Raw genomic sequence first — 115,343 nt, 5'->3', positions numbered from 1 at the left:
GTCCTTCGCCGCGCTGCACCCGCTGGTCTACCAGGAGATCGTGCGCATGGTGGGGGACCGCACCCCCGAACGCGAGAAGTACCTGGCCAACATCCGCCAGACGCTGGACAAGGATCTCGGCGAAGTGGCGATCCACGCGTCGGTCTCCGGCCGCCCGAAGCACTACTACTCGATCTACCAGAAGATGATCGTGCGCGGCAAGGACTTCGACGACATCCACGACCTGATGGGCGTGCGCATCCTGGTGGACAACGTCAAGGACTGCTACGGCGCCCTCGGCGTGGTGCACGCGCAGTGGAACCCGCTGCCCAACCGCTTCAAGGACTACATCGCGATCCCGAAGCTGAACCTGTACCAGTCGCTGCACACCACCGTGATGGGCCCCGAGGGCAAACCGGTGGAGATCCAGATCCGCACCCACGACATGCACGTGCGCGCCGAATACGGCGTGGCCGCGCACTTCCAGTACAAGCACGGGCAGCACGCGAACTCCATGCTCTCCCCGGAGCAGAACATGGACTGGCTGCGCTCCCTGATGGAATGGCAGGCCGACACCGAGGACTCCGAGGAGTTCCTGGACGGGCTGCGCTACACCATCAGCTCCGCAGAAGTCTACGTCTTCACCCCGAAGGGCGACATCATGTCGCTGCCGGTGGGCGCCACCCCGGTGGACTTCGCCTATTCCATCCACACCGACGTCGGGCACCGCACCATTGGTTCCCGCGTGAACGGCAAGCTGGTCCCATTGCACACCGAGCTCAAGCAGGGCGACGTGGTGGAGGTCTTCACCTCCAAGGCCGAGGGCGCCGGGCCCTCCCAGGACTGGCAGAACTTCGTCAAGTCCCCGCGCGCCAAGGCCAAGATCCGCGGCTACTTCTCCAAGGAGCGCCGTGAGGAGGCGATCGAGAAGGGCAAGGAGCTGCTCACCAAGGAGCTGCGCCGCAACCAGCTGCCGCTGCAGAAGCTGATGACGCACGACCTGCTCTCCGCAGTGGCCAGCGAACTGCACCACTCGGACATCTCCGCGCTCTACCAGTCGGTCGGCGACGGGCACACCAGCGCGCAGAACGTCATCGAGCACCTCACCGCGCTCATCGGCCCTCCGGAGGCCGAGCAGGTCGACGAGGAAGCCGACGTCAAGGTCAACGCCCCCACCAAGCGGACCGGGAACGACGCCGGCGTGATCGTGGAAGGAGTGGGCGACGTGCTGGTCAAGCTGGCCCGCTGCTGCACCCCGGTGCCGCCGGATGAGATCCAGGGCTTCGTCACCCGCGGTGCCGGCGTCTCGGTGCACCGCACCGACTGCCTGAACCTGGCGCAGCTGGCCGGAGAGCCGGACCGCATCGTGAACGTCTCCTGGGCTTCGAAGCACAACGGGGTCTTCCTGGTGGAAATCCAGGTCGAGGCGCTGGATCGCAAGTCGCTGCTTTCAGACGTGACCCGGATCCTCTCCGAGAACCACCTGAACATCCTCTCCGCCTCGGTGCAGACCAGCAGGGAACGTGTGGCGATTTCCCGCTTCTCCTTCGAAATGGGCGACCCGAAGTTCCTGAGCCACGTGCTGAACCAGGTGCGCCGGATCGACGGCGTGTACGACGTCTACCGCACCACCGCAGGCTCCCGGCGCTAGCTAGGCCGCGGCCGGCCGGTCCCCGTCCAGCTGGCGCTCCGGGGCGAAGGACTCGACCAGCCGCAGCGCCCGGGACACCTCGGGCTGCGCGGGATACTGCGCCAGCCGCTGCGCCACCGCATCCAAATGCAGGAACTTGTCCTGAAGCCGCACCACCTCCGCCAGCACCCTGGTGGCGCTGGGCAGCGGATCGTAGGCCGCGCAGTCGCACACCGTGCGCAGCAGGCTGGTGACCTTCACCCGCTGGCGGAAGATGATCTCCTCCTCGGCCAGCTCGAGCTGCGAGAAGCTCACCTGCAGCCCGTTGCCCGGGCGATAGGGCCGCCGGTAGCCGGGCGAATTGATCCGCAGCGCGAAGGTGTAGGGCAGCAGCCCGTGCACCCAGGCGGCGGTCTCGCGGCAGATCACGTCGTGGCGCTGCAGCTGGCGCCCGGAGACGAACGCGGCGATCCGCGCCCGCACCCCGGCGTCGTACCTGAAGAACATGGGCACGAAGCAGTTGCCCATCGCCTCGCGCACCAGGCCGCGCCCGGCCATGGCCCCGAGTTCATTGCGGCTGAACAGCTCGCCGGCAATCAGCAGATCCTCCGGAATGCGCAACGCGGCGGCGCACCGTCCAGAAGCCGTGGGATGTAGATTCTCCATAGGGCTACTGAAGCAGGTGACGCCGCCGCGTTGGCGGTGCACAGGCGAACTGTGGATTATTACTCGAAGTCGGCTGCCGACTTCTCCAGGGTGCTCAGCCACATGCGGCGGGCGTCCAGGGCTTCCTGGGCCGAAGCGATCTGCTTGGCGTTGCCCTTCGCCTGCGCGGCGGCCAGGTCGGCCTCCAGTGCGGCAATGGTCTCCTGCAGCTGCGAGAGCATGGAGTTCGAGCGGGCCTTGGTCTCCGGGTTGGAACGGCGCCACTGCTCTTCCTCGGCGCTCTTCACGGCGTCCTCCACCTGGCGCAGCGCCGACTCGATGCGCTGCAGGTCCCCGCGCGGCACCTTGCCGGCGTCTTCCCAGCGGCCGCGGATCGAATCCAGCTTGGCCTTGGCGGCGGCCAGGTCGTTGATCGGCAGCAGCGCGCGGGCTTCCTCCAGCAGGGCTTCCTTCACCACGAGGTTGGCGGCGAATTCGGCGTCCACGGCGGCGTTGGCCTCGGCGCGGGCCTGGAAGAACACGTCCTGGGCGGCGCGGAAGCGGCCCCAGAGCTGGTCGTCGTCCTTGCGCGAGGCGCGGCGCGACTTCTTCCACTCGTCCATGAGCTTGCGGTACTCTGCGGCGGTAGCGGCCCAGTCGGTGGAGTTCTGCAGCGCCTCGGCGCGCGCGATCAGCCCCTCCTTGACTGCCTTCGCGGCGGCGTTGGTGGAATCCAGCTGCGAGAAGTAGGCGCGGCGGTGGCGGTCGAAGGTCGTGCGGGCGGCGCGGAAGCGCTTCCACAGGGCGTCTTCGGTGGCGCGCGGCAGGCGTACCGAGGAGCGCTGGGTCGCCTTCCAGTTCTCGAACAGCTCGTTCATGGCCGCCGAGGCGGTCTTCCACTGGATCTGCTCAGGGCGCTTGGCGGCCATGGCTTCGGCCTGCTCGACGATGCCCTCGCGCACGGCCAGCTGCTCGGCGCGGGCGGCCTCGTTGGCCTGGCGCTGGGCGGCGGACAGCTCCTGCACCGCCACGCGCACGGTTTCCAGCCGGGATTCCAGCAGCGCGATGTCGCCGACCATGTGGCGCTCGGCCACGGCGGCGGCCAGCGCGTCGATGGTCTTGCCCATCTCGCCGGCCGGGGCCTTGGCTGCCACACGCTGCTCGAGCAGCATCAGCTGGGAGAAGACGTCGTCATATTTGCGCACAAAGTAGGCCAGGGCCTCCTCGGCGGTCGCGTCCGGGTACTGGCCGACCGGGTGCTCGGCGCCGTCGATGATGACGAATACGTGGCCGTCCTCGGCGACGCGGGCGAACTTGGCCGCTTCGTCAAGGGGCGTGGAATGCACGACTGGCTGGGCTACGACCGGCTTCGCGGCAGGCTTTACGGCCTGCGGCACGGGGGTCTTCTGGCTGTCGTCGGATTGCTGACTGGTGGTCACCGCTGAAACTCTTTCACTTTTTGCGCTGTACTTGCTCAGCCAACTCTACCTGTGACCTCCGCTTCTTAGTAAGCCGACGTGCGCAGGTTTCTTCGTGTTGGCGCTATAAGATGGGTAGGTGGCGCGTTCGCACGGCGGTTTGCGCGCAGTTTTTGCCTACAGCACGATGCACCAAGGAGTTTCATGGCACGCAAGGCCTCCCTATCAGGTTTCCCCGAATGGCTTCCGGCCGAGCGGGTGGTCGAGCAGCATGTGCTCGACACCTTGCGCCGCACCTTCGAGCTGCACGGCTTCGCGAACATCGAGACCCGCGCCGTGGAAACCCGGGCGCAGCTGCTGCGCAAGGGCGAGATCGACAAGGAGGTCTACGGCCTTTCCCGCCTGGCCGCCGAGGACGACAAGGACGATCCGAACGCGCTGGCCCTGCACTTCGATCTGACCGTGCCCTTCGCCCGCTACGTGGTGGAGAACGCCGGCCACCTGGCCTTCCCGTTCCGCCGCTACCAGATGCAGAAGGTCTGGCGCGGCGAACGCCCGCAGGACGGCCGCTTCCGCGAATTCACCCAGGCCGACATCGACGTGGTCGGCGAGGGCACCTTGCCCTTCAGCTACGACGTCGAGCTGGCGCTGACCATCGCCGACGCCCTCTCCGCCCTGCCGATCGGCGACTTCCGGCTGCGCGTGAACAACCGCAAGCTCGCCGAGGGCTTCTACCGCGGCCTGGGACTCGACGACCCGGACGCGGTGCTGCGCGCCATCGACAAGCTGGAGAAGATCGGCGACGACGCCGTGGCCAAGATCCTCATCGAGGACGTCGGCGCCACCGCCGAGCAGGCGGCCGCCGCGCTGGCGCTGGCCAAGATCCGTACCATGGACACCTCCTTCGTCGAGCAGGTCCGCGCCCTGGGCGTCGAGCACGAGCTGCTGGACACCGGTCTGGACGAGCTCTCGCAGGTCATCGCCGCCGCCTCCAAGCGCGCCCCGGGCAAGGTCATGGCCGACTTGTCCATCGCCCGCGGCCTGGACTACTACACCGGCACCGTCTACGAGACCGTGCTGGTGGGCCACGAATCGCTGGGCTCGATCTGCTCGGGCGGACGTTACGAGTCGCTGGCCTCCAAGGGCAAGAAGACCTACCCGGGTGTTGGCCTGTCCATCGGCGTCACCCGCCTGATCTCCCGCATCCTCGCCGAGGAAACGGTGAAGGCCGCGCGTTCGGTGCCCTCGGTGGTGTATGTCACCCTCGCCCACGACGACTCCTGGCACGAGGCGCAGGACGTCGCCGCCGCGCTGCGCGGACGGGGGATCGCCTGCGAGGTGGCCTCCAGCGCGGAGAAGTTCGGCAAGCAGATCAAGTACGCAGATCGCCGCGGGATTCCGTTCGTCTGGTTCACCCACGCGGACGGCACCCACGAGGTCAAGGACATCCGTTCCGGCGAGCAGGTTTCCGCCGATCCGGCCGTCTGGGCCCCGCCGGCGCAGGACCTGTACAACACCGTCGGCTAGGCTCCGGCCGCCCTGCACCCGCACCGGGTGCACTAAACTCTTGCGAAGAAGAACTTCGCACTTTGTCGAATCGACCGAAAGGATCGTAGTGCTACGCACTCATCAGCTGGGCGTGCTAAACGCCGAGCACATTGGACAGCAGGTCACCCTCACCGGCTGGGTCGCCCGCCGCCGTGACCACGGTGGAGTGGCGTTCCTGGATCTGCGCGACGCCTCGGGCGTGGCCCAGGTCGTGGTGCGCGACGAGGAGGACTTCCACCCGCTGCGCAATGAGTTCGTGCTGCAGATCAAGGGCACCGTCGAGCGCCGCCCGGAAGGCAACGAGAACCCGAACCTGCCCACCGGCGAAATCGAGGTGATCGCCGACGAGGTGATCGTGCTGAACACCGCCGCGCCGCTGCCGTTCCAGGTTGATGAGCACGTCGAGGTCGGCGAGGAGGCGCGCCTGCGCCACCGCTACCTTGACCTGCGCCGCCCGACCCCGACCCGCAACCTGCGCCTGCGTTCCGAGGTCAACCGCGTGGCCCGCAACCTGCTCCACGACGAAGGCTTCGTGGAGATCGAGACCCCGACGCTGACCCGCTCCACCCCGGAAGGCGCCCGCGACTTCGTCGTTCCCGCCCGCCTGTCCCCGGGCAGCTGGTACGCGCTGCCGCAGTCCCCGCAGCTGTTCAAGCAGCTGCTGCAGGTCGGCGGCTTCGAGAAGTACTACCAGATCGCGCGCTGCTACCGCGACGAAGACTTCCGCGCCGACCGTCAGCCGGAGTTCACCCAGCTGGACATCGAGGCCTCGTTCGTCGAGGAAGACGACATCATCGCCCTGGGCGAGAAGCTGGTCAAAGCCATCTGGGCGCTGATCGACGTTGAGATCCCGACCCCGATCCGCCGCATGACCTACGCCGAGGCCATGGAGAAGTACGGTTCGGACAAGCCGGACCTGCGCTTCGGCCTCGAGCTGACCGAGATGACCGAGTACTTCGCGAACACCTCCTTCAAGGTGTTCCAGTCGGCCTACGTCGGCGCCGTGGTCATGCCCGGCGGCGCCTCGCAGCCCCGCCGCACCCTGGATGCCTGGCAGGAATTCGCCAAGCAGCGCGGCGCGAAGGGCCTTGCCTACGTGCTGCTCAAGGAAGACGGCGAGCTGGCCGGCCCGGTGGCCAAGAACCTCTCCGATGAGGAGAAGGCGGGCCTGGCCGCCGCCACCGGCGCCAAGACGGGGGACTGCATCTTCTTCTCCGCCGGCGACAAGGCCGAATCCCGCGCCCTGCTCGGCTCGGTCCGCGTGGAGATCGGCCACCGCACCGGATTGATCAAGGACGGCGACTGGGCCTTCGTGTGGGTAGTTGACGCACCGATGTTCGAACCTGCCTCTGCCGCGGTCGCCTCGGGCGACGTGGCAGTGGGCGCCGGCGCCTGGACCGCTGTGCACCACGCGTTCACCAGCCCGAAGCCAGAGTTCCTGGACACCTTCGACACCGACCCTGCCTCGGCCCTGTCCTACGCGTACGACATCGTCTGCAACGGCAACGAAATCGGCGGCGGCTCGATCCGTATCCACCAGCGCGACGTGCAGGAGCGCGTCTTCAAGCTGATGGGCGTGAGCGAGGAGCAGGCGCAGACCCAGTTCGGCTTCCTGCTCGAGGGCTTCAAGTACGGCGCCCCGCCGCATGGCGGCATCGCCCTGGGCTGGGACCGCGTGCTGCAGCTGCTCACCGGTTCGGAGTCCATCCGCGACGTCATCGCCTTCCCGAAGACCGGCGGCGGCTTCGACCCGCTGACCCAAGCTCCGGCGCCGATCACCGCGCAGCAGCGCAAGGAGGCCGGCATCGACTTCAAGCCCGAGAAGAAGAAGACCGACGCCGAGTCGAGGGCTGAGGCAGAAGCCAAATAGCCTTGGCCCAAGCTGCCTGGACGGGGCCGGGAGAATCCGCATGGATCCTCCCGGCCCCGTTGCCGTTAAGCCGGGCCCGTGCTGGCGCTTGCCATGGGAAAAAAACTGCACTAGGTTGAAAACTGATCTAGTAGGACGACTTCGGCGAGGCGGCGATGGGCAGCAATCCAGAACTCAGCACAACCGCGAAAATCATCAACTCCTACCCAGCGGGCGACCGCGAATGGGCCGAGCAATTCCATGCGGCCATGGTCATCGCCGATGCCACGCCGGCGCAGTGCGAAGAAGAGCTGCTCGCCCAGCGCGAGTGGATCCATGCCAGTGGCGAATCCGCCGAGCAGCTCCTGGGCAACGGCTGGATTTTTGGCAAGCATCGAGTGCGCGAAATCAAATCCCCCCAACAGCTTGGCCAGGATGAACTGCCCGTTGACAGCTTCCGCACGCTCGTTCTGGGATTCGGCCTCACCATCGGTGCCATGGCCGTCGGCTTCGGCCTCTGGATCGCATTCAGGGACGGCTGGCTCGCCTGGAGTTGGACGTACTGGCAGCTGGGTTGCTTCATCGCGGGAGGCTCCCTTGCCCTCATTGGAACGGGCTTCGCCTACCTGCGTCTCGCTTCGCGTTTCAAGGCGGCATGGCTGTTGTTGTCCGTAGGGCTTCCCACGACCGTCCTGGTGGCAGTGCCGCTGTTCATGATGGCCGGGGAGGATGCGGCGATCCCAGCGCCCAATGCCGTTGTCCCGATGCTTGGCCTGCTGCTCGCAGTGGGCGTCTTCTTCCTGCCAGAGGCGAGCGCGAAGCCGCATTCCCCAGCCGACGAGGCGGCCCTGAATCTGGATCCAGGTCTATGGTTTGCGCAGACCAGGAGAATCCTTCGTGGCCGCTACGGATTCACCCGGCGGGAAGCTGCCTCTGTGCTGGAAGAAGCCAGGCAGGGCTGGCACGAGAACTCCCAGGACGCGAACACCACGGACATCGTCAACGATCTGGGCACACCCAACGAATTCGCCATCCAGGCGGCGCCGGGCAATGCAGCCGCGGTGCATCGTCGCTGGATGCTCAAGAATTGCGCGCTGCTGCTGCTATTCGGCTGCTACCTGTCCGGTAATATAGGCGAAATATCCACCAACGGAATCTCGTGGTGGACTGCCTTCCTCGCCTTTTTGTGCATGCTGCTGCTGGCCTACTTCGCTACCAGACTGCTTCCCTCGCAGCGTGGAGAGCATGTTCAGGCGAAGCTGCGAGCCCTGCAACAGGCAGCCGATGCCGTCAGCGAACGCCAGGACAATATCTAGTGTTTGTAGAACCCTTCACAAGCAGCAACGGTCGCATCAGAACAGGCCGGGCATGACAAGCAATTCACATTTTCCTGCCGGTTGGCAGCGAGCCGTGCTGCCAACGCTGCTGCTGACCCAGCTCGAGAACGGTCCCGCCCATGGCTATGCAATTGCCAAGGCATTGGCCGCCGGGGGATTCGACCCGCCCAAGGGTGCAGCGCTCTATCCCGCGCTGGCAAAACTCGAAGCTTCCGGAGCAGTGAGCACGACGTGGGAAGAAGGCCAGGGCGGACCTGGACGCAAGGTCTACGAGCTGACACCGGCAGGGCGGGAACAGCTCGCCCGGCAGCTGCGGCTCTTTGCGGACTTCGCCAAGCTTGTCGTGGGTGAAAACTGAGAACTACGCCAAGTCCGCCGAATCCACGATGATCGTCATCGGTCCGGAGTTCACCAGCGACACGTTCATCATTTCCCCGAAGCGCCCCGTTTCCACATGCGCCCCGAGCTGGCGCAGGCAGCCCACGAAGTACTCGTACAGCGGTTCGCTCACCGCTCCCGGCGCGGCGGCGGACCACGAGGGGCGCCGGCCCTTGCGCACCGAGGCGTACAGCGTGAACTGGCTGATCACCAGCAGCGGCGCGTTCGTCGACTCGGCGCTGGCCTCGTCCTGGAGGATGCGCAGGCGCCAGATCTTCTCCGCGACCTTGCGCGCGGTCGCCTCGTCGTCCTCGTGGGTGACCCCGAGCAGGACCACCAGCCCCGGGGAGGGCAGTTCGCCGACGATCGATTCCTCGACCTCGACGTGGGCGGTGCTGGCGACCTGGATGACGGCGCGCATGTGATCCTTTCCAAGGCGGCGGGGTGGCGGCGCCCGGCGTGCGGGCGCAGCCTCCAGAGTATCGCTAGGCTGGGTGGGTGAGCGATTTGTTCGATGCCCTGGATGACGATGACTTTGCCGCCGCGCGCAGCGAAGGCGCAATCAATCGGCCGCGTCCGCCGCTGGCGGTGCGCATGCGCCCGCGCACCCTGGACGAGCTGGTCGGCCAGCAGCACCTGCTCGGCCCCGGCTCGCCGCTGCGCCAGCTGGCCGAGCACCCGGAAACCGGACCGGCAGGGCCCGCCAGCGTGATCCTCTACGGCCCGCCGGGCATCGGCAAAACCACCATAGCCCACGTGATCGCCCGTGCCACCGATCGCAAGTTCGTCGAGCTCTCCGCGATCACCGCAGGGGTCAAGGACGTGCGCCGGGTCATCGAGCAGGCCAAGGACGACCGCGATTTGCGCGGGGTCACCACGGTGCTGTTCCTCGACGAGATCCACCGCTTCAACAAGGCCCAGCAGGACGCCTTGCTGCCCGGGGTGGAGAACCGCGTGGTCGTGCTGGTCGCCGCCACCACCGAAAATCCCTCCTTCTCCGTCATCTCCCCGCTGCTCTCGCGCTCGCTGCTGCTGACCCTGCGCCCGCTGACCGACGCGGACCTGGCCGAGCTGGTGGACCGGGCCGTGTCCGACGAGCGCGGCTTCGACGGCCAGGTCGCACTGGATCCCGAGCAGCGCGAGGCGATCGTCCGGCTGGCCCAGGGCGATGCCCGGCGCGTGCTCACCGTGCTGGAGGCCGCCGGCGCCGTCGCCTGGAACGCCGCGGGCAAGGACGTGGCGCCGCCGGTGCAGGTCGAGGCTTCCCACGTGCACCTGGCCATGGACCAGGCCGTGCAGCGGTACGACAAGGACGGCGACCAGCACTACGACATCATCTCCGCGTTCATCAAGTCGATCCGCGGCTCGGACGTGGACGCGGCCCTGCACTACCTGGCGCGCATGCTGGCCGCGGGGGAGGACCCGCGCTTCATCGCCCGCCGCCTAATGATCTCCGCCAGCGAGGACGTCGGCATGGCCGATCCCACCGCGCTGCCGCTGGCGGTGGCCGCCGCCCAGTCCGTGGCGCTGACCGGCATGCCAGAGGCGCGCATCATGCTCGGCCAAGCCACCGTGCACCTGGCCACCGCTCCGAAGTCCAACGCCTCGTACAACGCGATCAACGCCGCGCTGGCCGACGTGAACGAGGGCCGCGGCTCGCTGGTCCCCGACCATCTGCGCGACGCCCACTATCCGGGCGCCACGGCGCTGGGCCACGGCACCGGCTACCTCTACGCCCACGACGCCCCGCATTCGATCGCCTCCCAGCAGTACCTGCCCGACGACCTGCTTGGCACCAACTACTACACGCCCACCGCCAACGGGGCGGAGAAGACCATCGGCGCCAGGCTGTCCCGGCTGCGCGAGATCATCCGGGCCAAGGACCCGCGCCGCAAACGCTGAGCTCCGCCCGGCCGCGGATGTGGGGCAAACCTCACCGCGGGCGCAGGCTCATTCGTGTAAACTTGAACTTTGGCTGGCAAGCCGCATTCTCCCCGGGCGACCGGGGCCTATGCGGTTGCAGTGTTTCATCGGGACGCGACGCCCAAGCACTCTCCGTCCGGGAGGCCAGTAGACTCCGTCGCTTAAATGAAAAGGACACATCAATGGCTAATGCCCGTGCCCGCCGTACCGTGCGCCTCTCGCGCGCCCTCGGCCTTGCCCTGACCCCTAAAGCTGAAAAGTACATGGAGCGTCGTCCGTACGGTCCAGGTCAGCATGGCCGCGCCCGCAAGAAGCAGGACAGCGACTACGCAGTGCGTCTGCGCGAGAAGCAGCGTCTGCGCGCCCAGTACGGCATCCGCGAAGTACAGATGCTCAACGCCTTCAAGGAAGCCAAGCGCCTCGGCGGCCAGACCGGTGACAACCTGCTGGCTCTGCTCGAGTCCCGCCTGGATGCCCTCGTTCTGCGTGCCGGCTTCGCCCGCACCATCCAGCAGGCCCGCCAGCTGGTAGTGCACCGCCACATCCTGGTCAACGGCCAGCGCGTGGACCGCCCATCGTTCCGCGTGAAGCCGGGTCAGCTGATCCACGTTCACGAGAAGAGCGAGAAGATGGTTCCGTTCCAGATGGCCGCAGCCGGCGAGCACGCACAGGTGCTGCCAGCCGTTCCTGCCTACCTGGACGTCAAGCTGGAATCCCTCCAGGCCACCTTCCTGCGCGCTCCTGAGCGCGCCGAGATCCCGGTGACCTGCGAAGAGAACCTCGTGGTCGAGTACTACGCACGCTAAACCCGTGCGCCAGATGGCCCGCAACCGATTTCCGGTTGCGGGCCATCCGCTTAACTACCTGTTCAGGCTCACACTTCGATAAGGTGGACTGGCAGCAAAAACCCAAGCAGAAGAGGAAGCACATGTCGGGTTCGGATATCGCAGGGCTCATCGCCGCTGGAGCGTTCGTCATATTGGTGGCAATCCTCGCGGTGCCGATCATCAAGTTGGGCAAGGTGTTCGACGAGCTGCGCAACTCGATCAAGGACCTGGCAGACGGAACCACCCCGTTGATCGGCGAGGTCACCAACACCGTCGCGACCACGAACGACCAGCTCAAGAAGGTCGACGCGATCACCTCCAACGTCTCCGACGCCACCGCCAACGTCTCGGCGCTGTCCTCCCTGGTCGCCGCCACCGTCGGCAAACCGCTGATCAAGGTCGCCGCCTTCACCGAGGGCGTCAAGGCCGCGATGAACTCCAAGCCCTCAGGCAAGGCCCGCCGCAGCCGCTAACCGCAGACGACCAACTGCCTCTCAGGCAAGGAGACTAGAATGAAAAAGCTCTTGTGGGTTTCGATCGGCGTCGGCATTGGCGTGCTGGCGTCCAAAAAATACACCGAAGTTTCCTCCGGGGCGGCCCTGAACCGCCAGGTCGGCAAGTACGCCGACCGCGTCTCGGAGATCGCGCAGGCATTCAGCACCGCAATGCATGCACGCGAAGAAGAATTACGTTCCGCCCTCGGCGTGGACTCAGCTAAATGAAGGGATCATCCGTAACACGATGAAAACGCAGGAAATTGCCCGTCGATGGGTCGACTTTTTCGTCTCCAAGGGCCACACCGCCGTGCCCAGCGCCTCGCTGGTCTCGGCCGACCCGTCCTTGCTGTTCACGGTGGCCGGCATGGTCCCGTTCATCCCTTACCTGACCGCGCGCGAAGAGCCGCCGTACACTCGCGCCACCTCGGTGCAGAAGTGCATCCGCACCGGTGACATCGAAGAAGTCGGCAAGACCGTGCGCCACGGCACCTTCTTCCAGATGTGCGGCAACTTCTCCTTCGGCGACTACTTCAAGAAGGAAGCCATCCACTTCGCCTGGGAGCTGCTGACCAACAGCCTCGAGGACGGCGGCTACGGCCTGGAGAAGGACCGCCTGTGGGTCACCGTCTACGAGGACGGCGACGAGAAGGACCTCGAGGCCCGCCGCATCTGGGAAGAGGAAATCGGCCTGCCGCGCGAGCGCGTCGTCGGCACCGGCAAGGAAGACAACTACTGGAACACCGGCCAGCCCGGCCCCGGCGGCCCCTGCTCGGAGATCTACTACGACCGCGGCGCCGAGTACGGCCAGGAGGGCGGCCCGGCGGTCGACGAGACCCGCTACATCGAGATCTGGAACCTCGTGTTCATGCAGTACCAGCTCTCGGCGGTGCGCTCGAAGACCGACTTCGACGTGGCCGGCGAACTGCCCAAGCGCAACATCGACACCGGCCTGGGCCTGGAGCGCCTGGCGATGATCCTGCAGGGCGTCGAGAACATGTACGAGACCGACCAGGTCCGCCCGGTGCTGGACAAGGCCGCGGAACTCGCCGCGATCACCTACACCTCCACCGAGGATCCCGAGGATCCGAACCACGCCAACGACGTGCGCCTGCGCATGATCGCCGACCACATCCGCTCCTCGCTGATGCTGATCTCCGACGGCGTCACCCCGGGCAACGAAGGCCGCGGCTACGTGCTGCGCCGCCTGATCCGCCGCGCCGTGCGCGCCATGCGCCTGATGGGCGTGGACACCGAGGTGCTTCCCGAGCTGCTGCCGGTCTCCCGCGACGCCATGAAGGGCGTCTACCCGATCGTTGAAGAGGACTTCGAGCGCATCGCCCGCATCGCCTACGCCGAGGAGCGCGCTTTCCGCCGCACCATCGCCTCGGGCACCACCCGTCTGGACGAAGCGCTGACCCATGCCAAGGCAGAGGGCCACGACCTCTCGGGCGACGACGCGTTCGCGCTGCACGACACCTACGGCTTCCCGATCGACCTGACCTTGGAGATCGCCTCCGAGGCGGGCCTGGCGGTCGACGAGGCGCGCTTCCGCGAGCTCATGAACGAGCAGCGCACCCGCGCCCAGAAGGACGCCAAGGCCAAGAAGTCGGGCCACGCCGACCTGTCGGTGTACACCGCGCTGGCCGAGGCCGGCCATGTGCACTTCACCGGCTACGACACCCTGGCCGGCGAGTCGAAGATCCGCGGCATCATCCGCGACGGCGCCGTGGTGCCGTTCGCCGAGCAGGGCCAGGAAATCGACCTGGTGCTGGAGGAGACCCCGTTCTACGCCGAATCCGGCGGCCAGGCCGGAGATGTCGGCCTGATCACCGGCGACGGCTTCGTGCTGGAGGTCACCGACGTGCAGGCCCCGGTCAAGGGCCTGAACGTGCACAAGGTCATCGTGCGCGAGGGCGAGCTGCCCGCCGAGGCGCTGGTGCGCACCCAGGTCGACGCGATCCGCCGCCACTCCGGCGAGCAGGCGCACTCGGCCACCCACCTGGTGCACGCCGCGTTGCGCCAGCTGCTGGGGGACACCGCCACCCAGGCCGGTTCCTTCAACAAGGCAGGCTACCTGCGCTTCGACTTCTCCTGGGCCGAGGCACTGTCGACGTCCGCCCGCAGCGAGGTCGAAGAGGTCGTGAACCTGGCGATCGCCGCCAACCACCAGGTCGTCACCAACGAGATGGCGCTGGCCGAGGCGAAGAAGCTGGGGGCGATGAGCCTGTTCGGCGAGAAGTACTCCAACGACGTGCGCGTGGTGGAGATGAACGGCGCCTGGTCGCGCGAGCTGTGCGGCGGCACCCACGTGGACTCCACCGCCCGCATCGGCCAGCTGACCCTGCTCTCCGAAGCCTCCGTGGGCTCGGGGAACCGCCGCGTCGAGGCGCTGGTGGGCATGGAGGCGTTCCGCCACGGTGCCGCCGAGCGCGCCCTGGTCTCCGAGCTCTCGGGCCTGTTCCGCGTGCCGAGCAACCAGGTCTCCGAGCGCGTGAACGAGACCGTGGCCAAGCTGAAGGCAGCGGAGAAGCAGATTGCGGAGCTCAAGAGCGCCGCGATGCTCGCGCAGTCCGCGCAGCTGCTGGAGAAGGTCGTCACCATCGGCGCCACCCGCCTGCTGGCGCACAACGCCGGCGCGGTCGATTCGGCCGATGCACTGCGCACCATGGCCCTTGACCTGCGCGGCAAGCTGGGTTCGGACGCCGCGGTGATCGTGCTGATCGGCGTGTCCAACGGACGCCCGCTGGTGCTCGCGGTGACCAACGAGGAAGCCCGCGCCAACGGCTTCAAGGCCGGCGCGCTGGTGCGCACCGCCACCGGCGTGCTCGGCGGCGGCGGCGGCGGCAAGGACGACATGGCCCAGGGCGGCGGCCAGGATGCTTCGCGCATCGACGACGCCCTGGACGCGATCCGCGCGGCGCTGGCCAATGGCTAGCATCGCGCTCGGCGTCGACGTGGGCCTGGCCCGCGTCGGCGTCGCCGTCTCCGACCCCTCGGGCTTGCTCGCCACCCCGGTGATGACGCTGCGCCGCGACGCGAAGAAGAACTCCGACCGCCGCCTGCTGCTGCGCATGATCGTGGACCGCGGTGTGTCCGAGGTCTACATCGGCGAACCCAAGGCCCTGTCCGGGAACGCCACGGAATCCACCAAAATGGCACGTGACTACGCCATTGCCTTGGTCGAAGAGGCAAATGCGGCTAGCATCGAGGTTGAGGTTTTCCTGGTCGACGAGCGCCTGAGCAGCGTCAGCGCCCACCGTGCGCTGCATGCCTCAGGCAAGAAGATGGCTTCGCACCGCGAGGTCGTCGACCAGGCCGCCGCGATCGAGATCCTGCAGCAGGTGCTGGACATGCGACGCAACAGCGTGCGTGTGCAGGCAAGCCGCGTGGTGCTGAAGTAGCGCCCGAACCCGGCAACCCGGGAACCCACCGGAGAAAAGAGAGTTGATGCGAGAGACGACCCGCGCCGAACGGCAGCGCGCCACCCAACTGGCGCTGTACGAGCGTTTCGCCGCGGGCTCGTCCTCGCATCCGGACCCTCTCGCCGCCCCCTCCGCGCCGGAGCTGACCGGGCTGGGCTACTACCAGCTGCAGCCGGTCGACCCGGAAACTTCCGGCACCGCGGGTGCCTCCGGCGCCCAGCCGGCCACCGAGTACATTCCAGTCGCCGCGCCCGCCGAGGGCCAGGCGGCAGACCCCGAACAGCAGCCGCGCAACGAGCAGTCCTACGACGACTACGCCGGGGGTTCGGCGCCCGCCGCGGACCTGGTCGGGGAACCGCTGGACGCGCAGGCCGAGGCCGGCAAGAAGCAGCGCCGCAAGCGCACCAAACGCCGCCGCAACTTGGTGATGCTCGCCGTGGTGCTGGTGTTCGCGCTGGTAGTCGCCGGCTCGGTGCTGACCGTGAAGTCAGTGCTCAAACAGTTCAACCCGGACGACTACCCCGGCCCCGGCGGGGAAGCGGTTGAATTCACCGTCGAGGACGGCTGGGGTGTGCAGGTCATCTCCCGCAAGCTCGAGGAGCTGGACGTCGTCTCCAGCGACAAGCTCTTCGCCCAGGCCGTGGAGCAGTCCACCGCGCCCAGCAAGGTCATCCACCCGGGCAACTACCTGCTCAAGAAGCAGATGCGCGCCGCGGACGCCGCCGGCGAGCTCATCAACAACAAGCCGGACAAGGTCTTCTACGTCGCGCTGAAGGCGAACCTTCGGATGCCGGCGGCGCTGGAGGAGATCGCCAAGGGCTCGGGCCTGGAACTGGCCGAGCTGACCAAGCTCGCCGCGCAGCCCCAGAAGTTCGGCCTGCCCGCCGAGGTGAAGAACCTCGAAGGCTGGCTGCACCCGGGCGAATACCGCTTCGCGCTGGACACCAGCGCGCAGAAGGTGCTGCAGTCGCTGGTCGACGCGACCAAGAAGTCGCTGAAGGCCGCCGGTGAGCCCGACCTGTCCAAGGGCTACCGCGCCCTGAAGGTCGCCTCGATCATGCAGGCCGAGGCCACCGTAAACGACTACCCAGCCGTCGCCGGCGCGATCGAGAACCGCCTGCACAAGGACAACACCGAAACCCACGGGCTGCTGCAGGTCGACTCCGCGGTGATCTACGGGCTGGACCGCTACACCCTGCAGTTCAGCGCCGAGGAGCGCGCGGACAAGTCCAACGCGTACAACACCTACGTGCACCCCGGGCTGCCGCCCACCCCCATCGGCTCGCCCAGCAACGACGCGATCAAGGCCGCGGTGAACCCCGCGCCGAACGACTACTACTACTGGGTCACGGTCAATACGCAGACCGGCGAAACCAAGTTCGCCGCCACCTACGCCGAGCACCAGCAGAACCAGGCCGAATTCCGCGCCTGGTGCGCCGCGAACGCCGACGTCTGCCAATAACCCCTCCAAGCGGCCCCGCTGCCCGCCGCGCCCCCGCGCGCACCGGGCCCGGGGCAGAAAGATCCGGGACACGCCATGGTGCACCCAGCACAGCCGCCGCAGGACAAGCCGCAGGACAACCAGCCGATCCAGCCGCTGCAGGCAGCCGTGCTGGGCAAGCCCATCGGACATTCCAAGTCGCCGGTGCTGCACCGCGCGGCCTATGAGCTGCTCGGCGCGCCCGTGCGCTACGAGGCGATCGAGCTGGACCCCGCGCAGGCCGCCGAGCACATCGCCCGCGTGCGCGCCGGGGGATGGGCCGGCTGCTCGGTGACCATGCCGCTGAAGGACGTGTTCGTGCCCTACATGGACGAGCTCTCCGACCGCGTGGCCCGGCTCGGCGCGCTGAACACCATCGTCGTGCGCGAGGACGGGACCCTGTTCGGGCAGAACACCGACGTGGACGGGCTGGTGCTCGCGCTGGCGGACTTCGGGCTCACGCGCTGCGAGCAGCCCACGATCCTCGGGTCGGGCAATACCGCGCTGGCCGCCATCGAGGCCTGCGCCGAGCTCGGCGCCCGGCGGCTGAAGCTGATCGTGCGCGACGCCTCACGAGCGAACCGCGCCACCGCCCTGGCCAGCTCGCTGGGCATCGAGCCGCAGGTGCTGGAGATCTCCGCACTGGACGGCCAGGCGGTCGAGCAGGACGAGCTGGTGTTCAGCACCCTGCCTCCGCGCGCCGCGGACGGCTGGATTCACAAGCTCGGCCCCGGCGCCGGCATCCTGCTGGATGTCGCCTATGATCCGTGGCCCTCGGCACTCGCCTCGTCCTGGGGCGGAACCATCATTTCCGGGCTGCACATGCTGGTGCACCAGGCGGTCGAGCAGGCCCGGGCCTTCAGCCGCATCGACTTCGATCAGGCGCAGCGCGAGAACGTCACAAATGCGATGTATGACTCCCTGGGGCTTCATCGACACGGTTAATGCGTGCAGGTCATGGCAAAATGGTGGACATGTTGCGTTGGTTGACCGCGGGCGAATCTCATGGCCCCGCCCTTGTAGGAATTCTTGAAGGTCTGCCCGCCGGAGTCTCGGTGGACAGTGAAGCAGTGCGCGATGCCCTCGCGCGCCGGCGCCTCGGCTATGGCCGCGGCGCCCGGATGAAGTTTGAAAAGGACCAGGTCACCTTCCTCGGCGGCGTGCGCCACGGCAAGACCCAGGGCGGCCCGATCGCGATCGAGATCGGCAACACCGAATGGCCCAAGTGGCAGAAGGTGATGAGCGCCGATCCGGTCGACCTGGACGAGCTGGCTTCGATGGCCCGCAACGCGCCGCTGACCCGCCCGCGCCCGGGGCACGCTGATTTCACCGGCATGCAGAAGTACGGCTTCGACGACGCCCGCCCGGTGCTCGAGCGCGCCAGCGCCCGCGAAACCGCGGCCCGCGTCGCCCTGGGCGAGGTGGCCTCCCGCTTCCTGGCCGACCTGGGCATCCAGCTCGTCTCCCACACCACCGCCGTCGGCGCTGTGTCCGCGCCGCAGGACGCCGCCCTGCCCACCGCCGCGGACGTCGCGGCCCTGGACGCCGATCCGCTGCGCTGCTTCGATAAGGAGACCTCCGCCGCGATGGTGGCCGAAGTCGACGACGCGCACAAGGCGGGGGAGACCCTCGGCGGCGTGGTCGAGGTGCTCGCCTACAACCTGCCCCCGGGCATCGGCTCCTACGTGCACTGGGACCGCCGCCTGGACGCGCGCCTGGCCGGGGCCCTGATGGGCATCCAGGCCATCAAGGGCGTGGAAGTCGGCGACGGCTTCGCCACCGCTGCCCGGCGCGGCTCCGCGGCCCACGATGAGATCGTGCGCGGCGACGACGGCACCATCCGGCGCGCCTCGAACCGCGCCGGCGGCATCGAGGGCGGCATGAGCATCGGCGAGGTGCTGCGCGTGCGCGCGGCCATGAAGCCGATCGCCACCGTCCCGCGCGCCCTGCGCACCGTGGACACCGCCACCGGCGAGGACACCACCGCGCACCACCAGCGTTCGGACGTTTGCGCCGTGCCGGCCGCCGGTGTCGTCGCCGAGGCCATGGTCGCCCTGGTGCTGGCCCAGTCGCTGCTGGAGAAGTTCGGCGGCGATTCGGTGACCGAGACCAAGCGCAACATCGACACCTACCTGGCCAGCATCCCGGACAGCCTGGAATCGACTGGCGTCTAGGCGCGCCCGAGGAACAACAACCGCATGATCTACCTCATTGGCCCGATGGCCAGCGGCAAGTCCACCGTGGGCAAGTCGCTGGCCGCCGCGCTGTCGCTGCCCTTCGTGGACACCGACGAGCTCATCGTCGCCGCCCACGGCTCCATCGCCTCCATCTTCGCCGCCCACGGCGAGCAGCGCTTCCGCGACCTGGAAGAGGAAACCCTGGCGGGCGTCCCCGAGGGCGTCATCGCCACCGGGGGAGGCGCGGTGCTGCGCGAGTCGAACCGCAAGGTCCTGGCCGGCGGCACCGTGGTCTACCTGGAGATGACCGCAGACGGCGCCGCCGCGCGCATCAAGGGCGACTCCACCCGTCCGCTTCTGGCAGGTGATCAGGCACTCAACGCCTGGAAGACGCTGCTGGCGGCCCGCAAGGACATTTACGAATCAATCGCTGACGTGCGCATATTGGTCGACGGCAAGCCAGTTCTACAAATTGTCGAAGAGATCGCGGCCCGACTTGGGCGTATGTGATTAGTGCCACGAGATGGCATATCTGCCCGTGTGCAGGGCTACGCTTGAAAAATCAGCACCATCAGGAGGTTTTAAACTGATGCCTTTAGCACCAACCACACTGCAGGTCACCGGAACCACCCCGGCGGAATCCTATCCCGTCCTGGTCGGCACCGGATTGCTGGGCCAGCTGCCCGAGCTGCTCGGGCCCGCAGTCAAGAAGGTCCTGGTGATCCACCCCCGCGCGCTTCGGGCCACCGGCGACGTGGTGCGTGACGACCTGGCCAAGGCCGGCCTCGAAGCGCTGACCGCGGAGATCCCGGATGCCGAAGAGGGCAAGCACATCCAGGTCGCCTCCTTCTGCTGGGAAGTCCTGGGCAAGAACGACTTCACCCGCTCCGACGCCATCGTCTCGGTAGGCGGCGGCGCCGTCACCGACGTCGCCGGCTTCGTGGCAGCCACCTGGCTGCGCGGCGTGAAAGTCGTCCACATCCCGACCTCGCTGCTGGCCATGGTCGACGCCGCCGTGGGCGGCAAGACCGGCATCAACACCGCCGAGGGCAAGAACCTCGTCGGCGCCTTCCATCCGCCGGCCGCCGTGCTGGCCGACCTGGACGCGCTGGCCACCTTGCCGAAGAACGAACTTGTCACCGGCATGGCCGAGATCGTGAAGACCGGCTTCATCGCCGACGAGCGCATCCTGGAACTCATCGAAGAGGACCCCCAGGACGCGATCGACCCTTTTAGCGAGCGCCTGCGCGAGCTGATCGAACGCACCATCGCGGTGAAGGCGGACGTGGTTTCCCGCGACCTGAAGGAATCGGGCGACCGCGAATTCCTGAACTACGGCCACACCCTGGCCCACGCCATCGAGCTGGCCGAGCGCTACCAGATGCGCCATGGCGCAGCGGTCTCCATCGGCCTGTGCTTCGCCGCAGAGCTTGGCCGCTCGGTGGGCTACACCTCCGACGCGGTCGCCGACCGCCACCAGAGCATCCTGAAATCCCTGGGGCTGCCGACCACCTACCGCAACGACCGCTGGGCTTCGCTGCTGGACGGCATGAAGCGCGACAAGAAGGCGCGCGGCAGCCAGCTGCGCTTCGTGGTGCTGGAGGACATCGGCCGTCCACGCATCTACGAAGTGCCGGACAGTTCGCTGCTCTTCGCGGCCTACCAGGAAATCGGGGAATAAGCATGGGCGACTACACCGCATACGCCATCGACGTCGCATCGGTGAACCGCGAGGGCGTCGGCACCTCGATCAACGGCGTGTTGATCGATCCTGAAACCCTCAAGCCGTACATCGCCGACGCGGAAGCCGCCGAGCAGCAGATGCAGGTCGGTTCGCCGACCGACCGGGTTGTCATCCTGCTGGCCCGCGGTGAACTAGCCGCGGCCGGCGAGCTGATCGCCGAATCGCGCCTGCTGGATCCGACGAACGCCCATTTGCGTGTGCTGGACACCGAGCTGACCCGCATGCAGGGCAACTTCGACCGCGCGATCAACCGTCTGCGCAAGCTGGCCGAGGAGTTCGCCGGCACCTTCTACGAGCCGCTGATGCACCAGCACCTCGGTTTCAGCTTCTTCGCGAAGGGCGACTACAAGGCCGCCGCGACCCGTTTCCGCAAGGCCATGGAGCAGCGCATCGCCATGAACGACGACGCCTACCTGGTCAACGCCTCGAGCACCTGCCTGCAGATCGCCGAGGAACGCGCCGCAGCGTAGCCGCCAGTGCCCCGAACGGGCGCTGCGCGGTCGCGCGTAATGCGCGCCACCGCACGAACACACGCCAGCGGGCCCCTGATGGGGTAAACTGGTCAATGGATTTTTGACAATGCCGGCCCTGCGCAGGCGAAAATAGAGGATTGAGGAACCGTGGCGGATACAACCGACATCAAAAACGGCCAGGTCATCAAGATCGACGGCCAGCTGTGGACCATCATCGACTTCCAGCACGTGAAGCCGGGCAAGGGCGGCGCGTTCGTCCGCACCAAGATGCGCAACGTCATCTCGGGCAAGGTTCTGGACAAGACCTACAATGCCGGCACCAAGATCGAGCTGGCCACCGTCGACCGCCGCGACTACCAGTACCTCTACCAGGACGGCGAAGACTTCGTCTTCATGAACCTGGACGACTACGACCAGATCACCGTCGCCGGCGCCACCGTGGGCGACGCCGCAGGCTACATGCTGGAAAACCAGGAACTGACCATCGCCATGCACGACGGCAGCCCGCTGTACCTGGAACTGCCTGCCTCCGTGGTCCTGGAGATCACCTACACCGAGCCGGGCCTGCAGGGCGACCGCTCCTCGGCCGGCACCAAGCCAGCCACACTGGAAACCGGCAAGGAGATCCAGGTGCCGCTGTTCGTCGAGCAGAACACCAAGGTCAAGGTCGACACCCGCACCGGCGACTACCTGGGTCGTGTCAACTAGTGCGAGCCCGAGCCAAAGCCCGACGCCGCGCCCTCGAATTCCTCTTTGAGGCCGAGGCGCGCGATGTTGACCCCATCAAGGTGGCCATCGCACGCCGCGAGAACTCCGACATCAGCCTGAACGAGTACTCGATGACCCTGCTTGAAGGGGTCATGGCGCATCTGGACCGCATTGACGAGGTGCTGGAAAGCTATGTCAAGGACTGGACCATCGACCGCATGCCCGCCGTCGACCGTGCGGCCCTGCGCATCGGCGTCTGGGAACTGCTTTACAACGACGACGTGCCCGACGCGGTTGCCGTGTCCGAGGCGGTCATCAACGTTCGCGAGCTGTCCACCGACGAGTCGCCTGAATTCGTCAACGGCGTTCTGGGCCGCATCCAGAGCGTCAAGGACACCCTGATCGACTAGCACTCCGCACGTCTTCACGCCGCAGCCTGAACCCCCGTTCCCGGGGGTTCGGGCTGCGGCTTTTTCATGCCCTGTCGCTGCCTGGACGCTAGCGCACGGCAGCGCTGGAACGCACCGCCGGGCATGTGGTGAATGCGACAACAGCCCCCGGCGCTGCGCCGAATCCTGCAGGTTGCCCGGGATTGCGCGAGGGTTGGCGGCGCCGCCTTACGACGCCGTGGCGCAATTCACGCCGTATTCACCCTCATGCATACCCTTGCGCTCGAGAATCGGTCTTCACCCGTGATAATTTGAAGTAGCAATATTCCTTTAAGACCGTCCCGTGAGGCGGAGAAGGGAGAGGTGCACAGCATGAATGAAAATTCAGCGTCGGACGGTGCCCGTACGGTTCTTACCGGGGACGACATCGAACGTGTACTGACCCGCGTGGCCTTCGAGATCATCGAGGCCAACAAAGGCATCGAGGACCTCGTTCTCCTCGGCATCCCGCGCCGCGGCTTCCCGTTAGCCCAGCGCCTGGCGGCCCGCATCGCGGCTTCCGCCGACACCCCCATCGATCCGGCATCCTTGGTCGGACAGCTCGACATCACCCTGTACCGCGATGACCTGCGTCATTCAACCACCCGCACCCCAGAGCCCACGAAGCTGCCCGCCGGCGGCATCGACGGCAAGGTCGTGGTGCTGGTGGACGACGTGCTCTACTCCGGCCGGACCATCCGCGCCGCCCTGGACGCCCTGTCCGACTGGGGCCGCCCGCGCATCGTGCGCCTGGCCGTGCTGGTGGACCGCGGACACCGCGAACTTCCCATCCGCGCCGACCACGTGGGCAAGAACCTGCCCACCGCGAAGAGCGAGAAGGTGCGCGTGCACCTGGAAGAGATCGACGGAACCAATGAAGTGATGATCGAGGCTGCTGAATGAAACACCTGCTATCGACCGCCGACCTCTCGCGCGAGGAAGCGGTCAAGATCCTCGACATCGCCGGCGAGATGCGCGAAGCCGGAACCCGCGTGGTCAAGAAGCTCCCGGCCCTGCGCGGGCGCACCGTGGTGAACCTGTTTTTCGAGGACTCCACCCGCACCCGCATCTCCTTCGAGGCGGCCGCCAAGCGGCTGAGCGCGGACGTCATCAACTTCTCCGCCAAGGGCTCCTCGGTGTCCAAGGGCGAGTCGCTGAAGGACACCGCGCAGACGCTGCTGGCCATCGGCGCCGACGCCGTGGTCATCCGCCACCCGGACTCCGGGGCACCGGCCCGCCTGGCCGCCACCGACTGGATCGACCTGCCGATCATCAACGCCGGCGACGGCACCCACGAGCACCCGACCCAGGCGCTGCTGGACGCGTTCACGCTGCGCCGCCAGCTGGCCCTGCGCGACGGGGTCTCCGCCACCGGGCTCGGCCTGGACGGGCTGAAGGTCGCGATCGTCGGAGACATCCTGCATAGCCGCGTGGCCCGCTCGAACCTCTGGCTGCTGAACACCCTGGGCGCCTCGGTGACCATGGTCGCCCCGCCGACCCTGCTGCCGGTGGGCGCCGAGTCCTGGCCGTGCACCATCAGCTACGACCTGGACCAGGTCATCGCCGAGGGTGTTGACGCGCTGATGATGCTGCGTGTGCAGGGCGAGCGCATGAGGGCCGCCTACTTCCCGAACCCGCGCGAATACTCGCGCTACTGGGGGCTGGACGACGCCCGCCTGGGCACGCTTGACGCGGCCGGCGCCGAAACGCTGATCATGCACCCGGGCCCGATGAACCGCGGCTTGGAGATCTCCTCCGCGGCGGCCGATTCCCCCCGTTCCACCGTGCTCGATCAGGTCACCAACGGTGTGGCCGTGCGCATGGCAAGCCTCTACATGCTCCTCTCCGGCGACCTGATCTAAGGAAGAACCCATGAACTACCTCATTCAACAGGCCTCCATCCTGGGCGGCGAGCCCCAGGACGTGCTCATCGCCGACGGGCGCATCGCCCAGCTCGGCTCCATCGCGCCGGCGGACGGCGTGCAGGTCGTCGACGGCTGCGGTCTGGTGCTGCTACCCGGCATGGTCGACCCGCACACCCACCTGCGCGAACCCGGCCGCGAAGACGCCGAGACCGTGGAAACCGGCACCCGCGCCGCCGCCAAGGGCGGCTACACCGCGGTGCATGCGATGGCCAACTCGACCCCCGTGGCCGACACCGCCGGCGTCGTCGAGCAGGTCTACGAGCTGGGCCGCAAGGCCGGCTGGGTGGACGTGCGCCCGGTGGGCGCTGTCACCGTCGGGCTGGAAGGCAAGCAGCTGAGCGAGATCGGCGCCATGGCCGATTCCCGCGCCCAGGTCAAGATGTTCTCCGACGACGGCATCTGCGTCTCGGACCCGCTGCTGATGCGCCGCGCGCTGGAGTACGTGAAGGCCTTCGACGGCGTCATCGCCCAGCATGCCCAGGAGCCCCGCCTGACCGACGGCGCCCAGATGAACGAGGGCGAAGTCTCCTCGGTGCTGGGCCTGCCCGGCTGGCCTGCCGTGGCGGAGGAGTCGATCATCGCCCGCGACGTGCTGCTGGCCGAGCACGTCGGCGCCCGCCTGCACGTGTGCCACGTGTCCACCGCCGGCTCGGTGGAGATCATCCGCTGGGCCAAGGCGCGCGGCATCCAGGTCACCGCCGAGGTCACCCCCCACCATCTGCTGCTCACTGACGAGAAGGTGCGCACCTTCGACCCGGTCTTCAAGGTCAACCCGCCGCTGCGCCGCGAGGAAGACGTGATGGCGCTGCGCGCAGCGGTCGCCGACGGCACCATCGACGTGATCGGCACCGACCACGCGCCGCACCCTGCCGAATCCAAGGAATGCGAGTGGGCAGCGGCCGCCATGGGCATGACCGGGCTGGAGACCGCGCTGTCCATCGTGCAGCACGCCTTGGTTGACACCGGGCTGCTTTCCTGGGCAGACGTCGCCCGCATCACCTCGACCACCCCGGCGCAGATCGGCCGCGTCGCGGACCAGGGCCGCCCGATCGCCGTGGGCGAGCCTGCCAACCTGGTGCTCGTGGATCCGGCCGCGCGCTGGATCGTGGATCCGTACGCGATGGCCACCAAGGGCCGCAACTCGCCGTTCGCCGGCATGGAGCTGCCCGGTTCGGTGCGCGCGACCTTCTTCCACGGCCACCCCACGGTGCTCGACGGCCAGCTGGCCACCCCGAGGCCTGCCGATGCCTAGGGAAGCCATCGTGCCGGTGCTCATCACGGTGCTGGTCATCGTCGGCGCCTGCGCGCTGATCCTTCTCGGTTGGCGCAACCTCAAAGCCCGGCAGGCGAACGTGCCCGAGCCCTTCGAGCCCTTCGCCGACGAGGTCGACCACGAGTTCTCCGGGATGTACGTGGCCACCACCAAGTACGAGGACTGGCTGGAGCGCATCGCGGTGCACGATCTGGGGGTCCGCAGCAATGCGCAGCTGCAGCTCGGCGCCGCGGGCCTGCACCTGGTCCGCCCCGGCACCCGGGACCTCCACGTCCCGTGGAGCGCCTTCGAGAAGGTCAGCCGTTCCTCCGGCATGATCGGGAAGTTCGTCGAGAAGAACGGCCTGATCGTGATCAGCTGGGAGAAGGACGGCTTCGCCTTCGACACCGGCTTCCGCCCCCGGTTCGCCGAGGACACCCCCAAGATTTATCAGTTGCTGGCGTCGCACCACCGCGGCGCAGCCGAGCAGGAGACAAACAAGTGAATTCCCTGAGCAACCTACCCGCAGTGCTGGTCCTCGAAGATGGCCGCATCTTCCGCGGCCGCAGCTACGGCAAGATCGGCACCGCGCTGGGCGAGGCAGTGTTCACCACCGGCATGACCGGCTACCAGGAGACGCTGACCGACCCGTCCTACGCGCACCAGATCATCACCCAGACCTTCCCGCACGTGGGAAACACCGGGGTGAACGACGAGGACAACGAGTCCAAGCGCATGTGGGCCGCCGGCTACGTGGTCCGCGAGGCCAGCCGACGCCCGAGCAACTGGCGCTCGGAGCGCACCCTGGAAGACGACCTGCTCAGCAACGGGATCGTCGGCATCCGCGGGGTCGACACCCGTGCGCTGACCCGCCACCTGCGCGACGCCGGCGCCATGAAGTCCGGCATCTTCTCCGGCGACGCGGCCGCGGCATCCGAGGCCGACCTCATCGCGCAGGTCACCGCGCAGCCGCCGATGGCAGGGCGCAACATCTCCGCCGAGGTTTCCACCGATGAGGCCTACGTCGTCGAACCGGCCGACCACGGCTATGAGGGCCAGGCCAAGCACACCGTCGCCGCCATCGACCTGGGCATGAAGTCGATGACCCCGCACCGCCTGGCCGAGCGCGGCCTGCGCGTGCACGTGCTGCCGTACAACGCCACCCTCGAGGACATCAAGGCCACCGGGGCCACCGGCGTGTTCTTCTCCAACGGCCCGGGCGACCCCGCCGCGGCCGCCGCGCAGGTCGAGCTGGTGCGCTCGGTGCTCGACGCGGGCATCCCGTACTTCGGCATCTGCTTCGGCAACCAGATGCTCGGCCGCGCGCTGGGCCTGGAAACCTACAAGCTGCGCTTCGGCCACCGCGGCATCAACCAGCCGGTGATGGACAAGGCCACCGGCCGCGTGGAAATCACCAGCCAGAACCACGGCTTCGCCGTCGACGCCCCGATCGAAGGCAGCTTCACCGCCCCGATCGAGCGCTACGGCAAGGTCGAGGTCTCCCACTTCTCCCTGAACGACCAGGTCGTCGAGGGCCTGAGCTGCCTCGACATCCCTGCGTTCTCCGTGCAGTACCACCCAGAGGCAGCCTCCGGCCCGCACGATGCCGCCTACCTCTTTGACCGTTTCGTCTCCGCCATGGATTCCGCCGCAGAAAAGGACGCCAAGTAATGCCTAAGCGCACCGATCTCAACTCAGTTCTCGTCATCGGTTCGGGTCCAATCGTCATTGGCCAGGCCGCCGAGTTCGACTACTCCGGCACCCAGGCGCTGCGCGTGCTGAAGGAGGAGGGCCTGCGGGTCATCCTGGTCAACTCCAACCCCGCCACCATCATGACCGACCCGGAATTCGCCGACGCCACCTACGTCGAGCCGATCACCCCGGAGGTCGTCGAGAAGATCATCGCCAAGGAGCGCCCCGACGCGATCCTGCCGACCCTGGGCGGGCAGACCGCGCTGAACACCGCCATCGCGCTGGACAAGTCCGGCGCCTTGGAGAAGTACGACGTCGAGCTGATCGGCGCGAACATCGAAGCCATCGAGCTGGGCGAGGACCGCGAGAAGTTCAAGGGCGTCGTTGAGCGCTGCGGCGCCGAATCGGCCCGCTCGGTTATCGTGCACACCCTTGACGAGGCCTTCGCCGCCGTCGAGGAGCTGAACTACCCGGTCGTCGTGCGCCCGTCCTTCACCATGGGCGGCCTGGGCTCGGGCATGGCGTACAACGCCGAGGACCTGACCCGCATCGCCGGCGCCGGCCTGCAGTACTCGCCGACCACCGAGGTGCTCCTGGAGGAGTCGATCCTCGGCTGGAAGGAGTACGAGCTGGAGATGATGCGCGACAAGAACGACAACGTCGTGGTCGTCTGCTCCATCGAGAACTTCGATCCCGTCGGCGTGCACACCGGCGACTCCATCACCGTGGCCCCTGCGATGACCCTGACCGACCGCGAGTACCAGAACCTGCGCGACATCTCCATCGCCGTGATCCGCGAGGTGGGCGTGGACACCGGCGGCTGCAACATCCAGTTCGCCATCGAGCCCGACACCGGCCGCGTGGTGGTCATCGAGATGAACCCGCGTGTGTCGCGTTCCTCCGCGCTGGCCTCCAAGGCCACCGGCTTCGCCATCGCGAAGATCGCCACCAAGCTCTCCCTGGGCTACACCCTGGACGAGATCCCGAACGACATCACCCAGAAGACCCCGGCCTCCTTCGAGCCGGCGCTGGACTACGTCGTCGTCAAGGTACCGCGCTTCGCGTTCGAGAAGTTCCCGGCCGCCGACGCCACCCTGACCACCACCATGAAGTCCGTCGGCGAGGCCATGGCCCTGGGCCGCAACTTCACCGAGGCGCTGCAGAAGGCCCTGCGCTCCCTGGAGCAGAAGGGCAGCGAGCTGTCCTTCGATCCGATCGACGCCGACGAGCTTGACTCGGTCATGAAGCACATTGAGAAGGGCTCCACCGAGCGCATGTCCCTGGTGCAGCGCGCGCTGCTGTCGGGCAAGAGCGTCGAGGAGATGTTCGAGGCCACCGGCATCGACCCGTGGTACCTGGACCAGCTGGCGCTGATCAACGAGACCGCCGCGATGATCGCGCAGAACAAGGACCTGGGCGAGGACGTGCTGCGCGAGGCCAAGCGCCACGGCTTCTCCGACGCGCAGATCGCCAAGCTCACCGGCAAGTCCGAGGCAGTGGTGCGCGGCGTGCGCCATGCGCTGGGCGTGCGCCCGGTCTACAAGACCGTCGACACCTGCGCCGCCGAGTTCGAGGCCTTCACCCCCTACATGTACTCCTCCTACGACGAGGAGACCGAGCTGGTCGCGCACGAGAAGAAGTCCGTGATCATCCTGGGCTCCGGCCCGAACCGCATCGGCCAGGGCATCGAGTTCGACTACTCCTGCGTCCACGCGGTGATGGCGCTGCGTGCCGAGGGCTACGAGACCGTCATGGTCAACTGCAACCCGGAAACCGTCTCCACCGACTACGACATCTCCGACCGTCTGTACTTCGAGCCGCTGACGCTGGAAGACGTGCTGGAGATCATCCACGCGGAAGAGGAGACCGGCGGCGTGCTGGGCGTGTTCGTGCAGCTGGGAGGGCAGACCCCGCTGAAGCTGGCGGCAGAGCTGAAGGAGGCCGGCGTGAACATCCTGGGCACCTCCCCGGAGGCCATCGACCTGGCCGAGCACCGCGGCGCCTTCCAGCGCGTGCTGGACAACTCCGGGCTGATCGCCCCGAAGAACGGCACCGCAGTGTCCTTCCCTGAGGCCAAGGCCATCGCGGACTCGATCGGCTACCCGGTCCTGGTGCGCCCGAGCTACGTGCTGGGCGGCCGCGGCATGGAAATCGTCTACGACGAGGCCTCGCTGGAGCGCTACATCGCCAACGCCACCGAGATCACCGTGGACCACCCGGTCCTGGTCGACCGCTTCCTGGAAGACGCCATCGAGATCGACGTCGACGCCCTGTTCGACGGCACCGACCTCTACGTCGGCGGCATCATGGAGCACATCGAGGAGGCCGGCATCCACTCGGGCGACTCGGCCTGCACCCTGCCTCCGATCACCCTGGGCCCTGACGTGCGCGCCCGCGTGAAGGAAGCAACCCGCGCCATCGCCGAGGGCGTGGGCGTGCGCGGCCTGATCAACATCCAGTTCGCGCTGGCCTCCGACATCCTCTACGTGATCGAGGCGAACCCGCGCGCCTCGCGCACCGTGCCGTTCACCTCCAAGGCCACGGGCGTGCAGCTGGCCAAGGTCGCGGCACTGATCGGCGTGGGCAAGACCCTGGCCGACCTGCGCGGCAGCTACCTGCCTGCCGAGGGCGACGGTGCGAACCTGCCGGACTCGGCACCAATCGCGGTCAAGGAAGCGGTCATGCCGTTCGCCCGCTTCCGCACCCCGGAGGGCAAGGTCGTCGACTCGCTGCTCGGCCCTGAGATGCGCTCCACCGGCGAGGTCATGGGCATCGACAAGTACTTCGACACCGCCTTCGCCAAGTCGCAGGCCGCGGCGAACAACCCGCTGCCGACCAGCGGCAAGGTCTTCGTCTCGGTCACCAACCGCGACAAGCGCTCGATCGTGATGCCGGTCAAGCACCTGGCCGACCGCGGTTTCGAGATCATCTCCACCGGCGGCACCGCCGAGGTGCTGCGCCGCAACGGCATCCCGACCCAGATCGTGGGCAAGCTGCACGAGGGCGGCGAGTCGATCGTCGACCTCATCCAGGCTGGCGAGATCGGGCTGATCCTGAACACCCCGTCGGGTTCCGATGCCCGCGGCGACGGATACGAGATCCGCGCTGCAGCCACCAGCGTCGGCACCCCGGTGATCACCACCGTGGCGGAGTTCGGCGCGGCCGTCCAGGCCATCGACGCCCTGCGCGAATACGCCTGGGACGTCACCAGCCTGCAGGAGCACGAAACCGCACTGGAAGCAGCGCGCAATGCCTAGTCCGGTGCCATTCGGGACCCGCCTTCGGGCGGCCATGGACTCCAGCGGACCGCTGTGCGTGGGCATCGACCCGCACCCGGGGCTGCTGGAGGCCTGGGGACTGCCGAACACGGCCGAGGGCGTGCGCGTGTTTTCGCTCACTGTGGTGGAGGCGATGACCGGCGTGGCCGCCATCCTGAAACCGCAGGTGGCCTTGTACGAGCGCTTCGGTTCGGCCGGCTTCGCGGCGTTGGAGGAGACCCTCCAGGCCGCGAAGGCTGCCAACCTGCTGACGCTGGCCGACGCCAAGCGCGGGGACATCGGCTCCACCATGGCGGCCTACGCGACCGCCTGGCTGGACGATTCCTCGCCGCTGGCCTCGGACGCCGTGACCCTGAGCCCGTACCTGGGCTACGAGTCACTGCGCCCCGCCATCGACCTGGCTGCGGCCACCGGCAGGGGAGTGTTCGTGCTGGGGCTGACCTCCAACCCTGAGGGCGCTTCGGTGCAGCATGTCGGCGGTGATAAGTCAGTTGCTAAATCAATCATCGAGCAGGTCAGCGCGGAAAATGCAGATGCCGAAGATTTGGGGCATGTCGGCTTGGTGGTCGGTGCGACCATCGGCGACGCACCCGCGAAACTCGGCATTGACCTGAGCGCTTCCAAGGCTCCGCTGCTTACCCCGGGCCTCGGCGCCCAGGGGGCGACGGCGCAGGACATCGCAACGGCGTTCGCCTCCAGCTACCGCCAGGTACTGGGGACCAGCAGCCGCGACATCCTGAAGGCAGGCCCGGACGTGAACGAGCTTCGAGACAAGGCGCGCAGCGTGCGCGACGAACTGCTCGCAGCGAAGTAGCGACAACTAAATATGCGACCCAATCGCGTTGTGGCCGATAGAGTTTCTACTGGCCACAACGCGATTAGTCTTGCCAAACGCGTGTTGGAAAGCTATGTTCGGTTCATAGCCTTAGTCCACTACACATTAAGGATGGCTGAACGATGGTTCTGCGAGAACTCTCTGACGAAGACCGCATCCGGGCACGCGCCAAAGCACTTGCTGCCCGCACCCGTCGTGCTGAAATCAAGGCCCAGTTCAGTGCCGGCAAAATTTCCATCACCGAGGTACTAGACTTGGTATACGAAGATGAGGCCGTGGGACGCATGCGTGTCATGGACCTTCTGGAATCGGTACCGGGCGTTGGTGAAGTACGCGCGGCGAATTTGCTGGAGCGACTTGGCATTTCCCCATCCCGCCGGCTGCGCGGACTGGGACGCAAGCAACGCACCGCAATTACCGAGCACTTCAAGCAAAGCCCGCCAAAAACGAAAGTGTAGTCAATGACCGTTGCGTCGGTAACTGTTCTAGCCGGCCCCACGGCTGTAGGTAAGGGCACCGTGTCCACCTACATCCGAGATAACTATCCAGACGTCTGGCTTTCGGTGTCGGCAACGACACGCGATCCACGACCCGGTGAAACCGACGGAGTCCACTACTTCTTTGTGGGCCCCGAGAAGTTCCACCAGCTCGTCGACGAGGGCCAGATGCTGGAGTGGGCCGTGGTCCACGGCCAGAATAGCTATGGCACCATCCGCTCAACGGTGGAAGACGCGGTAGCCGAGGGCAAGAAGGTGCTGCTGGAGATCGATCTTCAGGGTGCCCGCCAGGTCAAGGAGTCGATGCCCGAGGCAAAATTCGTCTTCCTGGCCCCGCCGTCATGGGACGAATTGGTCCGCCGCCTGATTGGCCGCGGCACCGAAACGCCCGAAGAACAGCAGCGTCGGCTGGAAACCGCTAAACTAGAACTTGCGGCGGAATCAGAATTCGACGTGACCATCGTAAACGACGATGTCGCACGTGCCGCCGAAGAGCTTGTGGCCCTCATGGGGCTGAAGAATGACTAAAGGGAGTCTTGTGTCCAACCTAGAGGGAATCATCAACCCATCGATCGACTCGTTGCTTGAGACGAACGACTCGAAGTACGCGATCGTGCTGAATTCGGCTAAGCGTGCCCGCCAGATTAACGCCTACTACGCACAGCTTAACGAAGGCCTGTTCGAGTACGTCGGTCCGCTGGTTGAAACCAAGCTGAACGAGAAGCCTCTGACCATCGCCCTGCGCGAGCTGGATGAGAACCTCCTGAAGGTGACTCCGGCCGAGGTCACCGAGGACTAGTCGAAAAGGTGGCGCCCCATTAGTGGGCGCCTTCTTTTTCGTTAAGCACCAAAAAACACGCCCGCAACGGGTCGATGCTCCGCGGTGCGGTGAAAATCACTGCGACCGCCCAACCATCCAAGGAAGAGCTGCGTGAAGCGAATCGTCTTAGGCGTCTCAGCAGGGATCGCCGCCTACAAATCCGTGCTCCTGCTGCGCCTGCTGCGCGAGGCCGGACACCACGTCGACGTCATCCCCACCGGGAACGTCGCCAACTTCGTCGGCAACGCCACCTGGGAGGCGCTCTCCGGCAATCCGGTGACCTCCAACGTCTTCGACGCCGTCGATACCGTGAACCACGTGCGCCTGGGCCAGCAGGCCGATCTGGTGCTCGTGGTGCCGGCCACCGCCGACATCCTCGCCCGCGCCGCCTCCGGGCTGGCCGACGACCTGCTCACCGGCACTTTGCTGGCCACCCGCGCGCCGGTGGTCATGGCCCCGGCCATGCACACCGAGATGTGGCAGCACCCGGCCACCGTGGCGAACACCGCCGTGCTGCGCGAGCGCGGGGTGCGCGTGATCGAACCGGCCTCGGGACGGCTGACCGGCAAGGACAGCGGCCCCGGCCGCCTGCCCGAGCCCGATCAGATCTTCGAGTCCATCCAGGACCTGCTCTCCGAGCCGATCCTGGCCGGTCGCAAGGTGCTGATCACCGCCGGCGGCACCCGCGAGCCGCTGGATCCGGTGCGCTTCCTGGGCAACCGCTCCTCGGGGCGCCAGGGCGTGGCGCTGGCGCAGGCCGCCCGTGACGCCGGCGCCCAGGTCACGCTCATCGCCACGCACCTGGAGGTGCCGGCCCCGCACGGGGTGGAGCTGGTGCACGCCTCCAGCGCGCTGGAGCTGCGCGAGGCGGTCTTCGCCCACGCCGAGAGGCAGGACGCGCTGATCATGAACGCCGCCGTCGCCGACTTCCGCCCGGCGACTATCGAGGGCTCGAAGATCAAGAAGCGCGACGAGCATTCGGCACCGGTCATCGAACTGGTGCGCAATCCCGACATCCTGGCCGAGATCGTCTGCGCCCGCGGTGCGAACGACCAGCTGCCGCCGGTGATCGTCGGCTTCGCCGCGGAAACCGGCGACGACCAGGGCAGCGTGCTGGACTACGGCAGGGCGAAGCTCGCGCGCAAGGGCTGCGAGCTGCTGGTGGTCAACGAGGTCGGCGCCAACTTGACCTTCGGGACCGACAGCAACACCGTGCAGGTGCTGTTCGCCGACGGGAAACCTGCAGTGGGCGCCGCCGGAAGCAAAATCGAGGTGGCCCGCGTCGTCATCGGGCAGCTCGCCGCCGAAATAAACGGACATGTTGCCGACGCAAAGTGAGCCGCGCCATATAGCGCTTGGTCACGAACGCAGCAAGTTCTGCCAACCGGTCGATACGACCAGATAGAGTACAAAGGTGACTTCAACAACCCCTGAACTACGTCTTTTCACCTCGGAATCCGTTACCGAGGGCCACCCGGACAAGATCTGCGACCAGATCTCCGACGCGATCCTCGACGCCATGCTGGCGCAGGACCCGGATTCCAAGGTCGCCGTCGAAACCCTGACCACCACCGGCCTGGTGCACGTGGCGGGCGAGGTAACCACCAACGGCTACGTCGAGATCCCGGAGATCGTGCGCCGCACCATCCTGGACATCGGCTACGACTCCTCGGCCAACGGCTTCGACGGGGCGCGCTGCGGCGTGTCGGTCTCGATCGGCCAGCAGTCCCAGGAGATCCACGACGGCGTGTTCAACTCGTTGGAGTCCCGCGAAGGCATCGCGAAGGACCCGCGCGACATGCAGGGCGCCGGCGACCAAGGCCTGATGTTCGGCTACGCCTCGAACGAGACCGCCTCGCTGATGCCGACCCCGATCTTCCTGGCGCACCGCCTGTCCGAACGCCTGACCCAGATGCGCAAGAACGGCCGCATGCCACTGCTGCGCCCGGACGGCAAGACCCAGGTCACCATCGGCTACGACGGCGACACGCCGGTCTCCGTGGACACCGTGGTGGTCTCCAGCCAGCATGCCTCCGAATACGAGCTGAATACCCTGAAGGCCGACCTGCTCGAGGAGGTCGTGACCCCGATCCTGGAGCGCTCGGAGCTGGACATCTCCAGCACCAAGGTGATCCTGAACCCCTCGGGACCGTTCATCATCGGCGGCCCGGTGGGCGACGCGGGCCTGACCGGCCGCAAGATCATTGTGGACACCTACGGCGGCTTCGCCCGCCACGGCGGCGGCGCCTTCTCCGGCAAGGACCCGTCGAAGGTCGACCGCTCGGCCGCCTACGCCATGCGCTGGGTCGCGAAGAACGTCGTGGCCGCCGGGCTGGCAAGCCGCGCCGAGGTCCAGGTGGCCTACGCGATCGGCGTCGCGCGTCCGGTGGGCCTGTACGTGGAGACCTTCGGCACCGAGACCGTGGACCCGGCGAAAATCACCGCCGCGATCAACGAGGTGTTCGACCTGCGCCCGCTGGGCATCATCGAGGACCTTGACCTCAAGCGCCCGATCTACCGCAAGACCGCCGCGCACGGCCACTTCGGCCGCGACGACAACGACTTCACCTGGGAGAAGCTGGACCGCGTCGACGCTCTGCGCAGCTGGTTCAACGCCTAGCAGCAGTGGAGCAAGACGCCCTCATCTCAGCACCCGGCCAGGCCCGCCTCAAGCGGGTCGCCCGGGTGCTGATTGATTCCTCGGTCCCGCACCTGGACCGCCTCTTCGACTACGAGGTGCCCGAGTCCATGCACGCGGCAGCCCAGGTCGGGGTGCGCGTAAAGGTGCCCTTCGGCCCGCAGCAGCTGGCCGGGTTCATCGTCGAGCTGCTGGAGGACCACCAGCCGGCGATGAAGCTGCGCCCGCTGTCGAAAATCATCTCCGAGAGGGTGGTGCTGCACCCGGACGTCCTGGCCGCCGCCTCGCTGGTCGCCGCGCGTTACGCCGGGACCCTGTGGGACGTGGTGCGCCTGGCAGTGCCCACCCGCGCGGCCAAGGTCGAGGCCGAGGAGCTGGTGACCGCCCCGGCGCTGGCGCTGGGGGACGCCCCCAACCAGCTGGAGCACTACGAGCAGGGTTCTGCGGTGCTGCAGGACTGGGCCGACGGGGCCACCCGGCGCGCGGTGGCGAGCTGGGCGCCGAATTTCCACGGCTCCTGGCCCGGGTTCCTGCTGGATGCCGCGCGGCCGGTGCTTCAGCGCGGGGCGCGGGTGCTCATCGTGGTGCCCGACGCGCGCGACCTTGACCTCTTGTGCGCGCACCTGGACGAGCAGCTCGGCGCCCAGTCCTACGCGCGGCTGCAGGCCGACGACGGCCCGACCCCGCGCTACCGCAACTTCCTGCGCGCCATCGGCGGGCACGTGCAGCTGGTGGTCGGTACCCGCTCCGCCGCCCTGTGCCACGTGCCGGACCTGGAACTGATGATCATCTGGCAGGACGCCGACCGCTCGCACCGCGAATTGCGCGCCCCCTACCAGCACAGCCGCGAGGTCGCGCTGCTGCGCAGCCAGCAGGCGGGGATCTCGCTGCTGCTGGCTTCCCCGTCGCGCTCCGTGGAGGCCCAGCGGCTGGTGGCCACCGGCTGGGCCAGCGAGCTGAAGCTGCCGCGCGACACGCTGCGTGCCCACACCCCTCGTGTGGTGGCCACCACCAACGACTTCGAGCTGGGGCGCGACCCGCTGCTGGCGCGGGTGCGCATCCCGTCGCTGGCCTGGCGCGAAGCCACCAAGGCGCTGGAAACCGGCCCGGTGCTGGTGCAGGTCGCCCGCACCGGATTCATGCCGGCGCTGGCCTGCCAGGACTGCCGGGCTCCGGCGCGCTGCCGGCTGTGCCAGGGACCGCTGCAGCTGGCCGGGAAGCAGTCGCATGTGGGCTGCCGCTGGTGCGGGGAGCAGTTCCACGACTACCGCTGCGGGCAGTGCGGCTCGCCGCGCGTGCGCGCCGCCAGCATCGGCGCCGACCGCACCGCCGAGGAGCTTGGCCTGGCCTTCCCCAAGGTGAAGGTGCTCTCCTCCACCGGGGCCAAGCCGCTGGCGAGCCTGGGCGACAAGCCGGCGCTGGTGGTCGCCACCCCTGGCGTCGAGCCCGTCGTGGAGGGCGGGTACGCCGCGGTGCTGCTGCTGGATGCCGACAAGATGCTCGCCTACGATTCGCTGCGCAACACCGAGGAGGTGCTCGCACGCTGGTTCACCGCCGCCTGCCTGGCCCGCAGCAGCGGGGTCGTGGTGCTCACCGGCAGCCCGAGCCCGGCCGGCGCCGCGCTGGTGCGCTGGGATGCCGCCGGATTCGCCGACCGCGAGCTGGCCGAACGCCGCGAGGTCGGGCTGCCGCCGGCCGTGCGCAGCGCCCTGGTCTCCGGGCCCGGTGCCGAACGGCTGGTCGCCGCGCTGGACGATGACATCCGGGCGCTGGTCGCGATCCACGGGCCGAGCATCATCGACGGACCGCCCGTGGAGCACCGCTACGTGCTGTTCTTCAGCTACGCGCACGGCCAGGCGGTCACAGAAGCGCTGCGCGCCCTGCGCGCCCGCATGTCAGCGGCCAAGGAACCGGTAGCGACCATCGCGGTCGATCCCGACGAGGTCCTCTAGGCCACGGCCTGCCCATCCCGCGGCCGGGCGTCCAGGCTAAGGTAGCCGTTGACCGTCGCGTAGAAGCGGTGTCCCGCCCAGTCGCGCCGGCCCACCCGGACGCGCCGCGGTTCGCCCTGCACCTGGCGGTGGCTGGCCTGCACGTACACGTCGTAGATGTCCGGGGTCAAGGGCTGCAGCTCCTGTTCGCCGTGCAGCGCGAACGCGTCCGCCGCGGGGCGCAGGGGCAGGGCCGCGTCCGCGCCGCCGTGGCGTGGGCGCAGGATCAGCTCGGCCAGCTGCGGCGGCGGGCCGGCAGGAACGAAGTGCGGGACTCCTGCGGCTTGCCCGCCCTGCCTGTCCTGCCGCACATTCCAGTGCGCGGCCAGCAGCTGCTCGAGCAGCGCCCACGCCTGCATCTGCCGGGCATCCCCGGTGCGCAGCGCCGCCGAGCGCTGCCGGTGCGGGAAGCCAAGCTGCGATTCCAGCTGCGCCGCCGCCACCGGCCCATCCCCAGCCAGCGTCCGGGCCGGTAGGTGCGCAGGATCTTGCGCCGGTAGAGGTCGAGCACCATGCCCTGTTCCAGATCGGCCGGAAGCCGCGCGGCGCGGACCTGCTCGGCGATGCGCGCCACCGACCGGGTGCAGCCCTCCGGGTCGGCCTTGCGGGCGCTGATGTTGTTGGCGTCCTGGCGGGCGCGCAGGAAGTAGTAGTCGTCGTCCGCCAGTACCGCGGTGCGCTCGGCGGCCAGATAGCAGGCGGTGATGAAGATGCCGTCTTCCAGCCGCACCCGCCCCTCGGGGAAACGCAGCTCCAGGCGCTCGATCAGCGCGCGGCGGATGAGTTTCTGCGGCGCGAGGGTGGCGAAAACCTCGCGCAGCTCGGCCTTGGGGTTGTTCTTGGCCAGCAGCGTGCGGTTCACCGGGCGGCCGTTGAGCCCGGCGATGCGCGGGAGCACCATGTCCGCCTGGTGCAGCTGCGCGTAGTCCAGCATGCTGCGCAGGGCGTGGCTGGCCAGCATGTCGCCGGCATCGGCGAAGAAGACGTAGTCCGCCTCGGTGGCCGCCAGCCCGCGGTTGCGCGGCTGGCCCGGCCACCCGCTGTTGCGCTGGCGGATCACCCGGGTGCGCGGGTGCGCGGCGGCGAATCGGTCCATGAGCTGCGGCCCGCCGTCGGTGGAGCCGTCGTCGACCAGGATGAGCTCGAAGTGCTCCGGATCCAGGTCCTGCGCCGCCAGGCTGTCGAGCAGTTCGCCCAGGTAGGGCATCGCGTTGAAGACCGGGACGATGACCGCGACGCGCGCGCTGCCGGAGCTGGCCGTGGGACCGGTGTCCGACGCTCGGATGCCGCGTTGCGAAAGCCGCGCGCGGACCAGGCCCAGGCACCGCCGCAGCGACCCAGCTAATTCCCCCTATGCCATGCGCCCCCATTTCCCCGGCCAAACCCGCGAACGCAGATAGCGGGCCGGCCTGGTACTCTAGCGCCTGGCGGGGCGGGTCACACCTTCATGACGAGGGCCGCGGACAGGCGCCGCCCCAGCTGCGTGCTTAACCGCCGAGCCCCTCCAGGAAGCGCCGCACCGCGGCCGCAGCCTGGGGCGCCTTCTCATAGTGGATCAGGTGGCCGACGTCGGGCAGCATCAGCAGCCGCGCGTCGGCGAACGTGGCGCGCAGCGCCTCCTGGGTGGCCGGGGAACCCAGCTCGTCCTGCTGCCCGCCGACCATCAGCGTCGGGATGCCGATGACCCGGGAGTATTCGCCCACGGTGTGGCTGATCGAGGCCAGGTAGGCTTCGGCCAGGGTATCGCGGGAGTGGAATCCGCCGAAGTACGCGCGGTGCTGGTCGCGCACATAGCGGCGCATCTGCGGGTCGCGGCTCTTGGTCATCACCAGCGACATGCCGTCGGTGAACAGCCTCGATCGCAGCAGCGGCTCGCCGATGCCGGCCGGCAACGCCGCGCACAGGGCGTAGTAGCCGCTGGTCAGCTGCGCCAGCAGCGCCTGGGAGGATTCCAGCGCCGGTTCGGAGATCGGATTGAGCAGGGTCAACGAGGCGAAGTCGCGCCCGGCGGCCAGCCTGGCGGCGATGATGGACCCGAAGGAGTGCCCGAGCAGGTGGGTGGCCGGGCCCAGCTGCAGCTCGTCGGCCAGCACGTCGAGCATCCGGGCGTAGCCCTCGACGTCGTGCGGGGCCTGGGTCATGGAGCTGGAGCTGCCGAAGCCGGGCAGGTCGGGCACCACCACGGTGTAGCCGGGAAGCTGGGCGATGATGCGGTCCAGCCCGTGGTGGTCGCCGCGGAAGCCGTGCACCGCGAAGAGCACGCCGCGCGATTCGGCAGGCACGGCCCGGTAGGTGAAGACCTTGGTGGCGGAGCCGAAGAGGCGGTGCGTGCTGACAAGTTGCGTGCGTGGGCTCATGCCTCAAATCCTACCCGTCCAGCAGCGCCAGGGCCGCGCCCTCGTCGATCACCAAATCGGTGATCAGCCCGCCGTTCAGCGCCCCGCGCACGGCCTCGATCTTGCCCCGGCCGGCCACCACGCAGAAGCGCTGCGGCACCCGGCGCAGGGTATCGAGCGCGGGCCCGGTGGAGCGGGCGTTGATCCCGATCCCGGAGCTGTGCCCGTGCCGGTCGAAGAACACCGTCGCCACGTCGCCCACCACACCGATCTTCGCCAGCTGCGCGGTCTCCTGCTTGCTCAGGTAGCCGCCGCGGTAGACCTGCGAGGTGACATCCGACCCGGCCGCGCCCAGCGAGAACACCGCCAGGTTCATCTCCGACTGCACCTTGAGCACGCGCTTGACCGAGGTTTCCTGCCACATCGCCCGGCGCGTGGACGCGCGGTCGAAAAACGCCGGCACCGGGAACTGCTCGGTACGCGCGGTGAACGCCTCGCCGAAGCGGGTGAGGATCTCGCTGGCGTAGCGCACGCCGCTGGTGACCGGGTTCGCCGCGCCGTTCAGCTGCACGATCACGGTGTCATGGGTGGGGTGGGAGCTGAGCGCGGTGGACACCGCCTGCATGGTCGAACCCCAGGCCACCCCGATCGTCATCGAGGAGGAGACCATCGCTCCTAGCTGGTGCGCCGCGTGCGCGGCGACGCGGGAGAGCAGTTCCGCGTCGTCCATGGAGCCGTCGGTGGGCACCACCTGCACGTTGATACCGAAGCGCTCGGCCAGCCGGCCGGAGAGCTGGGCTGACATTCCGGCGCTGGGGGAGATGCTGATCGAGACCATGCCGGTGCGCTTGGCGTGGGTGAGCAGCCGCGAGACGGTCGAGCGGGAGGTGCCCAGCTCGCGGGCGATGACCTCCATCTTCAAATCCTGCAGGTAATACAGCTGGGCGGCGCGCAGCGCGTCCTTCTCACGGGTGCCGTACTGCACGGATGTGTCATGCGCAGGGCGCCGGTAGGGCCCTGCAGGGGGTGGTTTCTGCATCAATCTGACCATTTCTGCACGTTTGTGCAATTCATTTGACCGCTTTGCAAACTACCGACAACACTAACCCGTAGAACTACTCAATCGTTACAAAGGGGCAACACGTCGTGAATCGGGAACAGCTGGCCAAACTGCGCGAACGGCCCCAGGCACGGGTTCTGGTCGTCGGCGGCGGCATCAACGGTGTCGCCACCTTCCGCTACCTTGCCATGCAGGGCCTCGACGTTGCGCTGGTCGAACGCGGAGACTACTGCCAAGGCGCGTCGGGCGCCAGCTCGCACATGATCCACGGCGGCATCCGCTACCTGGAAAACGGCGAGTTCCGCCTGGTGCACGAGTCGGTGCAGGAGCGCAATTCGCTGCTTCAGATCGCCCCGCACTACGTCAAGCCGCTGCAGACCACCATCCCGATCTTCTCCACCTTCTCGGGGATCCTCTCCGCTCCGATGCGCTTTGTGACCCACAAGTCCGGCAAGCCGACCGAACGCGGCGCCGCCCTGATCAAGGCCGGATTGGTGATGTACGACGTGTTCGCCGGAGTCGGCGGGCGCAACACCCCGTGGCACAACTTCAAGGCCGGCGCCGCGGCCCGCAAGGACCTGCCGGCCCTGCGCGACGACGTGAAGTACACCGCGACCTACTTCGACGCCTCGGTGCACAACCCTGAGCGCCTGACCCTGGACGTGCTGCAGGAAGGCCTGCGCGCCAACCCGGACGCCCGCGCCAGCAACTACGTGGAACTGGCAGGGGTCGACGGGGGCACCGCGCAGCTGCGCGACGTGCTGACCGGGCAGAGCTTCGACTTCGACGCCGAGGTCATCATCAACGCGACCGGCGCCTGGGTCGACGTGACCAATGAGCAGCTGGGCCGGAAGACCAAGTGGACCGGCGGCACCAAGGGCTCGCACATCGTGCTGGACCACCCCGAGCTGCTCGCGGCCACCGGCGGACGCGAGATCTTCTTCGAGCACGAGGACGGGCGCATCGTGCTGATCTACCCGATGCTCGGGCGCGTGCTGGTGGGCACCACCGACCTGGAGCACGACATGGCCGAGCCGGCGGTGTGCACCGAGGAAGAGGTCGACTACTTCTTCGAGCTGGTCCACCACGTCTTCCCGCGCATCACCGTGCGCCGCGAGCAGATCGTCTACAAGTTCTCCGGCGTGCGCCCGCTGCCGAACCACGACGACACCGCCCCCGGCTTCGTCTCCCGCGACTATCAGGTGCGCGAAACCCGGCTCACCGACACCACCACGATGCTCTCGCTGATCGGCGGCAAGTGGACGACGTTCCGCGCACTGAGCGAGAACCTGGGCGGCAAGGCGCTGGAATTCCTGGGGGAGCGCGAGATCCGCTCCACCGCCGGCGTGCCGATCGGCGGCGGCAAGGACTTCCCGATGAACGAGGGCGAGCTGGCCGCCTGGTACGCCGCGCGCGAGAACGCCGCCGGGCGCGACCGCCTGCGGGTGCTGCTCGAGCGCTACGGCACCGGAGCGGACGCGGTGCTGGCCCAGCTTGGCGAGGACACCGCGCTGCAGCACTCCGACGAGCTGTCCTGCCAGGAGCTGGCCTACATGGCCGCCCACGAGCAGGTAGGCCGCCTGATCGACGTCTTCATCCGCCGCACCAACCTGGCCTTCCGAGGCCTGGTCACCAAGGATCTGGTCAGCGAGGCGGCACGCTGCCTGGCTGGGCCGATGGGCTGGGATGACACCCAGACCCAGGCCGAGATCGCCCATACGATCTCGGTCCTGGCAGGCAGCCACGGGGTCGACCTGGACTGAGCCTGCCGTTGCTGCCGGCGGCAGATCGCCGCCGGCAGGATGTGATATCACCTCAAAGGTCAAAGATGCCCCTGCAAGTGTTCATTTCCGAATTCACCGGTACTTTTATCCTCGTTCTCATGGGCGCCGGCGTTTGCGCCAACGTCTCGCTGAAGGGCACCCTGGGCAGCGCCGCAGGGTGGGTCGCCATCAGCTTCGGCTGGGGCCTGGCCGTCTTCTCCGGTGTCTGGGTTTCGGCCCCGTCCGGCGCCCACCTGAATCCCGCGGTCACCCTGGGATTGATGGTGAACCCCGAAGCAACCGAGCTGGCCCCAGGCATCCCGAAGTCGGCAGCGACCGCGCTGGTCTACGTGGCCGCGCAGTTCATCGGCGCTTTCCTGGGCGCCGTCACCGCCTGGCTGGCCTACAAGAAGCACTTCGACGAGCCGGCCAACCAGGGCAAGGTGCTCGGAGTGTTCGCCACCGGCCCGGCCATCCGCTCCTACGGGTGGAACGTGGTCTCCGAAGCCATCGGCACCTTCGTGCTGGTGTTCGTGATCGGCGGCTTCGGCGGGACGCCGCACGGGCTCGGCCCGCTGGCGGTCGGCCTGCTGGTCGTCGCGATCGGCCTATCCCTCGGCGGAGCAACCGGATACGCTATCAATCCAGCACGTGACCTCGCCCCGCGTCTTGCGCATGCGGTGCTGCCGATCCCCGGCAAGGGGTCCTCGGACTGGGCCTACTCGTGGGTTCCCGTCTTCGGTCCGCTGGCCGGCGGAGCCTTGGGCGGCCTGGCCGTCGCCGTCCTGCTGTAATGCCGCACCCACTAGAGAAAGTTGATCGACAGTGAGCAACAAGTACGTCATCGCCATTGACCAGGGAACCACCAGCTCCCGCGCCATCGTCTTCGACCACGCCGGAGAGGTCGTCTCCGTGGGGCAGAAGGAGCACGAGCAGATTTTCCCGGCCGCCGGATGGGTGGAGCACAACCCGATCGAGATCTGGGACAACGTGCGCGAGGTCATCGGCACCGCGCTGGCCAAGGAGAACCTGACCCGCCACGACATCGAGGTCGTCGGCATCACCAACCAGCGCGAAACCACCGTGGTGTGGGACAAGCACACCGGTGAGCCGGTATACAACGCGATCGTCTGGCAGGACACCCGCACCCAGGACATCGTCGACGCGCTGTCCGCCGAGGGCGGGATCGAGCGCTACAAGGACCGTGTCGGGCTGCCGCTGGCGACCTACTTCGCCGGCACCAAGATCAAGTGGATCCTGGAGAACGTCGACGGGGCGCGCGAACGTGCCGAGGCCGGCGACCTGCTGTTCGGCACCACCGACACGTGGGTGCTGTGGAATTTGACCGGCGGGCCGGAGGGCGGCGTGCACACCACCGACGTCACCAACGCCTCGCGCACCCTGTTCATGAACCTTGAAACCCTGCAGTGGGACGAGCAGATCCTGGCCGACTTCGGGGTTCCCGCCTCGATGCTGCCAGCGATCAAGTCCTCCTCCGAGGTGTACGGCACGGTCGCCTCCAACCAGCTGCTGCGCGAGGTGCCGGTCGCCGGCATCCTGGGCGACCAGCAGGCGGCAACCTTTGGGCAGGCCGCCTTCGGCGCGGGCACCGCGAAGAACACCTACGGCACCGGCTGCTTCCTGATCTTCAACACCGGGCAGGAGATCGTCTCCTCAAGCAACGGGCTGATCACTACGCTGGCCTACAAGCTGGGCGACGCCGCCCCGGTGTACGCGCTGGAGGGCTCGATCGCGGTCGCCGGGTCGCTGGTGCAGTGGCTGCGCGACAACATCGGCATGATCGCCAGCGCCCCGGAGATCGAGGAACTGGCCAGCCACGTCGAGGACAACGGTGGGGTGTACATCGTGCCGGCGTTCTCCGGCCTGTTCGCCCCGTACTGGCGTTCGGACGCGCGCGGCGCGATCGTCGGGCTGACCCGCTTCGCGGACAAGCACCACATCGCCCGCGCGGCCCTGGAGTCCACCGCGTTCCAGACCCGCGAGGTGCTGGACGCGGTCAACGCCGACGCCGAGGTGCCGCTGACCGAGCTGAAGGTGGATGGCGGCATGGTCGCCAACGAGCACCTGATGCAGTTCCAAGCCGATATCCTCGGCGTGCCCGTGGTCCGCCCGAAGGTCACCGAGACCACCGCGCTGGGCGCCGCCTACGCGGCCGGCCTGGCCGTCGGGTTCTGGAAGGACCTGGGCGAGCTGGAGGCGAACTGGTCAGAGGACAAGCGCTGGGAGCCTGTGATGGGTGCCGAAGAGCGCGAACGCAGCCTGCGGCTGTGGAAGAAGGCCGTCACCCGCACCTTCGACTGGGTCGACGAAGACACCAAGGCCTAGCGTTTTCCCGACGGCCCAGCAGTCGGCCGACCACTGATCCCGGTCAACCACCAGGTTGGCCGGGATCCTTTTTCGTTCACCCGCGCCGGTCCGCGGGAGGATCCGTGGCCGGGGGCCCAGCGCCGCCGGGCGGGTCGTCGTCGAGCTGCAGGGCGCCCCAGTAGGTATTGCGCCGGGGCTTCTGCTCGGGATCAAGGTGCGGCGGCAGCAGCACTTGCGGCAGCCCGTTGACGTCGACCACTTTCAGCTGGCCGGAGTGGCGGCCGTGGTGCTCGTTGGAGCACATCGCCGCCCCGGAGTCGACGCTGGTCGTGCCGCCTTCCGCCCATGGCTTCTTGTAGTGGTCGATCTCCACCAGGTCCGGGGGCGTCGTGCATTCGGGCACAATGCACCCGCGATCACGGGCCATCACCGCCATCTTGATGTATCCCTGGTGGAAGCGCCTGGAGCGTCCGACGTCCAGCGGTTGGCTGTTGCCGCCCAGCACCAGCGGGATCACCCGGGCTGTGACCAGTAGTTTTCTCAGCTCGCCCGGCGGGATGTCCACCCCGTGGGCGCTGATGCCATGGGCCTCGGCCAGGTTCTGCAGGTCCTTGAGCCGCAGGTAGACCAGGATCTTCGGCACGATCGGCTTCGCGGCGCTCCCCGTGAACGACGTGGTGAGGATGGCCATCAGCGCGTTCAGCCGGCGCAGCGGGGCGTTCGGCTCCTCGGCGGCCGGCTCCTCGGCGTCGTTTTCATGTGGTTCGGCGTCGGGATCGGGCTTCGGACCGTCATCATCCGCTGCGGCGCCCGCTGGGGACTCCTGATCGGGCTGCTGGTCCGCGCTGCTGGAGGGCTCCGGGTCTTCCGCGGCCCAGTCGGGCATCGGCCCCTCGGGCTGGAGCCAGTCAGGCGTCGGCCGCTGATCGCCGGACGCGGTGCCCTCATTCTCCGCTGCGGGGGATTCCTGTTGTGCGGGGGCGTCCGGGGGCTCGGGCGAAACGGCCTGATCCGCGTCGGGCTTGCGCGCGTGCTTGCCGGCCTTGGTGCGTTTGCTGCCGGACTGGGCCGCTACCGAGCGCAGGTACTCCGCGTGGGCGGCCAGGGTGCGCAGGGTGAAGGTGTGCACACCCCGGACGACTGGCCCGATGAACAGGCCCAGGTCCGGCGGGAGCTTTTCCTCGTGCAGCTCCTTGTAGGTCTTGATCTGCGTGCCGATCTGCTTGCGCGCCTCGATCGGGCCGAGCTCGCGCAGCGCGTCGGCTGCATGCTCCTCCAGCAGCCTGCCGTCGGCCGCGCGGGCGGTGAGCGAACAGGGCACCCCGTCGAAGGTGGTGTCCGGTTTTTCGAGCTTCTCCAGGCTGCGGGCGGTGCCGGCGATGGCGCGGCGGTCGGCCTGGCCCTGGGCGTAGATGCTGGCCAGGTGCTCGAAGCGCGGCGCGCAGATGGTGCCCTGGGCGGTGCGCCGGCCGATGAGCAGGTGCGCGTCGTCGATCCGGCGTTGCGCCTCGAAATAGGTGATGCCCAGCCATGCGGCGAGCAGATCGCCGGCGGTCTTGTAGCCAGCCCGCCCGGAGGCGAACTCGGGCTCGGCCTCCAGATCGCAGGTTCCGGCGCGCAACGCATCGTAGGTGGCCAGGCTGAGCCCGGCCGCGCCGGTGACCTCGGCCTCCAGCGCGCCGGCCAGCTGCTCGCGGTGCACCTGCTGGGCGAACTGCTCCACTAGCTGCGCATGGGCGAGGACCAGGCGGGGATCGCGCGCCTCGTGGACCAGCCGGCCGAGCGCGGTGAACAGTGCCAGGCACAGCGCGCCCAGGCGCACCAGCATGCCAGCGGTGAGCTGGGTCCCCAGATGCTTCGGGGAGGTGCACAAGGTGTGCAGCGCGGTGAGCAGGGCTTCGGTGGTCATGAATCCAGCCTCGGGCCGAAGCCGGCGGCGCGGGGGCAGGCGCCTGCGCAGTGTGGATAACCCGGCCAGCCGATTTTCCGGCTGCGGCCTAGGGCGCCGCGGAGGAGGGTGGCGAGGCAGGGTCCCCAGGCGCCTGCGGCAGCTCCGGATAGGCGTCGTCGGGCAGCGAGATGGTGAAGCCGGCGTCCCACACCGCGTGGCCGGTGACGGCGACCCGGCCCTCTCCCTCCGTGCTGCCCAGCAGCACGGAATAGGAGCTGCCCATCTGCTCGCCGACCAGCACCTGCACATTCTGCGGGGTGACCCCGGCGCCTGCCAGCAGCTCCCGGGTCCTGCCGAGCATGCTCGGCTCCAGCTCGACGCCGGCGTAGGGGGTTGCCACCCGGCAGGCGGCTTCCACGTCCTGGTCGTACGCGGCCTGGACCAGCTGGCGGCCGGCTTGCTCCAGGGAGGCGACAGGTTTCCTGCCGTCGCAGGTGTGCCCTTCGTAGGTGCCGAGCATGGCGCAGCCCGAGAGCAGGAGCGCGCCGACGGGCAGCAGCAGGCCCGGGGCGAGGACGCGGCGCGCACGGCGCGGGAAGCATGGGATCATGAGCCCATTGTGGCCGATGGCGCGATCGACCGCATCGATGTTTCAGGCGCGAAGGTGCCGCGGCGCGGACTGTGGGCAAGCTTGCGCTTCATCGATGCGGCATGCACCGCCCGGGGTGCGATAGAATCACCCTATGTATTCCCAGCGCGACCTAGTCTAAGAGCGGCCTGACGGCCGTACCCCCGAGTGGAAATTTGGGGGCTTTTGTTGTGTCTGGAAGCAGAAACCAGTTTTCCGTCAGGAAATTTTTCCGCGAATCTGTGAGAAGAGCTCAGTGACATCATCGACGAACGAGACCAGAACCTACGACTTCAAGGACATTGAGTCCAAGTGGCTACCGGTTTGGGACGAGCTAGAGGTGTTCAAGCCGGCCGACGACGGCACGCGTGAACGCCGCTACGTCCTGGACATGTTCCCCTACCCCTCGGGCGACCTGCACATGGGCCACGCCGAGGCCTTCGCCATGGGCGACGTCGTGGCTCGGTACTGGCGCTTGCGCGGCTACGATGTCATGCACCCGATCGGCTGGGACTCCTTCGGCCTGCCCGCGGAAAACGCAGCGATCAAGAACAACGCGCACCCCTCGGACTGGACCTACACCAACATCGACACCCAGGCCGCCAGCTTCAAGCGCTACGCCATCTCCGCCGATTGGGACCGCCGCCTGCACACCTCGGATCCGGAGTACTACCGCTGGACCCAGTGGCTGTTCACCAAGTTCTACGAGAAGGGCCTGGCCTACCGCAAGGACCACCCGGTGAACTGGTGCCCGAAGGACCAGACCGTGCTGGCCAACGAGCAGGTCGTCAACGGCGCCTGCGAACGCTGCGGCACGCAGGTGACCAAGAAGTCGCTGAACCAGTGGTACTTCAAGATCACCGACTACGCCGACCGCCTGCTGGAGGACATGGAGCAGCTCAAGGGCCACTGGCCCGAGCGCGTGCTGCTGATGCAGAAGAACTGGATCGGCCGCTCCGAAGGCGCCGAGGTGACCTTCGAGATCGAGGCGCACGATGAGAAGCCTGCGGTGAAGATCCCGGTCTTCACCACCCGCCCGGACACCCTGTACGGCGCGACCTTCATGGTGGTCGCCGCGGACGCGGACCTGGCCGGAGAACTGGTCACCGACGAGCACCGCGAAGCCCTGGAAGCCTACCAGGAGCAGGTCAAGGCGCTGTCCGAGATCGAGCGCCAGTCCACCGAGCGCGAGAAGACCGGCGTGTTCACCGGGCGCTTTGGCATCAACCCGCTCTCGGGGGAAAAGCTGCCGATCTGGGCCGCCGACTACGTGCTGGCCGACTACGGCACCGGCGCGATCATGGCAGTGCCCGCGCACGACCAGCGCGACCTGGACTTCGCCCGCACCTTCGACCTGCCGGTGCGCGTGGTCGTCGAAACCGGGCTGGAAGACCCGAACGAGACCGGCATCGCCACCGCCGGCGAGGGCAAGCTGGTGAACTCCGGCGCACTGGACGGCCTGGAGAAGGCCGACGCGATCGCCAAGGCCATCGAGATCGTCCAGGCCGCCGGCACCGGCGAGCACACCGTGAACTTCCGCCTGCGCGACTGGCTGCTGTCCCGCCAGCGCTTCTGGGGCACCCCGATCCCGATCATCCACTGCGAGGCCTGCGGCGAGGTGCCGGTTCCCGAGGACCAGCTGCCGGTGCGCCTGCCCGATGACCTGCGCGGCGAGCAGCTGGCCCCGAAGGGCACCAGCCCGCTGGCGGCCGCCGATCACTGGGTCAACGTGTCCTGCCCGACCTGCGGCGGCGCCGCCAAGCGCGACACCGACACCATGGACACCTTCGTGGACTCCTCCTGGTACTTCCTGCGTTTCGTCTCCCCGAACTACACCGAGGGCCCCTTCGACCCGAAGGCCGTGCGCGACTGGATGCCGGTGGGGCAGTACGTCGGCGGCGTCGAGCACGCGATCCTGCACCTGCTGTACTCCCGCTTCTTCACCAAGGTCATCTACGACCTGGGCCTGATCGACGTGCAGGAGCCGTTCAGCGCGCTGCTGAACCAGGGCCAGGTGCTCAACGGCGGCAAGGCCATGAGCAAGTCGCTGGGCAACGGCGTGGACCTGGGCCAGCAGCTGGACAAGTTCGGCGTGGACGCGGTGCGCCTGACCATGGTGTTCGCCTCCCCTCCGGAGGACGACGTGGACTGGGCCGACGTCTCGCCGTACGGTTCGCAGAAGTTCCTGGCCCGCGCCTGGCGCGTGGCCCAGGACGTGGCCAGCGCCCCGGGCGTGGACTACGCGGCAGGGGACAAGGCGCTGCGCCAGGTCACCCACCGCACCGTGCACGAATCCGCCCAGCTGCTGGACTCGGGGAAGTTCAACGTGGTGATCGCCAAGACCATGGAATTGGTCAACGCCACCCGCAAGACCATCGACTCGGGCGCCGGCGCAGCGGATCCCGCGGTGCGCGAGGCGGCCACCGTTATCGCGCAGCTGCTGAGCCTGTTCGCCCCGTACACCGCGGAGGACATGTGGCAGGCGCTGGGCTACGCCCCGAGCGTCGTGACCAGCGCCTGGCCGACGGTCGACGAGTCGCTGCTGGTGGACGACACCGTCACCGCCGTGGTGCAGATCAAGGGCAAGGTGCGCGCACGCCTTGAGGTCCCGGTGGACATCTCCGAGGACGCGCTGCGCGAGCAGGCGCTGGCCCACGAGGCCGTCGTGCGCATGCTCGACGGGAAGGCGCCGCTGAAGGTGATCGTGCGCGCCCCGAAGCTCGTGAACGTGGTCCCGGCGCCGTAGGTCCGGCCCGACGCGTACCGTAAGCTCAAGACATGACTGAGCGATCCAAGAGCCCACGCACGGGCTGGCTGCACAAGCTGCTGGCCCCGCGTGGGCTTTCTGGCACCCGGATCGGGGTGGTGACCGATTCGGCCTCCTGCCTGCCGCCGGCCCTGCTGCAGGCCCCGGACTTCATCCAGCTGGGCATCCCGATCATCGTGGACGACCATGTGCACGGCGAGGACACGACCGCCCTGATGATGGGCCTTGCCATGGGGCAGGCGGTGAAGACCTCGCGCCCGGCCCCCGGCGAGTTCGCCCGCGCCTACCGCCAGCTGGCCGAGGCCGGCTGCCAGGCGGTCATCTCCATCCACCTCTCGGCGGGGCTGTCCGGCACCGTCGACGCCGCCCGGCTGGCCGCCTCCGAGGCGCCGGTGCCGGTGAGCGTGATCGATTCGCGCACCGTGGCCATGGCCCAGGGCTTCGCGGTGGCCGACGTGCTCGCCGCGCGCGACGCCGGCGCCGGGCTGGGCCTGCTGGAGCAGATCGCCTCCGGCGCGGCGGTGAACCGCGTGTACTTCGCGGTGCCCTCCCTGGAACAGCTGCGCCGCGGCGGGCGGATCAGCGCGGTGTCCTCGGTGTTCGGCAACCTGCTGAACGTCAAGCCGATCCTGGGCATCGCCGGCGGGGTGATCGCCCCGCTGGAGAAGCCGCGCTCCTTCGCGCGCGCCCAGGCGCGACTGGTGGCCCTGGCCCAGCGCGACGCCGCCGCGGCGACGGGCCCGGTGCGGCTGGGCGTGATGCACTTCGGCGCCGCGGAACTTGCCACCGAGATCGCCACCGAGCTGAACCCCTACTGCGAGGGCGAGGTGCTCATCGAGTCGCTGCCGGCGGTGCTGGCCGCGCACACCGGCATGGGGGTGCTCGGCGTGGCAGTGGCCCCGCTGTATCCACAGCCCGCGCCGCACCAGGGGCCTGCGGCCTCCGGCTAGCCCAGACTGGGGTCCATGGGGCGCCATGACTTCTTCAGCAGGTACGCGCCACGTGCCTCGCGGCTGCGTTTTGCCGTGAGCCGCGTGGCGGTGCTCGTGCTGGTGCTGGTGGTGCTGGCCTGGATCGGGCTATCCATCCTGCTGGCCCCGCCGCCGACCACCACGCAGCTTGAGACCGTGCCGCTGGTCTCCGACCCCTCGCCGCCGCCCGGCGCCGCAACGCCGAGCACGGCGGCTCCTGGCGCCCTGCCTTCGGGCACCGCCGCGCCGGGGAACTCCGAGGGCGCGGTGACCGTGCACGTGGTGGGTGCGGTGAAGAAGCCCGGGGTGTACACCCTGCCCGCCGGGGCGCGCATCGTCGACGCGCTGGAGGCGGCCGGCGGCATGCGGCGCACCGCCCGCCCCGAACTGCTGAATCTCGCCGCCCGGCTGGCCGACGGCCAGCAGATCGTGCTGCCCGGCAGCGCGGACGCCCAGGCCGCCCCGCCCTCCGCCGCCGGCTCCAGCGCTCCGGTGGATGGCACGGACGGCGGCGCAGCCGGCGGGAAAATCTCGCTGAACAGCGCCGACGCGCAGCAGCTGCAGGAATTGCCGGGGATCGGGCCCGCGCTGGCCCAACGCATCATCGACTTCCGCGAAGCCCATGGGCCGTTCGCCTCCGTGGAGGAGCTGGACGCGGTCTCCGGCATCGGCCCGGCGGTGCTGGGCAACCTGCGCGAGCTGGTGCAGCCATGAGGTGCTTGTAGTGCGCACCGACTTCCGCGGGCTGTGGCTGCTTGCCGGGGCCTGGCTCGCCGCGCTGCTGCAGCCCCCGGGGTGGGCGGTGCTGGCCCTGCTGGGCGCCTTCGCCGGGCTGTTCGCGCTGCTGCTGCGCGCCCGGCACGACGCGCCGCATGCGGCCCCGTGGTTCACCGGCCCGCTGGTGCTGCTGCTCGGCGCGCTGGCGGTGCTCGGCACGAACCTCGGCGCCGCCGAATGCACCCTGCCCGAACCAGGGGACCAGCAGCGCCGCATCACCGCGCACTTCGAGGACCCGCCGCGGCCCGCCGACGGCGGCGGGGTCGCCGGCGCCGCCCTGCTGACCGGCTACCAGCACCGCGGGCACTGGCAGCGGTGCCCGATCCCGATCTACCTGGCCCTGGCCGCCCCGCTGCCGGGCCACGCGCGGGAGTTCACCGTGATCGCCTCGCTGCAGCCGGCGCAGGACTCCGGCAGCTTCACCTGGTGGGCCCGGGCCGACAGCGAGCCGAAGGTCACCAGCTGGCAGCTGCCCACCCCCGCCTCGAATCTCAAGGAGCGCTTCGCCGCGCAGCTGGTCGGGCTGCCGCCGAACGCCAGGGCGCTGCTGCCTGGCATGCTCTACGGGGACCGCTCCGGGCAGGACCAGGCCCTGGGCGAGGCGATGAAGGGCAGCGGGCTGAGCCACCTGACAGCGGTCAGCGGGTCGAACATCGCCCTGGTCGGCTCGATGCTGATGGTGCTGCTGCGGCTGTTCGCCGTGCCCCGGGTGCTGGCCGGGGTGCTGATGGCTGCCGGGCTGGGGCTGTTCGTCGCCTTCGTGGGGCCCGATCCCAGCGTGCTGCGCGCCGGCCTGATGGGCGCGATCGCGGTGTTCTCGCTGCTCTCCGGGCGCGGCCAGGGCTCGCTGGGCATCCTGGGGCTCAGCGCCGCCGTGCTGCTGCTCGTGGACCGATCGCTGGCCGCCGAGCCGGCGTTCGCGTTGTCGGTGCTTGCCACCGCCGGCATCATCATGCTTGCCCCGCCGCTGGCCGAACTGGCAGCACGCATCCTGCCCGCGCTGCTGGCCGAACCCACGGCCATCTGCGTCGCAGCCCAGTTCACCTGCCTGCCGGTGGTGATCGCGCTGAACGCCGACTTCAGCCTCTACTCGCTGCCGGCGAACCTGCTCGCGGCCCCGCTGCTGCCGGTGATCACGGCGCTCGGGGTGGCCGCGCTGCTGCTGTGCACCGTGATTCCCGGCGCAGCGCACGTCCTGGCCTGGCTGATCGGCTGGCCGGCCGAGGCGATCGGGCAGCTCGCCCACCTGGCAGTGCGGCTTCCCGGGGCCAGCCGCCCGTGGCCCGAGGGGCTGCCGGGCATCGTCATCGCTGCGGGCATCGCGGTGGTCTTCTGCGTGCTGCTCATCTCCGGCAGCCAGACCGAGCGGCTGCGCGTGCGCTGCACCTGCCTGGCGCTGCTCGGGGTGCTGGCGGTGTTCCTGGCCGCGCTGGTGCTGCCGGCGACGCTGTTCTGGAAGCCCCCGCTGCACGATCCGTGGACCATCGCCATGTGCGACGTCGGGCAGGGCGACGCGCTGGTGGTCCGCGACGGCGAATCCTCCGGCTGGCTCATCGACGCCGGGCCGCCGGGCGGCGGGGTCTCCGGCTGCCTGCGTCAGCTGGGCATCACCACGCTGAGCAAGGTGTTCATGACCCACCAGGACGCCGACCACTTCGGCGGCGTGCCGGAGCTGGAGTCCTCGGGCGTCACGCTGGGGGAGCGCCTGGTCTCCGCCGGCTTCCCCGAGGCGCTCTGGCAGCCGCACCGGGTGCTGGTTCCGGGGGACACCGGGCAGGGGCAGGGCGTGTCCTACCGGGTCATCGGACCGGATCCCGCCATGGTGCCGGGGGCCGAGCCGAACGACATCTCGCTGGTGCTGCGCTTGAGCTTCACCCGCGGGGACCGGCAGATCGACTTCCTCACCGCCGGGGACATGGAGGAGCAGGCCATGCACCGGCTGCTCGCCGCCAGCCCGCAGGGGAACGCCACGATCCTCAAGGCCTCGCACCACGGCGCCCGCAACGGCGGGCAGGAGCTGATCGAGGCCGCCCGGCCCCGGGTGTTCCTGGTCTCGGTCGGCGCGGAGAACACCTACGGGCACCCCAACCAGGGCATCATCGACACCGCGCAGCGCCTGGGCGCCCAGGTGCTGCGCACCGACCAGCTGGGCACCGTTCTGCTCACATTGGATGCCGACGGCGTGCACGCGGCCTCGCTGGGGGCGCCGGTTCGGTAGGATCGAAGTATTGCCCCAGCACTAAGGAGTTCGATGGCACGCGCCCAGGCCAATCCCGGGATCTCTTGGCGAGACCTCACCCCGCAGCCGCTGATCCTGCTCTCCGGCTCGGAGCAGTACCTCGCCTCCCGGGCCTTCGAACTGCTGCGCGCCCAAGCCGCCTCCCGCGAGGACATCGCGCACACCCGGCTGAACGCGCAGAGCTACGAGCCCGGTGAGCTGCTGCTGGCCACCAGCGCCTCGCTGTTCTCCACCGCGAACCTGGTCGAGATCCACGACCTGGCGAGCATGAACGAGTACTTCCTGAAGGACGCGCTGGCGTACCTGAAGAGCCCGGCGCCGGAGAACGTGCTGATCATGCACCACTCGGGCGGCACCCGCGGCAAGAAGCTGCTGGACGCCATCAAGGCCGCCGGCGCGGTGATCGTGAATTGCCAGCCGGTGAAGAAGGACGCGGAGAAGATCGAGTTCGTCACCGCCGAGATCAAGGCCGCCAAGCGCCGCATCACCAACGACGCGGTCAAGGCCCTGGTCGCCGCGGTCGGCAATTCGCTGGCCGAGCTCGGCTCCAGCTGCTCGCAGCTGATCCAGGACACCACCGGCACCATCGACCAGGACGTGGTCGACAAGTACTACGGCGGCCGCGTGGAAGTCACTGCCTTCAAGGTCGCCGACGCCGCGATCGCCGGCAACGCCCAGGTTGCGCTGCGCACGCTGCGCCACGCGCTGAGCACCGGAACCGACCCGATCCCGATCGTCGCCACGCTGGCCATGAAGGTGCGCCAGCTGGCCAAGGTGCTGGGCGTGAATGAACCCGCCGCAGTGCTGGCTTCCCAGCTGGGCATGGCCCCGTGGCAGGTGCAGCAGGCGCAGCAGCAGGCCCGCGGCTGGAAGCGCTCGGATCTGGCGGCCTGCGTGGAGACGATCGCGCAGACCGACCGCATGGTCAAGGGCGGGGGACGGTCGCCGGGCTACGCACTGGAACGCGCGATCCTGTTCATCGCGGGCAAGGCCCCGCGCCACTAGCCTGAACCCACCAAGGCGCTGCCAGAAACTGGCGGCGCCTTCGTCGTAGTCCGGCTGAACAGCTGCAGCGGCTGCAGGTTGCCCGGAGTGCAGCACACAGAGGGCAAAACAAAACCCCCGGAACCGAAGTTCCGGGGGAGTTGCAAAGTCTAGCTGCGCTTAGAGGGCGTTAACCTTCTTGGCCAGGGCCGACTTGCGGTTAGCGGCGTTGTTCTTGTGCAGAACACCCTTGCTAACAGCCTTGTCCAGCTTCTTGCCGGCCAGACGCAGTGCGTCGGTTGCCTTGTCCTTGTCACCGGCAACCACAGCTTCGTTCACGCTGCGGATAACGGTCTTGACCTCGGAGCGGACAGCTACGTTACGCAGGCGTGCCTTCTCGTTGGTGAGGATGCGCTTCTTCTGGGACTTGATGTTTGCCACTTAATAAACTCTCTCGTTTATCGTCTTATACGGTCGGTAGAGGGTTCATCCTTCAGGCCATCGACTGAGCGGTGTGGGGCACCTATGGCGACCCGAAGGGGGCGTGTCGCCCAACCTGCGCGACACACAAGTGTTAACTCTAGCAGAACGGGCCCCCAACGGCGACCGGTCAGCGGCGGTTGTTTAGGACCTTCACCACATTGCGGAAGCGGTCTTCGTCGAGGATTGCGCCTTCTCGCCGCACCGCGTCCTGGGACAGCCGGATGATGCGGTCGAGCTTCACCTCGCTGGGGCGCCGTTCGCGATCCCAGGAGCCGGTGCCGATGTCCAGGTAGTTCGGGTTGTGGTGCTGCGAGTTGTTCTTGTCCTTGCTGGTGAGCATCAGGCCCAGCAGCCATCCGCCCTCGCGCCCGATGACCAGCACCGGCCGGTCCTTGCCCTGGGAGTGGTCCTCCTCGTAGGGAACCCAGCCCCAGACGATCTCTCCCGGGTCTGCATCCCCGTCCATGCTGGGGTTGTACTCGTAGCGGACGGTTCCGGTGAAGTCCCCGGGGTAGTCCGTGCTGGTGCCCGCCGCCGGGGCGGGTCGATGGCCGTGGTGGGCGGGTCGAGCGCTTTGCGCGGCGGGACGATGGGAGGTCGAGGCGCCGCTTCGCTGCGGCTTGGCACCGCCCGATTTGGTGCTCTTGGTGCTGGAGGAACTCAGTTCCTTGACCGCGCGGAGGATGAAGTCGAATATCTTCTGTGCATTCAAAGCCATGCACCACAAACTATCAGTGCGCGCCGCGGGGAATATGTCCTCACCCGCAAATCATGACAGAATAGGCGTAATTCAATCATGTCTGCTCATTGCTAGTGAGGTCTGTTTAGGTGTCTCCATTGGCCCGCACCGCTCCGGTGCCTGCCGCGACCGATCCGTCGCTTATCCGTAACTTCTGCATCATCGCGCATATCGACCATGGCAAGTCCACCCTGGCCGACCGCATGCTGCAGCTGACCGGCGTGGTTTCTGCGCGCGAAATGAAAGCGCAGTACCTGGACCGCATGGATATCGAGCGCGAGCGCGGCATCACCATCAAGTCCCAGGCGGTTCGCATGCCATGGGAGGCCGACGGCACGGCCTACGCCCTGAACATGATCGACACCCCGGGCCACGTGGACTTCACCTACGAGGTGTCCCGCTCGCTGGCCGCCTGCGAAGGCGCGATCCTGCTGGTGGACGCCGCCCAGGGCATCGAAGCCCAGACGCTGGCGAACCTGTATCTGGCGATCGAGGGCGACCTGACGATCATCCCGGTGCTGAACAAGATCGATCTGCCCAACGCGCAGCCTGAGAAGTACGCGGCCGAACTGGCGAACCTGATCGGCTGCGAGCCTGAGGAAGTGCTGAAGGTCTCCGGCAAGACCGGCGAAGGCGTCGAGGCGCTGCTGGACGAAGTCATCAAGCAGCTGCCTGCCCCGGTCGGCGAGGCCGACGCCCCGGCCCGCGCGATGATCTTCGACTCGGTCTACGACACCTACCGCGGCGTGGTCACCTACGTTCGCGTGGTCGACGGCAAGCTGGAACCGCGCGAGCGCATCCAGATGATGTCCACCGGCACCACCCACGAACTGCTGGAAATCGGTGTCTCCTCCCCGAATCCGATCCCGTCCAAGGGCCTGGGAGTGGGCGAGGTGGGCTACCTGATCACCGGCGTGAAGGACGTGCGCCAGTCGAAGGTCGGCGATACCGTCACCAACTCGCTGAAGCCCGCCACCGATTCCCTGGGCGGCTACGAAGAGCCCAAGCCGATGGTGTTCTCCGGCCTGTACCCGCTGGACGGCACCGACTACCCGGCGCTGCGCGACGCGTTGGACAAGCTGCAGCTGAACGACGCCGCGCTGATCTACGAACCGGAAACCTCCGTGGCCCTGGGCTTCGGCTTCCGTGTGGGCTTCCTGGGCCTGCTGCACCTGGAAATCACCCGCCAGCGCCTTGAAAGCGAATTCAACCTCGACCTGATTTCCACCGCCCCGAACGTGGTGTACGAGGTCATGGGCGAGGACAAGCAGCTGATCACGGTGACCAACCCCTCGGAATTCCCGGACGGGAAGATCCTCGAGGTGCACGAGCCGATGGTCGCCGCGACCATCCTGGCCCCGAGCGAGTTCATCGGCGTCGTCATGGAGTTGTGCCAGTCCCGCCGCGGCACCATGCGCGGCATGGACTACCTCTCCGAGGACCGCGTGGAAATGCGCTACCACCTGCCGCTGGCCGAGATCGTGTTCGACTTCTTCGACCAGCTCAAGTCCCGCACCCGCGGCTACGCCTCGCTGGACTGGAAGGCCGACGGCGAGCAGGTCGCGGACCTGGTCAAGGTCGACATCCTGCTGCAGGGCGATACGGTCGACGCGTTCTCCGCGATCACCCACCGCGACAAGGCCTACAGCTACGGCACCATGATGACCTCGAAGCTGCGCGAGCTGATCCCGCGCCAGCAGTTCGAGGTGCCGATCCAGGCCGCGATCGGTTCGCGCATCATCGCCCGCGAGAACATCCGCGCGATCCGCAAGGACGTGCTTGCCAAGTGCTACGGCGGCGACATCAGCCGCAAGCGCAAGCTGCTGGAAAAGCAGAAAGAAGGCAAGAAGCGCATGAAGATGGTTGGCCGCGTGGAGGTCCCGCAGGAGGCGTTCATCGCCGCGCTGTCCACCGATGAGCCGAAGAAGAAGTAGCTAGATGCCCTCAGTATTGCCTGACGGCGATCCGGCTCCGGCCGATGGTCTGCTCCCCGCAGCGTGCGCGCACGGTGCGGCGGAGCGGACCATGTCCTTTTATGTCCACATTCCGTTCTGCACGGTGCGCTGCGGCTACTGCGATTTCAACACGTATACCGCAACCGAGCTGGGCAATGGCTCCAGCCAGGCCACCTACGCTGCCACGGTGGGCCAGGAGATCGGCTTCGCCCGCGGCGTGCTTGACCGTTCCGGGGTACCGCACCGCGAAATCGACACGGTCTTCTTCGGCGGCGGCACCCCGACCCTGCTGCCCGCCTCGGACCTGGTTTCGGTGCTCGGCCGGATCCGCGACGAGTTCGGCATCAAGCCCGGCGCTGAAATCACCACCGAAGCCAACCCGGACTCGGTGAGCCGCGAAAGCCTGCGTCAGCTGGCCGACGGCGGGTTCACGCGCGTGTCCTTCGGCATGCAGTCAGCCGTGCCGCATGTGCTGAAGGTGCTCGAGCGCACCCATGACCCGGCGCGCGTGCCGCAGGCCGTGGCCTGGGCCCGCGAAGCAGGGCTGGATGTCAGCGTCGATCTGATCTACGGCACCCCGGGGGAGTCGCTGGCGGATTGGCGTACCAGCATCGAGGCCGCGCTGAGCTACGAGCCGGACCATATCTCCGCTTATGCGCTGATCATCGAGGACGGCACCAAGCTGGCCGCGCAGATCCGCCGCGGCGAGGTTCCGGACATTGACGACGACGACCACGCGGAGAAGTACCAGCTGGCCGATCAGCTGTTCGAGGCCGCCGGCCTGCAGTGGTACGAGGTGAGCAACTGGGCGCGCGGCGAAGGGCATGCCTGCCGCCACAACATCGCCTACTGGCAGGGCGGGGACTGGTGGGGCGCAGGCCCCGGCGCGCACTCGCATGTCGGCGGGCTGCGCTGGTGGAACGTCAAGCACCCGGCCGCCTACCAGCAGCGCATCGACGGCGGCATCTCGCCCGGACACGGCCGCGAGTTCCCCGACGCGCAGGCAGTTCAGCTCGAACGCACCATGCTGCTCACCCGGCTGAGCTCCGGCATGCAGATCAGCGAACTGGAATCCGCCGGCCGCACCAAGGTCGCCGGGTTGATCGCCGACGAGCTGATCGATGCCAAGGCAGCGTTCGCCGGACGCATCGTGCTAACGCAAAGAGGCCGGCTCCTGGCCGACCTCGTGGTGCGTGAACTGCTGGATTTCTAGGACGTTCGCAAGCGCTGGCGTCCCTGCCGCTACTTCATCAACCGCAGGTTGATCGGGTAGCGGTAGGGGCGTCCCTTGTTTGCCTGGATCGCGGCATACGCGCCCATCAGGGTCATGAAGACCCACAGGCACACGGCGATGACCGCGAAGAGCCAGCCGATGCCCGGCAGCAGGTTCAGGATGTTCAGCACGATCGCCAGAATGGTCAGCGGGAAGGTGAAGTTGAACGCTTCCTTGGATTCCTGGGCGGTGAAGGGGCCGCGGTCGCGGTAGACGGCGAAGATGATGGCCGAGGGAATGCAGCCGAGGATCGCGCCGAAATGCGCCATCATGGCCCACTGGCGGTCTTCCGACGGGGAGAGCGGCAGCGCGGACACGTTTGATCCCTCGAAACGCGAATTCTCAGATGATGGTACCTGGCGAGATGTCACGGAAATGTCCTTGTCTTACGGTGCGGCTTCTCCACCATGATATCGAGCTTCCGCTGACGCCCCGCCCAATGGCACCCTGAAAGTCCAAATCTTAGTCAATTGTTAGGAAACCGTAATCTTCCGTGGTAAGGAAATCGATTAGTTCCTCAACTTTACCCAATAGCGCCGGTTCCAGCTGTCCGTAGTGCTTGACCGTGGACAGGATCCGCTGCCAGCCGATGCCGATATCCTCGGCGGTTGCATGCGGCCAGCCGAAGGCGCGCAGCACGCCGGTTTTCCAGTCGGTCCCGCGGGGGATGACCGGCCAGGCCTTGATGCCCAGCGTGTCCGGCTTGATCGCCTGCCAGACATCCACGTACGGGTGGCCGAGGATCAGCACGTTGCCCGCAGCCCCGGGGACCTTCATGGCCTCGGCGACGATGCGCTCTTCCTTGGTTCCGGAGATCAGGTGGTCGACCAGGATGCCCAGGCGGCGGGTCGGCGAGGGGTTGAATTGGCGGATGGCCCCGGCCAGGTCGTCGACGCCATGCAGCGGTTCGACGACGATGCCCTCCACGCGCAGGTCGTGGCCCCAGACCTTCTCGACCAGTTCCGCGTCGTGCTTGCCTTCGACCCAGATGCGGCTGGCGCGGGCGGTACGGGCCTTGAGGTCTGCCACCGCGCGCGAGCCGGAGGCGGAGATCATGGTGCTCGGTGCCTTGGCCTTCTTGACAGGTTCAACGATCTCCACCGGTTCGCCCTCCAGCAGGAAGCCGAAGCCGGCCTGGAAGGAACGGGTCTTGCGGTGGCGGTCCTCCAGCACGATCACGCGCATGCCGCCGGACTTCTCGGTCTTGACGACCTCGCCGACCCAGCCGGAGACCGCATCTTCCAGGATCATGCCGCGTTCAACGGGCACCTGGCGGAGTTTTTTGGGTGCCGGAGCACTCAGGTCTTGCGGTCCCCAGGAGAAATTGGACACGGACTGCCTTTCGCTGTGATCGAATACGCTCGAAATCCAATGCTAGCAACTGCCGAAGGTATTAGACTTGGCACTTGACAGGTTAGAGTGCCAATTGTGCGGGCGTGGTTTCCCGGGAGGTGTTTTCGTGAGCGAAGTACGACGTCTTGACGTGTTGCGCGCCATCGTGGAGGACTATGTCCAGTCCCGCGAGCCCGTAGGTTCCAAGGCGCTGCGCGAACGGCACAACCTCGGGGTCAGCGCCGCCACCATCCGCAATGACATGGCCCTGCTCGAAGAGGAGGGCTTGATCGCCGCCCCGCACACCTCCTCGGGGCGCATCCCCACGGAGAAGGGCTACCGCCGCTTCGTGGACGAGATCGGCGAGCTCAAGCCGCTGTCGCGCGCCGAGCGCGAGGCGATCAACAAGATCCTGGACAGCTCGCAGGACCTCGACGAGATGCTGCACAGCACCGTGCGCCTGCTGGCCCGGCTGACCAACCAGGTTGCCATGATCCAGGTGCCGCACTACGACACCGCGGAGCTGCGCAACCTCGACCTGGTGGGCTTGGGCTCGGGCCAGGTGCTAATGGTGATGATCGCCTCCAACGGCACCGTGGACCAGCGCATGATCGCGGTGACCCGGCCGTACTCGGACGAGGAGCTGGACAACCTCAAGCAGTGGCTGCTGACTTCCTTCGGCGGCCACCGGCTGGCGGACCTCGTCGGCCCGCTGAGCAACGAGGCAGTGGTTCCGGCGCAGCACGAGACGCCGCTGGTGGGCAGCGTGCTGCGGTCGCTGGAGGAAATGGCGCAGGCGGCGAACGTGCAGCGCATCGTCATGGCCGGCACCGCGAACCTGGCCCGCGTCGAGGGGGACTTCCCGCTGAGCATCACCCCGGTGCTCGAGGCGCTGGAGGAGCAGGTGGTGCTGCTGAAGCTGTTCTCCGAACTGGAGGCGGATTCGCGCGGCCTGGCCGTGGCCATCGGCACCGAGAACCACTACGGGCAGCTGACCGACGCGGCGGTCATCGCCACCACCTACAGCACCGACCAGCGCAGCAAGCTCGGCGTGCTCGGCCCGACCAGGATGAACTATTCCTCCTCCATGGCCTCGGTGCGCGCGGTGGCCCGCTACCTGTCGAAGATTTTGGCGAACTAGCCGCGCGGCCGGTTCGCAGCACAACTTGAGAAGTGAAATTTTATAGGAAAGGACACGGCGAAGATCGTGAGCTCGCATTACGAGACCCTGGGTGTCGCCAAGGACGCGACCCCGCAGGAAATCAAAAGCGCCTACCGCAAGCTGGCGCGCAAACTCCACCCGGACGTGAATCCCAGCGAGGACGCGGCCGAGCAGTTCAAGCTGGTCACCCGCGCCTACGAGGTTCTTTCCGACGAGAAGAAGCGCGCCAACTACGACGCCACGGGCGACGAGAACGGCAACGGCCAGCCGGGCTTCGGCGGGGGCGCCGGATTCGGCGGCTTCGGCGACATCTTCGAGCAGTTCTTCGGCGGCGGCCAGGCGCAGGGGCCGATGTCCCGCACCCAGCCGGGCCGCGACGCGCTGATCACCATCACCATCGACCTGGAAGACGCCGTCAAGGGCACCGTCTACCCGCTGGAGATGGAAACCGCCGTCACCTGCAAGACCTGCCACGGCGACGGTACCCGCGAGGGCACCAGCCCGGTCACCTGCACCATCTGCCACGGCGCTGGCCAGGTCCAGCGCCCGGTGCGCTCCTTCCTGGGCCAGATGATGACGGTGGAAACCTGCGCCGCCTGCCACGGCTTCGGCACCACCATCCCGGATCCCTGCATCGAGTGCAACGGCGAGGGCCGCGTGCGCGAACACGTCTCCAAATCGCTGAACGTGCCGGCCGGCGTGGATTCGGGCACCCGCATCCAGCTGCGCGGCCAGGGCGAGGCAGGCCCGGGCGGCGGTCCGAACGGCAACCTGTTCGTCGAGGTCGACGTGCGCCGCCACAAGGTGTTCGAGCGCTCCGGCAACGACCTGCACGCCAAGATGACCATCCCGATGACCGCCGCGGCCCTGGGCTGCGAGCTGAAGCTGGAGACCTTCGACGGCGAGCAGACCCTGAACGTGGAGCCGGGGGCCCAGGACGGGGACACCCTGACCCTGCCGGCCCTGGGTGTGCCGCGCCTGCGCGGCGGCAAGCGCGGGGACATCATCGTGCACCTGCAGGTGGAGACCCCGACCAAGCTGGACGCCGCCCAGCGCGAGCTGCTCGAGCAGCTGGCCACGCTGCGCGGCGAAGAGCTGAGCGCCGGACGCGTCGAGCATTCAGGCGGCATGTTCTCGCGCCTGCGGGACAAGCTGAACCAGCGCTAGGCCATGAGCAACCACAGTTTCGTGATCGACCCGCAGCAGGGGGCCGAGGCCCGCGTGGGCGACACCCTGGCGCTGACCGGGCCGGAGGCGCACCACGCGGTGGCGGTCAAACGCACCCAGGCCGGCGAGCAGCTGGACCTGCTCGACGGCACCGGGCTGCGCCTGGTGGTCGAGGTGGCAGCCGCCTCCAAGGAGCTGCTCACGGTGACCGTGCTTGAACGGCTGCAGGAGCAGCCCCCGGAGCATCCAGCCACGCTCATCCAGGCGCTGTCCAAGGGGGACCGCGACCTGCAGGCCGTGGAATCCGCCGTGGAGCTGGGCGTCTTCACCGTCCGCCCGTGGCAGGCCGAGCGCTCGATCGTGCGCTGGAACGCGGCGAAGGCGGACAAGGCGCTTGCCAAGTGGCGCGCCCAGGTGCGCTCGGCGCAGAAGCAGTCCCGGCGCAGCTTCGAACCCGAGGTGAAGGAGCTGGTCTCCAGCAAGTCGCTGGCCGCGGCGATTTCCGCGCACGCGGCCGCCGGCGACCTGGTGCTGGTGCTGCACGAGCAGGCGCGGGATTCGGTGGCCCAAGCCGTGTCCGGCTGGCTGCCCGAGGCGGCGCCGGGTACCGGCGTGGTGCTGGTCGTCGGCCCCGAGGGCGGCATCAGCGATGCAGAGCTCGACGCGTTCGTGGCCGCCGGAGCGCATCCGGCGCTGCTCGGACGCCATGTGCTGCGCGCCTCCACCGCCGGCCCTGCCGCGCTGGTCCTGGTGCGCCACCTGCTCGGCGAGCTCTAGCCGGATTAATCAGCGAATGCCGCGAACCCCGAGGGGTTTGCGGCATTCGCTGTTTATTCGGTGGTGGGCGGGCGCCGGCGCTCAGCGCACGGTGAACTCGGAGCTGATCTCGCCGACCTTGGCCTTGCTGCCGGCTTCCTCGCCCCAGACGCTCAGCGCGTAGCTGCCGGCGGGCAGCCGGGTGGTCAGCGTGAAGGATCCGTCGGGCTCCACGCTCTCGTCGTTGATCCGGTTGGCGGCGGTAATGACCTTGGACTGGCCGTCGGCGGCCTTGGTCTGCAGGGAGTAGAAGGTGCCGCCGTCGAAGCTGGAGGTGCGGCCGTGGAACTTCACGGCGCCCGCCGCGGTGGTGGTGCCGAACTGCGGGTCGATGATCCAGATCGGGGCCATGTACTTCGCGTCGCGCTGGTAGACGTCCTGCAGGCGGTATCCGCCGAAGACGGTGGCGTTCTGCTTCCCGTCGACCAGGATGCGCACGCTGGCAGGGGTGTCGCCGACCAGGATGCCCGCGTTGGAGGCCGCGGCGGTCGCGGTGAACACCAGCTGCTGGATGGCGCGCTCGGACAGGCCCTCGTCGAGCGTGGCGCTGAAGACCTTGGCCGGAAGGTCCAGCGTGATCAGGTTCTGGTTGTCGATGGAGACCCCGACGTCGTCGGTGGACTTCAGGTGCGTGTACCAGGCCGGGTCGGCCGGCTTCCCGGCGAGCAGGTAGGCGATCGCGTCGCCTATCGGCTCCTGGTGGCGGGTGTCGGTGGCGTATTCGCGGTAGAGGTAGACCCCCGAGTCGGTGTTCTCCAGCCAGTAGACCGGCATCTTTTGCCCGGGGAAAGCCTGTTCCATCGAGTCGGTGGCCTGCGGGACACCCTGCGCCGCGGCGGCGGAGTTAGCAGGCATCTCGAAGCTGTCGTCGCGCGCGGCAAGTCCGCAGCCGACCACCAGGGCCACCGCTGCGATGACGCCGGTCGCCGCGAAACGTCGCGGGATTCGGCGCTTGTACCACTGCTGCACGTTGGGACCAGTCCATCTGTTCTGCGGGGATTCTTGGGCGCCCGGAACGAGAACGTGGTTCCGCGCGCTCATCTAGCGTGCCACATCAAGGTGTGCGATGAGGCCGAAATTCGCCAAACCTACCAATCCGTAACCAAATCTATACCTTTGCGACCTGCTCGGATTAGATTCATTTCATACTAGTTTCAGAATTTTCAGCGCTCGGCGGAGCGCTACGTATCGCGTTGGGAGCCGGGGACTAGCTAGACTGGACTTGCGCAAGTTTTTTTATTTTCCGAGCTCAAAAGGGGCACGAAGCACTGCATGCAGGTTGAACAGAACCAGAGGCAATCCGAGACCGGGCCGGCGACGCTGGCCATCACGTTCGAGACTCCCGAGCTGATGATCGCAACCCTGGGCCCGAACGACGAGTTGCTGCGCATCCTCACCGGCGCCTACCCGGACGTGCAGTTCCGCCCCAACGGGTCGACCCTGAGCCTCCTGGGCGATCCGGTCCAGGTGCGCAAGGCGCAGCGGGTGACCGAGGAAGCCAGGTCGCTGGCGCAGCGCGGCTCGCGGATGAGCGCGGAAACCATCGAGCAGATCATCAAGATGCTCAGCGCCGGGAACCGGGACGCCCCCACCGACGTGCTGGGGCTGAAGATCCTCTCCGGCCGCGGGCGCTCCATCCGGCCCAAGACGGTGAACCAGAAATCCTACGTGGATGCCATCGAGGACTCCACGGTGACCTTCGGCATCGGCCCGGCAGGCACCGGCAAGACCTTCCTGGCCATGGCCATGGCCGTCGCGGCGCTGCAGGACAAGCAGGTCAACCGCATCATTCTGACCCGTCCGGCGGTCGAGGCGGGGGAGAAGCTGGGTTTCCTGCCCGGCACCCTGAGCGAGAAGATCGACCCCTACCTGCGTCCGCTCTACGATGCGCTGCACGACATGGTGGATCCGGATTCGATCCCGCGGCTGCTGGAGGCGGGCACCATCGAGGTCGCCCCGCTGGCCTACATGCGCGGGCGCACCCTGAACGACGCCTTCGTCATCCTCGACGAGGCGCAGAACACCACCAGCGAGCAGATGAAGATGTTCCTGACCCGCCTGGGCTTCGGCTCCAAGATGGTGGTCACCGGGGACGTCACCCAGGTCGACCTACCGGGCAACGCGGTCTCCGGGCTGCGCATGGCCAGCGAGGTGCTGGAGGGCATCGAGGACATCTCGATCTGCCGGCTGGACGCCAGCGACGTGGTGCGCCACCGGCTGATCGCTGACATCGTCTCCGCCTACGACCGCTGGGACGACGACCGCCGCAACGGCCGCCAACGGCCGCGACATACGAAGTGAGCAGCGAAGCAATGAGCATTGAAGTCAACAACGAAACCGAGTTCGACGTCGATTTGGCCGACGTGAACAAGCTGGCGCAGTCGGTGATGAGCGCCATGTACCTGCACCCGGAGACCGAGGTGTCCATCGTCTTCCTGGATGAGGACGCGATGAGCGCGCTGCATGTGGAGTGGATGGACCTGGAGGGCCCCACCGACGTGATGAGCTTCCCGATGGACGAGCTGCGCCCCGGGCGCGAGCACGCCCCCTCGGAGGCGGGGATTTTGGGCGACATCGTGATCTGCCCGAGCGTCGCGCAGGCGCAGGCCGAAGCCGGCGGGCACAGCACCCATGACGAGATCCTGCTGCTGGCCACGCACGGCCTGCTGCACCTAATGGGCTTCGACCACATGGAGCCCGAGGAGAAGGAAGAGATGTTCTCCCTGCAGCGCCGCCTGCTGGAGTCCTACACCGGGCGCCCGGCGCCGAAGGAAACGGTGGAATAACCGCCGTGGGTATACTCCTGCTGATTCTCGCCGTCGTCTTCATCGCCTGCTCGGCGGTGCTCACGGCCGCGGACTCGGCCTTCTACGCACTTTCCCGCCACGCCGCCGAACGGCTGCGGGCGGATTCCGAATCCAAGGCGCTCAGCGCCATCCTGGACGACACCGAATCCCACGCCCAGGCCATCAAGTTCTGGCGCGTCTGGTTCGAGACCGCCTCCGCGGTGTCCGTGGCGCTGCTGGTGTCCACCCGGGTTCAGAACATCTGGCTCGCCGGGCTGATCGCCACGATCGCCATGGCCGCCCTGGGCTTCGTGCTGGTGAGCATGTCGCCGCGGCGCTACGGCCGCTCCAACGCGCAGCGCGTGGTGCAGGCCACCGCCCCGATGGTCCGCCTGCTGCGCCGCGCCCTGGGCCCGGTGGCGAACTGGCTGGCGAACATCGCCAAGGCGCTGAGCCCCGGAGGGACCGACGAGGACGGCTACCTGGGCAAGGAGCGCCTGCGCGACCTGGTGGACCGGGCCAGCGAGGGCGAGGACCTGGACGAGGAATCCGCGGAGCTGATCTCCGGGGTCATCGACCTGGAGGAAACCAACGTGCGCGCGGTCATGGTGCCGCGCACCGACATGGTGGTGCTGGATCCCGACCACACCTTCCACAGCGCGCTGGACCTGTTCATGGCCTCGGGCTACTCGCGCATCCCGCTGATCGGCGAGGACTCCGACGATATCCGCGGCATCATCTACCTCAAGGACCTGATCGGGGAGATCCACGGCCTGCAGCAGGCCAAGGACCTGCTCGAGCTGGCCCGCCCGGTGCGCTTCGTGCCGGAGTCCAAGTCCGCCGCGGAGCTGCTGCAGGAGCTGCAGCAGGAGTCCATCCACTTCGCGATCGTGGTCGACGAGTACGGCGGCACCGCCGGGCTGGTCACCCTGGAGGACCTGATCGAGGAGATCGTCGGCGAGATCGACGACGAATACGACCGCAGCCGCACCGAGCTTGTGGAAAACCCGGACGGCTCGCTGTTCGCGGTGGCCAGCGCCTCCATCGACGACGTGGCAGACCATTTCGACCTGCTCATCGACGAGGAGGACGTGGACACCGTGGGCGGGCTGCTGTCCAAGGCGCTGGAGTCCGTGCCCGTGCTCGGCTCCACCGCGGATGTGAACGGCCTGCGCCTGACCGTGGTCGCCCTGGCGGGGCGCCGCAACCGCATCGGCAAGATCCATGTAGAGCGTCTGGCCAAGGACGCTTTAGACCATATCGAGAACGACGAGGAATCCTCTGATGAGCGATAACCACACCCCGCGCGCCCTGGGCGAATGGCCCGAGGGCTTCCGCTCCGGCTTCACCTCCTTCGTGGGCCGCCCGAACGCCGGCAAGTCCACCCTGACCAACGCCCTGGTGGGCCAGAAGGTGGCGATCACCTCCGCGAAGCCGCAGACCACCCGCCACACCATCCGCGGCATCGTGCACCGCGAGGATGCGCAGCTAGTGCTTGTCGACACCCCGGGGCTGCACCGCCCGCGCACGCTGCTGGGCCAGCGCCTGAACGACCTGGTCGCCGAGACCCTCTCCGAGGTGGACGCGATCGGCTTCTGCCTGCCGGCCAACGAGAAGATCGGCCCCGGCGACCGCTTCATCGCCACCCAGCTGGCGCAGCTGCAGCGCAAGCCGATCGTCGCGATCGTGACCAAGGCCGACCTGGTGGACCGCGAGGCGCTGGCCGCGCAGCTGATCGCCGTGACCGAGCTGGGCAACCAGAACTTCGGCCCGAACGGCTTCGCCGCGATCGTCCCGGTCTCCGCGGTCAAGGAGTTCCAGGTGCAGGAGGTTGCCGACGTGCTCGTGCAGCAGATGCCGGCCGGCCCGCCGCTGTACCCGGACGGCGAGCTGACCGACGAGCCCGAGGCGAAGATGATCGCCGAGCTGGTCCGCGAGGCGGCGCTGGAAGGCGTGCGCGACGAGCTGCCGCACTCGCTGGCAGTGGTCGTGGAGGAGATGGTTCCGCGCGAGGGCCGCAGCGAGAACAACCCGCTGGTGGACATCCACGTCTCGCTGTACGTGGAGCGCTCCAGCCAGAAGGCCATCGTGATCGGCCGCGGCGGCTCCCGGCTGCGCGAGGTCGGCACCAACGCCCGCAAGGGCATCGAGAAGCTGCTGGGCACCAAGGTATACCTGGACCTGCACGTGAAGGTCGCCAAGGACTGGCAGCGCGACCCGAAGCAGCTTGGGCGCCTGGGCTTCTAGCCCGCCGAGCCCCGCGCCACGTTCCGATCCGCCCGCTCCGACCCTGCGTCGGGCCGGGCGGATCAGCCGTTTAATCGAGGAACAGCACCGCGTCGAAGATCAGGTGCACGCTCACCACGTAGGTCAGCGAATCGGTGAGCTTGAAGGTGCAGCCTGCAGCAGGGCGAAGGGGAAGGCCAGCGCCGGGCCCCGGGCCTGGCAGCCGATCTCCCAGAGGAACGCGCCGACCGCAACCAGCCCGAGCGCTGCCAGCCCCAGATGCCGGGCCAGCTCGCGGTCCAGCAGCGCGGCGGCCGGGACGGTTCTCACGCCCAGCGCGGTGCGCCGCGGATCGGCCTGCCGGGTCTTCACACCCACCAGCATGCCAGCTGCGCCCGCCCGGCAACAGGCGTGCGTCTCCGGCCCCGTGTCCACAATGTGACACAACCGCGCAACAGTTTCAGTGCGCGCAGCGGGCCGGTGTTATGCTCAACACGTGCATTTCGAGCTTCTACTACTAATCAGCCGCTGCGAGGATCCAACGGACCGCTAGTGGTCCCTCGGCCGACCCCTCGTTGCGGAGTAAGCTCTTGTCTGGCCCCACACAAACTACGCACCAACTTTTTGTCTAGGGGACAACCGAAATGCAGAACATGCAAAAGCCTTCGAACATGCCGATCCACAAGTATGTTCCGTTCCAGGACCAGATCGAAGTCAACCTTCCCGATCGCACCTGGCCCGACAAGTACATCACCAAGGCCCCGCGCTGGTGCGCGGTCGACCTGCGCGACGGCAACCAGGCGCTGATCGACCCGATGAGCCCCGAGCGCAAGCACAAGATGTTCGACCTGCTGGTGCAGATGGGCTTCAAGGAGATCGAGGTCGGCTTCCCGTCCGCCTCGCAGACCGACTTCGACTTCGTGCGCCAGCTCATCGAGGGCAACCGCATCCCCGAGGACGTCACCATCCAGGTCCTCACCCAGTCCCGCGAGCACCTGATCGAGCGCACCTACCAGGCGCTGGAAGGCGCCAAGCAGGCCATCGTGCACCTGTACAACTCGACCTCGATCCTGCAGCGCGAAGTCGTCTTCCGCCAGGACCAGGACGGCATCGTCGACATCGCCGTGCAGGGCGCGCGCCTGTGCAAGAAGTACGAAGAGCAGATGACCGGCACCAAGATCACCTACGAATACTCCCCGGAGTCCTACACCGGCACCGAGCTGGAGTTCGCCAAGCGCATCTCCGAGGCCGTGGCCGAGGTGCTGGAGGCCAGCCCGGAGAACAAGATGATCCTGAACCTGCCGGCCACCGTGGAGATGGCCACCCCGAACGTGTACGCCGACTCGATCGAGTGGATGCACCGCAACCTGGCCAACCGCGATTCGATCATCCTTTCGCTGCACCCGCACAACGACCGCGGCACCGGCGTGGCCGCCGCGGAGCTGGGCTACCTGGCAGGCGCCGACCGCATCGAGGGCTGCCTGTTCGGCAACGGCGAACGCACCGGCAACGTGGACCTGGTGACCCTGGGCATGAACATGTTCGGCCAGGGCGTGGACCCGCAGATCGACTTCTCCGACATGGACCACATCCGCCGCACCGTCGAGTACTGCAACCAGCTCCCGGTCCCGGAACGCAGCCCATACGGCGGCGACCTGGTCTTCACCGCGTTCTCCGGCTCTCACCAGGACGCGATCAAGAAGGGCCTGGAGGCCATGGAGGCCAAGGCCGGCGAGCAGGGCAAGGATCTGAACGAACTGGTCTGGGCCGTGCCGTACCTGCCGGTGGACCCGAAGGACATCGGCCGCTCCTACGAGGCAGTGATCCGCGTGAACTCGCAGTCCGGCAAGGGCGGCGTGGCCTACCTGCTGAAGAACGACTACAACCTGGACTTGCCGCGCCGCGCGCAGATCGAGTTCTCCGGCGTGATCCAGAAGATGACCGACACCGAGGGCGGGGAGGTCTCCTCCTCGACCATCTGGAACGTCTTCCAGGACGAGTACCTGCCGGCCGAGGAAGGCTCGGACCAGAAGACCTGGGGCCACTACCGCATCGCCTCGGCCACCGCGACCTCCGACGAGGACGGCAGCTTCCAGCTGGACGCCAAGCTGGTCATCGACGGCGCGCCGCATGAGCGCTCCGCCGGCGGCAACGGCCCGGTCTCCGCGCTGGTGCACATGCTCAACGAGGACGGCGTGGACCTGCGGGTGCTCGACTACTCCGAGCACGCCATGAGCGAGGGCGGAAACGCCCGCGCCGCCGCGTTCGTCGAGTGCGCCGTGGGCGACCGCATACTGTGGGGCGTCGGCCTGGACACCAACACCAACATCGCGGCGCTGAAGGCAGTGGTTTCCGCGGTCAACCGCGCGATCCGCGACGCGAAGTAGCCGCCGCTACCGCAAGCGCACGTCATCAACGCCACGGCCGGCACATCCTCGCTGGCCGTGGCGTTGGGCATTCTGTCGGTGGCCAGGTGGGAGAATTGAGCACGTGTCAAGATCAGGTTTCGCCTCCAAGAGCTACCGCACCCGCGGCATCGTTCTGCGCACCCACAAGCTGGGGGAGGCCGACCGCATCATCACGCTGCTGACCCCCAACGGGATCGTGCGCGCGGTGGCCAAGGGCGTGCGGCGCACCTCCTCGCGGCTCGGGGCCACCCTCGAACCGTTCATGGAGGTCGAAGCCCAGCTGGTGATGGGGCGCAACCTGGACATCGTCTCCCAGGCGCAGCTGCGCCACGCCTATGGCCAGCTGCTGGTCGCCGACTACCCGAGCTACACCGTGGCCACCGCCATGGTGGAGATCGCCGAAAAGCTGCTGGAAGCCGACAGCGACTCGAACTTGCGCCAGTACCGGCTGCTGCACGGGGCGATCGCGCTGCTGTCCAAGCACCTGGTGGAGCCCGGCGCCGTGCTGGACTCCTATATCCTGCGCGCCCTGTCCATCGCCGGCTGGGCCCCGTCCTTCACCAACTGCGTGCGCTGCGGGAAGCCCGGCCCGCACGAGGCGCTGCATGTGCAGCTTGGCGGCGTGGTCTGCTCCGACTGCCGCCCGCCGGGGTCGCTCTCGCCGCACCCGGTGACCATCCAGTACCTGCAGGCGCTGCTGGAGGGGGACTGGGACACCGTCGCCCTGGCCGGGCCGCGCGCCCGCAAGCAAGCGGCGGAGATCACCGCCAATTATCTGCAATGGCACCTGGAGCGTGCCGTCAAGTCCCTACGCCATGTGGAGAGATCATGAAGAAGCTGCCCAAGATCACCGGCCGCCGCGGTCCGGTCGCACCTTTCGCGCACCCCCAGAACCCGGTCATGCCGCAGATCCCGACGGAGTTGATCCCGGAGCACGTCGCCATCGTGATGGACGGCAACGGCCGCTGGGCCAACCAGCGCGGCCTGCCGCGCACCGAGGGGCACCGTGCCGGGGAAGCCGCGCTGCTGGACGTCATGGCGGGCGCCGTGGAAATGGGCATCAAATACGTCTCCGTGTACGCGTTCTCCACCGAGAACTGGAAGCGCAGCCCGGAGGAAGTCCGCTTCCTCATGGGCTTTTCCCGCGACGTGCTGCGCCGCCAGCGCGACACCCTGAATTCCTGGGGCGTGCGCATCCGCTGGTCCGGCCGCGAGCCGAAGCTGTGGAAGTCGGTGATCAACGAGCTGCGCGAAGCCGAGGAGCTGACCCGCGAGAACACCGGCTGCCAGCTGACCATGTGCGTGAACTACGGGGGCCGGGCCGAGCTCGGCGATGCCATGGCGGCCATCGCCAAGGACGTCGCCGCGGGCAAGCTGCGCGCCTCCTCGGTCGGGGAGAAGACCATCGGCAAGTACCTTCACGCCCCGGAGCTGCCTGACGTCGATTTGTTCCTGCGCACCAGCGGCGAACAGCGCACCAGCAACTTCCTGCTGTGGCAGTCCGCCTATGCAGAGATGGTGTTCCTTGACCAGTTGTGGCCCGACGTCGACCGCCGCACCCTGTTCACCGCGGTGGAAGAGTACGCCAAGCGCGACCGCCGCTACGGCGGCGCGATCGACAAGCCCGGCGCCTAGCAGTCAAGCATCTTCAGCCACAGGTTCAGGTCCCTGAACGCGGTGGCGCGGGCAGGCTCCGCCGAGGTGAAGACGTCGTGCATGGCACCGTCGAGTTCCGAGAGCGTCACGAAGCTGCCGAGTTTCAGCGCGCGCAGGCGCGTCTGGGTGACGTCGATGACCGAATCGGTATGCTGCATCTGCTCGGAATACGAGGTGCTGAAATGCGAGGTCTTCGAGGTCAGTATCAGGATCGGAAGGCTCAGGTTCAGTCCCCGAGCCACTTGGGCGTGGCCTTTGAGGATCGTGTGCAGCCAGCCAGCAGTGGTGGGAAAGGCCAAGGTGGGGCGCCAGATGGGATGGATATCCCACTGGCCGCTGGCCTGGTCGCTGAGCGACTGCCAGTAGTGGTCGAACTGGTTGGCCAACACCTTGCGCCGCGGATTGCTGCGCGACATCGCTTCCATCAGCCCGTTGATCGGCACGCGCAGGAACGCCGTGCCCTGGAACTCCAGCCACGGCGCGTTGAGCACCAGGCCCTTGATGTTCGGCGAAGTGCGCGAGATCCACAAGCTCAGGATGAGACCGCCCATGGAATGCCCCTGCGCCACCACCGGCAGTTCGGGATGTTCTCGCTGCAAGATGCCAAGGCTCGCGTCCAGCTCGAGGTCGAGGTCTTCCAGGGCCGAAATGTATCCGGGAAGCTCGTGCTCCTTGCGAAGGCTGCGACCGTGATGGCGCAGATCCAGGGCGTAGAAGTGGTAGCCCCGGTGGTGCCAGAACTCGGCAAGTTCGCGGTTGTAGAAATAATCGCTCCAGCCGTGAACCGACAACACCACGCCCTTGGCCCGGCGGCCCAGTTTCCGGAACCAGCCGGAGGGCGCATACCGCACCAGTGTCGCGACTAGCGGCCCCTCGGCGTCGGACCCGAAGTCCAAAGTCTGGTACTCGTAGCCCGGTCCCAGCGGATCGGGCACCCAGACACCCGGCGGTGTGGACGGCAGGAATTCAGGCCATCTCGCTGCGGGAAGAAGTTCTGCGACCGTCATGAAATCAGCTTACCGACCTCAAGTTGTCTACAGACCCCATTTCACGGGAAGATTGGAACCATGCGCATTTATCCTTTGGTCTTCAAGCACGTTTTCGCCAAGATGGATCCTGAAAAGGCCCATCACTTCGCTTTCGATGCGATCAAGATCGCCCAGCGCGTTGGATTGACCAAGGCAGCCCGCAAATTCTTCGCTCCCGCTCCGAAGCTGAAGCGTACCGTGATGGGGATCGATTTCCCCTCGCCCTTCGGGCTGGCCGCAGGTTTTGACAAGGGAGCTACCGGCATCATGGCCTTGAGCGACATTGGTTTCGGCCATGTCGAGATCGGCACAGTGACCGGACAAGCCCAGCCAGGAAACCCGCAGCCTCGCTTGTTCCGTCTGGTTGAAGACCGCGCGGTCATCAACCGCATGGGATTCAACAACGAAGGCGCCGAGGTTGTTGCCGCGCGGGTGGCGCAGGCTCGCCAGCAGTTGAAGTCGGACTACGCGGCAAATCGTCCGGTGGTGGGCGTCAACATCGGCAAGACCAAGGTCGTCGAGCTTGGCGACGCGGTGGGGGATTACCTCGCTTCAACCCGACAGTTGGCCATCCACGCCGACTACCTGGTCGTGAACGTCTCCAGCCCGAACACCCCGGGGCTGCGTCTGCTGCAGAGTGTTGAAACGCTGCGTCCCCTGTTGACCGAGGTCGGCGAACTCGCCGACCATGTTGCAGGCCGGCACGTACCGCTGCTCGTCAAAATCGCACCGGATCTGAACGACGAAGACATCGCCGATGTAGCAAAGCTCGCCACCGAGCTGGAACTCGACGGCATCATCGCCACCAACACCACCATCGGACGCGAAGGGCTGAAGAGTTCCGCGGCGATGGTCGAGAAGATCGGGGCCGGAGGCCTGTCCGGCGCCCCGCTGAAGCAGCGTTCCCTGGAAGTCCTGCGCCAGCTTCGAGCCTTGGTTCCATCCGAGATGGCAATCATCGCCGTTGGCGGCGTGACCGACGCGCAAGACGTGAAAGCCCGCTTGGATGCAGGTGCAAACCTTGTGCAGGGCTACACCGCATTCCTCTACGAGGGGCCTTTCTGGGCGCGCTCGATCAACCGTGCTTTGGAGCAAATGCTCTAACCAAGGCACAGTCAAACACTACAACGTTGCTTCGAACCGAATTGGTTCGAAGCTACGTCGTTTTATAGAGCGTGGAGACTGAACGCCGCTGGTTCACTCCTGGGCGATGTGGCCACGCTGCATGGATGCGGGGGAGTATCGACACGCGAAGGGTCTTGTCTTCCAATAAACAAGATTGAAAGCTTGTTTGCAGATTTCTGTTCAAACGTGCGCATGAGAACTTGTAACCACGGGTACAAGAAAATTTCGCCGAACCAGCAATTTTCGCGCACTTCGCGACGTCAGACTCCGTCAGCTCGGGCCAAGCGCGCCTGACGTTGATAGCGCTCACGAATTTCCAGCCTCCATCAAAGCCCTGACCTTGTAAATGGTCGCCTGCCTGCCTGCGAAAGGGTGACAGGACAAACTTTAAAGCTGGTGAAACCATCCTCAGGGAGGCTCACCAAAGGTTGCGCCGCGTGCGGAATATGTCGATTTCGGTCAAGAGAAAAGGGCGGATTCCGAGTGGAATCCGCCCTTTGAAGTTGTCGGGATCGATTAGTCGATCGATGCTCCGCGCTTGACCTGCGGTTTAGGCAGGCGCAACTTGCGGAACTGCATTCCGCGCATCGTGGCATACATGCGAACACCGCGATCCAGCGAACCAAACTGGGCGACGAGACGACGCTTCAAGATCGAAGTCGTGACGATTGCCTCGATGATGATCACGGCAATCAGGACCCAGAGGGCGCCCTGGACGTACATCTGTACGGCCAGATTACCGCTGAAAGTCAGCGAAACAACGAGGAAGGCGAGGATGAAGAACATCATGAACTCGCCTACCATCCACCGCGAGTCGATGAAGTTGCGTGCATAGCGCTTCTGCGGGCCCTTGTCGCGAGCCATGAGGTAGCGTTCATCACCGGTTTCGTTGGCAACACGCAGGCGATTCTGGGCCTCGATGCGCTGTTGGCGCTCAGCTTCCTTCGCGGCCTTGCGGTCAGTCGGGACCAACGGACGCTGGCGATTCGCCTGCTGCGCGTTGCGCTTGGGCGTCGGGCCAGCCTTACGACCGTCGGTCGATTCAGAAGCCTGCTCAACAGGCTCCACATTTACTTGGGATTGAGATTCATCCTTCTTACGTCCAAACACCCCTCTATCCTAGCGGGGATTGAATCATCAGGTGACATTCGCAACCACAAGAATTGCTAGGCTGAAAGCATGTCATCAAATTCAATGCCTGAGGCCTCCGCACATGGTGTGGACGTAGCTAGCCTCAAGAACCACATCCAGTCGAACTTCGAGCAGATCCTCGAAGAGTTGACCTCGTTGGTTGCCATCCCCAGCATCGCGTGGGAATCCTTCGACCCAGCGAACCTCGAAAAATCTGCCGAAGCGGTCGCGGCTCTGGCCAAGGGCGCCGGCATGCCAAGCGTTGAGATCCTGCGCGAGCCCACCGATTCGGGCGCCATGGGAGCTCCTGCAGTTGTCGCCCGTCGCCCGGCGGCCCCCGGCAAACCAACCGTTCTGCTGTACGCCCACCACGATGTACAGCCTCCAGGCGATGAAGCGGACTGGAACACGCCGGTGTTCGAGGCCACCCGAGTGGGAGACCGGCTCTTCGGCCGGGGAGCCGCAGACGACAAGGCCGGCATCATGGTCCATATCGCCGCCCTGCGCGCCGTCCTGGACTTAGTGGCGGACTTCGGCGTCGGTGTTACGTACTTCTTCGAAGGCGAGGAAGAAGCCGGTTCGCCGTCCTTCCGAAACTTCCTCGAAGCCCACCAGGACAAACTGGCGGCAGACGTCATCATCGTCGCCGATTCCAGCAACTGGGCCGTAGGAACCCCGGCGCTTACAAGCTCCCTTCGTGGTATGTGTGCTGCGGAGATCACCGTGCGCTCGCTTCGCCATGCGGTGCATTCTGGCATGTTCGGCGGTCCGATACTCGACGCCCCGATCCTGGCGGCGAAACTCATCTCCACCTTCCACAACGAGGACGGTGCCGTGGCCATCGCGGGCCTCGTGTCCAACGACGCGGCGGATGTCGACTTCGATGAAGCTGAATTCCGCCGGGATTCCGGTGCGCTCGATTCCTATTCGCTGGCTGGAACGGGAAAGATCACCGATCGCCTGTGGAATAAACCAGCGCTCAGTGTCATTGGTATGGATATGCCAAGTGTCGACCACTCCTCGAACACCCTGATTCCGCAGGCGCGCTTCAAGGTTTCAATGCGGTTGGCACCCGGGCAGGATCCAGCCAAGGCCCTGGAAGCCTTCGAGGAACACGTCATGAATGTGGACCTCAGGGGAGCCGAAGTGGAGTTCAAGGCGGTTGAAGCCGGCAATGCCTATCTGGCGGATCTGGCTGCCTCAGCCAATGGCGCCGCTTCGTGGGCCCTGGAACAAGCCTGGGGAGTTGTACCGGTTCACATGGGACTGGGCGGCTCCATTCCGTTCATCGCCGACCTTTCGGACGTTTTCCCGGAAGCTCAGATTCTGGTGACCGGTGTGGAAGATCCGGACTCGCGAGCCCACTCGGCAAACGAGTCGTTGCATTTGGGAGATTTCCAGCATGCAATTGAGGCAGAGGCGCTGCTTCTGGCACGGATTGACTCCGAAGGTCTATGAGCCGCGTCATAGACGCAGTTCAAGGGGGAGCTTTATTTGGGTCCCCGACGTAGGATAGAACTAAGAACAAAGGCCCCAGGTGCCCGTCACAATGATAAAACCTGGTGCCTAGCCAAGCAGTTTGGGAGGAAATGATGACTGCAGCCGTAGACCAGACCAAGGGTGATCCAACCGAGGTCCCAACTCACGACGTCAATATTTCAGATGTCGCAGCAGCCAAGGTTCGCTCGCTCCTGGAGCAGGAAGGCCGCGATGACCTGCGCCTGCGCATCGCCGTTCAGCCAGGCGGCTGCTCGGGCCTCATCTACCAGCTCTACTTCGATGAGCGCATGCTCGATGGCGATGCGGTCCGCGACTTTGACGGCGTGGAAGTTATCGTCGACAAGATGAGCGTTCCATACCTGGCCGGAGCCTCCATCGATTTCGAAGACACCATCTCCAAGCAGGGCTTCACCATCGACAACCCCGCAGCCTCCGGCTCCTGCGCCTGTGGAGATTCCTTCCACTAGGCCCTAGGGAACTAACGCCGCTGTTCAAACGTTGAAGAAATTTCTCGTTTGAACAGCGGCGTTTTTCGGTATTCTGGGCCCTGAGAGGGTAAGCTCTACGTTAAGTAGTAAAACTATGTTTCGCTTCATAAGCCGCCTCACCGTGCAAGCAGTAATTCGCGAGGTGACTTATGGAGACCACATTCTGCACCAACAAAGAGGAAGGGCCGTCTGTGAGTTCGCAAGACCGAACCGGCAGTCGCGGTAAAGCCAAGGCCAAAGTATTGGCCTTGGTCGGCACCAGCGCATTGCTGTTGACGGGATGTTCAGCGGAAGTTCAACGCGGTTGGCTTCCGAACGTGGACCGCGACACCACCAACCACACTGCAGCAATCCAGGACTTCTGGGTTAACTCGTGGATTGCAGTGGTTGTCATCGGTGTTTTGACCTGGGGCTTGATGCTGTGGTGCATCATCGCCTACCGTCGCCGCAAGAACGATACTGGCTACCCACGTCAGCTGAGCTACAACCTGCCATTGGAGATCTTCTACACGGCCATTCCATTGGTCCTTGTTCTGGTCTTCTTTAGCTTCAACAACAACCTGGTTAACAGCATCAACAAGCCTGTTGACTCGGAGATCGTCGTCGACGTTCGCGCCAAGCAGTGGGCTTGGGACTTCAACTACACCTTCGATGGTGGCCAGGAGAAGCACTACGCCGGCATTCAGGCTCACCTGAACGAAGATGGCTCCGAGGGCATTCAGGAAACTCTGCCAACCCTGTACCTGCCAGTTGGCAAGTCGGTAGAGTTCCAGCTCAACAGCCGCGATGTCATCCACTCGTTCTGGGTTCCGGCCTTCCTTCAGAAGCTGGATATGATCCCAGGTAAGACCAATCACATCTACCTGACCCCACAGGTTGAAGGTACCTTCGACGGTAAGTGCGCCGAGCTTTGCGGCGAGTACCACTCCGAGATGCTCTTCAACTTGAAGGTTGTCAGCGAGGCAGAGTTCAAGGCTCAGATGGCCAAGCTGGAAGATGGACACATTGGTGAAGAATACGATCGCAGTCCGGACACCGTGAACAGCGTGATCGTTAAGCACGAAGGGGAAGGAGAGTAATCGCTATGACTACGTTTGAATATGCAACTGACGACGTGAAGTCGATTGCCCCAGCCGTTGTGCCGAAGTCCAAGGGTCGCCTCTTCGTCGACTTCATTACTTCGACCGACCACAAGAAGATCGGGTACATGTACCTGATCATGTCGTTCGTCTTCTTCTGCATCGGTGGCGTTATGGCGCTGCTGATCCGTGCAGAGCTTTTCGAACCAGGTATGCAGATCCTGCAGACCAAGGAACAGTACAACCAGCTGTTCACCATGCACGGCACCGTCATGCTCCTGATGTTCGCAACCCCGCTGTTCGCAGGTTTCGCCAACGTCATGATGCCGCTGCAGATCGGCTCGCCGGACGTGGCCTTCCCACGTTTGAACGCACTGGCTTTCTGGTTCTTCGCCTTCGGTTCGACCGTAGCGCTGGCCGGCTACCTCACCCCGCAGGGTGCAGCCAGCTTCGGCTGGTTCGCTTATGCACCGCTGTCAAACACCACGTTCTCGCCGGGCATCGGCGGAGACCTGTGGGTCTTCGGTCTGGCTCTGTCGGGCTTCGGCACCATCCTTGGTGCAGTGAACTTCATTACCACCATCATCTGCCTGCGTGCACCAGGTATGACCATGTGGCGTATGTCGATCTTCTCGTGGAACACCCTGATCACTTCGCTGCTGATCCTGATGGCTTTCCCGCCGCTGGCAGCTGCTCTGTTCGCACTGGGTGCTGACCGCCGCTTCGGCGCGCATATCTTCGATCCGGAAACGGGCGGTGCCATTCTTTGGCAGCACCTGTTCTGGTTCTTCGGCCACCCTGAGGTGTACATCATCGCGCTGCCGTTCTTCGGCATCGTTTCAGAGATCTTCCCGGTCTTCTCCCGCAAGCCGATCTTCGGCTACAAGGGCCTGGTCTTCGCGACCATCTCGATTGCTGCCCTGTCGATTTCCGTGTGGGCACACCACATGTACGTCACCGGCTCGGTTGCACTGCCGTTCTTCGGCTTCATGACCATGCTGATCGCGGTTCCGACCGGTGTGAAGTTCTTCAACTGGATCGGCACGCTATGGCGCGGCTCGATCACCTTTGAAACCCCGATGCTCTGGAGCATCGGCTTCATGATCACCTTCCTGTTCGGTGGCCTGACCGGTATTATCCTGTCGGCTCCGGCTCTGGACTTCCACGTTTCCGATACCTACTTCGTTGTGGCTCACTTCCACTACGTGGTCTTCGGTACCGTTGTCTTCGCAATGTTCGCTGGATTCTACTTCTGGTGGCCAAAGTGGACCGGGCACATGCTCAACGAGCGTCTGGGCAAGATCCACTTCTGGTTGCTGTTCGTTGGCTTCCACGGAACCTTCCTCATCCAGCACTGGCTGGGTGTCATGGGTATGCCACGTCGCTACGCCGACTACATGCCTGAAGACAACTTCACTGCCATGAACCAGGTCTCCACCGTCTTCGCATTCATCCTGGGCGCTTCGATGATTCCATTCTTCTGGAACGTCTGGATCACCCACCGCAATGCCAAGAAGGTTGAAGTTGATGATCCATGGGGCTTCGGCGCTTCGCTGGAGTGGGCAACCTCTTGCCCTCCACCACGTCACAACTTCCACTCGATTCCTCGCATCCGTTCGGAGCGTCCAGCTCTGGATCTGCACCACCCGGAATTGAGCGGCCGCGTCACCCCAGAGTCTCCGGTAGCGAAGATCTTTGGCCCCGCTGATCAGAAGGACCTGTAAAGATGAAAGTTGAAGCATGGATGTTCCTGGGAGGAATTTTCTTCTTCATCCCAGTGGCTTTCGTTTACGGTTACATGACCAACTGGCAGGAACTCGTCGGGTTCCCTGCACTGCTGCTGACCGGCGGCCTGTGCGGCATGGTCGGCTGGTACCTGTACTTCACCGCCCGCCGTGTCGGCCCTCGTCCAGAGGACCGCGTCGACGGTGAGATCCACGAGAACGCAGGCGACATTGGACACTTCTCCCCATGGAGCTGGTGGCCACTGGTACTCGCCGGCGCTGCAGCCATCGGCTTCCTCGGCATTGCCGTTGGATGGTGGGTGTTCTTCGTAGGCGCAGGCCTGGCAGTGATCGCACTGGTTGGTTGGGTTTACGAATACAGCCGCGGTGACCACGCACACTAGGCACTAACCCTAACGGGGTGACAAGCAATATTGCTTGCCACCCCGTTAGTCTTTTAACAGCAGTATTCCTACCCGCTTGATATCCAGGCGCGTTGATGAGGGGGAGTTCCCGGTGCGCCATGCTCCGCAGCCGATCGTGCAGGCAGTTCTTGATCCGGACAGCAAGGTCAGCAAATACCGACAGATCAGAGAAATCCTCAAGAACCATGCCCGCGAGGATTGCAAGCCCGGCTACCGCCTCCCGCCAGAACGTGTGCTCGCAGAACACTTCGGAGTGGCCCGCAAGACCATCCGGCAGGCAATCGACGCGCTGGTCGATGAACAGGTGCTCAAGCGTGTGGTGGGTATCGGAACATTCGTTGTGCCTGAGAAGCTCGACCTGCGCGTACGTCTGCACTCCTATTCCGAAGACATGATGCGCCGAGGCATGGTGCCAGACGCCCACGTACTGGAATTCTCCGAAATCAAGGCCAACCCCAACCTCGCATCCCAGCTCATGGTCGAGGAGGGAACCGGTGTCGTGCAGTTCAAGCGCCTCCTGCTGGCCGACGGCACCCCCATGAGCTTAGACGAAAACTACATGCCAGCCGATCTGGTGCCCGGATTCGTCGACGGCGAGCCTCCCTCGAAGCTCTACCAAGCCCTGCACGAACGCTATGGCATCCTTCTGGAGTGGGGCGAGGACCAGGTCGAAAGCACCGCCGCCAGCAAGCGACAGGCGCAGCTGCTGGGCGTGGAACCCGGTTTCCCCCTGCTGCAGATCACCCGCTACGCCTACATCGGCGAACGCCTGGCCGACTACTCGATCTCCTTGTACCGTTCGGACCGCTACAAGCTATTCGTGCCGCTGCAGCGCCTCGGAACCGGCACACCGCGTTATACCGACACGGTGTAGCCGCGGACCCTGATGGACAGGCGCACGGGCGGGGAGAGTGCTCCATCCGACTCTGGGCGCTGTACCGTCCCTTGCTCAGGAGCCTCCGCTTGGAAAGTTCTCCCGGAGCATCTACAAACCTCCGATTAGCGCGAGGTGCGGGAACCCCAGCAGCGCGGGACCAGATCAGTCCTGTCGAGACATCCGGGGCGTGGCGATTCCTGGCCAGTAGCAGATCAGCGGTGGGCATCCTGCCGACGAGAGCCGAAGTCCCCGTTTTGCACTTCACGGCGGGGGAGTCCCGCGCTGAGCCCTCAGCTCGGACTCGATGATGTCGGCAATCCGGTCAATGCTTGCCATGGCCAACAGCTCCTGGTGCCCGTGTAGCAGGGTCAGAACTCCGCCGGCCGACAAGGAACCCACTTGGCTACTGTTGAGGCCCTCAGCGGTCATTCTGCGGCCTGCAGGGTTGCGGGTTAACGAAACGAGGGACATACCTTTCGGTATGTCCCTCGTTTTGTGACTAACGCGAGTCGAGATTACTTCTCGATCGAGTCCTGCTTCTCGCCTTCAACCTCGTGGTGGCCGTGGGCTGCCTTGGCAGCTGCGAGCTCCGACGGGGTTACTGGGGCGACGCGATCTTCGAAGAAGAACTTCGAGATCTTCGCACGACGCTTCTCCTTGCGGGAGATGTGCCCGGCAGCATCCGGCTGGGCCGGGATGTACTGGTTGTCGTTGAAGTTGGTCAGGAGGTAACGCTTGTAGACATCTACTTCCTCGTGCTTCTCCGAGAAGCCACCTTCCGGCGACATCTGGATGATGCCGGCTTCGCGGCCGTGCAGCACGATCTCGCGATCCTTGCGCTGCAGCGACAGGCAGATGCGGCGAGTCAGCCAGAAGGCCACCAGTGGGCCGACGAAGAACAGCGCGCGCAGCCAGTAAGTGACATCGTTCAGTGCGACGTGGAAGTGGGTTGCAATCAAGTCGGACGAGGCAGCTGCCCACATCACGCAGTAGAAGACAACACCAGCGGCGCCCATTGCGGTGCGGAACGGTGCGTTGCGCGGACGGTCGAGCAAGTGGTGCTCGCGGTTGTCCTTGGTAACCCAGCGTTCGATCCATGGCCATGCGAACATGACCGTGAACAGGGCACCTGCAGGAACCAGGGCTGGCAGCAGCACCGAGAGGACCAGGGAGTTGTCGCCCCATGGGAACGGAATGTTCCACACGAAGCTGAAGTCGCCCAGGACACCCGGCATCAGGCGCAGCGCGCCGTCAACGAATCCGATGTACCAGTCAGGCTGGGTACCAGCGGACACCGGCGACGGGTCGTACGGACCATAGTTCCAGACCGGGTTGATCTGGAAGATACCCGAAATGAAAGCAACGATGCCGAAGACGATGAAGAAGAAGCCGCCAGCCTTGGCCGCGTACACAGGACCCACTGGGAAGCCAACAACGTTGTCATTGGTGCGACCCGGACCAGGGTACTGGGTGTGCTTGTGGGTCACAACCATGAACAGGTGGATAACCAGCAGCAGGATAATGACCGCAGGCACGATCATGATGTGCAGCGAGTACAGACGCGGGATCACGTGCTCGCCAGGGAACTCTCCGCCGAAGAAGAACATCGACAGGTAGGTGCCCACAACAGGCAGGGCCTTCATCACGCCGTCGATGATGCGCAGACCGTTACCGGACAGCAGATCATCTGGCAGGGAGTAGCCGGTGAAGCCAGCAGCCAGGCCCATGATCAGCAGCACGCCGCCGACGACCCAGTTCAGCTCACGCGGGCGACGGAACGCACCGGTGAAGAACACGCGCAGCATGTGCACGGAGAGGGAAGCAACGAACAGCAGCGCGGACCAGTGGTGTACCTGGCGCATGAACAGACCGCCACGCACGTCGAAGGAGATATCGAGCGTCGACGCCATTGCGGTCGACATGCCGATACCCTTCAGCGGTACGTACGAGCCTTCGTAGACCACGTGGGCCATCGAAGGATCGAAGAAGAAGGTCAGGAAGGTGCCGGAAAGCAGCAGCAGTACGAAGGTGTACAGCGCAACTTCACCGAACATGAAGGACCAGTGGTCAGGGAAGATCTTGCGACCGAATTCCTTGACGATGGTCGAAGCTCCGACGCGGGTGTCGACGAAGTTGGCCAAGCGGCCGGTCGCGGTCGACGGAGTGTATTCGTTAGTAGTCGCCATGATTACTGACCACGCTCCCAGTAAGCCGGGCCAACCGGTTCGTGGAAGTCGCTGCGGGCTACCAGGTAGCCTTCGGCGTCAACCATGATTGGCAACTGCGGAAGTGCGTGACCTGCCGGACCGAAGACAACCTTGCACTCGTTGGCGAGGTCAAAGGTGGACTGGTGGCAAGGGCACAGCAGGTGGTGGGTGTGCTGCTCGTACAGAGCAATGGGGCAACCCACGTGGGTGCAAATCTTGGAGTAGGCGACGATGCCGTCGACATTCCAGTCTTCGCGGCCTTCGGAGATGTTCATCTCCTGTGGATCCATACGCATCAGCAGAACAACGGCCTTGGCCTTTTCGTTCAGTACGTCCTCGGCCTCGTTCAGACCCTCGGGAATGACGTGGAAAGCCGAGCCGATCTGTACGTCCGAAGCCTTGATCGGGGTACCCGATGGGTCGCGGGTCAAACGAACGCCGGTGTCCCACATGGTGTGACGCAGCTGTTCGACCATTTCGCCAGCGGTCTTTCCGGAACGCTCAAGGTCGCGGAACATGAAGATCGCAGGGATCGGAGCCAGTGCAATGGCGCCAATCAGGCTGTTGCGGATCAGCGGACGGCGCTTGATGCCAGACTCTTCGATGATGGTGTCAACGATTTCGACTGCATCCTGGCGATCTGCTTCGGTGCGAATCTCGTGGCGGCTCTCGACCAGTTCGTGGTCCGGCATCAGGGTCTTGGCCCAGTGAACGATGCCGACACCGATACCCAGCATCGCGAATGCGGTGCCGAGGCCCAGAGCTGCGTTCTGAACACGAAGTTCAGCGAAAGTCATGTCGCCCAGGTGGCCCAGGACGAAGTAGGACACGAAGAAGAACAGCGTGCCGATGATGGAGATGGTAAATAGGAGCGCTACTTGGCGCTCGTGTCGCTTGGCTGCGCGCGGATCGCGGTCTGCGAGACGCGGACGGTGCGGAGGTAGTCCTGGATCCGGGAACCGGTCCTGAGCCACATCGTCAGCCTTAGCAACGGTGCCCGAGTTTTCGGGACTGCCGTGACTATGGTCGCCCATGTTTCTCTCTCATCCTTCTGTTAGGAATTTTTGTACGTAGTGATGTTTGCGGCGCTACGCCGCGAGTGCCTTAGGAAGGACGCGAGGTCAACCAAATGGTGAAGGCGATGATGATACCCAGACCAGCGGTCCAGACGAACAGGCCTTCAGCCACTGGGCCAAGCGAACCGAGAGCAACGCCGCCGGCCGAACCATTAGCTTCAATGGTCTTCAGGAAGGTGACTACGTCACGCTTCTCGTCCGGGGTGATGTTCGAATCGTTGAACACAGGCATGTTCTGTGGGCCGGTAACCATTGCTTCGTAAATGTGCTTCTCGCTGACACCAGCCAGGGTCGGAGCAAACTTACCGCGGGTCAGGGCGCCACCGGCAGCAGCGGCGTTGTGGCACATTGCGCAGTTGACGCGGAACACGGTTCCACCGTGAGCGGCGTCGCCCTTGGTGGTATCCAAGCTTTCCTCATCCGGGATTGCCGGTCCTGCGCCGAGGCTGGCAACGAATGCTGCCAGCTGCGAGATCTGCTCATCGGTGAACTGCACTGGCTTCGCCTGGGCCTGCGGGCCCTGCATCTGCATCGGCATGCGGCCGGTACCAACCTGGAAGTCGACCGATGCGGCGCCGACGCCGATCAGCGACGGACCCGAGTTGGTTCCTTCAGCGTTCATACCGTGGCAGGTCGCGCAGTTGGCGACGAAAAGCTTTCCGCCTTCATCTACATCCGACTGCGAGGCAGTGGTGGTGTCCGCAGCCTTCGCTTCGCTGATGCTTCCCGCTGCAGTGTAGAGACTGCCGGTAATCAGCAATCCGAATAACAGCAGGGCCACAGCGGCGAGCGGGTGGCGGCGCTTTTTCGAAAGAGCCTTCACTTGCTGATTCCTCACTTAATTTCTTGGTGTGGTGTTGCCGTACTTCTGTGGAGGCAACTGATGAATTGTTAGTTGCCTACTTCAAGAAGTAGATGATCGCGAACAGAGCAATCCAGACAACGTCAACGAAGTGCCAGTAGTAGGACACGACGATGGCGCCGGTTGCTTCGAAGTGGCCAAACTTCTTCGCGAGCATCGCACGACCAATGATCAGCAGGAATGCAATCAGGCCACCGGCAACGTGAATGCCGTGGAAGCCGGTAGTCATGTAGAACGCCGAAGCATAGCCGTTCGAGTTCAGAGCAACGCCCTCATGAACGAGGACGGCGTATTCGTAGGCCTGGACCGAAACGAAGATAGCCCCAAGGATGAAGGTGAGAATGAACCATTCGATCATTCCCCATTCCTTGAGGTTGAACACTCCGCCGGTGCGGCGAGGCTTAAATGCCTCGGCCTTGAAAACACCAATCTGGCACGTGAACGAGCTGGACACCAGAATCAAGGTGTTTACCAGCGCGAACGGTACGTTCAGCTTGGCAGTTTCAGTCGCCCAGAGATCGGGCGCGGCAGCACGGAGGCTGAAGTACATGGCGAAGAGGGCGGCGAAGAACATGAGCTCGCTGGAGAGCCACACCATCGTTCCCACCGACACCATGTTTGGGCGGTTCGGCGCATGTGGCGCCGTCGTATTTGGGGCATGAGTCGCAGTTGTCACACTGACATTATGTCTCTAAACGGCCCTCAGATACCAATACAAAAAGGGTCTGACAGTGGTTTCTTCCACCACATCAGCGCAACAACCGCGGAAACACGCGGAAGTTCGAATCAAACTCTTTCTACAATTCGTAGAGCTTGATTCGGCGAGTCACGCGAAACATTTACTTATGCAACACCTGTGTTGCGTAATTCTTCCCTGCAAAGTGCCGTTTTCAGAGGCCGGAGACACAACTTCTTAAGACATGAAGTAGAACGATTTCCGTGCTTCTCGTTAGGCTTACATACGTGTCAACGAGCCTTGTAAACGAAAAGTTCCCAACGTGGCCAAATCTGCTGTCCACACTGATTTCAGGCGGCGATCTCAGCCGTGATGAAGCCGGCTGGGCAATGAACGAAATCATGAACGGCGAAGCAAGCGACGTACAAATCGCTGGCTTTTTAGTCGCGCTGCGCGCCAAGGGCGAAACAGTGGGCGAATTGACTGGTTTGGTCGACTCCATGGTGGCAAATGCACGCCCATTGAGCATCAAAGCACCAACTCTGGACATTGTTGGAACTGGTGGTGATCGACAGAATACGGTCAACATTTCAACCATGGCGACGCTCGTCTGCGCTGGCGCCGGGGTCAATATCGTTAAGCATGGCAACCGCGCCTCGTCGTCATCCTCCGGTTCCGCTGACGTGCTCGAAGCCCTCGACGTGCGACTTGATGTACCAATCGAGCGGCTTGTGGAGGTTTACGACAAAGTTGGGATTGCGTTCTGCTTTGCCAATATCTTCCATCCTTCGATGCGGCATGTGGCGAACGCGCGGAGTCAGCTCCGGATCCCGACAGCCTTCAACTTCATGGGGCCGCTCACCAACCCAGCGCTCCCCAGTGCTTCAGCGATTGGTTGTTCAGACCTTCTAATGGCACCGATCATGGCAGGCGTCTTGGCCAGTCGCGGTGTTCGAGGCCTGGTATTCCGGGGCGAGGACGGGCTAGACGAAATGACCACCACCGCGCTGAATCGCGTTTGGGAAGTCCGCGATGGGCAGGTCAACGAGTTCACTTTCGATGTTCAGGATATTGGCATCGCTCCAGCGACGCTCGAGGATCTTCGCGGTGGCGACGCTCAACATAATGCTCAGGTTGTACGCGACATCGTCAACGGTTCCACGGGTCCGGTGCGCGACGCGGTTCTTGTGAACGCGGCCGCTGGCATCGTAGCGTTCAATGAACAGGCCGAGGGTAGCTTCGAAGACCGAATGGCAGCCGCCCTGGTCATGGCCAAGCGGTCAATCGACTCTGGTGCCGCGGCCAAGGTGCTAACCACTTGGTCCCAAACCACCACTGCGATAGTCGGTAGGTAGCCACATACCGCGGAAAACAAATCGAGGCCTTGGTTCAACGCATTACAAGCGTTGAACCAAGGCCTCTTTTGGATGGTGCGCTTAGTCGCCCAAGTCCAGGGAGAACGCAGCATCCAGGTCGTGCGTGGAGTACGCGCGGAACGCAATATGCGTCTGGGTCGCTTTGATCCCAGGGATCTTGGAAAGCTTGTTCGCGATAACCTCAGCCAGGTCTTCATGCTTGTGCACGTGTGCGATCGCGATCAGGTCCCAATCGCCGGCAACGGAGTAGACCTCGCGAATGCCTTCGATTTCCGAAATCTGCTGGGCGGACTCAGGAATGCTGTCGGTAGCCGTCTGAATCATTACGAATGCGGTAACCATTGATACCTCTCAATGCTCGTGACCCGCCTACTTTTGGGCCATCCTCTTGACTCAACCTTAGTCGACGTTGGGTCAGACTCCAGCTTTTCGAGTACGACCAGAATTACCGAGGTACAAGTTTTAAGATTTGTGAAATAGAAGACAATGTTTTAACATTGTTCCATGATTGTCTTGACTATTGATCAGAGGCGTTCGCGTTCCTCTGACGACAAGGTTGAAGCACTGGTCAAACAGGCCAATGCTACCGTATCGGTGGTCCGCCCGTTCCAGCGAACCGCCGGCGACGAAATCCAAGCCGTGATGGATGATGCTTCGGAAGCGATTCGTCTTGCGGTGATGATGGCGGCTTCGGGGGACTGGAGCGTTGGCATCGGCTTCGGTCAGGTTGAAACGCCCTTGCCTGCCGAAACGCGCGCAGGTCGCGGTCCCGCTTTCGAATTCGCCAGGGTGGCAGTTGAGCGGGCCAAGAACACCAATGCGCATCTAGCAGTGCATGGGCCGACCAATGAAGCGACTCGGTTGGAAGCGGAGTTGCAATTGACAGCTGCGGTCGTATCCAAGCGTCGCGCCACGGCGTGGGAGGCTGGAACGCTGGCTGATGAAGGCATGACCCAGCAACAGATCGCCGCACGTCTTGGCATCACGCAGCAGGCCGTTTCGTCTAGGCTGTCAGCAGCCCTGTGGTTCGAGGCGAACCGCATGATGGATGAGGCGGCCAAGTCGCTTGGCCGCCAATTAAAGCGGATAGGGGAGTAGCGCACGTGTTCTGGACTGCCTGGGTCATTTTGATCGCTGCCACCGGCCTGTCTGTTGCGGCGAGTTTTCTCAGTTACGCAAAAGGACGCCGCGCTTCGATCCGAACTTGGCTTACCATCGCCGCCGCAATACTCGTGCTGGCTGCGCTGGTCTTCGGGCTCATGGGTCACGCGGTCGACGGCAACCAGCCAGTACCGGCCACCCTGGCGATTTCGCTGAGTGTGCTCTTTGCCTTGGCCTTCGGCGGTCCGTTCACCGAATTGGTTTTCACCTTGGCCTCTCGAAATCCCGATCCCTCGGCACAAGAAAAGTCCGATCCGTCGCCGCTGCGTGGCGGGTTGTGGATCGGACTTCTTGAACGTGCGGCGATCGTGGGGACGCTCTGGGCCGGCTGGCCCGAGGGGACTGCGGTCGTCCTGGCCGTCAAGGGGCTTGGCCGATTCGCTGAACTGAAAAACCACCAAGCTGCCGAACAGTTCATCCTCGGGACTTTCGCCAGCGGGCTTGTAGCGGCCGGCGCTTACGGATTAGGCCTGTTGCTTAGCTGAGCGCTTGGCGATCAGCCCTGTGACTAGGCGCCTGCCCAGCAGGAACAGTCCGAGTACCAGCGTGGCAACGATAATGAAGGCCACGGCAGCCGTGTCGTTGAACGCAAGTCGCAACGCGATGCCCAAAGCCACGGTTCCAATCCATATGAGGATTCCGCTGGGCCATAGGTTGTTAATGGTTTTCCACGGGCGCGAGGCCAGGGTCACGATCGCGTAGCCGATTAAGAATGGAAGTGCCGTCCATAAGATCCCGCCAAGCGAGAGCCCGTGCTCATGTTCGCGGCGGCCGAGCAGGGCGAAGATAACGATCAGTACAAGATCAATGGTGACCCAAGCGGGCCACTGACGGATTTTTTGAGCCATGAAATTATCCTAGGTTCTTCTTCCAGCAACAACGAATCAATTGATGGCCCGGACGGTGTTGCGGTGCGGCGGCAGATGCCGGAATCACAGCACAGGCAAGAGAGGCGGATCCCCGAGTGTTGGAGCGCACCAATCGTACTTTTCAAAAGTGGCAGGTGCCCTTGTACCTGCTTGCGGTGGCGGCCGCCGCGGCGTTCGGCCTGATGCGACCTCAGGCGGCCGCCGAGCTGGATGCAGGAATCAATCCGGTTCTAGGCCTGTTGCTCTTCGCGACCTTTCTCGCCATTCCGCTGACTCGGCTCGTCGGAGCTCTGCGCAACATCCGGTTCCTCCTGGCCGTGGTGTTCCTGAACTTTCTTGCGGTTCCGCTGGTTGGCTGGCTGCTGAGCCGCGTGGTTGCCGCAGATGCCGAATTGCTGATCGGCTTGCTGCTGGTGTTGCTCGCACCGTGTGTCGACTACGTCATTGTGTTCACCCGGATCGCCGGGGGAGCGGGCCACCAGCTGCTGGCGGCCACGCCTGTATTGATGCTGCTCCAGGTGGTCTTACTGCCCGTCTATCTGTCCTGGTTTGCCGGCGGAGCATTGGGTGAGGTCGTCACCCCCGAACCGTTCGTCCATGCATTCACGTGGCTGATAGCAGTTCCGCTGGTTTCAGCCATGCTGGTGCAGCTTTTGGCCCGCAGGTTCAGATCGGCCGAGGTTCTCGAGGATCTGATGGGTTTGCTCATGGTGCCGCTGATGATCTTCGTACTGTTCCTGGTGGTGGCCTCACAGGTCAGTTCGGTCAAGGCCGATTTCTCCCGTCTGTTGGCGGTCGTGCCTCTCTACGTGCTTTTCCTGGTCATCATGCTGCCCTTGGGAAAGGGAATCTCACGCATCTTCAAGCTCGCAGTGCCAGCTCGGCGTGCACTAGTCTTCTCCGGTGCCACGCGGAATTCGCTGGTCGTCCTGCCCTTGGCCCTGGCCATGCCTGCGCCATTTGCCCTGGTGCCTGCCGTTGTAGTGGCACAGACGATCATCGAGCTTCTCGGAATGCTGATCTATGTCAAGGTGGTGCCTCGACTGATTCCAGAGAAGCTCGGTCTGGGCAGTTCATCGAATTCCTGACCGCCCTCGGCGGATCCAGCCGCCCTGGCTGAATACCCGTCCGACGGGTCTACACTAGGCAGACCAATCAGAGGGGAGTACCAGCCATGGGCCGCCTGATCTACGGCATGAATGTGAGTCTGGACGGCTACATCGCCGATGCCGACGGGGATATTTCATGGGGCGTTTCCACCGAGGAGCTATTCAGATGGTGGCTTGAGGAAGAACAGTCGATGAGCCTCATGCTGTACGGGCGCAAACTGTGGGAAACCATGAGCTCGTATTGGCCCACGGGGGACCAGGCCCCCGATGCCCGGCCAGACCAGGTTGAATATGCCCGCAACTGGCGGGACACTCCCAAAATGGTGTTCGCTTCCGACTGCCTTCCGCTTGATTGGAATACGCGGCTGTTTACCGGTGAAGCAGTAGCGGAAATCCGAAGGCTCAAGAAACAGTTCATCGGCTCCATCCGCATCGGCGGTGCATCGCTTGCCTCCGCTGCCATGCGCGCGGGCCTGATCGATGAATACACCCTGGTCAGGCATCCGGTGCTTGTCGGAGGCGGCACCCCGTTCTTCGCCTTGATCGACCGTTATATACACCTCGAATTCGTGGAAACCCGAGTCTTCGACGGGGGAGTGACGATGGGTAGGTACCGGTTTGCGGGTTGAGCGCATGGGCCGGTTGTCGCGGCATCTTGGAAACCTGCACCCGGCAATTCGCAACTGCCACACGTTCATGGTTGCTTTCTGGCCCCGGTCGGTACGTGGACGCGAGTTACTGGGCGTCTTCTGGCGGGGCTTCAAGTCATCTGGGAGCCTGTAATCCAACTCACCGTACAAGGAGCTTCGCATGGGTCGCATAGTAGCCGTGAATTTCGTCAGTATCGACGGGGTCATGCAAGCGCCATTGTCGGCAGAGGAAGACCGTGACGGTGGGTTCACTGCTGGAGGCTGGGCCGCAGCCGCAGGTGACGACACCGTGGACGCCGTCATGCGCAAGCTGACGACCTCCGCAGCTGGCATGCTGTTGGGCCGAAGGACCTATGACATCTTCACCGAGGCTTGGTCTCAGGCGGATGCCGCCGACCCTTCCATAGCGTCAATGAATCGAATGCCCAAGTATGTCGTCACCCGGAACACCGACCGGCTTGCATGGGCCAACAGCCGGCGGCTCGGGGGAGACCTGGCCTCTGGAGTCCGCGAGGTCCGGGAATCAACCGAAGGTAGGTTGGTCGTCTTCGGTTCGGGCCAACTGGTGCAGGCCCTGGCGAAAAACGATCTGATCGATGAATACACGTTGCTTCAGCACCCGATCGTCCTCGGATCCGGCAAACGACTTTTCGGCGTTGACGGCCACCGCACGGACTTTATCTTATCAGGCTCGCTGATTTCACCAGCTGGCGTCGCCATCCTGACCTACCAGCGATCTGTGAATCCCTGAACGCAGGACGCAGTTCTCGTTCCGGGATGGTGAACTGCGCGGCCCAGGATCACAGCGGCACGGTTATCTGGCGACAGCGCTGGATCGTCGCCGCTGATCAATCACTAGACGCAGGAATCTACTGACCTGAGGCCGTCGCCAATCGATGCTCGCATGCGCGGTTGAACCGGCAGTACCTGGTCGGTTGGGGAGAGTCAGATTTCCACTACTTTACATAATGTAGATTATCGGCTTATCGACAATGTCCGTAGAAGCCACTACATTCCCTGATTTTGTCGCGCTTCAGCAACGTGAATGAATACGCGCTACGAAGCTTCACCTTCTGCCTGCTGCTCCATGCGGTACCGCGCAAATTCCAAAGTCTGGCGGATGAACTCTCGTGCACGCTCGTCACGCATCGAATAGATCATGTGACGCCCGGACTTGCGGGCTTGCAAGACTCCAGCCGTCCGCAGACGTGTCAGCAGCTGGCTGACGGTCGACGGCGTCACGCCAACCTGCTGGGCCAATTCGGACAACGTACGGTCCTCGTGGCATAGCGCCCACAGGATCTGCAGCCGCGCCGGATCGGAAAGCGTCTTGAGCACCAGCACGGACATATCCAGCAGGTCGCTGTCGATAATTTGGTCGCGCATCGGTTCAGCCACAGATTCACTGGTCATGACGCGCGCTCCCAATCATCCAAATGGCACCGAGACCTTCCCGGAGCCGATACATGCTTCCCGTTCGCAAGTGAGTCCATTATGGTCACGTAAGCGGATAAAGCGATAGGTTCAAGGCAGAGATCTTAGGAACCGTCACTGTATTCAGCTCTCCCGCACCTACTCCCCTAAATAAATCTTCTTGTTCGAATTAACGTAATACGACTCTGACGACTGCGTTTCTGCGCTCTTGACGTTCTTTGGGTGTTCTAGGTTTCGATCGGCGTGGCACGGAGCACGTAAATTGGCCAACCTCGCGCCAGATGGGAAGATTTATATATGCCCTCCATGCCCCCGAAAACAGCACCGGCCAGAGAGCTCGAGGCCCGGATTCTACAAAATATCGAAGGCCATCAGCTGTCCCCGGACGCACAGCAGCTGCGGTTGATCGGCACTCTCAGCTCTACCGCGGCCAGCGGATTCTCGGGCGACCTACACGGCGCCTATATCTTCGGCCCGCCGGGGCGTGGAAAGACGCTGATCATCAATGCGCTGGTTGCCTCGTTGCCGCCGCAAACTACAGCGAGGTTCCACTTCCACGAGTTCTTCCAGAACCTGAACTCCCCCAAAAACCGTGTTCCAGGCCAGCGCCTGGGCGCGATCTTCAGCCAAGGCTTGGAGCGTGAGCTCAAGGGGCTGCAGATCCTGGTCTTCGACGAGTTCCACTGCACCGAACCCGGCGACGCGATGCTGATGGTGCGGTTGGTCAAATACTGCGCGGAACATTCGATCTTCCTGGTTGCCACGTCGAACTACGAACCGGAAAAGCTGCTCGACGACGACGCCTTCCACCACCTGGTGCAGCCCACCATCGCAGCGATCCGCGAGAACTTTGCGGTCTTCGAACTCAATGGAGCCGTCGACTACCGCACGCTGGATTCTGATGATCAGGAATTTAAGCACGGATACCGTGCGGGAACCCTGTCGGTGGGAATCAATGCCGAACCGGGCTCCGAGCTGCGCGAGTTGATCCGGATCGGCTACGACGAGATCGGCCCTGCCTGCGTGGTGGGTGAAACCATTTGGATCAGCTTCGCCCAGTTGTGCGGCACCCGGCGCAACACGGCGGACTACCTCGAGCTGATCCAGCGATTCACCCGCTGGCACATCACGGGAATCCCGGCCAGCCTGGGCCTGCCCATGGACGAGGAGCGCCGGCTGGCGAACGTCCTGGACATCTTCTACGACCGCGACATCGAGCTGCACCTGTACACCGCTGACAGGCTCGAACACCTGGGCTCGATGCTCCACGACACCGAACGCGACCGGCTGGCCTCACGCCTGGCGCAGCTGAAACTTATTGAACTTGAACGGATGGGCCTGTAACCATGAGCATCACCTACTCCCCCGAAGAACTCGAAAACCTGGTCGTCGAGGTGCTCAGCCAGGCCGAAGACAATGTGGTGCCGATCGTCCAGCTGGGACACCCCGTCCTCCGCCAGCCGGCCGCCAGCTACACCGGGCAGCTGCCCAAGGAACTGCTCGACGAGCTGCTGGCCGTCATGCGCCACACCATGTACGACGCCCCCGGCGTTGGCCTGGCCGCCCCGCAGATCGGCATCCCCCTGAAGATTGCCGTGCTCGAAGACCTCTACAACCTGCCAGAAGACATGGCCGCCGAACGCGAGCGAGAGCCGCTGGAATACTTCGAGATCTTCAATCCGAGCTACGAGGCACGCGGCGCACGCACGGCCGAGTTCTACGAAGGCTGCCTGTCCTTCGATGGATTCCAGGCAGTCGTGACCCGGCCAGCCGACATCCGGGCCAACTACGAGGACCGCGACGGGAAACAGGTAGTCCGCGACTTCTCCGGCTGGCAGGCGCGGATCGTGCAGCACGAAACCGACCACCTGTACGGGACCGTCTACATCGACAAGGCGGCCACCCGTTCGCTCATCAATGAAACCGAACTGTGGCGCCACCAAGGGCTCTCGGTGGCCTCCGCCAGGGAAACCCTGGGATTCTGATGCAGGACGCCACCACGCTGCTCTGCCCCCTTTGCCGCGGCGCGCTGGAGCTGTCCATCGCACCCCGCCGCACACTGGCCTGCCCCGCCGGCCACCGCTATGACGCGGCCAAGCAGGGCTACTTCAACTTCCTGACCGGCAAGGGCACGAACTTCCTCGAAGACACCTCACCGATGGTGCTGGCTCGCGAGGCCTTCCAGCACCGGGGGCACTACGCGCCGCTGGCCGCCGAACTCGCAGCCCTGGTCGCAGCGCACCATCCCGCCGACCAGCTGGATATCATCGACGCCGGCGCCGGCACCGGCTACTACCTGGGAGAAATCCTGGACCGCCATCCGGCCACGCGCAAGGACGCGCTGGCCATGGACATCTCCCGCTTCGCCATGCGCCGGGCCGCCAAGCTGCCGGACACGCTGGCCGTCGTCTGGGATGTCTGGCGCGAGATCCCCAGCCGGGATGAGTCCCGCGACGTCGTGCTCAATTGCTTCGCGCCGCACAACCCGGCGCAGTTCCGCCGCGTCCTGCGCCCGCAAGGGCTGTGCCTTGTCGTCACCGGAGCCGCTGACCATCTGGAAGAAGTCCGTGAGCCGCTGGACATGCTGTCGATTGCTGGCGGCAAGCAGGAGGCACTGGTCGAGAAGTTCGGCACGGAGCAGCTGGCCCATCTGGGATCCCGAAACCTGAGCTACGCCATGGAACTTGATCCGGAGGACCTGTTCAATCTGGCCTTCATGGGACCAGCCGGGCACCACCTGTCCCCCGAGGTGCTGCGCGCCAAGGCCGCATCCCTCGGAAGTCGCACCGTCACAGCATCCTTCGACGTACATTTATTCGTCCCGCAGGGCTAGAAAATACCCCAAAATGACTACACCTTTCCCCTGCCGATTACGGCAGAATGGAGAAAAGGCCACTCGCAATTGGCCCTTGATCTATTTGAGCAAAGGTGGAAGCCATGACAACGGCGGAATGGATCGTCAGCAACGCATGGGTCATCTGGCTCGCGGTGTTCCTGCTGCTGGCGATCATCGAGATGCTTTCGCTCGACTTGTACTTCATCATGCTCGGCGTCGGGGCCCTTGGCGGTGTCGCGGTCGCGCTCTTGGGCGGCCCCATGTGGCTTCAGGTCGTCGTCTTCTGCGGTATCTCCCTGCTGATGATCCTGCTGGTCCGACCCATTGCCGTGAGACACCTGAAAAAGTCCCCGGACGGTTTCCGGACCAATATCGAACGCCTGATCGGCGAGGACGCCTTGATCCTGGAACCGACCTCGCGCCTGTCGGGCTCGGCAAAGATCCACGGAGAAATCTGGACGGCCCGCTCCGAGTCGAACTCGCCCACCATGATGCCCGGCACCTACGCGGTGGTCCGCCGCGTCCAGGGCGCCACCGCTTATCTGGAGCCCGCGCCCCAGGCCCCGGAAAGCTGACCCGCCATAGTGGCTTTCCGCCCCATGATTTATCACTCAAGCACAAGGAAAGAGAGTACAAACCATGTCCGGTAATGGCTTTGGCTTGACCATCGTCCTTGTCGTTCTGGCGATCTTCGTGATCGTCGTGCTACTACGCAGTGTGCGTATCGTGCCTCAGGCACGAGCGGGCATTGTGGAACGCCTCGGCAAGTACAACCGCACCCTCAATCCGGGTCTGACCCTCCTGATTCCCTTCGTGGACCGGCTGCTCCCGCTGCTGGATCTGCGCGAGCAGGTTGTGTCCTTCCCGCCCCAGCCGGTGATCACCGAAGACAACCTCGTCGTCTCCATCGACACCGTGGTGTACTTCCAGATCACCGAGCCGCGTGCGGCCACCTACGAAATCGCCAACTACATCCAGGCAGTTGAGCAGCTGACCACCACGACGCTGCGTAACGTCGTCGGCGGCCTGAACCTGGAAGAGGCCCTGACCAGCCGCGACCAGATCAACGGCCAGCTGCGCGGCGTGCTGGACGAGGCCACCGGCAAGTGGGGCATCCGCGTCTCGCGCGTCGAGCTGAAGGCAATCGATCCGCCCCTGTCGATCCAGGACTCCATGGAGAAGCAGATGCGCGCCGAGCGTGACCGCCGCGCCGCGATCCTGACGGCAGAAGGCACCAAGCAGTCCGACATCCTGACGGCCGAGGGTGAGCGCCAGGCGGCCATCCTCAAGGCCGAGGGCGACGCGCAGGCCTCGATCCTGCGCGCCGACGGCGAGGCCCAGGCCATCCAGAAGGTGTTCGACGCAATCCACGCCGGCCGCCCGGACCAGGAACTGCTGGCCTACCAGTACCTGCAGACCCTGCCGAAGCTGGCCGAAGGCACCTCGAACACCCTGTGGGTGATCCCTAGCGAGCTGACCGAAGCGCTCAAGGGCATCGGCGGAGCACTGGGCGGAACGGGCGCTGACAAGAGCCCGACCGCTCCGGGTACCACCGAGGGAATCTGATTCCCCGGGTGATCCGAACAGATCAATAACCACGCTGCGGCGAGGTGCGAAGCTTGCACCTCGCCGCAGACGCGTATAATGGATGTTTTGGTGCGAAAATTTATCTTCCCCCACTTGGGATGGAATTATTTCAGCGCGCCAAACGTTGGTACGTGTAGCGAATTTTTTAGACATCGCGGAGGGAAAACATGAGCGATCGCAGCCTACGAGGCATGCGCCTGGGTGCACAGAGCATGGAATCTGAGGCAGGTGTGGAGCCGGCTGCCCGTCAGCGCGTCGAATACCGTACCGAAGAGGGTGAAACCGTCTTCATCGTCTTTGCCGCCGAGGCAGAGATCCCGGCAACTTGGACCACCAAGACCGGCAAGGAAGCCAAGCTGGTGCACGGCGAGGCCAAGGCCGAGGAAGCCAGCAACGAGAAGCCTGTGCGTACGCACTGGGACATGCTGCTGGAACGCCGCAGCGAAGAAGAACTTGAGAAGATTCTGGCCGACCGCCTGACCCAGCTGCGCACCTCGCGCGGCGAAGCCGTCTAGGCAGCAGCGGCACTGCGGGCCGGTTCCCCTTCCGATTCGGAAGGGGAACCGGCCCGCAGTCTTTTAATGCCCGGCATGGCCGGGCGCAACAATGCGGCGGCCGCGAAGCCTGGGCTTCGCGGCCGCCGCGAGTGGTTTGGGAGGGGATGCTACTTGCGGGAAGTCAGCTTCTTCCAGCGGGCGCCAAGACCCCAGCGGGTCACGTTCCACATCGCTTCGAAAACGATGTTGCCGCTCATCTTCGACGCGCCCAGTTCGCGCTCCACGAAGGTCACCGGGACCTCGACGATGCGCTTGCGCATCATGGCCACGCGGAAGGTCATGTCCACCTGGAATCCGTAGCCACGCGACTCGACCGCGTCGAAGTCGATTTCCTCCAGGGTCTGGCGCTTGAAGGCACGGTAGCCGGCGGTGATGTCGCGCAGCGGCAGGCCGAGCATGGTGCGCGAGTAGAAGGAGCCGCCGCGGGAAATGATCTTGCGCAGCAGCGGCCAGTTCACGACCTCGCCGCCCTTGACCCAGCGCGATCCGATGACCAGGTCCGCTCCGGCGGCGCTGGCTTCCAGCAGGCGCGGAAGCTGCTCGGGCATGTGCGAGCCGTCGGCGTCCATCTCAACCAGCACGTCGTAGTCGCGGGCCAGAGCCCACTCGAAGCCTGCGATGTAGGCGGCGCCCAGGCCGTCCTTGCCGGTGCGGTGCAGCACATGGATGTTGCTGTCCTCGGCGGCCATCTTGTCGGCCAGTTCGCCGGTGCCGTCGGGCGAGTTGTCGTCGACGATCAGTACGTCCGAGTCAGGAACAGCACTCCGGAGCCTTCCGACCGTCAGCGGGAGGGATTCCAGTTCGTTGTAGGTCGGAATGATCGTAATGACGCGCACTCGGCGGCACCTTTCTTGGTAAACGGCTGCAATGAGCCCTCACGGGGCACGGGGGCATGCCCGGAATACTGCGGTATGAGGGCTGATCCAAATTCAAAGTATACTCACCCGGCACGGCGGGCATCGCCCCAGACACAGGAAAACGCAACGATCCCCAGTGACTTCGGCCCTATTTCACAGGTTGGAAAACTTGGGAAATGTTATCTAAGGTCACCGGGGATCGCTATTCAAATTGCGTCATTTCGAACACAATGCTGGGTGCATCACGAAGAGGCGCTTAGTACAGCCTAATGGGTGACCCACCCAGACTGTCAACCGACTGGTGACCAGAATCTTCGTCTAATATCTTCAAGTCAGACAAAATATTGCGAATTTTCCGCAGACCCGCCGCAACGGCTACAGCGAGGCTCCCGCCGCGGCTTCCAGCTGGTCGAACAGGATCCGCCCGGCGCGCACGGTGCGCAGGCAGGCGGGGATCTGCTCATCGACGACCGGGAGCATCGGGGTGCCGGCGCGGGCGTCGGTGCTCCAGGAGCTGATGCGCACGTCCGGGGTCTGCACTGCCAGCTCCGAGGCGCTCCACACGGCGAAGGTCGCCGGGGCGCCGATGACCAGCTGGCCGGCCAGCGGGTTGTTCTCCCCCATGGCGCGGTAGGTGGAGCGGGTCTGGGCCAGGAAGGCGGCGCGGGCGGAGATGCGGGACTCGGCGTCCGCCATGTTCATCGCGGCGCGCACGATCTTCCAGCCGTCCACCTCGGTGACCGGGGCGTCAGAGCCCAGCACCAGCGGCACGCCGGAAGAGAACATCGCGGAGAGGTTGTTCATGCCCTGCGCGCGCTGACCCAGACGAGCCTGGTACATGCCGCCCTCGCCGGCCCATGCGGCGTCGAAGGCAGGCTGCATGGAGACCATGATCGAGTACTGCAGCAGGCGCTGGCGGGCGGCATCGTCCACCATCTCGGCGTGCTCGATGCGGTGGCGGCACATCTGCAGCTTGGCGGTGCCGATCTGCTCGGCGGCCAGGTCGAAGGCGTCCAGCAGGGTGTCCAGCGCGCCGTCGCCGATCACGTGGAATGCGGCCTGGATGCCGCGCTGGCTGCAGGCGACCAGGTGGGCGGCAATCTGCTCGCGCTCCAGGTAGAGGGTGCCGCGGGTGCCCGGCGCATCGGAGTAGTCTTCGCGCAGGTAGGCGGTGTGGCTGCCCAGCGAGCCGTCGACCCGCAGGTCGCCGCCCAGGCCCAGCACGCGGCCGGCCGGGAAGCTGCGCATCAGCTCGTCGGCGCGCTCGGCGTCGGAGACCAGTTCGCCCCAGAACGCGTAGACCGCAGGAAGTTCGCCGTTGTCCAGCGCCAGCAGCTCATCCAGCGCGGCGCGGCCTTCCAGGTGCGGGGCCGCCATTTCCACCACGGTGCCGAAGCCGCGCGAGGCGTAGTGCTCCAGGGCCAGGCGCTGGTAGTCGGCGTCGGCGGCGGTGCCGACCAGGGCCTCGCGCACCGCGTCGTGCTCGGCGCCGCGCACCACACCCGAGGCGATGTCGCCCAGGTCCAGCTCGTCGAGCAGCTTCCGGTTGACCAGGGCGCTGTGCACGTCGCGGCGCACCAGGTAATAGCCGCGCCCGTCGGCGGCGGCAGTCAGCTCCGCCTCGCCCGGCAGCTCCGGCTGGGCCCACGAGGAGTTGTCCCAGCCCTGGGCCAGCACCAGCGAGGCCGAGGCGCGGGCGCGTTCGGAAACCAGCGCCAGCAGCGCGGCGGCGCTGTCGGCGGTGCCAAGGTCGGCTCCGGCCAGGGTGCGGCCCAGCGCGGCAAGGTGGGTGTGCGACTCCACGAAGGCGGGGGTGATCAGCGCGCCGTACAGGTCGATGACCTCGTCCACGGTCTCCGCGTGGCGGTCCGCGGCCTCTTCACCGCCGATCCAGGCCACGGTGTCGCCGTCCACGACCATCGAGGTCGCGAACGGGTCAGCGGCCGAGTACACCGAACCATTGCGGTACAGGGTTTTTGCCATGAGCTAACTTCCTTTTCATTGCAAGCCGCCGGGGCGGGCCCGGCGCGAAAAATCTGCGGGTGCGGCGCGCTAGTCCAGCACGTTCGAATAGGCGACGACGCCGCGCTTGATGCTGTCCGCTGCCTGGTAGGCGCCGCGCACCAGCTGAGGAGGCAGGTCGGTGTTCTTGGCGAACTGGTCAAGGGTGTCGATGACCTGCTTGGCCCAGCGCACGAAGTCGCCCGGGGCCAGGTCGGTGCCGCGCAGCGCGCTGTTCAGGCTGGAGCCGCGAGCCCACTTGTACATCGGCCAGATCAGCCCGGACTCCGGCGGGGCGGTGGGCTCCAGGCCCAGTGCCTCCTCGGCGTCCGAGAGCGGGCCCCAGATGTTGATGGTCTGGGTGAAGATGTCGGCGATCTTCTCGGTGGGCATCTTCGGGTCCGGCCTGTCGTAGTCGCGCCGGCCCTGGTAGACCAGGAAGGCGACCACGGCGCACAGCTCCTCGGCTTTCAGCCCGGTCAGCTTGCCGGTTTCCAGCACCTGGCTGGTGAGCAGGTCGCGTTCGCCGTAGATGCGGCGCAGGCGCCGGCCGGCGTCGGTGATGCTGAAGTCCTCCCCGCCGGAGCTCGGGACCAGGTAGCCGAACTGTTCCAGGACCTTGCAGACCTTGTCGAACTGGGTGGCAATCGTATTGGTGCGGCCGCGGATGTTGCGCCGGGCCTTGTCGGTGTCCTTCTTCAGCTTCCAGTAGCGGTCGGCCCAGCGCATGTGGTCCTCGCGCTCGGAGCAGGCGTGGCACGGGTGGTCGCGCAGTTCCAGGCGCAGCTTCTCGATCTCGCGCTCGAAGGAATCCGAGCCGTCGAAGTCGAAGCTCTGCGCGTCCTGGCGCGGCGGGCGGTGATCGTAGATCGCGTTGCGCAGCGAGGAGGCCAGGTCGCGGCGCTCCTTGGGGCTCTTGCCGGTGAATCCCTTGGGGATGCGGATGCGCGAGACGATCTGCAGCGGCCCGTTCAGGTCTTCGGAGGAGAGCCGGCGCAGCTGGCCTTCCTCGGTCAGCACGGTGTGTCTCGGGTTGTACATCGCCTCATCCAGCGCGACGATCACCGCGCGGCCGAAGCGGCGCCCACCGGGCAGGTCCACCACGTCGCCGCGGATCACGGCCTGCAAGGAGCGCTCGGCGGCCGAGCGCCGCTCGTGCCGCCGCGACTTCGCGGCGGTCTTCTCCAGCGCCGCCAGCTCGCGCTGCAGCTTCAGGTATTCGGTGAAGTCACCCAGGTGGCATTCCATGGACTTGGCATAGCCGGCCAGGGACTCTTCCTTGGAGCGCACCTGCCGGGCCATGCCCACCACCGAGCGGTCCGCCTGGTACTGGGCGAAGGAGCTTTCCAGGATCTGGCGGGTCTGCTCGCGGCCGAACTGCGCCAACAGGTTCGTGGACATGTTGTAGGTCGGGCGGAACGAGGAGTTCAGCGGGTAGGTGCGCCGCGAGGCCAGTCCGGCCAGCGCCTCGGGTTCCATGTCGGGGTTCCACAGCACGATGGAATGGCCCTCCACGTCGATGCCGCGCCGTCCGGCGCGCCCGGTGAGCTGGGTGTACTCCCCCGAGGAAATCTGCACGTGGGATTCGCCGTTGAACTTGACCAGCTTTTCCAACACCACCGAGCGGGCCGGCATGTTCACGCCCAGGGCCAGGGTTTCGGTGGCGAACACTACCTTGACCAGGTTGCGGGCGAACAGGTCCTCGACAATTTCCTTGAAGATCGGCAGCAGGCCGGCGTGGTGGGAGGCGAAGCCGCGCACCAGCCCGTCGCGCCAGCTCCAGAATTCGAGCACGTCCAGGTCCTCGTTGGGGATCCGGTAGGCCACCTCGTCAAGCGCCTGCGCGATTTCGGCGGCTTCCTCGTTGGTGGTCAGGCGCAGATCCGCCATGGCGCACTGCTGCACCGCCATGTCGCAGCCCTTGCGGGAGAAGATGAAGAAGATGGCCGGCAGCAGCCCGGCGCGGTCAAGCCTGGCGATGACCGAGGAGCGCGAGACGCGCTGGCTGAGCCCAGGCGCGCGCTGCGGCCCGCGGGCCGGTCCCCGGCCGCGTCCGCGCTGCACACGCCCGCCGGGGCTGTGGCTGCGCACGAGCTTGCGCAGTTCGGGGTTGACGCTGGCCTTGATGTCGCCCTCGGCGACCTTGTCGAACGCGACGTCCTCGGCGAACAGGTCCACCAGGTTCGGGCCGACCATGACGTGCTGGAACAGCGGCACCGGACGCACCTCGGAGACGATGATGTCAGTGTCCCCGCGCACGGTGTCCAGCCAGCCGCCGAATTCCTCGGCATTGGAGACGGTGGCGGACAGCGAGATGATCTGCACGTTGGAGGGAAGGTGGATGATCACTTCTTCCCAGACCGCGCCGCGGAACTTGTCCGCCAGGTAGTGGACCTCGTCCATGATGACGTAGCCCAGCCCGTCCAGGGTCTGCGAGTCCGCGTAGAGCATGTTGCGCAGCACCTCGGTGGTCATCACCACGATCTGCGCCTCGGAGTTGATGGAGGTGTCGCCGGTGAGCAGGCCCACCTTCTCCGGGCCGTAGACCTTGACCAGCTCGGTGAACTTCTGGTTGCTCAGCGCCTTGATGGGCGTGGTGTAGAAGGCCTTGCGGTTCTCGGCCATGGCCTGGAAGATCGCGAACTCCCCCACCACCGTTTTGCCGGCTCCGGTCGGAGCTGCCACCAGGACGCCGTGTCCCTCGGCGACCTTGCGGCAGGCCTCGGCCTGGAACGGATCCAGGTCGAAGGAAAGGGTTGCCCGGAAGTCCGGCAGGCTGGTGCCGAATTCGACCTGGCGCGCCTTGGAATTCGCGTAGCGTTCCGCGGGGGAAGTCACAGGGGCCGTTCACTTTCTGGAAACGGTGTCACCCGCTTCCGAAAACACGAGGTGGTGGTGTGCGCCGCAGCGGAGGCTACAGCTTGGAGTTCGGTTCCTCGATGGTGCTTGGTGCGTCGATGTCCGATACCGCGCCGGAGGCGAGGCGTTCGTTCTCCGCGTCCTGGATCTTCTGCTTCTTGGCGCGCTTCTTGTCATTGATGTAGCAGAACAAGGTGGCTGCGGCGAAGGTGACGAACAATGGCCCGGCCAGCGCGAACATCGTGATCGCGTCGCCGCCCGGGGCCGCCATCGCGGCGACCAGGGCTATCAGGAATACCGTGATGCGCCAGTTCTTCAGGATCACCTTGGAAGACAGCACGCCGACCATGTTCAGGCCCACCATGAGCACCGGCACCAGCATGGCCAGGCCGAAGGCCAGCAGCAGCCGGAAGACGAATGGCAGGTAGCTGTCGACGGTGACCAGGATCTCGGAGTTTACCGGGGTCAGGCCGATGAAGAAGTGCAGCGCGAACGGCAGGATGAAGTACGCCATGGACACGCCGAAGAGGAACAGCGGAACCGCGACGGCCGCGAAGGCCATCGACATGCGGCGTTCTTTCTTCTTCAGCCCCGGGACGATGAACGCCCAGATCTGGTAGATCCAGACCGGCGAGGAGATCACCAGGCCGACGAACAGCGCGACCTTGATCATGATGTCGAACGGTGACATGACTGCCGTGAAGTTGACCGCGCCACCCGCGGCGTTCACCGGGGCGATGATCAACGCCAGCAGCTGGTCATAGAGGAAGAAGCCGGCGATGGTGCCAAGCGCCAGAGCGATCAGCGACTTGAACAGCCGGTTGCGTGCCTCGACGAGATGCTCTTTGAGAGACATCCGCCCTTCGTCGTTTTTGACCCGCTTCTTCTTCGTCCGCGGGGGTTTCTTAGCGTTAGTTCCCACTGAAAAGGTCTACGAGTTGTTCTTTTCGTTGGGATTCGAGTCATTGACGGTTCCGTCAATGGTCTCCGATTTAGGGTCGTCGTCCTTCATCTGGCGGACTTCCGACTTGAAAATGCGCAGCGACTGGCCCATTGAACGCGCCAGTCCTGGAAGCTTCGGCGCGCCGAAAAGCAGCAGCGCCAAAACGATAATGATGACCAAGTGCCATCCCTGCAAGCCACCCATGTGGATTCCCTTCTCTCAAGTTCAAGTCTACGTTAGAACAGGCCCAAGTCCCGCATGTTCTGTGCCTGGCCTCGCTTGGCGCGACGCGCCACGCGGCGCACCCGTCGTGCCTGGATGCGTTCTGCCTTGCCCTTGCGCAAAAGCTTTTTGATTTTCTTCGGGTCAGCGTGGGTTGCCGCGGTGCCGTGCGGGTAGCGGCGGCCCACCGCGGCATACTCCACGACGGTGCCGGGCTTGGCGAATTCGGCGCCCAGCTGCTCGGAGGCCTCCCCCAGCGTGTCGAACACCTTCACGCCCTGGCGGAACAGCCGGAAGCCGGCCAGCACCGCGCAGAGCAGGGTCGCCAGGACGAGTACCGTCCACAGCAAGGTCCAGAACCACCAAGGGAGCATTTATTTATCCTCATACATCCGGATAGCTTCGTCCAACCACTCGCGCACGCGTTCGCGCGTAGCGTCGGGAGAGATCACTGCAATCTTACCGCCGTGGCGGGCCACCAGCGGCGCAGGCACCAGATCGTAGGAGATCCGCACCTTGGCCAGGTAGCCGTTGCCGATTTTCGAGCTCGACCATTCCGAAGGTTGGAAGGACTCCACTGCCGGCAGCTCCTCGTCGTCCACGTAGAGCACCGCCTGCAGGTCCTCGGCCGAGCCGCGGTAGCGCATGTCCAGTTCCTCGTCGTCACGGTGGCGCGGCCCGCGCTCGAAGACCTCTCCGGTGGCCTCGGCATCCAGGATGCGGTCCACGCGGAAGGTCAGCAGATCTTCGCGGGTGCGGCACCAGGCGCGCAGGTACTGGGTCGCGCCGTCCTCCACCAGCCGCACCGGCTCCACCTCGCGGCGCTGGTGCGCCTGCGAGTGGGCGGAGTAGTAGTCGATGGAGAGCACCTGGGAGCCGAGCACCGCATCCACCAGCTGGGCGGGGATGTCGTGCTCGCGCACCTGGGACAGGGCGAAGCCCAGCGAGCCGTTCCAGCCGTCGAAGCGGGCCACCGCAGCGTTGATCTTCTCCAGCGCCGAGGCCAGCACCTCGCGGTGCTCGAACTTGGGGATGCTGGCCAGCGCGTTCAGCCCGCCGAGCACGGCGACGGCTTCCAGCGGGGCGAGCTTCTGCGGCTCGGCCAGCAGCGCGGCGTTGGAGATGGTGACGGTGTCAGCCTCCAGGTCCCCGTCGTTGACGTTGATCAGCTCGTCGTGCTGGCCTCCCGGTACGCCGCACATCATGATCATCGCCAGTTCCTCGCGGACCTTGTCCACCGGCATCTGGTAGCGATCGGCGAGCTCCTTGATCTCGACCACCCCGTGGGAGACCACGTACTGGATCATGTCGATGTTGCGCAGCACCTGGGTGGCGGTGGTTCCGCGCCCGGCGGCGCGCTGCGCCCTGAAGGAGGCATTGTGCATGCGCGGGTCCCCGGCCAGCTGCACCTGGGCGTCGCGGGCGGCGCGCAGCGTGGCGGCGACCTGCTCGGCCAGCGGCGCGGGCTCGAGCACCTTCACCGCGGGGCCGTAGGCGGCCAGCTCGGAGGCGAAGGACTCGGGGTCGGCATAGGCGATGTGCAGCGGGTTCTGGCTGGAGGCGCCGTTCAGGGCTCGCACGCGCAGCGGGGTGGCGGCGTCGTCGCGGATTTCAACGGTGGCCAGGTGCCCGGGATTGCGCAGGTCGAAGTCCAGCAGCACCTGGGACATGCTGAAGTCCGCCGGACGCGGCCGGTAGCCGGCGCTGCTGGTGCCGCCGCGCCGAATGGTGGTCTTGAAGTTGCCCACCACGCGCGAGAGACGGAAGACGCGCTGGGCGTCGCGGGTGTGGTCGAAGCCGGTGAAGTACCAGTTGCCGAAGCGCTGGCCGATCCCCCACATGTCCACCTCGCGCACCGATTCGACGTTGCCGGCGGTGACGTAGTTGAACTTGACGGTTTTGCGGTTGAACACTGCCAGGGCGCATTCGCGGAAGTTCGGCTCGTCCAGCGAGAGCCGGGGCAGCAGCGAGCCTGCGAACGGGGCGACCGGCGCGGGGGCGCTGGAACCGGTGATCCGCGCGGCGGCCTTCAGGCCCAGGGCCTGCAGCTTGGAGTCCTTCCACAGGCTCGCGGCCAGGGAGATCATCGCCGATTCGGCCGGGGTGAAGCTGACCTCGGGAAGGAACCAGTCGCTGGTGTCGATGCTGTAGCGCATCTCGCCGTCGACGTCGTCGGCGATCAGGCGCAGGCCGAAGTCGTTGCGGATCTCTTCGCGCAGCCGTTCCACTGATTTTTCGCGGGCGGAGTCGCTTCCCTCGGGGGTGAGGTATTCCCCGATCATCGCGGTGGTGAATTTCCGCGGAGTGGTGGCCAACGCGTAGATGAGGCTGGTCAGGCGCTCGGCCTTGCTCGGTCCTGAAGATTGCTTTGTGCTCACGAGATAACCCTAGCGATTTTTGGCGTTGACCGCAGACTTTTAAGACGGCTGTGGCCCCGAAGATGTCGGGGCCACAGCTTTTTGCGTCAAGCGGTCTGGCTACTTGGTGCCCATCAGGTCAACCACGAAGATCAGCGCTTCGTTCGGGGCGATGGCGCCCGGGGCGCCGCGTTCGCCGTAGGCCAGGTGCGAAGGGATTTCCAGGCGACGGCGGCCGCCGACCTTCATGCCCAGCAGGCCCTGGTCCCAGCCCTGGATGACCATGCCGACGCCGACCGGGAAGTCGAGGGTCGAGCCGCGGCCCCAGGAGGAGTCGAATTCCTCGCCGGTGGACCAGGCGACGCCCACGTAGTGGGCCTGGACGGTGGTGCCGGGGGTGACCTCGGCGCCGGTGCCCTCGATCAGGTCGGTGATGACCAGCTCGGTGGGTGCATCGGTGCCCGGGAAGTCGATTTCCGGCTTGGTGCGGTCGTAGTTGCGTTCTCCGAACGACATGTTCACGGCCTTTCTATATTCGTTGTCCGGCTGGCTGTTAGCCGGCCGCGGCGGATACCTCGGTCAATTCTACGTAGAACACCAGGGTTCCGGTGGGCGATCCGCCGGTAGAGGAATCACCGTAGGCCAGATCGGCGGGGATGGTCAGCATGACCTTAGAGCCCGCCTTCAGGCCGGTCAGGCCCTGGGTCCAGCCCTTGATGACCTGGTTCAGGCCGAACTGGGTGGCGTCGGCGTCGAAGTTGCCGTCGAACTTCTTGCCGTCGGCGTAGGTGACGCCCAGGTACTTGGCCTTGACCGTGGAGGTCTCGGTGGCTGCTTCGCCCTTGGTGCCCTGCTCCAGCACGTCCACGACCAGGCCCTTGGGCGCCTCGACATCCTTCGGGATGTTAATGGTGGGCTGCTTGTCCTTGAAGCTGACGGTCGGCAGCTTGCCTTCCTTCTTCAGCTTCGCGGTCTCCTCCTCGGAGAGCTTGGAGCTGGCCGGGGTGGTGCCCTCGATGGTCATCACGATGATGCGCTCGGCGCGGCTGCCCGGCTCCGGGGTCTTCTGCGCGCCATTGGCGTCGACGCTCTCGATCGCCGAGTAGGCGACCCAGTCGCCGACGTGGCCGTCGATCAGCACGTTGTAGAGCGAGGGCATGGTCTGCTTGAACTGGTCGTCCAGCACCATCGGGGCGGCCTGGCCAGTGAAGTTCTCGTTGGTCAGCTTGCCGTCGATGGTCTTGTAGAGCCCGGACTTCACCTGGATGGTGTCACCCGGGTTGATCTCGGCGCCCTCGCCCTTGACCACGTTGACCGCCTCGTCCTTCTCGGTCAGGAAGGGGGCGTCGATGCTGACCTCTGGAGCGGTGCTGGCGTCCTTGGCCGGGGTGACCTTGATGTCGGCCAGTTCGCTGCTGCTCGAGGAGCCGCAGGCGGCCAGGGCGAGGATTGAAGCGGTGGCGGCTGCTGCCAAAACTTTGCGCACGAATCTACTTTCGTTCTTCCGGTATTTCAAAAATTGCGTGGCGAACCTGCGTGTCAGCGGAACGCGCTCGCTTGCAAGCCTAGTTCGGCTTGCTGTGAAAAGTCTTTCCACCAGCTCCCTAGACGGGCTGGCTCATGATCTGGATCAGCTCATCGACCTGCGGGTTGCTGGTCGCGAACGGGTCCTTGGCAAGCACGATGCCGCCGGCGCCTTCCTCGTATTTCATGTGCACCCAGTCGGCGCTGTAGCGCCGGCCGGTGGCGCGGGCCGCGCGGATGAACTTGGCGCGCAGCGCTGCGCGGGTGGTGGACGGCGGATTCACCACGGCGTCGCGGATCTGCTCGTCTGACACCACGGAGGTGGCCAGCCCGCGCTTGGCCAGCAGGTGGAACAGCCCGCGGGCGGGGTCGATGTCGTGGTAGGTCAGGTTCAGCTGGGCCAGCCGGTGCGAGGAGAGCTCCAGCGAGTTCTTCTGCGCGTACCCGAGCAGCAGCTTGCGCTTGATGGCCCAGTCGATGTCGCTGTCGATGGCGGAGAAGTCCTGTGACTCGATGGCGGTAAGCACCCGCTCCCAGAGTTCCAGGATTTGCTCGACGCGGTCGTGGTGGGCGCCGTGGCGCTCCACGAATTCCTTGACAGCTTCGAAGAGCACCCACTGGATCTGCAGCGCCGTCGGCTCGTCCCCGCCCATCAGGCGCACCACGGTCTGCCCGGTGAAGTCGTGCGAGACCTGGCGGATGGAGCGGATCGGGTTCTCCAGGCGCAGATCGTGGTAGATCTCCCCGGATTCGATCAGCCGCAGCACCAGGTCGGTGGCGCCGATCTTCAACAGCTGGGTGGTTTCGCTCATCGTGGAGTCGCCCACGATCACGTGCAGCCGGCGGTGGTATTCGGCGTCCGCGTGCGGCTCGTCGCGGGTGTTGATGATCGGGCGCGAACGGGTGGTCGCCGAGGAGACGCCCTCCCACATGTGGTCCGCGCGCTGCGAGAAGACGTACCTGGTCTCGTCGTCCACCTGCACCAGGTTGCCCGCGCCGCACAGCAGCTGGCGGGTGACCAGGAACGGGATGAGCATGTCGGCCAGGCGCCTGAATTCGATCTTGCGCGGGATCAGGTAGTTCTCGTGGCAGCCGTAGGAGTTCCCGGCGGAGTCCACGTTGTTCTTGAACATGAAGATCTTGCCCTCATGCCCCTCTTCGGCCAGGCGGTCCTCGGCCTGGTCCACCAGGTCGAGCATCAGCGCCTCGCCGGCGCGGTCGTGGGCGATCAGCTGCAGCAGCTGGTCGCATTCGGCCGTGGCGTACTCCGGGTGGGATCCCACGTCCAGATAGAGCCGGGAGCCGTTCTCCAGGAAGACGTTCGAGCTGCGGCCCCAGGCCACGATCGGGCGGAACAGGTGCCTGGCGGCGTCCTCCGGGGTCAGCCGGCGTCCGTCGGACGGCACGTAGTTGAGCCCGAATTCGGTTTCCAGCCCGAAGATTCTGCGATCCACTCGAAAGTACTTCCCTTCAGCTGCGGCGCCTGGTCCGGCGCCTATGGATGGTGGCGGCAGCCCGGAAGGCTACTGGCCGCCCTTCTGCACGAAGCCGCGGACGAATTCCTCGGCGTTGGATTCCAGGACCGAGTCGATCTCGTCGAGCAGGTCGTCGACGCCGGCGGACTGGCCGGTGGTGTTGACCTGGATCTGCTCGGCATGCTCCTGGGTCTCGCTCTGCCGGCGGGACGAAAAGCTTTCCTGGGTCATGGCCCTCTCCTTCTGCTTGAAACTACGCTGCCGCGAATTACGCACCGGCAGTGATTCTTATTCTGCTCGCTCTAGGCGCGCGGCGCCAACTTGTTGATGAACTCGTCGATCTCCAGATTCGCCTCGAACAGTCGGCCCACGTCCTTGCGCGAGCCGCCCAGCGGCTCGGAAAGGAACACCCGGTTCACCCGGCGCGCCCCGGGCACCGCGAAGGTCAGCGCGTCCCAGTTGGCCGCGACCACATAGGGGGCGTAGCGCTGCAGGGTCATGCCGCGCAGGTAGGCCCGGGTGTCCTCCGGCGGGGCGGCGACCGCCTGGTTGATCTGCTCCTGGCTGAACAAGCTCTGCATGGCCCCGCGCGCGGCGAGCCGGTAGTACAGGCCCTTGTCCTGGCGCAGGTCCGCCCACTGCAGGTCCATCAGCCCGATCCGCGGGTCATCCAGGCCCAAACCGTGGCGCTGCGCGAAGGAGGTGACCAGCTTGTACTTGGCGATCCAGTCGACCTGGTCCGCGGCCAGCAGCGGATCGCGCTCCAGCAGATCCAGGACGGCCTCCCAGCGCTGCAGGATCTCGGCGGTGTCGGCGTCCTCGATCCCCCGGGAGGCGCAGTACCCCTGGGCCGCCAGCAGGTATTCGCGCTGGATCTGAATGGCGCTCAGGCGCCGCCCGCCGCGCAGCCGCACCGCGGTTGCCAGGCTCGGGTCGTGGCTGATCTGCTGCAGCGCCGCCACCGGGTCCTCAAGCTCCAGCGCGGGCGCGAGGCCCGCCTCGATGAGGCTGAGCACCAGGTTGGTGGTGCCCACGCGCAGCAGCGTGGAGATCTGCCCCAGGTTCGCGTCGCCGATGATCACGTGCAGCCGGCGGTACTTGTCCCAGACCGCGTGCGGCTCGTCGCGGGTGTTGATGATCGGGCGGTTGATGGTGGTTTCCAGCCCCACCTCCGCCTCGAAGAAGTCCGCGCGCTGCGAGATCTGGAATTCGGCGCGCTCGCCCAGCATGCCCCGGCCCACGCGCCCGGCGCCGCAGAAAATCTGCCGGGTGGCGAAAAACGGGGTGAGCCCGGAAACCAGTGCGGAGAACTCCACCGCGCGGGGCACCAGGTAGTTCTCGTGCGCGCCGTAGGAGACCGACTTGTTGTCGGTGTTGTTCTTGTAGAGCAGCAGCTGCCCGCCGCCCAAGCGCTGCGCGGAGTCCGCGGCGCGGCGCATCACCTCGTCGCCGGCCTGGTCCCAGAGCACCGCGGCGCGCGGCGAGGTGGATTCGGGGCTGGAGTACTCCGGGTGCGCATGGTCCACGTACAGGCGCGCGCCGTTGCCCAGCACCATGTTCATCACCACGTCGGTGGTGTCCTTCTCCTGGTACAGGGTGGAGCCGATGCGCGCGTCATTGCCCGACAGCGCGATGGACTCCGCGGTCCAGATGCCCTCCTGCTGATCCGGCTCCACATCGGTGAGCTGGCTGGGATGGGCGTCGGCGCGGTTGATGGCGAAGCCGCGGGCATCCTGCAGCGGGGATTCGTCGGCGTAGTCCCAGCGCGCACCCTGCACCCGCGCATCCCCCTGGGCGACCAGCTGGGCGTAGGAGTCGACGATCTGCGCGGAAAGCACCGTGGCGTTAGCCTTGGGCATGCCGGGGCGGATGATGCCGTATTCGGTCTCCAGCCCGACCAGCCGGCGGGCGCTCACTTGGCGCCCCGCTGGTTCACCAGCGAGCGGATGTTGCTGATCCGCTCCCCCTTGCGCCCGGAGATCCGGGCCCAGTCGTCGGGGTTGGTGGTGTTGGGCATGTCCTCGTGCTCGGCGAACTCCTCGCGCACCGCGCGCAGCAGGTACTCCATCTTCAGCCCGCGCTCGCCGCCGGTGATCAGCGCCTTGATGGCGTGCTTCTTCGCCCGGTCCACCACGTTGTGGATGACCGCTCCGGAGGCGAAGTCCTTGAAGTAGAGGATCTCCGAGGCGCCGGTCACGTAGGTGACCTCCAGGAACTCGTTGATCGGAGCGGTGGAATACATGGCCTCGACGGTGCCGCGGATCATGCGCTCGATGGTGGCCTGCGCGTCGGCGTCGGCGGCCAGCTCCTCGGGGTGGATGGGCAGGTCGGTGGTGAGGTACTTGCCGAAGATCTCCGCGGCGCCCTCGGCGTCCGGGCGGCGGATCTTGATCTTCACGTCCAGCCGCCCGGGGCGCAGGATGGCCGGGTCGATCATGTCCTCGCGGTTCGAGGCGCCGATCACGATCACGTTGTCCAGCCGCTCCACGCCGTCGATCTCCGCCAGCAGCTGCGGCACGATGGTGGTTTCCACGTCCGAGGAGACGCCGGTGCCGCGGGTGCGGAACAGCGATTCCATCTCGTCGAAGAACACCACGACCGGGTCGCCGTGCAGCGCCTTCTCGCGGGCGCGGGCGAAGATCAGCCGGATGTGGCGTTCGGTTTCGCCCACGTACTTGTCCAGCAGCTCCGGGCCCTTGATGTTCAGGAAGTAGCTGCGGGTGGCGCCTTCGCCATTGCGCTCGGCGGCGCGCTGGGCCAGCGAGTGCGCCACGGCCTTGGCGATCAGGGTCTTGCCGCAGCCCGGAGGGCCGTAGAGCAGGATGCCCTTGGGGGCGCTCAGCCCGTGCTCGCGGTAGAGCTCCGGGTGGGAGAAGGGAAGCTCGACCGAATCCTGGATCGCCTCGATCTGCGAGTTCAGCCCGCCGATGTCCGAGTAGGCGATATCGGGGACTTCCTCCAGCACCAGGGACTGCATGTCGGTCAGCTGCACGCGGCTCATGGCCAGCCCGGTGCGCGGGTCGAGGGTGAGCTGGTCGCCCACACGCAGGTGCTGCTCGCGCAGCGGCTGGGCCAGGGTGATCACCCGCTGGTCGTCGGCCCGGGCCATGACCACCGCCTGGTGGTCCTCCAGCAGCTCCTTGATGGTGACCAGCTCGCCGGTCTCCTCGTAGCCCAGCCCGGCGATGACCACCAGCGCCTCGTTGAGCAGCACCTGCTGGCCCACGTGTAGCTTCTCGAAGTCGAGCAGCGGGGAGATAGTCACCCGCATCTTGCGCCCGGAGTACATGACGTCCACGGCCTGGATCGCGGTGGATTCGATGCCCAGCCCCGGTTCGGGGTGGCGGCGCGGGTGCTTGGCGGTGATGGTGCCGTAGCTGAACGGGGCGTCGCCGTCGCGTTCCAGGGCTGCCTTGAGGTTGATGATCTGCTCGCGCGTGGTTTCCAGCAGCGCGACCAGGCGCTGGTTGTTGCCACCGATCCCGGCCAGCTGCTTGTCCAGCGCGCGGTTCTTGTCCCGCAGCACGTTGACCTGGCGTTCGGTCATCTGCAGGCGCTGCGCCAGTTGCTGCGCCTCAAGGCTTTCGCTCACGTTACTTCTCCCTACACTCGTTCGCGCCGCGTGCGGCTAACTCCATCGTACGGACAACGGCCCCGGGTTCAGCGCACCCGGGGCCGTTGATTCACCATCTGAGACGCAACGTCTCAGATGACGGACCGCTCACCGGCTAGTCCTGCTCCTCGGCGGCCGCCGCGGCGTCCTCGGCGTGGGCGGCGCGCACGCGCACCGCCTGGTTCGCATCGCGCGCCGCGCGGCGCAGCTTCTTGTCCGACAGGCCGCGCTCGCCCAGGGCCTGCGCGGTCCACTCCTCCTCGGAGTGGTCGCGGGTCCAGGCGCTCAGGTCCTCGGCCGAGTAGGAGTGCTCCTTGATGCGCTTGGCCTTCGGGATGCCGTTCGCGGCGTCGGCCAGCCGGCGGGTGGTGATCAGGAACGCGGTGTGCGCGACCATGCGGTGGTCCGGGCGCACGGCCAGGCCGTCCACGTGCCAGCCGCGCAGCAGGGTCTCGAAGCACTCGGGCTCGGTGAACTGGCCGGATTCGCGGATGGCCTCCACCACGCGCGACATCTGGGTCACCGAGGAGACGTAGTTGGTCCACACCCCGCCCGGGGCCAGCACGGTGGCCACCGC

Annotated in this window: 110 protein-coding genes (2 of these 110 running past the window's edge); 71 read left to right on the top strand and 39 right to left on the bottom strand. The window is 65.8% G+C overall.

Annotation, left to right across the window (positions count from 1 at the left end):
• A protein-coding gene (locus C1H84_RS00820) for a RelA/SpoT family protein (RefSeq protein WP_047119196.1) crosses the window boundary here: on the top strand, positions 1-1,630 show its 3' portion. 638 nt of this gene lie to the left of the window's left edge; 1,630 of the gene's 2,268 nt are visible here — the last part of the coding sequence; its start codon lies off the left edge, out of view; it ends in the stop codon at positions 1,628-1,630.
• Here C1H84_RS00820 and C1H84_RS00815 read toward each other — a convergent pair whose 3' ends face one another.
• The gene (locus C1H84_RS00815) at positions 1,631-2,275 is read right to left on the bottom strand and encodes a hypothetical protein (RefSeq protein ID WP_146955793.1); all 645 of its coding nucleotides are present in this window, start codon (positions 2,273-2,275) and stop codon (positions 1,631-1,633) included. It abuts the gene before it with no gap.
• Positions 2,276-2,334: 59 nt separating this feature from the next.
• On the bottom strand, positions 2,335-3,693 hold the full coding sequence (locus C1H84_RS00810) for a DUF349 domain-containing protein (protein ID WP_113606286.1): 1,359 nt from the start codon (positions 3,691-3,693) through the stop codon (positions 2,335-2,337).
• Positions 3,694-3,876: 183 nt separating this feature from the next.
• Here C1H84_RS00810 and hisS point away from each other — a divergent pair, with 183 nt between their 5' ends.
• The 4 genes from hisS (at position 3,877) to C1H84_RS00790 (ending at position 8,764) form a co-directional block, all read left to right on the top strand.
• Positions 3,877-5,199, top strand: coding sequence for a histidine--tRNA ligase (hisS, locus tag C1H84_RS00805; protein WP_047119193.1), 1,323 nt, complete (start codon positions 3,877-3,879; stop codon positions 5,197-5,199).
• An 88-nt stretch (positions 5,200-5,287) separates the two neighbouring features.
• A complete protein-coding gene (aspS, locus tag C1H84_RS00800) occupies positions 5,288-7,090 on the top strand; it encodes an aspartate--tRNA ligase (protein WP_113606285.1) in 1,803 nt (600 codons plus the stop codon).
• Positions 7,091-7,245: 155 nt separating this feature from the next.
• A complete protein-coding gene (locus tag C1H84_RS00795; protein WP_113606284.1) occupies positions 7,246-8,385 on the top strand; it encodes a hypothetical protein in 1,140 nt (379 codons plus the stop codon).
• 52 nt (positions 8,386-8,437) lie between these two features.
• On the top strand, positions 8,438-8,764 hold the full coding sequence (locus tag C1H84_RS00790; protein WP_047119190.1) for a PadR family transcriptional regulator: 327 nt from the start codon (positions 8,438-8,440) through the stop codon (positions 8,762-8,764).
• A 3-nt stretch (positions 8,765-8,767) separates the two neighbouring features.
• On the opposite strand, the gene dtd is transcribed toward C1H84_RS00790, so the two are convergent.
• On the bottom strand, positions 8,768-9,205 hold the full coding sequence (gene dtd, locus C1H84_RS00785; protein WP_053798172.1) for a D-aminoacyl-tRNA deacylase: 438 nt from the start codon (positions 9,203-9,205) through the stop codon (positions 8,768-8,770).
• A 77-nt stretch (positions 9,206-9,282) separates the two neighbouring features.
• On the opposite strand from dtd, the gene C1H84_RS00780 reads away from it, so the two are divergent.
• The 27 genes from C1H84_RS00780 (at position 9,283) to C1H84_RS00650 (ending at position 37,352) form a co-directional block, all read left to right on the top strand.
• Positions 9,283-10,686 carry a replication-associated recombination protein A gene (locus tag C1H84_RS00780; RefSeq protein WP_113606283.1) on the top strand — a complete coding sequence of 468 codons (1,404 nt, stop codon included), beginning with the start codon at positions 9,283-9,285 and terminating at the stop codon, positions 10,684-10,686.
• A gap of 203 nt (positions 10,687-10,889) precedes the next feature.
• The gene (gene rpsD / locus C1H84_RS00775; RefSeq protein WP_047119187.1) at positions 10,890-11,513 is read left to right on the top strand and encodes a 30S ribosomal protein S4; all 624 of its coding nucleotides are present in this window, start codon (positions 10,890-10,892) and stop codon (positions 11,511-11,513) included.
• A gap of 122 nt (positions 11,514-11,635) precedes the next feature.
• Entirely contained in the window at positions 11,636-12,007 is a 372-nt protein-coding gene (locus C1H84_RS00770) for a DUF948 domain-containing protein (protein ID WP_047119186.1), read from the top strand.
• Between the two features lie 39 nt (positions 12,008-12,046).
• Positions 12,047-12,256, top strand: coding sequence for a hypothetical protein (locus C1H84_RS00765; protein WP_047119185.1), 210 nt, complete (start codon positions 12,047-12,049; stop codon positions 12,254-12,256).
• Positions 12,257-12,275: 19 nt separating this feature from the next.
• A complete protein-coding gene (gene alaS, locus C1H84_RS00760) occupies positions 12,276-14,966 on the top strand; it encodes an alanine--tRNA ligase (protein WP_047119184.1) in 2,691 nt (896 codons plus the stop codon).
• Positions 14,959-15,432: a Holliday junction resolvase RuvX gene (ruvX, locus tag C1H84_RS00755; protein WP_047119183.1), complete on the top strand. Its 474-nt coding sequence runs from the start codon at positions 14,959-14,961 to the stop codon at positions 15,430-15,432. Before alaS ends, ruvX begins: the two co-directional genes overlap by 8 nt.
• 46 nt (positions 15,433-15,478) lie before the next feature.
• The gene (gene mltG / locus C1H84_RS00750; protein ID WP_052772375.1) at positions 15,479-16,915 is read left to right on the top strand and encodes an endolytic transglycosylase MltG; all 1,437 of its coding nucleotides are present in this window, start codon (positions 15,479-15,481) and stop codon (positions 16,913-16,915) included.
• Between the two features lie 75 nt (positions 16,916-16,990).
• Complete coding sequence (locus tag C1H84_RS00745) at positions 16,991-17,878, top strand: shikimate dehydrogenase family protein (RefSeq protein WP_052772374.1); 888 nt, start codon at positions 16,991-16,993, stop codon at positions 17,876-17,878.
• 29 nt (positions 17,879-17,907) lie between these two features.
• Positions 17,908-19,107: a chorismate synthase gene (aroC, locus tag C1H84_RS00740; RefSeq protein ID WP_047120738.1), complete on the top strand. Its 1,200-nt coding sequence runs from the start codon at positions 17,908-17,910 to the stop codon at positions 19,105-19,107.
• 24 nt (positions 19,108-19,131) lie between these two features.
• Positions 19,132-19,620 (top strand): shikimate kinase, encoded by a 489-nt coding sequence (locus tag C1H84_RS00735; protein ID WP_047119182.1) that lies wholly within the window; start codon positions 19,132-19,134, stop codon positions 19,618-19,620.
• Positions 19,621-19,699: 79 nt separating this feature from the next.
• Complete coding sequence (gene aroB, locus C1H84_RS00730) at positions 19,700-20,791, top strand: 3-dehydroquinate synthase (RefSeq protein WP_113606282.1); 1,092 nt, start codon at positions 19,700-19,702, stop codon at positions 20,789-20,791.
• A 2-nt stretch (positions 20,792-20,793) separates the two neighbouring features.
• Positions 20,794-21,324, top strand: a complete 531-nt coding sequence (locus tag C1H84_RS00725) for a tetratricopeptide repeat protein (RefSeq protein ID WP_113606281.1) — start codon at positions 20,794-20,796, stop codon at positions 21,322-21,324.
• 150 nt (positions 21,325-21,474) lie between these two features.
• Entirely contained in the window at positions 21,475-22,035 is a 561-nt protein-coding gene (gene efp, locus C1H84_RS00720) for an elongation factor P (RefSeq protein ID WP_047119180.1), read from the top strand.
• Positions 22,035-22,445 carry a transcription antitermination factor NusB gene (nusB, locus tag C1H84_RS00715; RefSeq protein WP_047119179.1) on the top strand — a complete coding sequence of 137 codons (411 nt, stop codon included), beginning with the start codon at positions 22,035-22,037 and terminating at the stop codon, positions 22,443-22,445. Before efp ends, nusB begins: the two co-directional genes overlap by 1 nt.
• A 351-nt stretch (positions 22,446-22,796) precedes the next feature.
• Entirely contained in the window at positions 22,797-23,366 is a 570-nt protein-coding gene (gene pyrR / locus C1H84_RS00710) for a bifunctional pyr operon transcriptional regulator/uracil phosphoribosyltransferase PyrR (RefSeq protein ID WP_047119178.1), read from the top strand.
• Positions 23,363-24,325, top strand: a complete 963-nt coding sequence (locus C1H84_RS00705; protein WP_113606280.1) for an aspartate carbamoyltransferase catalytic subunit — start codon at positions 23,363-23,365, stop codon at positions 24,323-24,325. Before pyrR ends, C1H84_RS00705 begins: the two co-directional genes overlap by 4 nt.
• Positions 24,326-24,335: 10 nt before the next feature.
• Positions 24,336-25,640, top strand: a complete 1,305-nt coding sequence (locus C1H84_RS00700; RefSeq protein ID WP_113606279.1) for a dihydroorotase — start codon at positions 24,336-24,338, stop codon at positions 25,638-25,640.
• A complete protein-coding gene (locus tag C1H84_RS00695; RefSeq protein ID WP_146955791.1) occupies positions 25,633-26,145 on the top strand; it encodes a PH-like domain-containing protein in 513 nt (170 codons plus the stop codon). Before C1H84_RS00700 ends, C1H84_RS00695 begins: the two co-directional genes overlap by 8 nt.
• Positions 26,142-27,311 (top strand): glutamine-hydrolyzing carbamoyl-phosphate synthase small subunit, encoded by a 1,170-nt coding sequence (gene carA / locus C1H84_RS00690; RefSeq protein ID WP_047119174.1) that lies wholly within the window; start codon positions 26,142-26,144, stop codon positions 27,309-27,311. The genes C1H84_RS00695 and carA overlap by 4 nt, the downstream gene beginning before the upstream one ends.
• Positions 27,311-30,589: a carbamoyl-phosphate synthase large subunit gene (gene carB, locus C1H84_RS00685; RefSeq protein ID WP_113606277.1), complete on the top strand. Its 3,279-nt coding sequence runs from the start codon at positions 27,311-27,313 to the stop codon at positions 30,587-30,589. Before carA ends, carB begins: the two co-directional genes overlap by 1 nt.
• Positions 30,582-31,424, top strand: a complete 843-nt coding sequence (gene pyrF, locus C1H84_RS00680) for an orotidine-5'-phosphate decarboxylase (protein WP_047119172.1) — start codon at positions 30,582-30,584, stop codon at positions 31,422-31,424. The genes carB and pyrF overlap by 8 nt, the downstream gene beginning before the upstream one ends.
• A gap of 143 nt (positions 31,425-31,567) precedes the next feature.
• On the top strand, positions 31,568-31,903 hold the full coding sequence (mihF, locus tag C1H84_RS00675; protein WP_047119171.1) for an integration host factor, actinobacterial type: 336 nt from the start codon (positions 31,568-31,570) through the stop codon (positions 31,901-31,903).
• A 3-nt stretch (positions 31,904-31,906) separates the two neighbouring features.
• A complete protein-coding gene (gmk, locus tag C1H84_RS00670) occupies positions 31,907-32,470 on the top strand; it encodes a guanylate kinase (RefSeq protein WP_047119170.1) in 564 nt (187 codons plus the stop codon).
• A complete protein-coding gene (gene rpoZ / locus C1H84_RS00665) occupies positions 32,463-32,741 on the top strand; it encodes a DNA-directed RNA polymerase subunit omega (RefSeq protein ID WP_047119169.1) in 279 nt (92 codons plus the stop codon). The genes gmk and rpoZ overlap by 8 nt, the downstream gene beginning before the upstream one ends.
• Before the next feature lie 132 nt (positions 32,742-32,873).
• Positions 32,874-34,100, top strand: a complete 1,227-nt coding sequence (coaBC, locus tag C1H84_RS00660) for a bifunctional phosphopantothenoylcysteine decarboxylase/phosphopantothenate--cysteine ligase CoaBC (protein WP_113606276.1) — start codon at positions 32,874-32,876, stop codon at positions 34,098-34,100.
• 76 nt (positions 34,101-34,176) lie between these two features.
• Complete coding sequence (gene metK / locus C1H84_RS00655; RefSeq protein ID WP_047119167.1) at positions 34,177-35,382, top strand: methionine adenosyltransferase; 1,206 nt, start codon at positions 34,177-34,179, stop codon at positions 35,380-35,382.
• 5 nt (positions 35,383-35,387) lie between these two features.
• Positions 35,388-37,352: a primosomal protein N' family DNA-binding protein gene (locus C1H84_RS00650; RefSeq protein WP_113606275.1), complete on the top strand. Its 1,965-nt coding sequence runs from the start codon at positions 35,388-35,390 to the stop codon at positions 37,350-37,352.
• Here the strand turns inward: C1H84_RS00650 and C1H84_RS00645 are convergent.
• The 4 genes from C1H84_RS00645 to C1H84_RS00630 form a co-directional block, all read right to left on the bottom strand.
• Positions 37,349-37,702 (bottom strand): hypothetical protein, encoded by a 354-nt coding sequence (locus C1H84_RS00645; RefSeq protein WP_047119165.1) that lies wholly within the window; start codon positions 37,700-37,702, stop codon positions 37,349-37,351. The genes C1H84_RS00650 and C1H84_RS00645 overlap by 4 nt on opposite strands.
• Positions 37,618-38,619 (bottom strand): glycosyltransferase family 2 protein, encoded by a 1,002-nt coding sequence (locus tag C1H84_RS00640; protein ID WP_280524248.1) that lies wholly within the window; start codon positions 38,617-38,619, stop codon positions 37,618-37,620. The genes C1H84_RS00645 and C1H84_RS00640 overlap by 85 nt, the downstream gene beginning before the upstream one ends.
• Positions 38,620-38,878: 259 nt before the next feature.
• Positions 38,879-39,748 carry an alpha/beta fold hydrolase gene (locus tag C1H84_RS00635; RefSeq protein WP_053798106.1) on the bottom strand — a complete coding sequence of 290 codons (870 nt, stop codon included), beginning with the start codon at positions 39,746-39,748 and terminating at the stop codon, positions 38,879-38,881.
• 10 nt (positions 39,749-39,758) lie between these two features.
• Complete coding sequence (locus C1H84_RS00630) at positions 39,759-40,766, bottom strand: sugar-binding transcriptional regulator (protein ID WP_342352831.1); 1,008 nt, start codon at positions 40,764-40,766, stop codon at positions 39,759-39,761.
• Between the two features lie 107 nt (positions 40,767-40,873).
• Between C1H84_RS00630 and C1H84_RS00625 the strand changes: the two genes are divergently transcribed.
• The 3 genes from C1H84_RS00625 to glpK all read left to right on the top strand — a co-directional run bounded on the left by C1H84_RS00625 (position 40,874) and on the right by glpK (position 44,896).
• Entirely contained in the window at positions 40,874-42,550 is a 1,677-nt protein-coding gene (locus tag C1H84_RS00625) for a glycerol-3-phosphate dehydrogenase/oxidase (RefSeq protein ID WP_113606273.1), read from the top strand.
• A 65-nt stretch (positions 42,551-42,615) separates the two neighbouring features.
• A complete protein-coding gene (locus C1H84_RS00620; protein WP_113606272.1) occupies positions 42,616-43,344 on the top strand; it encodes an MIP/aquaporin family protein in 729 nt (242 codons plus the stop codon).
• A gap of 31 nt (positions 43,345-43,375) precedes the next feature.
• Positions 43,376-44,896, top strand: a complete 1,521-nt coding sequence (gene glpK / locus C1H84_RS00615; protein WP_047119160.1) for a glycerol kinase GlpK — start codon at positions 43,376-43,378, stop codon at positions 44,894-44,896.
• Between the two features lie 76 nt (positions 44,897-44,972).
• On the opposite strand, the gene C1H84_RS00610 is transcribed toward glpK, so the two are convergent.
• Positions 44,973-46,787: an HNH endonuclease signature motif containing protein gene (locus C1H84_RS00610; protein ID WP_113606271.1), complete on the bottom strand. Its 1,815-nt coding sequence runs from the start codon at positions 46,785-46,787 to the stop codon at positions 44,973-44,975.
• 88 nt (positions 46,788-46,875) lie between these two features.
• Positions 46,876-47,379, bottom strand: coding sequence for a hypothetical protein (locus tag C1H84_RS00605; protein ID WP_047119158.1), 504 nt, complete (start codon positions 47,377-47,379; stop codon positions 46,876-46,878).
• A gap of 274 nt (positions 47,380-47,653) precedes the next feature.
• Here C1H84_RS00605 and leuS point away from each other — a divergent pair, with 274 nt between their 5' ends.
• The 5 genes from leuS to holA are packed head-to-tail and all read left to right on the top strand — an operon-like array spanning position 47,654 to position 55,156.
• Positions 47,654-50,143, top strand: coding sequence for a leucine--tRNA ligase (gene leuS, locus C1H84_RS00600; RefSeq protein WP_181727999.1), 2,490 nt, complete (start codon positions 47,654-47,656; stop codon positions 50,141-50,143).
• Between the two features lie 32 nt (positions 50,144-50,175).
• Positions 50,176-51,114, top strand: coding sequence for a DegV family protein (locus C1H84_RS00595; RefSeq protein WP_047119156.1), 939 nt, complete (start codon positions 50,176-50,178; stop codon positions 51,112-51,114).
• Between the two features lie 15 nt (positions 51,115-51,129).
• Positions 51,130-51,849: a ComEA family DNA-binding protein gene (locus tag C1H84_RS00590; RefSeq protein WP_113606269.1), complete on the top strand. Its 720-nt coding sequence runs from the start codon at positions 51,130-51,132 to the stop codon at positions 51,847-51,849.
• Between the two features lie 10 nt (positions 51,850-51,859).
• Entirely contained in the window at positions 51,860-54,130 is a 2,271-nt protein-coding gene (locus C1H84_RS00585) for a ComEC/Rec2 family competence protein (protein ID WP_181727998.1), read from the top strand.
• A gap of 33 nt (positions 54,131-54,163) precedes the next feature.
• Positions 54,164-55,156, top strand: coding sequence for a DNA polymerase III subunit delta (holA, locus tag C1H84_RS00580; protein ID WP_113606267.1), 993 nt, complete (start codon positions 54,164-54,166; stop codon positions 55,154-55,156).
• A 159-nt stretch (positions 55,157-55,315) separates the two neighbouring features.
• Here holA and rpsT read toward each other — a convergent pair whose 3' ends face one another.
• Positions 55,316-55,576, bottom strand: a complete 261-nt coding sequence (gene rpsT, locus C1H84_RS00575) for a 30S ribosomal protein S20 (RefSeq protein ID WP_047119152.1) — start codon at positions 55,574-55,576, stop codon at positions 55,316-55,318.
• Positions 55,577-55,745: 169 nt separating this feature from the next.
• Positions 55,746-56,336 carry a type II toxin-antitoxin system PemK/MazF family toxin gene (locus C1H84_RS00570; protein ID WP_113606266.1) on the bottom strand — a complete coding sequence of 197 codons (591 nt, stop codon included), beginning with the start codon at positions 56,334-56,336 and terminating at the stop codon, positions 55,746-55,748.
• 110 nt (positions 56,337-56,446) lie between these two features.
• Here C1H84_RS00570 and lepA point away from each other — a divergent pair, with 110 nt between their 5' ends.
• Both lepA and hemW read left to right on the top strand, forming a co-directional pair.
• On the top strand, positions 56,447-58,291 hold the full coding sequence (gene lepA / locus C1H84_RS00565; protein WP_113606265.1) for a translation elongation factor 4: 1,845 nt from the start codon (positions 56,447-56,449) through the stop codon (positions 58,289-58,291).
• A gap of 4 nt (positions 58,292-58,295) precedes the next feature.
• Positions 58,296-59,525, top strand: a complete 1,230-nt coding sequence (gene hemW, locus C1H84_RS00560) for a radical SAM family heme chaperone HemW (protein WP_113606264.1) — start codon at positions 58,296-58,298, stop codon at positions 59,523-59,525.
• Positions 59,526-59,554: 29 nt separating this feature from the next.
• Here hemW and C1H84_RS00555 read toward each other — a convergent pair whose 3' ends face one another.
• Both C1H84_RS00555 and C1H84_RS00550 read right to left on the bottom strand, forming a co-directional pair.
• The gene (locus C1H84_RS00555) at positions 59,555-59,902 is read right to left on the bottom strand and encodes a DUF4870 domain-containing protein (protein ID WP_231735948.1); all 348 of its coding nucleotides are present in this window, start codon (positions 59,900-59,902) and stop codon (positions 59,555-59,557) included.
• A gap of 145 nt (positions 59,903-60,047) precedes the next feature.
• On the bottom strand, positions 60,048-60,917 hold the full coding sequence (locus C1H84_RS00550; RefSeq protein ID WP_113606263.1) for a DUF3097 domain-containing protein: 870 nt from the start codon (positions 60,915-60,917) through the stop codon (positions 60,048-60,050).
• Between the two features lie 127 nt (positions 60,918-61,044).
• On the opposite strand from C1H84_RS00550, the gene hrcA reads away from it, so the two are divergent.
• From hrcA to C1H84_RS00535, 3 genes are all read left to right on the top strand, one after another.
• A complete protein-coding gene (gene hrcA, locus C1H84_RS00545) occupies positions 61,045-62,058 on the top strand; it encodes a heat-inducible transcriptional repressor HrcA (protein ID WP_047119146.1) in 1,014 nt (337 codons plus the stop codon).
• Positions 62,059-62,124: 66 nt separating this feature from the next.
• Entirely contained in the window at positions 62,125-63,246 is a 1,122-nt protein-coding gene (gene dnaJ / locus C1H84_RS00540) for a molecular chaperone DnaJ (RefSeq protein WP_053798093.1), read from the top strand.
• Positions 63,247-63,249: 3 nt separating this feature from the next.
• Positions 63,250-64,023: a 16S rRNA (uracil(1498)-N(3))-methyltransferase gene (locus tag C1H84_RS00535; protein ID WP_047119144.1), complete on the top strand. Its 774-nt coding sequence runs from the start codon at positions 63,250-63,252 to the stop codon at positions 64,021-64,023.
• Between the two features lie 81 nt (positions 64,024-64,104).
• On the opposite strand, the gene C1H84_RS00530 is transcribed toward C1H84_RS00535, so the two are convergent.
• Entirely contained in the window at positions 64,105-65,103 is a 999-nt protein-coding gene (locus C1H84_RS00530) for a GerMN domain-containing protein (RefSeq protein WP_113606262.1), read from the bottom strand.
• Between the two features lie 231 nt (positions 65,104-65,334).
• On the opposite strand from C1H84_RS00530, the gene C1H84_RS00525 reads away from it, so the two are divergent.
• The 4 genes from C1H84_RS00525 to era are packed head-to-tail and all read left to right on the top strand — an operon-like array spanning position 65,335 to position 69,095.
• Complete coding sequence (locus C1H84_RS00525; protein ID WP_113606261.1) at positions 65,335-66,363, top strand: PhoH family protein; 1,029 nt, start codon at positions 65,335-65,337, stop codon at positions 66,361-66,363.
• 11 nt (positions 66,364-66,374) lie between these two features.
• The gene (ybeY, locus tag C1H84_RS00520; protein WP_047119142.1) at positions 66,375-66,848 is read left to right on the top strand and encodes an rRNA maturation RNase YbeY; all 474 of its coding nucleotides are present in this window, start codon (positions 66,375-66,377) and stop codon (positions 66,846-66,848) included.
• Between the two features lie 5 nt (positions 66,849-66,853).
• A complete protein-coding gene (locus C1H84_RS00515) occupies positions 66,854-68,143 on the top strand; it encodes a hemolysin family protein (protein ID WP_113606260.1) in 1,290 nt (429 codons plus the stop codon).
• A complete protein-coding gene (gene era / locus C1H84_RS00510) occupies positions 68,133-69,095 on the top strand; it encodes a GTPase Era (protein ID WP_047119140.1) in 963 nt (320 codons plus the stop codon). The genes C1H84_RS00515 and era overlap by 11 nt, the downstream gene beginning before the upstream one ends.
• Positions 69,096-69,218: 123 nt before the next feature.
• On the opposite strand, the gene C1H84_RS18685 is transcribed toward era, so the two are convergent.
• On the bottom strand, positions 69,219-69,446 hold the full coding sequence (locus C1H84_RS18685) for a hypothetical protein (protein WP_424677889.1): 228 nt from the start codon (positions 69,444-69,446) through the stop codon (positions 69,219-69,221).
• A 272-nt stretch (positions 69,447-69,718) separates the two neighbouring features.
• Here C1H84_RS18685 and leuA point away from each other — a divergent pair, with 272 nt between their 5' ends.
• The 3 genes from leuA to C1H84_RS00490 all read left to right on the top strand — a co-directional run bounded on the left by leuA (position 69,719) and on the right by C1H84_RS00490 (position 73,117).
• Positions 69,719-71,461 carry a 2-isopropylmalate synthase gene (gene leuA / locus C1H84_RS00500; RefSeq protein WP_113606259.1) on the top strand — a complete coding sequence of 581 codons (1,743 nt, stop codon included), beginning with the start codon at positions 69,719-69,721 and terminating at the stop codon, positions 71,459-71,461.
• A 103-nt stretch (positions 71,462-71,564) separates the two neighbouring features.
• Positions 71,565-72,314 (top strand): DNA repair protein RecO, encoded by a 750-nt coding sequence (gene recO / locus C1H84_RS00495; protein WP_113606258.1) that lies wholly within the window; start codon positions 71,565-71,567, stop codon positions 72,312-72,314.
• On the top strand, positions 72,311-73,117 hold the full coding sequence (locus tag C1H84_RS00490; protein WP_047119136.1) for an isoprenyl transferase: 807 nt from the start codon (positions 72,311-72,313) through the stop codon (positions 73,115-73,117). The genes recO and C1H84_RS00490 overlap by 4 nt, the downstream gene beginning before the upstream one ends.
• On the opposite strand, the gene C1H84_RS00485 is transcribed toward C1H84_RS00490, so the two are convergent.
• On the bottom strand, positions 73,114-74,145 hold the full coding sequence (locus tag C1H84_RS00485) for an alpha/beta hydrolase (RefSeq protein WP_113606257.1): 1,032 nt from the start codon (positions 74,143-74,145) through the stop codon (positions 73,114-73,116). The genes C1H84_RS00490 and C1H84_RS00485 overlap by 4 nt on opposite strands.
• Before the next feature lie 60 nt (positions 74,146-74,205).
• Between C1H84_RS00485 and C1H84_RS00480 the strand changes: the two genes are divergently transcribed.
• On the top strand, positions 74,206-75,270 hold the full coding sequence (locus tag C1H84_RS00480; RefSeq protein ID WP_113606256.1) for a quinone-dependent dihydroorotate dehydrogenase: 1,065 nt from the start codon (positions 74,206-74,208) through the stop codon (positions 75,268-75,270).
• 537 nt (positions 75,271-75,807) lie between these two features.
• Here the strand turns inward: C1H84_RS00480 and C1H84_RS00475 are convergent.
• Positions 75,808-76,401 carry a DUF3043 domain-containing protein gene (locus tag C1H84_RS00475; protein WP_113606255.1) on the bottom strand — a complete coding sequence of 198 codons (594 nt, stop codon included), beginning with the start codon at positions 76,399-76,401 and terminating at the stop codon, positions 75,808-75,810.
• 69 nt (positions 76,402-76,470) lie between these two features.
• Between C1H84_RS00475 and C1H84_RS00470 the strand changes: the two genes are divergently transcribed.
• From C1H84_RS00470 to C1H84_RS00445, 6 genes are all read left to right on the top strand, one after another.
• The gene (locus C1H84_RS00470; RefSeq protein ID WP_047119132.1) at positions 76,471-77,880 is read left to right on the top strand and encodes a dipeptidase; all 1,410 of its coding nucleotides are present in this window, start codon (positions 76,471-76,473) and stop codon (positions 77,878-77,880) included.
• A 134-nt stretch (positions 77,881-78,014) separates the two neighbouring features.
• Positions 78,015-78,389 (top strand): HesB/IscA family protein, encoded by a 375-nt coding sequence (locus C1H84_RS00465; protein WP_047119131.1) that lies wholly within the window; start codon positions 78,015-78,017, stop codon positions 78,387-78,389.
• Positions 78,390-78,601: 212 nt separating this feature from the next.
• Complete coding sequence (gene ctaC / locus C1H84_RS00460; protein WP_047119130.1) at positions 78,602-79,489, top strand: aa3-type cytochrome oxidase subunit II; 888 nt, start codon at positions 78,602-78,604, stop codon at positions 79,487-79,489.
• Between the two features lie 5 nt (positions 79,490-79,494).
• Positions 79,495-81,213 (top strand): aa3-type cytochrome oxidase subunit I, encoded by a 1,719-nt coding sequence (gene ctaD, locus C1H84_RS00455; protein WP_047119129.1) that lies wholly within the window; start codon positions 79,495-79,497, stop codon positions 81,211-81,213.
• A gap of 2 nt (positions 81,214-81,215) precedes the next feature.
• Positions 81,216-81,617 (top strand): cytochrome c oxidase subunit 4, encoded by a 402-nt coding sequence (locus C1H84_RS00450; protein WP_047119128.1) that lies wholly within the window; start codon positions 81,216-81,218, stop codon positions 81,615-81,617.
• A gap of 112 nt (positions 81,618-81,729) precedes the next feature.
• Positions 81,730-82,512, top strand: a complete 783-nt coding sequence (locus C1H84_RS00445) for a GntR family transcriptional regulator (RefSeq protein ID WP_082123898.1) — start codon at positions 81,730-81,732, stop codon at positions 82,510-82,512.
• Between the two features lie 264 nt (positions 82,513-82,776).
• On the opposite strand, the gene C1H84_RS18150 is transcribed toward C1H84_RS00445, so the two are convergent.
• The 5 genes from C1H84_RS18150 to ctaE all read right to left on the bottom strand — a co-directional run bounded on the left by C1H84_RS18150 (position 82,777) and on the right by ctaE (position 87,336).
• Complete coding sequence (locus C1H84_RS18150; protein WP_181727996.1) at positions 82,777-82,914, bottom strand: hypothetical protein; 138 nt, start codon at positions 82,912-82,914, stop codon at positions 82,777-82,779.
• 116 nt (positions 82,915-83,030) lie between these two features.
• Positions 83,031-84,701, bottom strand: coding sequence for a cytochrome bc1 complex cytochrome b subunit (gene qcrB, locus C1H84_RS00435; protein WP_047119126.1), 1,671 nt, complete (start codon positions 84,699-84,701; stop codon positions 83,031-83,033).
• Between the two features lie 2 nt (positions 84,702-84,703).
• Positions 84,704-85,756: a cytochrome bc1 complex Rieske iron-sulfur subunit gene (qcrA, locus tag C1H84_RS00430; RefSeq protein WP_047119125.1), complete on the bottom strand. Its 1,053-nt coding sequence runs from the start codon at positions 85,754-85,756 to the stop codon at positions 84,704-84,706.
• Between the two features lie 70 nt (positions 85,757-85,826).
• Positions 85,827-86,621, bottom strand: a complete 795-nt coding sequence (qcrC, locus tag C1H84_RS00425) for a cytochrome bc1 complex diheme cytochrome c subunit (RefSeq protein WP_047119124.1) — start codon at positions 86,619-86,621, stop codon at positions 85,827-85,829.
• Between the two features lie 76 nt (positions 86,622-86,697).
• Positions 86,698-87,336 (bottom strand): aa3-type cytochrome oxidase subunit III, encoded by a 639-nt coding sequence (gene ctaE / locus C1H84_RS00420; RefSeq protein WP_082123897.1) that lies wholly within the window; start codon positions 87,334-87,336, stop codon positions 86,698-86,700.
• 287 nt (positions 87,337-87,623) lie between these two features.
• On the opposite strand from ctaE, the gene trpD reads away from it, so the two are divergent.
• The gene (gene trpD, locus C1H84_RS00415; RefSeq protein ID WP_113606542.1) at positions 87,624-88,691 is read left to right on the top strand and encodes an anthranilate phosphoribosyltransferase; all 1,068 of its coding nucleotides are present in this window, start codon (positions 87,624-87,626) and stop codon (positions 88,689-88,691) included.
• Between the two features lie 81 nt (positions 88,692-88,772).
• Here the strand turns inward: trpD and C1H84_RS00410 are convergent, their stop codons facing one another.
• On the bottom strand, positions 88,773-89,054 hold the full coding sequence (locus C1H84_RS00410; protein WP_047119123.1) for an Lrp/AsnC family transcriptional regulator: 282 nt from the start codon (positions 89,052-89,054) through the stop codon (positions 88,773-88,775).
• 162 nt (positions 89,055-89,216) lie between these two features.
• Here C1H84_RS00410 and C1H84_RS00405 point away from each other — a divergent pair, with 162 nt between their 5' ends.
• Both C1H84_RS00405 and C1H84_RS18145 read left to right on the top strand, forming a co-directional pair.
• Positions 89,217-89,810: a sigma factor-like helix-turn-helix DNA-binding protein gene (locus C1H84_RS00405; protein WP_053798081.1), complete on the top strand. Its 594-nt coding sequence runs from the start codon at positions 89,217-89,219 to the stop codon at positions 89,808-89,810.
• Positions 89,811-89,815: 5 nt separating this feature from the next.
• Positions 89,816-90,358 carry a hypothetical protein gene (locus tag C1H84_RS18145; RefSeq protein ID WP_052772366.1) on the top strand — a complete coding sequence of 181 codons (543 nt, stop codon included), beginning with the start codon at positions 89,816-89,818 and terminating at the stop codon, positions 90,356-90,358.
• On the opposite strand, the gene C1H84_RS00395 is transcribed toward C1H84_RS18145, so the two are convergent.
• Positions 90,338-90,721: a DUF3054 domain-containing protein gene (locus C1H84_RS00395; RefSeq protein WP_113606252.1), complete on the bottom strand. Its 384-nt coding sequence runs from the start codon at positions 90,719-90,721 to the stop codon at positions 90,338-90,340. The two genes, C1H84_RS18145 and C1H84_RS00395, sit on opposite strands and share 21 nt — an antisense overlap.
• Positions 90,722-90,837: 116 nt before the next feature.
• Here C1H84_RS00395 and C1H84_RS00390 point away from each other — a divergent pair, with 116 nt between their 5' ends.
• The 3 genes from C1H84_RS00390 to C1H84_RS00380 all read left to right on the top strand — a co-directional run bounded on the left by C1H84_RS00390 (position 90,838) and on the right by C1H84_RS00380 (position 93,252).
• On the top strand, positions 90,838-91,830 hold the full coding sequence (locus C1H84_RS00390; RefSeq protein ID WP_113606251.1) for an arsenic resistance protein: 993 nt from the start codon (positions 90,838-90,840) through the stop codon (positions 91,828-91,830).
• Between the two features lie 86 nt (positions 91,831-91,916).
• The gene (locus C1H84_RS00385) at positions 91,917-92,480 is read left to right on the top strand and encodes a dihydrofolate reductase family protein (RefSeq protein WP_113606250.1); all 564 of its coding nucleotides are present in this window, start codon (positions 91,917-91,919) and stop codon (positions 92,478-92,480) included.
• 181 nt (positions 92,481-92,661) lie between these two features.
• Positions 92,662-93,252 (top strand): dihydrofolate reductase family protein, encoded by a 591-nt coding sequence (locus tag C1H84_RS00380; RefSeq protein WP_113606249.1) that lies wholly within the window; start codon positions 92,662-92,664, stop codon positions 93,250-93,252.
• 305 nt (positions 93,253-93,557) lie between these two features.
• Here the strand turns inward: C1H84_RS00380 and C1H84_RS00375 are convergent, their stop codons facing one another.
• Entirely contained in the window at positions 93,558-93,914 is a 357-nt protein-coding gene (locus tag C1H84_RS00375; protein WP_113606248.1) for an ArsR/SmtB family transcription factor, read from the bottom strand.
• Positions 93,915-94,241: 327 nt separating this feature from the next.
• Between C1H84_RS00375 and zapE the strand changes: the two genes are divergently transcribed.
• The 6 genes from zapE (at position 94,242) to C1H84_RS00345 (ending at position 98,873) form a co-directional block, all read left to right on the top strand.
• Positions 94,242-95,279, top strand: coding sequence for an AFG1/ZapE family ATPase (gene zapE / locus C1H84_RS00370; RefSeq protein ID WP_220124864.1), 1,038 nt, complete (start codon positions 94,242-94,244; stop codon positions 95,277-95,279).
• Between the two features lie 2 nt (positions 95,280-95,281).
• Positions 95,282-95,920, top strand: a complete 639-nt coding sequence (locus C1H84_RS00365; protein WP_113606246.1) for a peptide deformylase — start codon at positions 95,282-95,284, stop codon at positions 95,918-95,920.
• Positions 95,920-96,768, top strand: coding sequence for a putative RNA methyltransferase (locus C1H84_RS00360; protein WP_113606245.1), 849 nt, complete (start codon positions 95,920-95,922; stop codon positions 96,766-96,768). Before C1H84_RS00365 ends, C1H84_RS00360 begins: the two co-directional genes overlap by 1 nt.
• A gap of 104 nt (positions 96,769-96,872) precedes the next feature.
• On the top strand, positions 96,873-97,346 hold the full coding sequence (locus C1H84_RS00355) for an NfeD family protein (protein WP_113606541.1): 474 nt from the start codon (positions 96,873-96,875) through the stop codon (positions 97,344-97,346).
• A 64-nt stretch (positions 97,347-97,410) separates the two neighbouring features.
• The gene (locus C1H84_RS00350) at positions 97,411-98,337 is read left to right on the top strand and encodes an SPFH domain-containing protein (RefSeq protein ID WP_113606244.1); all 927 of its coding nucleotides are present in this window, start codon (positions 97,411-97,413) and stop codon (positions 98,335-98,337) included.
• Positions 98,338-98,525: 188 nt separating this feature from the next.
• The gene (locus C1H84_RS00345; protein ID WP_047119111.1) at positions 98,526-98,873 is read left to right on the top strand and encodes an RNA polymerase-binding protein RbpA; all 348 of its coding nucleotides are present in this window, start codon (positions 98,526-98,528) and stop codon (positions 98,871-98,873) included.
• Positions 98,874-99,022: 149 nt separating this feature from the next.
• On the opposite strand, the gene C1H84_RS00340 is transcribed toward C1H84_RS00345, so the two are convergent.
• The 14 genes from C1H84_RS00340 to C1H84_RS00275 all read right to left on the bottom strand — a co-directional run.
• Positions 99,023-99,751, bottom strand: coding sequence for a polyprenol monophosphomannose synthase (locus C1H84_RS00340; RefSeq protein ID WP_047119110.1), 729 nt, complete (start codon positions 99,749-99,751; stop codon positions 99,023-99,025).
• 396 nt (positions 99,752-100,147) lie between these two features.
• Entirely contained in the window at positions 100,148-101,755 is a 1,608-nt protein-coding gene (locus tag C1H84_RS00335; protein ID WP_113606243.1) for an amidohydrolase, read from the bottom strand.
• Between the two features lie 69 nt (positions 101,756-101,824).
• On the bottom strand, positions 101,825-104,611 hold the full coding sequence (locus C1H84_RS00330) for a DEAD/DEAH box helicase (protein ID WP_113606242.1): 2,787 nt from the start codon (positions 104,609-104,611) through the stop codon (positions 101,825-101,827).
• A 76-nt stretch (positions 104,612-104,687) separates the two neighbouring features.
• Positions 104,688-105,488, bottom strand: a complete 801-nt coding sequence (tatC, locus tag C1H84_RS00325; RefSeq protein WP_113606241.1) for a twin-arginine translocase subunit TatC — start codon at positions 105,486-105,488, stop codon at positions 104,688-104,690.
• Between the two features lie 75 nt (positions 105,489-105,563).
• Complete coding sequence (tatA, locus tag C1H84_RS00320; RefSeq protein ID WP_047119106.1) at positions 105,564-105,779, bottom strand: Sec-independent protein translocase subunit TatA; 216 nt, start codon at positions 105,777-105,779, stop codon at positions 105,564-105,566.
• Positions 105,780-105,811: 32 nt separating this feature from the next.
• The gene (locus C1H84_RS00315) at positions 105,812-106,171 is read right to left on the bottom strand and encodes a hypothetical protein (RefSeq protein WP_113606240.1); all 360 of its coding nucleotides are present in this window, start codon (positions 106,169-106,171) and stop codon (positions 105,812-105,814) included.
• On the bottom strand, positions 106,172-108,175 hold the full coding sequence (locus tag C1H84_RS00310) for a helix-turn-helix transcriptional regulator (RefSeq protein WP_047119104.1): 2,004 nt from the start codon (positions 108,173-108,175) through the stop codon (positions 106,172-106,174).
• A 99-nt stretch (positions 108,176-108,274) separates the two neighbouring features.
• Positions 108,275-108,670, bottom strand: a complete 396-nt coding sequence (locus C1H84_RS00305) for an FKBP-type peptidyl-prolyl cis-trans isomerase (RefSeq protein ID WP_053799402.1) — start codon at positions 108,668-108,670, stop codon at positions 108,275-108,277.
• Positions 108,671-108,707: 37 nt separating this feature from the next.
• Entirely contained in the window at positions 108,708-109,640 is a 933-nt protein-coding gene (locus tag C1H84_RS00300) for an FKBP-type peptidyl-prolyl cis-trans isomerase (protein WP_120989439.1), read from the bottom strand.
• Positions 109,641-109,758: 118 nt separating this feature from the next.
• The gene (gene pafA, locus C1H84_RS00295) at positions 109,759-111,132 is read right to left on the bottom strand and encodes a Pup--protein ligase (protein WP_113606239.1); all 1,374 of its coding nucleotides are present in this window, start codon (positions 111,130-111,132) and stop codon (positions 109,759-109,761) included.
• Between the two features lie 69 nt (positions 111,133-111,201).
• A complete protein-coding gene (locus tag C1H84_RS00290; protein ID WP_047119102.1) occupies positions 111,202-111,384 on the bottom strand; it encodes a ubiquitin-like protein Pup in 183 nt (60 codons plus the stop codon).
• A gap of 71 nt (positions 111,385-111,455) precedes the next feature.
• The gene (gene dop / locus C1H84_RS00285; RefSeq protein ID WP_113606238.1) at positions 111,456-113,069 is read right to left on the bottom strand and encodes a depupylase/deamidase Dop; all 1,614 of its coding nucleotides are present in this window, start codon (positions 113,067-113,069) and stop codon (positions 111,456-111,458) included.
• Positions 113,066-114,700 carry a proteasome ATPase gene (arc, locus tag C1H84_RS00280; RefSeq protein WP_113606540.1) on the bottom strand — a complete coding sequence of 545 codons (1,635 nt, stop codon included), beginning with the start codon at positions 114,698-114,700 and terminating at the stop codon, positions 113,066-113,068. The genes dop and arc overlap by 4 nt, the downstream gene beginning before the upstream one ends.
• A 181-nt stretch (positions 114,701-114,881) precedes the next feature.
• Positions 114,882-115,343: the end of a tRNA (adenine-N1)-methyltransferase gene (locus tag C1H84_RS00275; protein WP_113606237.1), read on the bottom strand. The gene runs 636 nt beyond the window's last position; the window shows 462 of its 1,098 coding nt (coding positions 637-1,098); its start codon lies beyond the right edge, outside the window — the gene reads right to left on this strand; the stop codon is at positions 114,882-114,884.

The sequence above is a fragment of the Glutamicibacter soli genome, from assembly GCF_003309065.1.
GTDB classification, from domain to species: Bacteria; Actinomycetota; Actinomycetes; order Actinomycetales; family Micrococcaceae; genus Glutamicibacter; species Glutamicibacter soli.
The sequence above is the reverse complement of the archived record's forward strand: the minus strand, read 5'-3'. Positions and strand labels throughout refer to the sequence as shown.

Bases quoted from the DNA above. Each gene is read 5' to 3' on its own strand.
- C1H84_RS00815 (WP_146955793.1), bottom strand. From the start codon at position 2,275: ATGGAGAATCTACATCCCACGGCTTCTGGACGGTGCGCCGCCGCGTTG.
- hisS (WP_047119193.1), top strand. From the start codon at position 3,877: ATGGCACGCAAGGCCTCCCTATCAGGTTTCCCCGAATGGCTTCCGGCC.
- C1H84_RS00795 (WP_113606284.1), top strand. From the start codon at position 7,246: ATGGGCAGCAATCCAGAACTCAGCACAACCGCGAAAATCATCAACTCC.
- C1H84_RS00790 (WP_047119190.1), top strand. From the start codon at position 8,438: ATGACAAGCAATTCACATTTTCCTGCCGGTTGGCAGCGAGCCGTGCTG.
- dtd (WP_053798172.1), bottom strand. From the start codon at position 9,205: ATGCGCGCCGTCATCCAGGTCGCCAGCACCGCCCACGTCGAGGTCGAG.
- rpsD (WP_047119187.1), top strand. From the start codon at position 10,890: ATGGCTAATGCCCGTGCCCGCCGTACCGTGCGCCTCTCGCGCGCCCTC.
- C1H84_RS00770 (WP_047119186.1), top strand. From the start codon at position 11,636: ATGTCGGGTTCGGATATCGCAGGGCTCATCGCCGCTGGAGCGTTCGTC.
- C1H84_RS00765 (WP_047119185.1), top strand. From the start codon at position 12,047: ATGAAAAAGCTCTTGTGGGTTTCGATCGGCGTCGGCATTGGCGTGCTG.
- alaS (WP_047119184.1), top strand. From the start codon at position 12,276: ATGAAAACGCAGGAAATTGCCCGTCGATGGGTCGACTTTTTCGTCTCC.
- ruvX (WP_047119183.1), top strand. From the start codon at position 14,959: ATGGCTAGCATCGCGCTCGGCGTCGACGTGGGCCTGGCCCGCGTCGGC.
- mltG (WP_052772375.1), top strand. From the start codon at position 15,479: ATGCGAGAGACGACCCGCGCCGAACGGCAGCGCGCCACCCAACTGGCG.
- C1H84_RS00745 (WP_052772374.1), top strand. From the start codon at position 16,991: ATGGTGCACCCAGCACAGCCGCCGCAGGACAAGCCGCAGGACAACCAG.
- aroC (WP_047120738.1), top strand. From the start codon at position 17,908: ATGTTGCGTTGGTTGACCGCGGGCGAATCTCATGGCCCCGCCCTTGTA.
- C1H84_RS00735 (WP_047119182.1), top strand. From the start codon at position 19,132: ATGATCTACCTCATTGGCCCGATGGCCAGCGGCAAGTCCACCGTGGGC.
- aroB (WP_113606282.1), top strand. From the start codon at position 19,700: ATGCCTTTAGCACCAACCACACTGCAGGTCACCGGAACCACCCCGGCG.
- C1H84_RS00725 (WP_113606281.1), top strand. From the start codon at position 20,794: ATGGGCGACTACACCGCATACGCCATCGACGTCGCATCGGTGAACCGC.
- pyrR (WP_047119178.1), top strand. From the start codon at position 22,797: ATGAATGAAAATTCAGCGTCGGACGGTGCCCGTACGGTTCTTACCGGG.
- C1H84_RS00705 (WP_113606280.1), top strand. From the start codon at position 23,363: ATGAAACACCTGCTATCGACCGCCGACCTCTCGCGCGAGGAAGCGGTC.
- C1H84_RS00700 (WP_113606279.1), top strand. From the start codon at position 24,336: ATGAACTACCTCATTCAACAGGCCTCCATCCTGGGCGGCGAGCCCCAG.
- C1H84_RS00695 (WP_146955791.1), top strand. From the start codon at position 25,633: ATGCCTAGGGAAGCCATCGTGCCGGTGCTCATCACGGTGCTGGTCATC.
- carB (WP_113606277.1), top strand. From the start codon at position 27,311: ATGCCTAAGCGCACCGATCTCAACTCAGTTCTCGTCATCGGTTCGGGT.
- pyrF (WP_047119172.1), top strand. From the start codon at position 30,582: ATGCCTAGTCCGGTGCCATTCGGGACCCGCCTTCGGGCGGCCATGGAC.
- mihF (WP_047119171.1), top strand. From the start codon at position 31,568: ATGGTTCTGCGAGAACTCTCTGACGAAGACCGCATCCGGGCACGCGCC.
- gmk (WP_047119170.1), top strand. From the start codon at position 31,907: ATGACCGTTGCGTCGGTAACTGTTCTAGCCGGCCCCACGGCTGTAGGT.
- rpoZ (WP_047119169.1), top strand. From the start codon at position 32,463: ATGACTAAAGGGAGTCTTGTGTCCAACCTAGAGGGAATCATCAACCCA.
- C1H84_RS00635 (WP_053798106.1), bottom strand. From the start codon at position 39,748: ATGAGCCCACGCACGCAACTTGTCAGCACGCACCGCCTCTTCGGCTCC.
- C1H84_RS00630 (WP_342352831.1), bottom strand. From the start codon at position 40,766: ATGCAGAAACCACCCCCTGCAGGGCCCTACCGGCGCCCTGCGCATGAC.
- C1H84_RS00620 (WP_113606272.1), top strand. From the start codon at position 42,616: ATGCCCCTGCAAGTGTTCATTTCCGAATTCACCGGTACTTTTATCCTC.
- C1H84_RS00610 (WP_113606271.1), bottom strand. From the start codon at position 46,787: ATGACCACCGAAGCCCTGCTCACCGCGCTGCACACCTTGTGCACCTCC.
- C1H84_RS00605 (WP_047119158.1), bottom strand. From the start codon at position 47,379: ATGATCCCATGCTTCCCGCGCCGTGCGCGCCGCGTCCTCGCCCCGGGC.
- C1H84_RS00595 (WP_047119156.1), top strand. From the start codon at position 50,176: ATGACTGAGCGATCCAAGAGCCCACGCACGGGCTGGCTGCACAAGCTG.
- C1H84_RS00590 (WP_113606269.1), top strand. From the start codon at position 51,130: ATGGGGCGCCATGACTTCTTCAGCAGGTACGCGCCACGTGCCTCGCGG.
- holA (WP_113606267.1), top strand. From the start codon at position 54,164: ATGGCACGCGCCCAGGCCAATCCCGGGATCTCTTGGCGAGACCTCACC.
- C1H84_RS00570 (WP_113606266.1), bottom strand. From the start codon at position 56,336: ATGGCTTTGAATGCACAGAAGATATTCGACTTCATCCTCCGCGCGGTC.
- hemW (WP_113606264.1), top strand. From the start codon at position 58,296: ATGCCCTCAGTATTGCCTGACGGCGATCCGGCTCCGGCCGATGGTCTG.
- C1H84_RS00535 (WP_047119144.1), top strand. From the start codon at position 63,250: ATGAGCAACCACAGTTTCGTGATCGACCCGCAGCAGGGGGCCGAGGCC.
- C1H84_RS00530 (WP_113606262.1), bottom strand. From the start codon at position 65,103: ATGAGCGCGCGGAACCACGTTCTCGTTCCGGGCGCCCAAGAATCCCCG.
- C1H84_RS00525 (WP_113606261.1), top strand. From the start codon at position 65,335: ATGCAGGTTGAACAGAACCAGAGGCAATCCGAGACCGGGCCGGCGACG.
- ybeY (WP_047119142.1), top strand. From the start codon at position 66,375: ATGAGCATTGAAGTCAACAACGAAACCGAGTTCGACGTCGATTTGGCC.
- era (WP_047119140.1), top strand. From the start codon at position 68,133: ATGAGCGATAACCACACCCCGCGCGCCCTGGGCGAATGGCCCGAGGGC.
- leuA (WP_113606259.1), top strand. From the start codon at position 69,719: ATGCAGAACATGCAAAAGCCTTCGAACATGCCGATCCACAAGTATGTT.
- C1H84_RS00490 (WP_047119136.1), top strand. From the start codon at position 72,311: ATGAAGAAGCTGCCCAAGATCACCGGCCGCCGCGGTCCGGTCGCACCT.
- C1H84_RS00485 (WP_113606257.1), bottom strand. From the start codon at position 74,145: ATGACGGTCGCAGAACTTCTTCCCGCAGCGAGATGGCCTGAATTCCTG.
- C1H84_RS00480 (WP_113606256.1), top strand. From the start codon at position 74,206: ATGCGCATTTATCCTTTGGTCTTCAAGCACGTTTTCGCCAAGATGGAT.
- C1H84_RS00470 (WP_047119132.1), top strand. From the start codon at position 76,471: ATGTCATCAAATTCAATGCCTGAGGCCTCCGCACATGGTGTGGACGTA.
- C1H84_RS00465 (WP_047119131.1), top strand. From the start codon at position 78,015: ATGACTGCAGCCGTAGACCAGACCAAGGGTGATCCAACCGAGGTCCCA.
- ctaD (WP_047119129.1), top strand. From the start codon at position 79,495: ATGACTACGTTTGAATATGCAACTGACGACGTGAAGTCGATTGCCCCA.
- C1H84_RS00450 (WP_047119128.1), top strand. From the start codon at position 81,216: ATGAAAGTTGAAGCATGGATGTTCCTGGGAGGAATTTTCTTCTTCATC.
- qcrB (WP_047119126.1), bottom strand. From the start codon at position 84,701: ATGGCGACTACTAACGAATACACTCCGTCGACCGCGACCGGCCGCTTG.
- qcrA (WP_047119125.1), bottom strand. From the start codon at position 85,756: ATGGGCGACCATAGTCACGGCAGTCCCGAAAACTCGGGCACCGTTGCT.
- C1H84_RS00410 (WP_047119123.1), bottom strand. From the start codon at position 89,054: ATGGTTACCGCATTCGTAATGATTCAGACGGCTACCGACAGCATTCCT.
- C1H84_RS00405 (WP_053798081.1), top strand. From the start codon at position 89,217: ATGATTGTCTTGACTATTGATCAGAGGCGTTCGCGTTCCTCTGACGAC.
- C1H84_RS00395 (WP_113606252.1), bottom strand. From the start codon at position 90,721: ATGGCTCAAAAAATCCGTCAGTGGCCCGCTTGGGTCACCATTGATCTT.
- C1H84_RS00385 (WP_113606250.1), top strand. From the start codon at position 91,917: ATGGGCCGCCTGATCTACGGCATGAATGTGAGTCTGGACGGCTACATC.
- C1H84_RS00380 (WP_113606249.1), top strand. From the start codon at position 92,662: ATGGGTCGCATAGTAGCCGTGAATTTCGTCAGTATCGACGGGGTCATG.
- C1H84_RS00375 (WP_113606248.1), bottom strand. From the start codon at position 93,914: ATGACCAGTGAATCTGTGGCTGAACCGATGCGCGACCAAATTATCGAC.
- zapE (WP_220124864.1), top strand. From the start codon at position 94,242: ATGCCCCCGAAAACAGCACCGGCCAGAGAGCTCGAGGCCCGGATTCTA.
- C1H84_RS00365 (WP_113606246.1), top strand. From the start codon at position 95,282: ATGAGCATCACCTACTCCCCCGAAGAACTCGAAAACCTGGTCGTCGAG.
- C1H84_RS00360 (WP_113606245.1), top strand. From the start codon at position 95,920: ATGCAGGACGCCACCACGCTGCTCTGCCCCCTTTGCCGCGGCGCGCTG.
- C1H84_RS00355 (WP_113606541.1), top strand. From the start codon at position 96,873: ATGACAACGGCGGAATGGATCGTCAGCAACGCATGGGTCATCTGGCTC.
- C1H84_RS00350 (WP_113606244.1), top strand. From the start codon at position 97,411: ATGTCCGGTAATGGCTTTGGCTTGACCATCGTCCTTGTCGTTCTGGCG.
- C1H84_RS00345 (WP_047119111.1), top strand. From the start codon at position 98,526: ATGAGCGATCGCAGCCTACGAGGCATGCGCCTGGGTGCACAGAGCATG.
- C1H84_RS00335 (WP_113606243.1), bottom strand. From the start codon at position 101,755: ATGGCAAAAACCCTGTACCGCAATGGTTCGGTGTACTCGGCCGCTGAC.
- tatC (WP_113606241.1), bottom strand. From the start codon at position 105,488: ATGTCTCTCAAAGAGCATCTCGTCGAGGCACGCAACCGGCTGTTCAAG.
- tatA (WP_047119106.1), bottom strand. From the start codon at position 105,779: ATGGGTGGCTTGCAGGGATGGCACTTGGTCATCATTATCGTTTTGGCG.
- C1H84_RS00315 (WP_113606240.1), bottom strand. From the start codon at position 106,171: ATGCTCCCTTGGTGGTTCTGGACCTTGCTGTGGACGGTACTCGTCCTG.
- C1H84_RS00305 (WP_053799402.1), bottom strand. From the start codon at position 108,670: ATGTCGTTCGGAGAACGCAACTACGACCGCACCAAGCCGGAAATCGAC.
- C1H84_RS00290 (WP_047119102.1), bottom strand. From the start codon at position 111,384: ATGACCCAGGAAAGCTTTTCGTCCCGCCGGCAGAGCGAGACCCAGGAG.
- arc (WP_113606540.1), bottom strand. From the start codon at position 114,700: ATGACCGAACGCCAGGTCAACGTGCTGCGGGACAAGAACCGCGCGCTG.